Source organism: Arthrobacter sp. TS-15 (assembly GCF_006964045.1).
Taxonomy (GTDB): domain Bacteria; phylum Actinomycetota; class Actinomycetes; order Actinomycetales; family Micrococcaceae; genus Arthrobacter.
Window position 1 is genome coordinate 1 of the sequence record NZ_SDXQ01000036.1, and the last position, 115343, is coordinate 115343.

At 61.1% G+C, this 115343-nt stretch carries 108 protein-coding genes, 7 tRNA genes, 1 other RNA gene, 1 pseudogene and 1 riboswitch (1 of these 118 running past the window's edge); of the genes and pseudogenes, 81 read left to right on the top strand and 36 right to left on the bottom strand.

The window, feature by feature from the left end; genetic code table 11:
- Positions 1-614, bottom strand: a pseudogene (locus EU811_RS13900) (pyruvate dehydrogenase (acetyl-transferring), homodimeric type); the annotation flags it as partial.
- 408 nt (positions 615-1022) lie between these two features.
- Between EU811_RS13900 and EU811_RS13905 the strand changes: the two are divergent.
- From EU811_RS13905 to EU811_RS13940, 8 genes are all read left to right on the top strand, one after another.
- Positions 1023-1442, top strand: a complete 420-nt coding sequence (locus EU811_RS13905) for a DUF3052 domain-containing protein (RefSeq protein ID WP_024817136.1) — start codon at positions 1023-1025, stop codon at positions 1440-1442.
- Positions 1439-1936 (top strand): peroxiredoxin, encoded by a 498-nt coding sequence (locus EU811_RS13910; protein ID WP_142938958.1) that lies wholly within the window; start codon positions 1439-1441, stop codon positions 1934-1936. Before EU811_RS13905 ends, EU811_RS13910 begins: the two co-directional genes overlap by 4 nt.
- Before the next feature lie 29 nt (positions 1937-1965).
- Complete coding sequence (locus tag EU811_RS13915) at positions 1966-2895, top strand: NAD-dependent protein deacetylase (protein WP_187697195.1); 930 nt, start codon at positions 1966-1968, stop codon at positions 2893-2895.
- Positions 2896-2961: 66 nt separating this feature from the next.
- Positions 2962-3037: transfer RNA gene (locus EU811_RS13920), tRNA-Val, on the top strand.
- A gap of 125 nt (positions 3038-3162) precedes the next feature.
- Positions 3163-3453 (top strand): hypothetical protein, encoded by a 291-nt coding sequence (locus tag EU811_RS13925; protein WP_142938960.1) that lies wholly within the window; start codon positions 3163-3165, stop codon positions 3451-3453.
- 221 nt (positions 3454-3674) lie between these two features.
- Positions 3675-4469: an IclR family transcriptional regulator gene (locus tag EU811_RS13930; RefSeq protein WP_142938961.1), complete on the top strand. Its 795-nt coding sequence runs from the start codon at positions 3675-3677 to the stop codon at positions 4467-4469.
- A 141-nt stretch (positions 4470-4610) separates the two neighbouring features.
- The gene (locus EU811_RS13935) at positions 4611-5969 is read left to right on the top strand and encodes an MFS transporter (RefSeq protein WP_142938962.1); all 1359 of its coding nucleotides are present in this window, start codon (positions 4611-4613) and stop codon (positions 5967-5969) included.
- 176 nt (positions 5970-6145) lie between these two features.
- Positions 6146-8203 (top strand): acyltransferase family protein, encoded by a 2058-nt coding sequence (locus EU811_RS13940; RefSeq protein ID WP_142938963.1) that lies wholly within the window; start codon positions 6146-6148, stop codon positions 8201-8203.
- Between the two features lie 8 nt (positions 8204-8211).
- Here the strand turns inward: EU811_RS13940 and EU811_RS13945 are convergent, their stop codons facing one another.
- Positions 8212-9279, bottom strand: a complete 1068-nt coding sequence (locus EU811_RS13945; RefSeq protein WP_142938964.1) for a D-2-hydroxyacid dehydrogenase — start codon at positions 9277-9279, stop codon at positions 8212-8214.
- A 68-nt stretch (positions 9280-9347) separates the two neighbouring features.
- Here EU811_RS13945 and EU811_RS13950 point away from each other — a divergent pair, with 68 nt between their 5' ends.
- Genes EU811_RS13950 through EU811_RS13960 form a run of 3 tightly spaced genes read left to right on the top strand, consistent with a single transcriptional unit; the run spans position 9348 to position 12115 of the window.
- A complete protein-coding gene (locus EU811_RS13950; RefSeq protein ID WP_142938965.1) occupies positions 9348-10259 on the top strand; it encodes an NAD(P)-dependent oxidoreductase in 912 nt (303 codons plus the stop codon).
- 36 nt (positions 10260-10295) lie between these two features.
- Positions 10296-11066, top strand: a complete 771-nt coding sequence (locus tag EU811_RS13955) for an SDR family oxidoreductase (protein ID WP_142939134.1) — start codon at positions 10296-10298, stop codon at positions 11064-11066.
- The gene (locus tag EU811_RS13960) at positions 11066-12115 is read left to right on the top strand and encodes an L-idonate 5-dehydrogenase (RefSeq protein ID WP_142938966.1); all 1050 of its coding nucleotides are present in this window, start codon (positions 11066-11068) and stop codon (positions 12113-12115) included. The genes EU811_RS13955 and EU811_RS13960 overlap by 1 nt, the downstream gene beginning before the upstream one ends.
- A 3-nt stretch (positions 12116-12118) precedes the next feature.
- On the opposite strand, the gene EU811_RS13965 is transcribed toward EU811_RS13960, so the two are convergent.
- Complete coding sequence (locus EU811_RS13965) at positions 12119-12847, bottom strand: FadR/GntR family transcriptional regulator (protein WP_142938967.1); 729 nt, start codon at positions 12845-12847, stop codon at positions 12119-12121.
- A 233-nt stretch (positions 12848-13080) separates the two neighbouring features.
- Here EU811_RS13965 and gndA point away from each other — a divergent pair, with 233 nt between their 5' ends.
- Positions 13081-14517, top strand: a complete 1437-nt coding sequence (gene gndA / locus EU811_RS13970; protein ID WP_142938968.1) for an NADP-dependent phosphogluconate dehydrogenase — start codon at positions 13081-13083, stop codon at positions 14515-14517.
- 97 nt (positions 14518-14614) lie between these two features.
- Complete coding sequence (locus EU811_RS13975) at positions 14615-15454, top strand: oxidoreductase (RefSeq protein WP_142938969.1); 840 nt, start codon at positions 14615-14617, stop codon at positions 15452-15454.
- Here the strand turns inward: EU811_RS13975 and epsC are convergent.
- The 3 genes from epsC to msrA all read right to left on the bottom strand — a co-directional run bounded on the left by epsC (position 15451) and on the right by msrA (position 17603).
- Complete coding sequence (gene epsC, locus EU811_RS13980; RefSeq protein ID WP_142938970.1) at positions 15451-16035, bottom strand: serine O-acetyltransferase EpsC; 585 nt, start codon at positions 16033-16035, stop codon at positions 15451-15453. The genes EU811_RS13975 and epsC overlap by 4 nt on opposite strands.
- A 41-nt stretch (positions 16036-16076) precedes the next feature.
- Positions 16077-17012, bottom strand: a complete 936-nt coding sequence (gene cysK / locus EU811_RS13985) for a cysteine synthase A (RefSeq protein WP_062069167.1) — start codon at positions 17010-17012, stop codon at positions 16077-16079.
- A gap of 66 nt (positions 17013-17078) precedes the next feature.
- Complete coding sequence (gene msrA, locus EU811_RS13990) at positions 17079-17603, bottom strand: peptide-methionine (S)-S-oxide reductase MsrA (protein WP_142938971.1); 525 nt, start codon at positions 17601-17603, stop codon at positions 17079-17081.
- 145 nt (positions 17604-17748) lie between these two features.
- Between msrA and EU811_RS13995 the strand changes: the two genes are divergently transcribed.
- Positions 17749-18660: a Nif3-like dinuclear metal center hexameric protein gene (locus tag EU811_RS13995; protein ID WP_142938972.1), complete on the top strand. Its 912-nt coding sequence runs from the start codon at positions 17749-17751 to the stop codon at positions 18658-18660.
- Between the two features lie 88 nt (positions 18661-18748).
- Positions 18749-19486 (top strand): zinc ribbon domain-containing protein, encoded by a 738-nt coding sequence (locus EU811_RS14000; RefSeq protein WP_142938973.1) that lies wholly within the window; start codon positions 18749-18751, stop codon positions 19484-19486.
- 24 nt (positions 19487-19510) lie between these two features.
- Here EU811_RS14000 and EU811_RS14005 read toward each other — a convergent pair whose 3' ends face one another.
- On the bottom strand, positions 19511-20275 hold the full coding sequence (locus EU811_RS14005) for a YaaA family protein (RefSeq protein WP_142938974.1): 765 nt from the start codon (positions 20273-20275) through the stop codon (positions 19511-19513).
- 57 nt (positions 20276-20332) lie between these two features.
- Between EU811_RS14005 and rnpB the strand changes: the two genes are divergently transcribed.
- From rnpB to EU811_RS14025, 4 genes are all read left to right on the top strand, one after another.
- Positions 20333-20725, top strand: an RNA gene (rnpB, locus tag EU811_RS14010) — RNase P RNA component class A.
- A gap of 263 nt (positions 20726-20988) precedes the next feature.
- A complete protein-coding gene (locus EU811_RS14015; RefSeq protein ID WP_142938975.1) occupies positions 20989-22476 on the top strand; it encodes a glyceraldehyde-3-phosphate dehydrogenase in 1488 nt (495 codons plus the stop codon).
- A 73-nt stretch (positions 22477-22549) separates the two neighbouring features.
- Positions 22550-22759 carry a hypothetical protein gene (locus EU811_RS14020; protein ID WP_142938976.1) on the top strand — a complete coding sequence of 70 codons (210 nt, stop codon included), beginning with the start codon at positions 22550-22552 and terminating at the stop codon, positions 22757-22759.
- Between the two features lie 121 nt (positions 22760-22880).
- A complete protein-coding gene (locus tag EU811_RS14025) occupies positions 22881-23681 on the top strand; it encodes an HNH endonuclease family protein (RefSeq protein WP_142938977.1) in 801 nt (266 codons plus the stop codon).
- Here the strand turns inward: EU811_RS14025 and EU811_RS14030 are convergent.
- The 4 genes from EU811_RS14030 to orn all read right to left on the bottom strand — a co-directional run bounded on the left by EU811_RS14030 (position 23666) and on the right by orn (position 26050).
- On the bottom strand, positions 23666-24478 hold the full coding sequence (locus EU811_RS14030; protein ID WP_142938978.1) for an acyltransferase domain-containing protein: 813 nt from the start codon (positions 24476-24478) through the stop codon (positions 23666-23668). The genes EU811_RS14025 and EU811_RS14030 overlap by 16 nt on opposite strands.
- 3 nt (positions 24479-24481) lie before the next feature.
- On the bottom strand, positions 24482-25054 hold the full coding sequence (gene def / locus EU811_RS14035) for a peptide deformylase (protein ID WP_142938979.1): 573 nt from the start codon (positions 25052-25054) through the stop codon (positions 24482-24484).
- A 151-nt stretch (positions 25055-25205) separates the two neighbouring features.
- A tRNA-His gene (locus EU811_RS14040) sits at positions 25206-25281 on the bottom strand.
- A 133-nt stretch (positions 25282-25414) separates the two neighbouring features.
- A complete protein-coding gene (gene orn / locus EU811_RS14045; protein ID WP_142938980.1) occupies positions 25415-26050 on the bottom strand; it encodes an oligoribonuclease in 636 nt (211 codons plus the stop codon).
- Between the two features lie 147 nt (positions 26051-26197).
- Here orn and mptB point away from each other — a divergent pair, with 147 nt between their 5' ends.
- Positions 26198-27754 carry a polyprenol phosphomannose-dependent alpha 1,6 mannosyltransferase MptB gene (mptB, locus tag EU811_RS14050; protein ID WP_187697197.1) on the top strand — a complete coding sequence of 519 codons (1557 nt, stop codon included), beginning with the start codon at positions 26198-26200 and terminating at the stop codon, positions 27752-27754.
- Between the two features lie 33 nt (positions 27755-27787).
- Here mptB and EU811_RS14055 read toward each other — a convergent pair whose 3' ends face one another.
- The gene (locus EU811_RS14055; protein WP_142938981.1) at positions 27788-28474 is read right to left on the bottom strand and encodes a DNA alkylation repair protein; all 687 of its coding nucleotides are present in this window, start codon (positions 28472-28474) and stop codon (positions 27788-27790) included.
- A 98-nt stretch (positions 28475-28572) separates the two neighbouring features.
- On the opposite strand from EU811_RS14055, the gene map reads away from it, so the two are divergent.
- Positions 28573-29340, top strand: a complete 768-nt coding sequence (map, locus tag EU811_RS14060) for a type I methionyl aminopeptidase (RefSeq protein ID WP_142938982.1) — start codon at positions 28573-28575, stop codon at positions 29338-29340.
- A 268-nt stretch (positions 29341-29608) separates the two neighbouring features.
- Here map and EU811_RS14070 read toward each other — a convergent pair whose 3' ends face one another.
- Complete coding sequence (locus tag EU811_RS14070; protein WP_142938983.1) at positions 29609-30163, bottom strand: single-stranded DNA-binding protein; 555 nt, start codon at positions 30161-30163, stop codon at positions 29609-29611.
- Between the two features lie 219 nt (positions 30164-30382).
- On the opposite strand from EU811_RS14070, the gene EU811_RS14075 reads away from it, so the two are divergent.
- From EU811_RS14075 to ettA, 3 genes are all read left to right on the top strand, one after another.
- Positions 30383-30455: transfer RNA gene (locus EU811_RS14075), tRNA-Arg, on the top strand.
- A gap of 136 nt (positions 30456-30591) precedes the next feature.
- Positions 30592-31107: a DUF6993 domain-containing protein gene (locus EU811_RS24235; protein ID WP_238703414.1), complete on the top strand. Its 516-nt coding sequence runs from the start codon at positions 30592-30594 to the stop codon at positions 31105-31107.
- A gap of 56 nt (positions 31108-31163) precedes the next feature.
- Positions 31164-32846, top strand: coding sequence for an energy-dependent translational throttle protein EttA (gene ettA, locus EU811_RS14085; RefSeq protein WP_142938984.1), 1683 nt, complete (start codon positions 31164-31166; stop codon positions 32844-32846).
- Positions 32847-32942: 96 nt separating this feature from the next.
- Here the strand turns inward: ettA and EU811_RS14090 are convergent, their stop codons facing one another.
- Positions 32943-33848 (bottom strand): acyl-CoA thioesterase, encoded by a 906-nt coding sequence (locus tag EU811_RS14090; RefSeq protein ID WP_142938985.1) that lies wholly within the window; start codon positions 33846-33848, stop codon positions 32943-32945.
- Between the two features lie 63 nt (positions 33849-33911).
- Here EU811_RS14090 and EU811_RS14095 point away from each other — a divergent pair, with 63 nt between their 5' ends.
- Positions 33912-34583, top strand: a complete 672-nt coding sequence (locus EU811_RS14095) for a hypothetical protein (RefSeq protein WP_142938986.1) — start codon at positions 33912-33914, stop codon at positions 34581-34583.
- 3 nt (positions 34584-34586) lie between these two features.
- On the opposite strand, the gene EU811_RS14100 is transcribed toward EU811_RS14095, so the two are convergent.
- Together EU811_RS14100 and EU811_RS14105 are read right to left on the bottom strand one after the other, a co-directional pair.
- Positions 34587-35063, bottom strand: a complete 477-nt coding sequence (locus EU811_RS14100) for a globin (protein WP_142938987.1) — start codon at positions 35061-35063, stop codon at positions 34587-34589.
- A complete protein-coding gene (locus EU811_RS14105) occupies positions 35056-35754 on the bottom strand; it encodes a mechanosensitive ion channel family protein (RefSeq protein WP_142938988.1) in 699 nt (232 codons plus the stop codon). The genes EU811_RS14100 and EU811_RS14105 overlap by 8 nt, the downstream gene beginning before the upstream one ends.
- Positions 35755-35841: 87 nt before the next feature.
- Here EU811_RS14105 and EU811_RS14110 point away from each other — a divergent pair, with 87 nt between their 5' ends.
- Positions 35842-36855 (top strand): NAD-dependent epimerase/dehydratase family protein, encoded by a 1014-nt coding sequence (locus tag EU811_RS14110; protein ID WP_142938989.1) that lies wholly within the window; start codon positions 35842-35844, stop codon positions 36853-36855.
- Here the strand turns inward: EU811_RS14110 and EU811_RS14115 are convergent.
- Both EU811_RS14115 and pepN read right to left on the bottom strand, forming a co-directional pair.
- Positions 36852-37331, bottom strand: a complete 480-nt coding sequence (locus EU811_RS14115) for an OsmC family protein (protein ID WP_142938990.1) — start codon at positions 37329-37331, stop codon at positions 36852-36854. The genes EU811_RS14110 and EU811_RS14115 overlap by 4 nt on opposite strands.
- Positions 37332-37389: 58 nt before the next feature.
- Positions 37390-39951 (bottom strand): aminopeptidase N, encoded by a 2562-nt coding sequence (gene pepN, locus EU811_RS14120; RefSeq protein WP_142938991.1) that lies wholly within the window; start codon positions 39949-39951, stop codon positions 37390-37392.
- Positions 39952-40082: 131 nt separating this feature from the next.
- Between pepN and EU811_RS14125 the strand changes: the two genes are divergently transcribed.
- From EU811_RS14125 to EU811_RS14135, 3 genes are all read left to right on the top strand, one after another.
- Positions 40083-41078, top strand: a complete 996-nt coding sequence (locus EU811_RS14125; protein WP_142938992.1) for a hypothetical protein — start codon at positions 40083-40085, stop codon at positions 41076-41078.
- 88 nt (positions 41079-41166) lie between these two features.
- Entirely contained in the window at positions 41167-41649 is a 483-nt protein-coding gene (locus tag EU811_RS14130) for a ribose-5-phosphate isomerase (protein WP_011775062.1), read from the top strand.
- Entirely contained in the window at positions 41649-42536 is an 888-nt protein-coding gene (locus EU811_RS14135) for an Fpg/Nei family DNA glycosylase (RefSeq protein WP_142938993.1), read from the top strand. The genes EU811_RS14130 and EU811_RS14135 overlap by 1 nt, the downstream gene beginning before the upstream one ends.
- A gap of 56 nt (positions 42537-42592) precedes the next feature.
- On the opposite strand, the gene EU811_RS14140 is transcribed toward EU811_RS14135, so the two are convergent.
- Positions 42593-42666 (bottom strand) — tRNA-Gly (locus tag EU811_RS14140).
- A 128-nt stretch (positions 42667-42794) separates the two neighbouring features.
- On the opposite strand from EU811_RS14140, the gene EU811_RS14145 reads away from it, so the two are divergent.
- The 6 genes from EU811_RS14145 to EU811_RS14170 all read left to right on the top strand — a co-directional run bounded on the left by EU811_RS14145 (position 42795) and on the right by EU811_RS14170 (position 48045).
- Positions 42795-42869, top strand: a tRNA-Pro gene (locus EU811_RS14145).
- 68 nt (positions 42870-42937) lie between these two features.
- Positions 42938-44320 carry a trigger factor gene (gene tig, locus EU811_RS14150; protein WP_142938994.1) on the top strand — a complete coding sequence of 461 codons (1383 nt, stop codon included), beginning with the start codon at positions 42938-42940 and terminating at the stop codon, positions 44318-44320.
- A 220-nt stretch (positions 44321-44540) separates the two neighbouring features.
- Positions 44541-45152: an ATP-dependent Clp protease proteolytic subunit gene (locus EU811_RS14155; protein ID WP_014922040.1), complete on the top strand. Its 612-nt coding sequence runs from the start codon at positions 44541-44543 to the stop codon at positions 45150-45152.
- A 38-nt stretch (positions 45153-45190) separates the two neighbouring features.
- Positions 45191-45850 (top strand): ATP-dependent Clp protease proteolytic subunit, encoded by a 660-nt coding sequence (locus EU811_RS14160; RefSeq protein ID WP_142938995.1) that lies wholly within the window; start codon positions 45191-45193, stop codon positions 45848-45850.
- Positions 45851-46032: 182 nt separating this feature from the next.
- Entirely contained in the window at positions 46033-47322 is a 1290-nt protein-coding gene (clpX, locus tag EU811_RS14165) for an ATP-dependent Clp protease ATP-binding subunit ClpX (protein ID WP_024816917.1), read from the top strand.
- Between the two features lie 78 nt (positions 47323-47400).
- On the top strand, positions 47401-48045 hold the full coding sequence (locus tag EU811_RS14170) for a mycothiol-dependent nitroreductase Rv2466c family protein (protein WP_142938996.1): 645 nt from the start codon (positions 47401-47403) through the stop codon (positions 48043-48045).
- 32 nt (positions 48046-48077) lie between these two features.
- Here EU811_RS14170 and EU811_RS14175 read toward each other — a convergent pair whose 3' ends face one another.
- Entirely contained in the window at positions 48078-48953 is an 876-nt protein-coding gene (locus tag EU811_RS14175; protein ID WP_165450190.1) for an Fpg/Nei family DNA glycosylase, read from the bottom strand.
- A gap of 348 nt (positions 48954-49301) precedes the next feature.
- A complete protein-coding gene (valS, locus tag EU811_RS14180; RefSeq protein ID WP_142938998.1) occupies positions 49302-51926 on the bottom strand; it encodes a valine--tRNA ligase in 2625 nt (874 codons plus the stop codon).
- 73 nt (positions 51927-51999) lie between these two features.
- Here valS and EU811_RS14185 point away from each other — a divergent pair, with 73 nt between their 5' ends.
- A complete protein-coding gene (locus tag EU811_RS14185; protein WP_142938999.1) occupies positions 52000-52791 on the top strand; it encodes an SDR family oxidoreductase in 792 nt (263 codons plus the stop codon).
- Positions 52792-52852: 61 nt separating this feature from the next.
- Here EU811_RS14185 and EU811_RS14190 read toward each other — a convergent pair whose 3' ends face one another.
- Positions 52853-53917, bottom strand: coding sequence for an endonuclease/exonuclease/phosphatase family protein (locus EU811_RS14190; RefSeq protein ID WP_142939000.1), 1065 nt, complete (start codon positions 53915-53917; stop codon positions 52853-52855).
- 325 nt (positions 53918-54242) lie between these two features.
- Between EU811_RS14190 and ileS the strand changes: the two genes are divergently transcribed.
- From ileS to ndk, 4 genes are read left to right on the top strand one after another with little or no spacing between them, the layout of a single operon-like run.
- Positions 54243-57539, top strand: a complete 3297-nt coding sequence (ileS, locus tag EU811_RS14195; RefSeq protein ID WP_142939001.1) for an isoleucine--tRNA ligase — start codon at positions 54243-54245, stop codon at positions 57537-57539.
- A 3-nt stretch (positions 57540-57542) separates the two neighbouring features.
- The gene (locus EU811_RS14200) at positions 57543-58904 is read left to right on the top strand and encodes a bifunctional folylpolyglutamate synthase/dihydrofolate synthase (protein WP_142939002.1); all 1362 of its coding nucleotides are present in this window, start codon (positions 57543-57545) and stop codon (positions 58902-58904) included.
- Position 58905: 1 nt separating this feature from the next.
- A complete protein-coding gene (locus EU811_RS14205) occupies positions 58906-59358 on the top strand; it encodes a DUF4233 domain-containing protein (RefSeq protein WP_142939003.1) in 453 nt (150 codons plus the stop codon).
- A gap of 41 nt (positions 59359-59399) precedes the next feature.
- The gene (gene ndk / locus EU811_RS14210; RefSeq protein ID WP_142939004.1) at positions 59400-59819 is read left to right on the top strand and encodes a nucleoside-diphosphate kinase; all 420 of its coding nucleotides are present in this window, start codon (positions 59400-59402) and stop codon (positions 59817-59819) included.
- An 80-nt stretch (positions 59820-59899) separates the two neighbouring features.
- On the opposite strand, the gene EU811_RS14215 is transcribed toward ndk, so the two are convergent.
- Positions 59900-60568, bottom strand: coding sequence for a vitamin K epoxide reductase family protein (locus EU811_RS14215; RefSeq protein ID WP_142939005.1), 669 nt, complete (start codon positions 60566-60568; stop codon positions 59900-59902).
- A 472-nt stretch (positions 60569-61040) separates the two neighbouring features.
- Here EU811_RS14215 and EU811_RS14220 point away from each other — a divergent pair, with 472 nt between their 5' ends.
- From EU811_RS14220 to EU811_RS14275, 12 genes are all read left to right on the top strand, one after another.
- Entirely contained in the window at positions 61041-64229 is a 3189-nt protein-coding gene (locus tag EU811_RS14220; RefSeq protein WP_165450191.1) for an Rne/Rng family ribonuclease, read from the top strand.
- Positions 64230-64412: 183 nt separating this feature from the next.
- A riboswitch (TPP riboswitch) is annotated at positions 64413-64511 on the top strand.
- Entirely contained in the window at positions 64502-66046 is a 1545-nt protein-coding gene (thiD, locus tag EU811_RS14225; RefSeq protein WP_142939007.1) for a bifunctional hydroxymethylpyrimidine kinase/phosphomethylpyrimidine kinase, read from the top strand. Its footprint overlaps the riboswitch before it by 10 nt.
- A 398-nt stretch (positions 66047-66444) precedes the next feature.
- A complete protein-coding gene (gene rplU, locus EU811_RS14230; protein ID WP_018777818.1) occupies positions 66445-66753 on the top strand; it encodes a 50S ribosomal protein L21 in 309 nt (102 codons plus the stop codon).
- Between the two features lie 61 nt (positions 66754-66814).
- The gene (gene rpmA / locus EU811_RS14235; RefSeq protein ID WP_003803426.1) at positions 66815-67078 is read left to right on the top strand and encodes a 50S ribosomal protein L27; all 264 of its coding nucleotides are present in this window, start codon (positions 66815-66817) and stop codon (positions 67076-67078) included.
- Between the two features lie 154 nt (positions 67079-67232).
- A complete protein-coding gene (gene obgE, locus EU811_RS14240; RefSeq protein WP_142939008.1) occupies positions 67233-68819 on the top strand; it encodes a GTPase ObgE in 1587 nt (528 codons plus the stop codon).
- Positions 68809-69990, top strand: a complete 1182-nt coding sequence (proB, locus tag EU811_RS14245) for a glutamate 5-kinase (RefSeq protein ID WP_142939009.1) — start codon at positions 68809-68811, stop codon at positions 69988-69990. Before obgE ends, proB begins: the two co-directional genes overlap by 11 nt.
- Positions 69987-71351 carry a glutamate-5-semialdehyde dehydrogenase gene (locus tag EU811_RS14250; RefSeq protein ID WP_142939010.1) on the top strand — a complete coding sequence of 455 codons (1365 nt, stop codon included), beginning with the start codon at positions 69987-69989 and terminating at the stop codon, positions 71349-71351. Before proB ends, EU811_RS14250 begins: the two co-directional genes overlap by 4 nt.
- A gap of 84 nt (positions 71352-71435) precedes the next feature.
- Complete coding sequence (locus EU811_RS14255) at positions 71436-71675, top strand: hypothetical protein (RefSeq protein ID WP_142939011.1); 240 nt, start codon at positions 71436-71438, stop codon at positions 71673-71675.
- Entirely contained in the window at positions 71602-72351 is a 750-nt protein-coding gene (gene nadD / locus EU811_RS14260; protein WP_446698052.1) for a nicotinate-nucleotide adenylyltransferase, read from the top strand. Before EU811_RS14255 ends, nadD begins: the two co-directional genes overlap by 74 nt.
- 7 nt (positions 72352-72358) lie before the next feature.
- On the top strand, positions 72359-73579 hold the full coding sequence (locus EU811_RS14265; RefSeq protein ID WP_142939013.1) for a hypothetical protein: 1221 nt from the start codon (positions 72359-72361) through the stop codon (positions 73577-73579).
- A 102-nt stretch (positions 73580-73681) separates the two neighbouring features.
- On the top strand, positions 73682-74086 hold the full coding sequence (rsfS, locus tag EU811_RS14270; protein ID WP_142939014.1) for a ribosome silencing factor: 405 nt from the start codon (positions 73682-73684) through the stop codon (positions 74084-74086).
- 116 nt (positions 74087-74202) lie between these two features.
- Positions 74203-74278, top strand: a tRNA-Ala gene (locus EU811_RS14275).
- Positions 74279-74357: 79 nt separating this feature from the next.
- On the opposite strand, the gene EU811_RS14280 is transcribed toward EU811_RS14275, so the two are convergent.
- A complete protein-coding gene (locus EU811_RS14280) occupies positions 74358-74948 on the bottom strand; it encodes a ScbR family autoregulator-binding transcription factor (RefSeq protein WP_142939015.1) in 591 nt (196 codons plus the stop codon).
- Between the two features lie 390 nt (positions 74949-75338).
- On the opposite strand from EU811_RS14280, the gene EU811_RS14285 reads away from it, so the two are divergent.
- A tRNA-Ala gene (locus tag EU811_RS14285) sits at positions 75339-75411 on the top strand.
- Positions 75412-75473: 62 nt separating this feature from the next.
- On the opposite strand, the gene EU811_RS14290 is transcribed toward EU811_RS14285, so the two are convergent.
- Positions 75474-75851 (bottom strand): cupin domain-containing protein, encoded by a 378-nt coding sequence (locus EU811_RS14290; protein WP_142939016.1) that lies wholly within the window; start codon positions 75849-75851, stop codon positions 75474-75476.
- 173 nt (positions 75852-76024) lie between these two features.
- On the opposite strand from EU811_RS14290, the gene EU811_RS14295 reads away from it, so the two are divergent.
- The 5 genes from EU811_RS14295 to EU811_RS14315 all read left to right on the top strand — a co-directional run bounded on the left by EU811_RS14295 (position 76025) and on the right by EU811_RS14315 (position 81774).
- The gene (locus EU811_RS14295; RefSeq protein ID WP_238703410.1) at positions 76025-77179 is read left to right on the top strand and encodes a class I SAM-dependent methyltransferase; all 1155 of its coding nucleotides are present in this window, start codon (positions 76025-76027) and stop codon (positions 77177-77179) included.
- Between the two features lie 224 nt (positions 77180-77403).
- Complete coding sequence (locus EU811_RS14300; RefSeq protein WP_165450192.1) at positions 77404-78603, top strand: ROK family transcriptional regulator; 1200 nt, start codon at positions 77404-77406, stop codon at positions 78601-78603.
- Positions 78604-78704: 101 nt separating this feature from the next.
- The gene (locus EU811_RS14305) at positions 78705-80093 is read left to right on the top strand and encodes an extracellular solute-binding protein (RefSeq protein ID WP_142939019.1); all 1389 of its coding nucleotides are present in this window, start codon (positions 78705-78707) and stop codon (positions 80091-80093) included.
- Complete coding sequence (locus tag EU811_RS14310) at positions 80090-80959, top strand: carbohydrate ABC transporter permease (protein WP_142939020.1); 870 nt, start codon at positions 80090-80092, stop codon at positions 80957-80959. The genes EU811_RS14305 and EU811_RS14310 overlap by 4 nt, the downstream gene beginning before the upstream one ends.
- Entirely contained in the window at positions 80956-81774 is an 819-nt protein-coding gene (locus EU811_RS14315) for a carbohydrate ABC transporter permease (RefSeq protein WP_142939021.1), read from the top strand. The genes EU811_RS14310 and EU811_RS14315 overlap by 4 nt, the downstream gene beginning before the upstream one ends.
- A gap of 7 nt (positions 81775-81781) precedes the next feature.
- Here EU811_RS14315 and EU811_RS14320 read toward each other — a convergent pair whose 3' ends face one another.
- The gene (locus EU811_RS14320; protein WP_374206998.1) at positions 81782-81985 is read right to left on the bottom strand and encodes a hypothetical protein; all 204 of its coding nucleotides are present in this window, start codon (positions 81983-81985) and stop codon (positions 81782-81784) included.
- Between the two features lie 115 nt (positions 81986-82100).
- On the opposite strand from EU811_RS14320, the gene EU811_RS14325 reads away from it, so the two are divergent.
- Genes EU811_RS14325 through EU811_RS14350 form a run of 6 tightly spaced genes read left to right on the top strand, consistent with a single transcriptional unit; the run spans position 82101 to position 87173 of the window.
- The gene (locus EU811_RS14325; protein ID WP_142939023.1) at positions 82101-83108 is read left to right on the top strand and encodes an AAA family ATPase; all 1008 of its coding nucleotides are present in this window, start codon (positions 82101-82103) and stop codon (positions 83106-83108) included.
- Positions 83109-83119: 11 nt separating this feature from the next.
- On the top strand, positions 83120-84049 hold the full coding sequence (locus EU811_RS14330) for a DUF58 domain-containing protein (RefSeq protein WP_142939024.1): 930 nt from the start codon (positions 83120-83122) through the stop codon (positions 84047-84049).
- Entirely contained in the window at positions 84039-84509 is a 471-nt protein-coding gene (locus tag EU811_RS14335; RefSeq protein ID WP_142939025.1) for a hypothetical protein, read from the top strand. The genes EU811_RS14330 and EU811_RS14335 overlap by 11 nt, the downstream gene beginning before the upstream one ends.
- Complete coding sequence (locus EU811_RS14340; RefSeq protein ID WP_142939026.1) at positions 84500-85471, top strand: vWA domain-containing protein; 972 nt, start codon at positions 84500-84502, stop codon at positions 85469-85471. The genes EU811_RS14335 and EU811_RS14340 overlap by 10 nt, the downstream gene beginning before the upstream one ends.
- Entirely contained in the window at positions 85453-86469 is a 1017-nt protein-coding gene (locus EU811_RS14345; protein ID WP_142939027.1) for a vWA domain-containing protein, read from the top strand. The genes EU811_RS14340 and EU811_RS14345 overlap by 19 nt, the downstream gene beginning before the upstream one ends.
- Positions 86466-87173 carry a hypothetical protein gene (locus EU811_RS14350; protein ID WP_142939028.1) on the top strand — a complete coding sequence of 236 codons (708 nt, stop codon included), beginning with the start codon at positions 86466-86468 and terminating at the stop codon, positions 87171-87173. The genes EU811_RS14345 and EU811_RS14350 overlap by 4 nt, the downstream gene beginning before the upstream one ends.
- A 17-nt stretch (positions 87174-87190) precedes the next feature.
- Here EU811_RS14350 and EU811_RS14355 read toward each other — a convergent pair whose 3' ends face one another.
- Positions 87191-87697, bottom strand: coding sequence for a DUF2004 domain-containing protein (locus EU811_RS14355; RefSeq protein ID WP_142939029.1), 507 nt, complete (start codon positions 87695-87697; stop codon positions 87191-87193).
- Positions 87698-87747: 50 nt separating this feature from the next.
- Positions 87748-88713, bottom strand: coding sequence for a LysR family transcriptional regulator (locus EU811_RS14360; protein WP_142939030.1), 966 nt, complete (start codon positions 88711-88713; stop codon positions 87748-87750).
- A 397-nt stretch (positions 88714-89110) separates the two neighbouring features.
- Here EU811_RS14360 and nrdH point away from each other — a divergent pair, with 397 nt between their 5' ends.
- From nrdH to EU811_RS14385, 5 genes are all read left to right on the top strand, one after another.
- Complete coding sequence (gene nrdH / locus EU811_RS14365; protein WP_142939031.1) at positions 89111-89353, top strand: glutaredoxin-like protein NrdH; 243 nt, start codon at positions 89111-89113, stop codon at positions 89351-89353.
- 62 nt (positions 89354-89415) lie between these two features.
- Positions 89416-89886, top strand: a complete 471-nt coding sequence (gene nrdI / locus EU811_RS14370) for a class Ib ribonucleoside-diphosphate reductase assembly flavoprotein NrdI (protein WP_142939032.1) — start codon at positions 89416-89418, stop codon at positions 89884-89886.
- Between the two features lie 11 nt (positions 89887-89897).
- Positions 89898-92039, top strand: coding sequence for a class 1b ribonucleoside-diphosphate reductase subunit alpha (gene nrdE / locus EU811_RS14375; RefSeq protein ID WP_274595837.1), 2142 nt, complete (start codon positions 89898-89900; stop codon positions 92037-92039).
- Positions 92040-92155: 116 nt separating this feature from the next.
- Complete coding sequence (nrdF, locus tag EU811_RS14380; protein WP_011775019.1) at positions 92156-93130, top strand: class 1b ribonucleoside-diphosphate reductase subunit beta; 975 nt, start codon at positions 92156-92158, stop codon at positions 93128-93130.
- A 198-nt stretch (positions 93131-93328) separates the two neighbouring features.
- Positions 93329-94594 carry a hypothetical protein gene (locus EU811_RS14385; RefSeq protein WP_142939033.1) on the top strand — a complete coding sequence of 422 codons (1266 nt, stop codon included), beginning with the start codon at positions 93329-93331 and terminating at the stop codon, positions 94592-94594.
- Between the two features lie 39 nt (positions 94595-94633).
- Here the strand turns inward: EU811_RS14385 and EU811_RS14390 are convergent, their stop codons facing one another.
- Positions 94634-96127 (bottom strand): HNH endonuclease, encoded by a 1494-nt coding sequence (locus tag EU811_RS14390; protein ID WP_142939034.1) that lies wholly within the window; start codon positions 96125-96127, stop codon positions 94634-94636.
- A 140-nt stretch (positions 96128-96267) separates the two neighbouring features.
- On the opposite strand from EU811_RS14390, the gene EU811_RS14395 reads away from it, so the two are divergent.
- Entirely contained in the window at positions 96268-97251 is a 984-nt protein-coding gene (locus tag EU811_RS14395) for a dienelactone hydrolase family protein (RefSeq protein WP_142939035.1), read from the top strand.
- Between the two features lie 18 nt (positions 97252-97269).
- On the opposite strand, the gene EU811_RS14400 is transcribed toward EU811_RS14395, so the two are convergent.
- Positions 97270-98358, bottom strand: coding sequence for a PDDEXK nuclease domain-containing protein (locus EU811_RS14400; RefSeq protein WP_142939036.1), 1089 nt, complete (start codon positions 98356-98358; stop codon positions 97270-97272).
- A gap of 60 nt (positions 98359-98418) precedes the next feature.
- Here EU811_RS14400 and EU811_RS14405 point away from each other — a divergent pair, with 60 nt between their 5' ends.
- A complete protein-coding gene (locus EU811_RS14405; RefSeq protein WP_142939037.1) occupies positions 98419-98910 on the top strand; it encodes a DNA alkylation repair protein in 492 nt (163 codons plus the stop codon).
- A gap of 67 nt (positions 98911-98977) precedes the next feature.
- Positions 98978-100480 carry an FAD-dependent oxidoreductase gene (locus tag EU811_RS14410; protein WP_142939038.1) on the top strand — a complete coding sequence of 501 codons (1503 nt, stop codon included), beginning with the start codon at positions 98978-98980 and terminating at the stop codon, positions 100478-100480.
- On the opposite strand, the gene EU811_RS14415 is transcribed toward EU811_RS14410, so the two are convergent.
- Positions 100477-101466 carry a hypothetical protein gene (locus tag EU811_RS14415; protein ID WP_142939039.1) on the bottom strand — a complete coding sequence of 330 codons (990 nt, stop codon included), beginning with the start codon at positions 101464-101466 and terminating at the stop codon, positions 100477-100479. The two genes, EU811_RS14410 and EU811_RS14415, sit on opposite strands and share 4 nt — an antisense overlap.
- A gap of 78 nt (positions 101467-101544) precedes the next feature.
- Here EU811_RS14415 and EU811_RS14420 point away from each other — a divergent pair, with 78 nt between their 5' ends.
- Genes EU811_RS14420 through EU811_RS14430 form a run of 3 tightly spaced genes read left to right on the top strand, consistent with a single transcriptional unit; the run spans position 101545 to position 103617 of the window.
- Entirely contained in the window at positions 101545-102033 is a 489-nt protein-coding gene (locus EU811_RS14420) for a DedA family protein (protein ID WP_142939040.1), read from the top strand.
- 31 nt (positions 102034-102064) lie between these two features.
- Positions 102065-102868, top strand: a complete 804-nt coding sequence (locus EU811_RS14425) for a thioesterase family protein (protein WP_142939041.1) — start codon at positions 102065-102067, stop codon at positions 102866-102868.
- Entirely contained in the window at positions 102868-103617 is a 750-nt protein-coding gene (locus EU811_RS14430) for a lipoate--protein ligase family protein (protein ID WP_142939042.1), read from the top strand. The genes EU811_RS14425 and EU811_RS14430 overlap by 1 nt, the downstream gene beginning before the upstream one ends.
- Positions 103618-103653: 36 nt before the next feature.
- Here the strand turns inward: EU811_RS14430 and EU811_RS14435 are convergent, their stop codons facing one another.
- From EU811_RS14435 to EU811_RS14445, 3 genes are all read right to left on the bottom strand, one after another.
- Positions 103654-104292, bottom strand: a complete 639-nt coding sequence (locus tag EU811_RS14435) for an MBL fold metallo-hydrolase (RefSeq protein WP_142939043.1) — start codon at positions 104290-104292, stop codon at positions 103654-103656.
- The gene (locus EU811_RS14440) at positions 104289-105374 is read right to left on the bottom strand and encodes an S-(hydroxymethyl)mycothiol dehydrogenase (protein WP_142939044.1); all 1086 of its coding nucleotides are present in this window, start codon (positions 105372-105374) and stop codon (positions 104289-104291) included. Before EU811_RS14440 ends, EU811_RS14435 begins: the two co-directional genes overlap by 4 nt.
- A gap of 142 nt (positions 105375-105516) precedes the next feature.
- On the bottom strand, positions 105517-105774 hold the full coding sequence (locus EU811_RS14445) for a mycoredoxin (protein WP_018777778.1): 258 nt from the start codon (positions 105772-105774) through the stop codon (positions 105517-105519).
- A 168-nt stretch (positions 105775-105942) separates the two neighbouring features.
- Between EU811_RS14445 and EU811_RS14450 the strand changes: the two genes are divergently transcribed.
- Positions 105943-106689 carry an SOS response-associated peptidase gene (locus tag EU811_RS14450; RefSeq protein ID WP_238703412.1) on the top strand — a complete coding sequence of 249 codons (747 nt, stop codon included), beginning with the start codon at positions 105943-105945 and terminating at the stop codon, positions 106687-106689.
- 30 nt (positions 106690-106719) lie between these two features.
- Here the strand turns inward: EU811_RS14450 and EU811_RS14455 are convergent, their stop codons facing one another.
- Positions 106720-107109, bottom strand: coding sequence for a hypothetical protein (locus EU811_RS14455; RefSeq protein ID WP_014921999.1), 390 nt, complete (start codon positions 107107-107109; stop codon positions 106720-106722).
- A gap of 46 nt (positions 107110-107155) precedes the next feature.
- Positions 107156-107692: a TetR/AcrR family transcriptional regulator gene (locus tag EU811_RS14460; RefSeq protein WP_142939046.1), complete on the bottom strand. Its 537-nt coding sequence runs from the start codon at positions 107690-107692 to the stop codon at positions 107156-107158.
- A 58-nt stretch (positions 107693-107750) separates the two neighbouring features.
- Between EU811_RS14460 and EU811_RS14465 the strand changes: the two genes are divergently transcribed.
- The 5 genes from EU811_RS14465 to EU811_RS14485 all read left to right on the top strand — a co-directional run.
- Entirely contained in the window at positions 107751-108806 is a 1056-nt protein-coding gene (locus EU811_RS14465; protein ID WP_142939047.1) for an FAD-dependent monooxygenase, read from the top strand.
- Between the two features lie 79 nt (positions 108807-108885).
- The gene (locus tag EU811_RS14470) at positions 108886-109230 is read left to right on the top strand and encodes a DUF6504 family protein (RefSeq protein ID WP_142939048.1); all 345 of its coding nucleotides are present in this window, start codon (positions 108886-108888) and stop codon (positions 109228-109230) included.
- Positions 109231-109233: 3 nt separating this feature from the next.
- Positions 109234-112734, top strand: a complete 3501-nt coding sequence (locus tag EU811_RS14475; protein WP_142939049.1) for a DNA polymerase III subunit alpha — start codon at positions 109234-109236, stop codon at positions 112732-112734.
- A 151-nt stretch (positions 112735-112885) separates the two neighbouring features.
- Positions 112886-114895 (top strand): threonine--tRNA ligase, encoded by a 2010-nt coding sequence (gene thrS, locus EU811_RS14480; protein WP_142939050.1) that lies wholly within the window; start codon positions 112886-112888, stop codon positions 114893-114895.
- Between the two features lie 18 nt (positions 114896-114913).
- On the top strand, positions 114914-115343 hold the 5' portion of the coding sequence (locus tag EU811_RS14485; RefSeq protein ID WP_142939051.1) for an HIT family protein. It continues 164 nt past the right edge of the window; 430 of the gene's 594 nt are visible here — the first part of the coding sequence; its start codon is at positions 114914-114916; the stop codon falls past the right edge of the window.

A 115343-nucleotide genomic window follows, 5' to 3' on the forward strand; every position in this document is an offset into this window, starting at 1 on the left:
GTGGGGAATTCCCAGAAATCAGGCATCAGGCGCGGGTGCGGGTAGGAGGACAGGGCGTGGCCTTCTTTGGACTTTTCCTGACGGAACCCGTCCAAGTCCTCTTCCGTGAGCCGGCCTTCCATGAACGCCCGGGCGTACATGCCCGGCGAGGCGTGACCCTGGAAAAACACCTGATCCCCGCCACTGGGGTGGTCCTTGCCGCGGAAGAAGTGGTTGAACCCCACCTCATACAGGGTCGCAGCACCGGCATAAGTGGAAATGTGCCCGCCCACACCAATATCGGACCGCTGCGCACGATGGACCATCACCGCAGCGTTCCACCGCATATAAGCCCGGTACCGGCGCTCGAACTCCTCGTTCCCCGGGAACTGTGCTTCCTGGTCCACCGGGATCGTGTTCACATAATCAGTGGTCGTCACCATCGGCACACCCACCGACCTCGCACCGGCACGCTGCAACAACGAACGCATAATGTACTGGGCACGCTCGGTACCCTGCTCCGCGATCAACGCATCAAGGGACTCAATCCACTCCGCGGTCTCTTCCGGATCACGATCAGGCAGCTGGGCAGTCAACCCGCTGAGGATGTGTGAGGTCTCTTCTCCTGCAGCCACGTCCAACCTTCCTTTAGGCGCATGCATCGGCGCCTCAAGTCCGGCAGGGTATCTGCCCGTCGTGAACGCGTCGTGTGCGACATCTCTGTTTCAACAGCCCGGTCGGATGCGCCGGGCAGGTCTTGTGAGCGCGTGGCTGCCTTTGGGAACTTCCCGGGGCGATCGCCCTGCAGCCGTAGCGCTCATGGCCACTCTAGCTTTCGCGGCGTCGCGATGCGTAGCCGCGGGACCTGAGGAGCGTTGTATGTCACAGTCCGGGCCCCTCCGTGACGCAAAGCACGCGATCTTCGAGGACCCAAAACACCGTGTGGAATGCGGAATATGGCCGCTGGCTGGGACAATGGCTTGAAGCACACGCCCAAAGGGTGTTGGCTATTAGTAATGGAAGTCACTGCAAAAGGAGGAAACGTGAGCGAGGCCGACGCCGCCACATCGGTAAATGTGGCGGAAAGAATGGGTTTCAAAGATGGGGATCTGATTCAGGAACGCGGCTACGACGACGACGTCGATTTCGACTTGCGTGAGGACATCGAAGATGTCACTGGCTCCGAGTTGTTGGATGAAGATGATCATGATGTCGTGGATGCTGTTGTTTTCTGGTGGCGTGACGGCGACGGTGACCTTGTTGATGCCCTCATGGACTCTCTCACCAACCTGAAGGAAGGCGGAGTTGTTTGGGTGCTGACGCCAAAGTCAGGCCGTGACAACTACGTATCTCCGGCAGACATCCAGGATGCCGCACCCACCTCCGGGTTGCACCTGACTACATCGGCAGGGGTTTCAAAGGACTGGAGCGCCACGCGTTTGGTGCCCAAGAAGAACAAGTGACCGAAGTCCAGCAGGCACCTGCCTTCGTGCTCGCTCCCCAAGTAGGGCAGCTCGCACCGGATTTTGAACTGCTGAACCAGTACGGCGAGCCTGTGCGCTTGACCGACTTCCAAGGCCGCAACGTTGTTGTCGTGTTCTTTCCTTTTGCCTTCTCCGGGATTTGCACGGGGGAACTTTGTGAGATTCGCGACAACATCGCTGCCTTCAAGGATTCGAACGCCACGGTATTGGCCATTTCCGTTGACAGTAAGTTCGCCCAGCGGGCCTACGCTGAGCACGAGCAGTTCGGCTTTGATCTCTTGGCAGACTTTTGGCCACACGGGGCGGTAGCAAGAAACTACGGTGTCTTCGACGAAGCGAGTGGCATGGCGTTGAGGGGGACGTTCATCATCGACGCTTCGGGACTCGTCCAATATGTGGTTATCAACCCTCGCGGCCAGGCAAGGGACTTTGCCGAGTACCGTCGGGCGTTGTCGGCGTTGGCAGGGCAGTAGTCGTGAGCCGTCACAGCCCCGGGGTGGGTATGACTGGATTTGCCAGCATGGCCCCTGCGCCGGCCGCGCAACTGAGCCCCAAGGAACTGGAAGAACTGAGGGCTGCCTTGGATCTCCTTGGGGGGAAGCGCTTGGCTGTTCTCACGGGGGCCGGGTTGAGTACCGATTCCGGAATTCCTGATTACCGAGGACCGGGTTCTGCGCCTCGGAACCCCATGACCTACCAGGAGTTCATAGGAAGTGAGCCGAATCGTCGCCGTTATTGGGCGCGGAACCACCTTGGGTGGTCCCATCTCAGGCACGCCGATCCTAATGCCGGGCATATGGCCGTCGCCCTTCTGGAGCGGCGAGGTTTGCTGACAGGTCTTATCACCCAAAACGTTGACAGGTTGCACGAGGACGCCGGAAGCCTCAACGTGGTGGACCTGCATGGGCGCTTTGACCAGGTCATTTGCCTGGATAACGGGCACACCTTCAGCAGGCGCTTGATCGCAGCAATCCTTGAAGAAATCAATCCCGGTTTCCTGGAAGCCGCGTTGGAATCCGGAGTGGTGGAAATGGCTCCGGATGCCGATGCCACGGTGGAGGATTCTGAGCTCATCACCTCGTTCGTTATGGCTGTGTGCCCCATCTGCGGCGGGACGTTGAAGCCGGACTTCGTGTACTTCGGAGAGAACGTCCCCAAGGACCGTGTGGCCCGCGCCTACGGGATGGTGGATGATGCGGAGGCACTCCTCGTGGCGGGGTCGTCACTGACGGTTCAGAGTGGACTGCGGTTCGTGCGGCACGCTGCTAAAGCGGAAAAGCCAGTGGTTATCATCAACCGCGGAACTACCCGTGGGGATGACTTTGCACAGCTGAAACTGGAGCTGGGTGTGAGCGGCGCTTTGGACTACCTGGCACGCACTTTGCCGGATCTTCCCCGGGCTCATGAGTCGATTGGTGTTTCCGGCGGTTGATCATGTAGAGTCATTGTTCGTTGGTTGAAGCGCGGAGGAAGTTGCGAAGCGCGGAAACAGCACATTGGGTCTTTAGCTCAGCTGGTAGAGCGCCACGTTTACACCGTGGATGTCATCGGTTCGATCCCGGTAGGACCCACCAAGGAAAACCCCGCTGTTCAAGTCATAAGGCTTGGGCGGCGGGGTTTTTTGTCCCTCCGAATCCCGGCTCGGATCGATAGCTTCCGCAAACCTTAAATGTCAGAGCCACCCCCTACGGTTCTTTGCATGGAGCAGGTATACATCCCCACAGTTGAGCAAGGTGCCCCGGCAGTAATAGTGCGGGGAGGTAGGGAGTGGCCCATGGTTGTGGAACCTGTCCGCTGGTTTGAGCGGGTTGCCTGGTGGGAGGATTCCCGGCGGATGCCGCGGGGGCAGGGGCGGGTAGATGTTGAAGTCTGGCAGGTTCAGATTCGCTTGGGAGACAACCCGGAGTCTGGCATCGTCACCTGGGAATTGGTGCGGGACGGTTCCGGTGGCAGCTGGTCCGTACGGGGTGAGGAACTCGCTGCTGCGTAGAACTGGTCGGGGAAATGGATGAGCTCTCCACCACGACTATTGGGGGATGCCGCGGTGGAGAGCTCGAAGATGAATATACAGAGAACTTTTGGGTTTGAAAAGTATGGCCCATGACCAGGGGTTAGGGCGGTCGGCTTCCAGCCCTTCTTGCGGTCCTCATTCCACTATGATGAGTACTGTTCAGCAGAATGGACACCGAATTGCGATGTTGAAGGAGAATCATGGCCGATTCCCGCTCCTCCCGTTCCGAAGGGCTGGGCGCCTCATCGCCGGCGCCCGCCGTCACTCGTGCCGCTGCGGTGCTGGAGGCGCTTGCGGAGTCGCCTGCAGGCCGCTTGACGCTCAGCGACCTCTCGCGTGAACTCGGCATCCCCAAGTCTTCTACCTCCAACCTGCTGTTGGCGCTCGAAGAGGCCCGCCTCATCACCAGGCAGGGCGCGGATTTTGCCTTGGGTAGAAAGCTCGTTGAACTCGGTGCTGCATACCTCAGTCGACTCGACGAGGTCCAGGAGTTCTATAAATACTGTGAGCAGGCCCCTACGCTCTCCGGGGAGACCGTAAGGATCGCGATGCTCGACGGTGATCACGTCATCTACCTGGCCCGGTACGAGGGTCACCCGGCCGTTAGGTTAACGTCCAATATCGGCGACAAGATGCCCGTCTCGCTGTGCAGCGTAGGTAAGGCGCTCATTGCGCAGCTGCACGATCACGATATCGACTCCATGTTCCCTGATGGCATGGCGCTCCCCACCATGACTGCCAACTCCCTCAAGACTGCTGAGGAGCTCAAGGCGCAGATTTCCGCTATCCGTAAGCAGGGGTACGCGTTCGAAGACGAAGAGTCCACCGTGGGGGTGGTGTGCCTGGCCGTTCCTGTCCCCACTCATGGAGCCCATGGCCCCAGCCTCGGTCTGTCCGTGACAGCACTGAAGGCTACGTATTCGGACGAGCAAGGCGCGCTCATGGTCAAGGAACTCAAGGAGTTGGCACGGTCATTGGGCAACCCCATGGGCTAGTCTGACCGGCCGAATTAATAAATCTGATTACAACCTTGGCAGCGCGTTCAACAAGCTGTACGCTGTTCATCATAGTGATCTTGGCGGTGATGCCATCACTATCTCACTGGGCCAACGGGGGCCCGGGGTGATTTTGAGGGAGTGCTTGTGATAACTCGTGCAAATGAAAAGCTCGCAGCCGAGGCTGACGACGCCGTAGTTGAGCCGGAACAGCTCCGCAGGGCTACATTGGCCAGCTCTGTGGGATCGGCGCTGGAGTACTACGACTTCTACATTTACGGCTTGGCGTCGGCGCTGATCTTTGGTCCACTGTTCTTTTCGCCGCTGGGCCCCGATGGCGCACTGATTGCTTCCTTCGCAACCTACGGCGTTGGCTTCGCCGCACGGCCGTTTGGTGGTTTGATCTTCGGCTACATCGGGGACAGGTTTGGCAGGAAAATGGTGCTGATCCTGACCATCGCGTTGATGGGGACGGCGAGCTTTGCCATCGGCCTGCTCCCTACGTTCGAGCAGGCCGGAATGCTCGGCGCTGTTCTGCTGGTGACGCTGCGAATCGTTCAGGGACTGGGAGCCGGGGCGGAGCAGGCCGGCGCAACAACTTTGATCTCGGAAGTGGCTCCGCGTCGCCGTCGTGGGTTCTTCGCTTCGCTGCCGTTCGTCGGCATCCAGTTAGGCACGCTCCTCGGTGCCGGAACTTTTGCTCTTATTGCGATGGCGGATAAGTCCGTCCTGCAGGGCTGGTTGTGGCGAGTGCCCTTCCTTGCCAGCTTCATTCTGATCGCAGTAGCCATCTTCATCCGCCTCAAGCTCAAGGAAACCCCGGCCTTCCAGGAGCTGGAGAAGCACAAGAACGTGGTCAAGAATCCGATTGGCGCGCTCTGGAAGCACTCAAAGAAGAATGTCCTGCTGGGCATTGGTCTTCGCATGGGAGAGAACGGCAACTCATCGATCTACTCCGCACTGCTGGTGTCATTCATGAGCATGCCGGCAGGTGTTTTTGCAGGCAACAACTCGATTGGTCCTATTGGGTTGTTGATTGCGGCCGGGTTCGCCGCCGTTCTGGTGGTCACGTTCGGCGCGCTATCCGATAGGTTTGGTCGAGTGCCTGTCTACCGCTATGGAGCTCTCTTCCAGGCGATCATCGCGGTTCCCGCCTTCTATCTGGTCACTCTCGGAAACGTCACTCTGGTCTGGGTAGTCATGGCGGTAGGCATTGCAATCGGTGTCCAGTCGATGCTCGGCCCACAGTGCCCTCTGCTCCCCGAACTCTTCGGATCGCAATACCGTTTCACCGGCGTGGCCATGAGCCGCGAAATTTCAGCGGTTCTGGCTGGTGGCTTGGCGCCGCTGCTTGGCGCGCTCATGTTGGCTGCTACAAACCACTCATGGCTGGTCCTGGCCATCTACTCGCTGGTCCTGGCTCTTATCTCCTTCGTGACCACGTTCTTCACGCCTGAAACTGCAGGCAGGGACCTCGTCAGCACGGAAGACGCTAAGTAGTTCCCCAACGAACAACCGGGCGCAGGAATACCTGAAAACCAACAGAAACAGCGCGGCACCTTCCTTGTGGAGGGTGCCGCGCTGCTTTGTCTTGGACACAAAAACGCGTCCGAGGAGTGTGATGGCAAAACCCCGGTGGCAGTGCAGAATTGGTGCAGCGAATGAGGAGCGTGTCCATGACGGCTACCAAGGGCCTCACATCACCGGAAAGTCCTGGTCAGGTCCGGGCGGGCGGACGGGGTACAAAGTTTAGGCCTGAGATTCAGGGCCTTCGATCTTTGGCCGTGCTCATGGTCGTCACCTACCACATCTGGTTTGGCCGGGTTTCCGGTGGGGTGGATGTCTTCCTGCTGATTTCGGCGTTCCTCATGACCCTGCAATTCGTGAGCCGTTTCGAGGATGCCCGGCCGGTATCACTGGTGCGGCACTGGTTGCACCTGTTCTGGCGACTGCTGCCCGCCGTCGTGGTGGTGCTGCTTGGCACGTTGGCGGCCACGTATGTGGTCATTCCCCGCACGCGATGGATTGAGATAGTCAACCAAGGCTGGGCGTCCCTCTTCTACGTTCAAAATTGGCTGCTTCAGCGCCAGGTGGTCAACTACTACGCAGCAGACCACAGCGTGGCAAGCCCTTTTCAGCACTTCTGGTCCCTGTCCATTCAGGGGCAAGTGTTCATCCTGTGGCCTGCCATTTTTGTTGCTACGGCTTGGGCGTGCCGCCGGTTCAGCTTGCGGTATCGGGCCGTGCTGCTAGGAGTGTTCGGACTGATTTTTGTAGTTTCGCTGGCCTATTCGGTCTATTTCACGGCCGCCCATCAGGAACTTGCATATTTCGATACGTTTGCCCGGCTGTGGGAGTTTGCGTTGGGAACCCTGGTGGCGCTGTTGCTTCCCTATCTTCGGCCCGGCCGCGGGCTGAGGGGCGTGCTGGGGTGGGTGGGCATAGCCGCCATGCTGAGCTGCGGTGCTGTCCTGCAGGTCCAGACCGCGTTTCCGGGTTTCGTGGCGCTGTGGCCGACCCTCGCGGCCGTGGCTGTCATCGTCGCGGGGCAATCTGGAAGCCGCTTCGGAGTTGACAGGATCCTTTCGTCCAAGCTGCTGGTGGGGCTGGGTTCCACCTCATATGCCCTTTACCTGTGGCATTGGCCGCTGTTGGTGATCACCTTGGTGTGGATCGGCCAAGACCACGCAGATGCGATCACCGGCACCTTGATTGTGGGTGCGTCCTTGGTGTTGGCGTTTCTCACCACCAGGTTTGTAGAGCAGCCCCTGCGTGCATGGAGGTGGCCGGAAGCTAGGAAACGTCGTCTGGCTGTGGCTGTGCTGGTTTGCCTGGCAGTGGCTGCAGCCCCGATGGCGCAGTTTGGATTCCAGCAACAGGCGGAGAAGAACCTTATTGCCAAGCAAAGTGATGATGACAACCCCGGAGCGCGGGCCTTGCTACCTGGCTACGTTGACCGGGTTGGCGACGGCGCACGGACACTGCCCACCCCTGAGCAGCTTCCGGAAGATTGGGGAAAGCTCGATGGCCCGTGTACCGGTGAGCTCCGCCCCACGGATCCGGTGCTTTTTGCAGAGTGCCAGCAGAACGACGTCGGCGCTGACGCGGAGAAGACCGTCTTTGTGGTGGGTCAGTCCCATTCGCTGCAATGGCTCGGAGCGATCGGTCCGCTGGCCAAGGAGAACCGCTGGCGTGTCCAGGCAGTCACCTTCGGTGCCTGCCCTTTCATGACTGAAACCGATGAGGTAGGGGACGAATGCAATGCGTTCAACAGGAACGTCAGGGAACACATCCGTATCCATCGGCCCGATGCTGTCTTCCTGGTAGGAACAGCGGCAGTTCCCGACTCACCTGACGAGGACCTCACGTGGGGGCTCGACGAGTTGGTGGGTGAAATTACTGATCAGGGCGTGGAAGTCATCGCCATGCGCGACAACCCGCGTTTCTCCTTTAGCCCCAGTGAATGTGCCATGGCCTCCGGAGTGGATGATCCGCGGTGCCGACCTGCCCTGTCTTCGGTGCTCGCCGAGACCAATCCTTTGGATCAGTTGGAAGGGACTTTCACGGGATTGTCCATCCTGGACATGACGGACCTGATCTGTGACGGCACGGCCTGTCCAGGCATTGTGGGCAACGTTTATGTATACCTCGACGACAACCACCTCTCGAGCACTTATGTCAGGACCATGACCGACACGTTGTCCGAGAGGTGGTTTGACGCCACGGGTTGGTAGTTGCCGGCTTAGTAGAAGTGGACCGGATCAACCAGATGGGGGAGTTCGCCGCCGTCCAGGAAGGTGCGCAGGTTGCTGCAGAAGCGTTCGGCGATGAGCCGGTTCTCGGCAGCACTCAATGCAGAAGTGTGCGGGGACACCAGGACCTTGGGATGGTTCCATAAGGGGCTGTCCTGGGGGAGCGGTTCCACCGCGAAAACGTCCAGGCAGGCGTATGAAAGCTGGCCGTTGTTCAGCGCCTCCAGCAAGGCGTCTTCATCCACCACGGTTCCGCGGCCCACGTTCACAAACACGGTGCCCGGTTTCATGGCGGAGAAAATGTCACTGTTGAAAAGATTCTCCGTGTACGGCGTGCCGGGAAGTGTATTGATCACGGCATCGGCATCAGCCACCAGGCGGGGAAGACCATCATTGTTGGTGACCTCCTCGATTCCCTCGATGGATTCCACAGTGCGCTTGGTTCCGCTGACTTTCATGCCCAGCGCCCGCACGATTCGGGCAGTTTCCATGCCAATTTCACCGAGGCCGGCGATAACCACTTTCGAGCCGTTGGCCAGTTTGGTGGGTGTTCTCAGCTCTGGCCAAACCTTGGCGGCTTGATCCTGCGCCATTTCGGCGCTGCGCTTGAAGCCGTTGAGGATGCCGAAGGCTGAAAACTCTGCCAGCGGCAGCGCGTGGACACCTGCGGACGTGGTCACGCGGAACTTCTGCAGGGTTTCGGTGTCGAGCCCTGAAGCCTTGACCGCGCCACCGGCTCCTGCCGCCATGGCGTGAATCCACTGCAAGTGCGGGTTGCTCGCAGCGATGCGCGCCAATCCGGCTGGGCTTTCATTGGGGAAGCCGTACAGGACCTGTGCCCGGTTGAGCATGTCCCAGTAACGTTCCTCCTGCTCGGGTGTGCGCGTGAATTCCGGATCGCCGGCGTGATCGGCCGGGAAGCGTTCCGGCGGCAGGAGCTCGGGTTCGTAGAGAACTGTTATGGAAGGATCTACAGCGCGGATCAGCTCTACATGCTCGGCTTCGAGGGGTACAGCGATGGCGATGGTAAGTTCATCAGTCGTCATAGTGTTCATCATACTGAATGGCGGCTAGGATATTGAACAGAATTTCTGTAGATGACCACAAAGAAGTGAGGTTACCCACCATGACAAGCAAACGCGTAGGCTTCGTTGGCTTAGGTCTCATGGGAGCCCCCATGGCATCAAACATCTCCAGAGCAGGTTGGGACGTCACCGCCTGGAATCGCTCCGGGGCCGTCTTTGAAGGCCTCTCCGGCGTGCGGCGCGCAGCAGCCGTGGCAGAGCTGCGGGACGAGGACACCATCATCTTTATGCTCCCCGATCTGCCCTTCATCGAGGAAGCCGCCGCGGACCTTCTCGAATCATGGCGGAACAAGGCACCCCGGCCGGGTACCGCCGTCGTCGTCATGAGCAGCGTTTCCCCCACCGCGGTCCAACTATTTGGCGAAACTGTTCATGAGGCATCCGGCGGCAATGCCGTGGTGGTGGATGCGCCGGTCAGCGGCGGTACCGCCGGGGCGCACAGCGGAAGCCTTGCCATCATGGTGGGCGGCACCCAAAGCCAGTTCGAAGCGCTCAAGCCGCTTCTGGAAACCATGGGGACCACGGTCCGGCGCATGGGGCCGCTGGGTTCGGGGTCGCTCGCCAAAGCCTGCAACCAACTCATCGTAGGGACAACGACGGCGGCCCTCGCCGAAGCGGCTGAACTCGCGGAACGCTCCGGCATGGACGTGCAGGCACTCTTTGAGGTCCTTTCCGGAGGGCTGGCCGGAAGCCGGGTGCTGGAGAACGTTGGCCCACGCCTTGCCGCCAAGGACTATGCGCCCACCGGGCCGGCAAAGTTCATGCACAAGGACCTCGGCTTCGTGCTCACCAGCGCACAAGCCGTTGGTTCCGCGGTCCCCATGGCATCGGCAGCAATCGACCTTTACGCCGAACTCAAACGCCAAGGACTCGGTGATCAAGACCTCGCCGTTGTCCGTCAGGCCATCGCAAACCTCAGCCTTTCACCAGCCGCGACGTCGAACAGCAACTGAACCGGCGCAACACCAGAAGGAATGAAGAACAAAACTATGAATGGACTTTTTGATCTGACCGGGCGGGTTGCCTTGGTCACTGGTTCAAGCCGCGGTATCGGCAATGCCCTGGCCAGGGGCCTTGCCGATGCAGGCGCGACGGTGGTGCTCAATGGCATCAGCACTGAACGCCTGGAGAAAGCCCACCAGGCCATGGCCGCTGACTATCCGGTGGAAAGGGTCCATAGCCGGGCTTTCGATGTCACCGACGCAACGGACGCTGCTGAGGGTGTGGCTTGGATTGAACAGAACGTGGGGCCTTTGGACATCCTGGTTAACAACGCTGGAATTCAGCACCGTGTCCCCATGCTGGAGCTCGACGTCAAGGACTGGGACCGCGTCATCACCACGGACCTCACCAGCGCCTTCCTGGTAGGCCGGGAAGCGGCACGGCATATGATCCCCCGGGGACACGGCAAGATCATCAACATCTGCTCGGTCCAAACGGACCTGGCGCGCCCCACCATCGCCCCCTATGTGGCTGCCAAAGGCGGACTACGCAACCTCACCCGCGCCATGACGGCAGAATGGGCCGCCTCCGGTTTGCAGATCAACGGAATCGCGCCGGGGTACATCCACACGGAAATGACCCAAAACCTGGTGGACGATGCTGACTTCAATTCCTGGATCCTTGGCCGGACCCCGGCCAATCGCTGGGGCACTACGGCAGACCTTGCCGGGCCCACCGTATGGCTCGCCTCCCAGGCCTCGAACTTCGTGAACGGCCAGACGATCTTCGTCGACGGTGGAATGACGGTGGTGGTCTGATGAGCATTATTCTCCCGGCCTCAGGCCCCGCCGTGGTTGCCCATGGCAAGGGCGACCTGAGGATTGAAGACATCTCCTTGGCAATACCGGCTACCGATGAAGCGATCGTGGAGATCGCCTACGGCGGGATCTGCGGATCAGACCTTCACTACTGGCTGCACGGAGCAGCAGGGGAGTCGATCCTCAAAGAGCCCATGGTCCTTGGACACGAAATCGTGGGCGTAGTGGTCCAGCAGGCAGCCGACGGTACCGGCCCCGCCGAGGGAACCCCCGTGGCCGTCCACCCAGCAACCCCGGCACCCGGCGACGTCAGATACCCCCAGGAACGGCCCAACCTCTCCCCGGGCTGCACCTACCTTGGCAGTGCTGCCCGGTACCCCCACACAGACGGCGCGTTCAGCCGCTACGCAAACCTTCCCTCAAGGATGCTGCGCCCGCTTCCGGAGAACCTGAATCTCCGTACTGCCGCCCTGGTTGAGCCCGCCAGTGTCGCTTGGCACGCCGTAAGCCGCGCGGGAGACGTCAGGGGAAAGACAGCCCTGGTGATTGGCAGCGGTCCGATCGGTGCACTCGCCGTTGCCGTCCTGAAGCGTGCCGGCGCGGCCCGGATTGTCGCCGTCGACATGCATGACAAGCCCCTGGAAATCGCCCTTGCCGTTGGCGCCGATGAGATCCTCAAAGGCGACAACACCGAGGCCATCGCGGCAGTGGACGCCGACGTCGTTATTGAATCCTCTGGAAGCCATTTTGGCCTTGCCTCGGCCATCAAGGGCACTACTCGCGGCGGCAAGGTGGTGATGGTGGGACTCCTGCCGTCCGGACCCCAGCCGGTGTTCATCTCCCTCGCCATCACCCGCGAGCTGGAACTCCTTGGCTCGTTCCGCTTCAACGACGAGATCGATGAGGTCATTGCTGCACTGGCCGATGGTTCGCTGTTCGTCGACCCCGTGGTAACCCACGAGTTCGGCCTTGCCCAGGGCCTGGAGGCTTTTGAGGTGGCGAAGAACTCCGCTGAATCCGGAAAAGTGCTGCTGAACTTTCAGGGATAAAGACTAGTTCCTGGCGACGGGGACGAACACGCGGGGCTGGTCATTCCAACTGGGTGCCAGCTCCGCAATGGTCTGCTTCATGATTTTTGCAGCGGCTTCGCGCGCGACGGACCCGTCGCCCGCATCAATCGCGTGGGCGACGTCCATGTGCCACTGAAGCGCTTGCTTCTGGGGATGTTCCGGCATAAGTCCGTGCACAGTTCTACCTGTGAGGGTCTCCGTGACCTGGCCAATCAGGTTGGCGAACATTTCGTTGCCGGAGCCGGAGAGGACCAACGCGTGGAACCTGATGTCGAGGTCAAGGAACCGGGCCATGTCACCGGCATCGCCGGCTTCCTTCATGGCAAGGGAGATGCCCACCAGCTCCTTCCGAAGACTTTCCGGGGCGTTCCCGGCGGCCAGTTCCGCTGCTACAGGTTCGACGGCGGAACGCAGCTCAGCGAGCGACCTCAACTGGGCGCCGCGCCCTTCGCCGGCCAGCCGCCAACGAATCACCAGAGGATCGAAAGGGTTCCAACGATGTGCCGGCAAGACCCTGATGCCTACTCGCTTGATGGTCTCCACAAGTCCCAGCGACTGCAGCACACGGACGGCTTCACGGACCACTGAACGCGAAACTTTGAGTTCGTCTTCCAAATGCTCGGCCAGCATGACATGGCCCGTGGGCAGGGCGCCGCCGACGATTTTGGTGCCCAAGTGCTCTACGGCGCGGTGGTGGAGGCTGGTTGACATAGAGGTAAGCATAGTGGCGCGGCGACCTCAGATGCGCAGAGGAATCCGGGGCGGCATCATAGACTGTTTATGACGCGGCACCGTTCCAAAACGTGGGCGCCGCTTTCCCGCACCTGGCTTAAATACGTATGGTTTATTACAGCCCCTGGTTTTGAAATCGCTTCCCGCGTGCCCCATTGGGTATCGGGCGACTGTTTGTACACGAACTTGTACAAGAACGAAATGGAGTTTTGATGTCAGCACACATCGGTGTCACCGGCCTTGCGGTGATGGGCGCCAACCTGGCCCGCAACCTTGCCCGCAACGGCTTCACCGTGGCTCTCCACAACCGCTCCGTGGAAAAGACTGACGCCCTGCTGGAAAAGCACGGCACGGACGGCGACTTCATCCGCACGGAAACACTGCAGGAACTCGTCGACTCCCTTGAAAAGCCCCGCCGCGTCCTCATCATGGTCAAGGCAGGCGCTCCCGTTGACAACGTGATCGAGCAGCTCGAGCCGTTGCTTGAAGCCGGGGACATCATCATCGATGCCGGTAACTCGCACTACGAGGACACCCGCCGCCGCGAAGCTGCCCTGGCCAAGAAGGATCTGCACTTTGTCGGCGTCGGTGTCTCCGGTGGCGAAGAAGGCGCCCTGAACGGCCCGTCCATCATGCCCGGCGGCTCCAAGGAGTCCTACGACGCCCTCGGACCCCTGCTGGAGAAAATCTCCGCCAAGGTGGACGGCGAACCGTGCTGTGCATGGATCGGCACCGACGGCGCCGGCCACTTCGTCAAGATGGTCCACAATGGCATCGAGTACGCCGACATGCAGGTTATTGGTGAAGCATTCGACCTCCTCCGCTCCGGTGCAGGCATTGAGCCCGCCGAGCAGTCCAAGATCTTCGCTGAGTGGAACAAGGGCGATCTGTCCTCCTTCCTGATCGAAATCTCCGCAGAGGTCCTGGGCCACGTTGATGCCAAGACCGGCAAGCCGTTTGTTGACGTCGTGGTGGATGCCGCAGGTCAGAAGGGCACCGGACGCTGGACGGTCATCTCCGCTCTGGAACTGGGTTCCCCGGTCTCCGGCATCGCTGAGTCCGTTTTCGCCCGCGCACTGTCCTCCCAGACAGAGCAGCGCAAGCTCGGCCAGGAACTGCTCGCCGGTGAAGAAGCTTCCGTGGAAATCCCCGAAACCTTCGTCGAGGACGTCCGCCAGGCTCTCTACGCCTCCAAGCTGGTCTCCTACGCCCAGGGCCTGGACATGCTGACCTCCGCCGCCAAGGAGTACGGCTGGGACCTCAAGCTGGACGAGATCGCTTCCCTGTGGCGCGCCGGCTGCATCATCCGCGCAGAACTGCTCAAGGACATCACCAAGGCCTACGCTGCCGATGAGAAGCCCGCCAACCTGCTGTTTGCGCCGGCCTTCACCAAGGCCATCGCTGAAGCGCTTCCGGCTTGGCGCCGGGTTGTAGCCACGGCTGTCCAGCTGGGCATCCCCGTTCCGGTGTTCTCGTCCTCCCTGGCGTACTACGACGGCCTGCGCCGCAAGCGCGTTGCCGCCGCCCTGATCCAGGGCCAGCGCGACCTCTTCGGTGCACACACCTACGGTCGTGTGGACACCGAGGGTACGTTCCACACCCTCTGGGGCGAAGACAAGTCCGAGATCTCGGCCGTCGACACCCACTAGCAGCACCATTCCGCAAGGCCGGTTCCTCCCAGTTACGCTGGGTGGGCCGGCCTTTGCCGTACCCAAAAGCCCGGCCACACAAGTGAAGGAGACCACCATGGCAGCCCGGACTGCGCTGGTTACCGGAGCCTCCACCGGAATCGGTTTTGACACGGCCCTTGCACTCCAAGCTGCCGGATTCACTGTCTACGCAGGCGCACGTCGTGTGGACAAGATGGAACCGCTGAAGCAGCACGGCATCACTGTCATGTCCTTGGACGTCACGTCGGAGGAATCGATGGCGTCCGCGGTGGCGCTGATCGAAGCTGCCCATGGACCAATTGACGTGCTGGTCAACAACGCGGGCTACGGTTCCTATGGCTCACTGGAGGAAGTTCCGTTGGCTGAGGGCAGGCGGCAATTTGAGGTCAACGTCATGGGCCTGGCGAGGATGAGCCAACTCGTCATTCCCGGGATGCGCAGGGCCGGATCAGGCCGGATCATCAACATCACCTCAATAGGCGGCAAAATATATGAGCCGTTGGGCGCCTGGTACCACGGCACCAAGTTTGCGGTGGAGGGCATGAGCGATTCGTTGCGGCTTGAGTTGAAGCCACACGGAATCGACGTGGTCATTATTGAACCATCGGGAACAGACAGTGAGTGGGGCGCCATTGCGGGGGAGGGCCTGCTCATGGCCTCGGGCAGCGGGCCCTACAGGCAACAAGCGCACGTTGTGGCTGCCGCGTTGGCATCCACCTCCGGAACCGGCCATGTGTTATCTACGCCGGCGGGGGTTGTGGCAAGAACCATTACTCGCGCCGCCACGGCAAAACGCCCCAGAACCCGTTACCCGGTGGGCAGGGGCGCCTGGGGCGTCCTGGCGATGCGTAAGATTCTTCCAGACCGCGCCTTCGACATTGTCTTCTGGAACTTCTACCGAAGGCTTGCCGGTTAGATCCGGTATTCGATGTAGTACTCCGCCGGATCCACCGCCGGTTTGGTTTCGGACCGGGCATCACGGTGCCGCCACGTGGCGGGGATGCCTGTGATGATGGACTCCGGTGGTGCGTCCTTCACCACCACGGCGTTGGCGCCGATAGCGCTGCCGGCACCGATGATAATGGGACCCAAGACCTTTGCACCGGCTCCAATGGTGACGCGGTCGCCGATGGTTGGGTGACGCTTGACCTTGGCCAACGATCGTCCGCCGAGCGTTACTCCGTGGTAAATCATCACGTCCTCGCCGATCTCGGCTGTTTCACCAATCACCACTCCCATGCCGTGATCAATGAAGAACCGCCGGCCAATGGTCGCGCCGGGATGGATTTCGATGCCGGTGAGGAATCGAGCCAACTGGGATATCAGGCGCGCAGGAAAACGGAGCGCCGGATTCTGCCAGAGCCGATGAGTTATCCGATGCGCCCAAATGGCGTGCAGTCCGGAGTAGGCGAAAAAGTTCTCAAAAGAGCCTCGAGCCGCCGGGTCGTGGGACCGGGCGGCGTCGAGGTCTTCCTTAAGCCTTGCGAAGAAGCTCACAAAGACCTTTCTACAGGAAATGAAGGCGTGCCGGCGTGGTGTTAGCCGCGGATGTCGTCGAACAGCACCGTGGAAATGTAACGCTCCCCGAAGTCGCAGACCACGGCCACGATCAACTTGCCGGCATTCTCAGGGCGCTTGGCCAACTCGAGGGCACCCCACACAATGGCGCCGGAGGAAATGCCGCCGAGGATGCCTTCACGTGCGCCGAGGTCACGGGCTACGCGGACCGAGTCTTCCAGGGTGGCGTCAAGGACTTCGTCGTAGACGTTGGTGTCCAGGATTTCCGGAACAAAGTTGGCGCCGATGCCCTGGATCTTGTGCGGGCCAGGGGCTCCACCGTTGAGGATCGCCGAATCTTTGGGCTCGATGGCCACAATCTGCACACCGGGCTTGCGTTCCTTGAGGACCTGGCCAACACCGGTGATGGTGCCACCGGTGCCTACGCCGGCCACAAAGATGTCTACTTCACCGTCGGTGTCTTCCCAGACTTCCTCGGCAGTGGTGGCGCGGTGGATAGCTGGGTTGGCCTCGTTGGCAAACTGCTGGGCCCAGATGGAGTTCTCCGTGTTGGCAACGATTTCCTGTGCCTTCTCGACGGCACCTCGCATGCCTTCGGATCCGGGCGTCAGGACGATTTCGGCACCGTAGGCGCGCAACATGACGCGGCGCTCGGTGGACATGGTCTCAGGCATGGTCAGGATGACCTTGTATCCGCGTGCTGCGCCCACCAGCGCAAGTGCGATGCCGGTGTTCCCCGATGTACCTTCGACGATGGTTCCGCCCGGCTTCAGGGCGCCGGACTTCTCGGCAGCATCAATAATGGCCACGCCGATGCGGTCCTTGACGCTGTTGGCCGGGTTGTAGAACTCGAGCTTGACGGCAACCGTGGCGTCGAGGCCTTCGGTGAGCCGGTTCAAACGAACCAGCGGGGTGCGGCCGACCAGCTGCGTGACGTCGTCGTAGATCCTTGCCATGAAAATTACGCCTATCTCTGAAGAGGGATTGCTGAGGTCAGCCTAACCAGCGGGATCGAAACCTCGCTAAGCAGTAAGCCATGCAGAGTAATATTTCCGGGCCTTTGCCAACTTCGGGTTGATGATCACCTGGCAATAGCCCTGATAAGGGAACTTTGCATAGTAATTCTGGTGCACTTCCTCGGCCTCGTGAAACTCGGGAAGTCGGCTGACCTCGGTCACAATCGGATCGGACCACAGGGACTGGGCACGCTCGATGGCTTCCTCGAAGAGGACCTTTTCTTCCGTCGTTGTGTAGAACATTGATGAACGGTACTGGGTGCCGACGTCATACCCCTGGCGATTCAAGGTGGTGGGGTCGTGGAGGGCAAAGAACATGTCCAGGATGACTTCTTCGGGAACTACGGTTTCATCGAAGGTCACCGCAACGACTTCTGCGTGGCCGGTGGTCCCGGAGCATACCTCGTAGTAATCAGGATTGCGGACGTGGCCCCCGGTGTAGCCGGATACCACAGAGCTGACGCCGCGGGTCTTCTGGTAAACGGCATCAAGGCACCAGAAGCAGCCGCCGCCAAGTACGAAAGTTTTCATGTTCTCTTCAATGGATCGGAGGGCCTGATGATTCCCGCTTCACCTTACGGGAGAATTACGGCACCAGGGAGGTGCCACGGAGTGGCGGCTACTTGATGGGGGCTCAGTAGGGAAGAAATCTGGCTCAGTAGGGAAGAATAAGAGCATGGAAGCAGTAAACACCCACACTTCTGATGTGGATTCCGTCGAAGAGGACGAAACAGAGGACGGCAACGCTGATCCTACGCTCGGTCAGGTGTTGCTGGCTGTGGAGGAACTGTGGCCGGAGTCCCTGGCTGAAGACTGGGATGAGGTTGGCCTTGTTGTTGGCCGGCCCAATGTTCCCGTCACCAAAGTTCTCTTTGCCGTGGATCCCACGCTGGCCGTGATCGATGAGGCCGTGGAGTGGGGAGCGGACCTGCTGATCACCCATCACCCGCTTCTTCTCAAAGGCGTGAACTCTGTTGCGGCCACCTCAGCGAAGGGCCTAGCGGTGCACCGGCTGATAGAGGCAGGGACAGGGCTGTTGACCGTGCACACCAATGGAGATTCAGCCGTGGGTGGAGTTTCAGATGTTCTGGCTGATGCCTTCGGCCTGGAAAACGTCACGCCCTTGACGCCGGCAAGCAACGGTTTGCCTGAGGAGGGTATTGGCAGGGTAGGAGACCTCCCTGAGCTTGAGACACTCGGTGACTTCGCTGCCCGCGTCTTTGAAATGTTGCCGGCCGTCGCAGGCGGTGTCCGGGTAGCTGGAGACAAAGACGGCCTGATCCGGCGCGTTGCGGTGTGCGGCGGAGCCGGTGATAGCTTGTTCGACGCAGTTCGAGCCGCCAACGCTGATGTGTACGTCACAGCAGACATGCGTCACCATCCAGCATCCGAAGCCCGTGAGGGCGCCACCAATGGCCGGCCCTATTTGATTGACGTTTCGCACTTCGCCAGTGAGTGGCTGTGGCTGCCTGCTGCCGCTGAAGCGTTGGGCAACGTGCTGGCGGACCAGGGCTACGACGTCGAGATCCGCGTCAGCGGCACCAACAGTGATCCCTGGGACTTCATACTCACTCCCGGCGGGGACTAGAGTCTAGAAAGATATGGACAGCCCTGACAGTCAGAGGCGGTCCGGCCGGACCTGATCCCCAGGCCGGCAGCTAATAGCGGAGGTAAGCGTGGAGAAAGCAGCACCGGCAGAACAATTGAAGTTGCTTGAACTGCAGGGACTGGATGCCAAGCTCAGGTCGCTTGCGGGCCGCCGGAAGGTTCTGGAAACGGATCCACGCATCACTGACCTCACGGATGCGCTGAGCGTGGCCAACGGCGAGCTCGGCTCGGCCAAGGTTGCCGTTCACGACGCCGAAGCCGAACTTCGCCGCGCGGAAGCGGATGTGGAACAGGTAGCCACCCGTATCCAACGCGACGAGACCCGGCTGAACAGCGGCACCGGGCTGTCCAAGGATCTTGTGGCGCTGCAGAGTGACATTGCCTCTCTCAACAAGCGTCGCTCGGACCTTGAGGACGTTGAACTCGAAATCCTGGAGCGCCTGGATACTTTGCGCGAGCGGCAGGCAGCCCAGCAGTCGATCGTTGACGACATTCAGGGTTCCTTTGGCAGCATCCGGGCTGAACTGGATGAAGCCATTGCCGAGATCGCCGCCGAGGAAACAGTGGTACGGGGGCAGCGCGCCGCCTTCGCCGAATCCTTGGACGCGGGCATTCTCGCCATCTATGAGAAGACCATTGCCAAACGTGGAGTCGGGGCAGCACGGCTGTTCCACGGAAAGTCCGAAGGCTCCGGCATGATGCTCAGCCCTGGTGACCTCGCCGAAGTCAAAGCCGCCGCTGAGGACGATATTGTCTTTTGCCCGGATTCAGGTGTCATCCTGGTCCGTTCGGCGGAGTGGAACTGAGAACGCCCAACATCAGTTGGACGCTCAGGTGGTGAGGATGATGTTGAGCGCGTGCGGCTTGCGGGCCGTGCCTTCAACGAGTTCAGCAGTCCAGATCTCCCGGGCAGCCTTCAAGAGCTGATCCGGGGTTGCCGGGGCCTTACCGCGCCGGGTCAGCAGGTGGCGGGCCAGTTCCCCGCGGGTGTGTTTGGCGAAGTGACTGACAACCGTGCGCTTGCCGTTCGCTTCGTTGAACACATTGACGTTAACCGTCTGCGTCGCCGGGGGAGCCCAGGCAGCGGCGTAGGTACTGGAACGGCAATCCACCAAGAGTTCGCCCTCGGCGCGTGAGGCGAGGGCCGCGTTAAGCTGCGGCTTCCAGTATGAGGCGAGGCGGCCGACGTCGGGCAGTGCCGTTCCCATGGACAGGCGATAGGCAGGCACGTGGTCGCCGAAGCCTATGGCGCCCCACAGGGCGGAAACCACCAGGACGGATTCGTTCGCCTTGCGGCGCTGCGTTGGCGTCATGCTGTTGTAGCCCAAGGCGTCGTAGAGGACTCCGGAATAGACCTGATGTGCGGGAGCGGCTGGTTCGGCATGCAGCCGGGTATTGCGTTCGACGTCGTCCCGCAACGAGGCGCCGACCCCCAGCAGCGCCAGTGCATCCTCGTGCGCGCTCACCGTACCCAGTGCTTCGAGTACTTTTGCACGGTAGGGGTTCAGTTCGGGGAAGCTGAGCGATTCCCAGTTAATGGCGGGACCGTTGGCAGCGGGGGTCTTGCCTTCGGAAGGCGGCAGCAGAATCAGCACCAGTCGATATTACCGGGGACTTTGGTAGGCCCCAACGCCGGTAGACTGGACGGCGGATGGGTCGACCAGGCGGTCGCGCGTCACGGAAGTGGCTCGAGGAACGTCCGGGCTCCGAAGAGCAGGGTGGTGGGTAACGCCCACTCGGGGTAACCCGCAGGCCAGTGCCACAGAGAACAGACCGCCTGCGCGCTGTGATGTTTTGCATCGCGGGGCAGCAGGTAAGGGTGAAACGGTGGTGTAAGAGACCACCAGCTCCCTGGGTGACCGGGGAGGCTAGGTAAACCCCACCCGGAGCAAGGCCAGACAGGACACGCTTGAGGGCTGCTCGCCCGAGTGTCCGGGTAGGCTGCTGGAGGGCGTCGGCAACGGCGTTCGTAGATGGATGGCCGCCACTCCCTTGCCGGTAACGGCAGGGGATGACAGAACCCGGCGTATCGGTCGACCCATCCATTTATGACTCCCGGATTTGTGCCGTGTGAGTGATTTCACGCCCCGGGGCGGCCTGCAGCCCTTCCTTCCGCCCTAGAATGGTTACTGAACGTAGATGTTCTGCCGCCGGGACTGCGTTCGCAGCCGGCGGATTTTCTTTGCTCTCGTTCAAGGCGCTGTGGGTGGACCGAAGCCCGCCGGCGCATGTGCCGCAGGACTACTCCGGGCGGCCGCTGCCATCTGCATACGAGGACGTATGTGGTTGACCCAAGGAAGGTAGTTCTGTGAGCCAGACGTCAGATTCTTGTCTTGATAAGTGGATGGGCCGGGAGGCTCTCGCCGAGGCCATGATTCCGGTAATCGGCCGGTTGTACCGGGAAAATAATGTGGTCACGAGCATCCACGGCCGGAGCCTGATCAACAAGTCCACCATGAACATCCTCAAGGCCCACCGTTTTGCGCGCCGGATGAGCAACCACGAGCTGCTGCTCGAAGAGACTGCGCCGCTGCTGAACGCGTTGTCTGAGTTGGAGCTCGGCGCAGCCGCCATTGACATTGCACGCTTGACTGAGAAGTTCCGGGCCGAAGGCAACGGTGCCTCCCTGGATGAATACCTGCGCTCCGAGCTCGCGGAGATCGTGGGAAAGCGTGGCGCTGACGACCGCACCAGCACCGACGTCGTTCTCTACGGCTTTGGCCGTATCGGCCGTCTCCTGGCCCGCATCCTCATTGAAAAGGCCGGTGGCGGACACGGCCTGCGGCTCCGCGCCATCGTTGTTCGCAAGGGCGCTGAGAACGATCTTGTGAAGCGTGCCAGCCTGCTGCGCCGCGACTCCGTTCACGGTTCCTTCGAGGGCACCATCCGCGTGGACGAGGAAGCCAACACCATCACCGCCAACGGCGTGCAGGTCCAGGTCATTTACTCGGACAACCCCGCCACTGTGGACTACACCGCATATGGCATCAAGGATGCCTTGGTGGTGGACAACACCGGCCGTTGGCGCGACGCCGATGGCCTCTCCCAGCACCTGCAGAGCAAGGGCGTAGCCCGCGTCCTGTTGACGGCACCAGGCAAGGGCGACCTCAAGAACATCGTCCACGGCATCAACCACAAAGACATCTCCGATGACGACAAGATCGTCACCGCGGCGTCCTGCACCACCAACGCCATTACGCCGGTGCTGAAGGCTATCAACGACAAGTTCGGCATCATTCACGGTCACGTGGAAACGGTTCACTCGTTCACCAACGACCAAAACCTGATCGACAACTTCCACAAGGGCGACCGCCGCGGACGTTCCGCAGCCCTGAACATGGTCATCACCGAGACCGGTGCCGCCAAGGCTGTAGCCAAGGCGCTCCCGGAACTTCAGGGCAAGCTCACGGGAAATGCCATCCGCGTACCCACCCCGGATGTCTCCATGGCCATCCTGAACCTCAACCTTGAGAACGGCACCACGCGCGACGAAGTCAACGACTTCCTCCGCGAAATGTCCCTGCACTCGGATCTTCGCAAGCAGATCGACTACATTGACTCTCCCGATGTGGTGTCCACTGACTTCGTTGGCTCGCGTCGCGCCGGCATTGTTGATGGCCTCGCAACGATTTCCAACGACAAGAACCTGGTTCTTTACGTCTGGTACGACAACGAGTTCGGCTACTCCTGCCAGGTTGTGCGTGTCATGGAAGAAATGGCCGGTGTGAACCCGCCGTCGTTCCCCGCGCGTGACGTGATTGCTCCCATCGCAGTACTTGAAGGGGCAGGAGCCTAGGCGCTCCGAAGTATTCGCGGGTTTCCCGGCTGAGTCACTGGTATCAGCCGGGAAACCTGATCAAAATGGGTTCATGGAAAACGAATCAACGTTGGAACATGAGACCACGCTTGAACACGCCTTGGACGTAGCCAAGGCCAACCACAAACAAGCGCAGAAGCTTCTGGACCAGGCGGTGGCGGGAAACGCCGCAGGTGATGTGCCGGACGAACGTGTAGAACAACTACGAGGACTCCTCGCCCTGGCAACCGAGGACCTGCAACGCGTGACACGGGAGCAATAGACCCGGTCACGCGCCACCTCACTGCAGTGTGACTTCTCCTACACACTGTGGATATCGACTCTGATGTCGGGGCTTTGTCCTACGCTCGAAGGACGTCGCCAGTCCCACTGAACGGAGTCCCTTGAGTACCACTTGGTCTGCCTACAAACGCGCCCGGCGGAGGTCACGTCAAGCGTGGGCCATTCTTGGATTGGCAGCTGCAACCGTCGTTGCAGGGCTTTCCTGGTACTTCACCGCCGGCCAATTCAACGCCGCAGAACCGTGGGCGGCCGGCCCCAGCGAAGCACCCGTCTTCAATCCTGATTGGATGAAACCCCTTCGCGGGGCGGCACTTGTTCCGCCCGAGAAGGCAAGCGATGCTTTGGAACATCTCCCGGTCAAAGGACGTGCGCAGAAGTCGGACTACGACAGAGCCGCCTTCGGCCAAGCCTGGGCAGACGCTGACCGCAATGGATGCGATACCAGAAATGACATTCTGCGGAGGGACCTCTCCGCAGTCGAGTTCACGAAGGGTTCATCGTGCAAGGTCTCTGGAGGTAGCTTCCACGAACCTTACACAGGGGCGCAGGTAACATTCCAAAGAGGCCAGGACACCAGCGCCGCCGTTCAAATCGATCACGTAGTAGCCCTCGCCGACGCCTGGCAGAAGGGGGCCCAGCAGCTCACTGTCCAACAGCGGCAAATGTTTGCGAACGACCCCCTGAACCTGATCGCCGCGGACGGACCCGCCAACGTCAAGAAAGGTGCAGGAGATGCCGCCACGTGGCTGCCGGCCAACAAAAATTTCCGCTGCCATTACGTCGCGCGGCAAGTCTCGGTGAAGGCGGCGTATCAACTGTGGATTACGCAAGCCGAAAAAGACGCCATGAAGCGGGTCCTTTCCTCTTGCCCGGACCAGCAAACCATCTACAGTGCCAGGTGACCGTGCCCCAGCTGCCAGGTGCCGCCGTCGTCGATCCGTTCCAGGACCACGCGCTGAAGCGAGGTTTCCCGCGGAAGCCTATCCAGGTTGTCCAGTCCCCGCTGCCTGAAGGTGAAGTAGATGGCATCCGTAGGAGCATCAGTGCAGCGATCCAAGGTGAAGCGACGAGCAAAGGACGCGATGTTGCTCTTAGGCAGGCGCTCCACGAGGTACGGGTCCAGCATCCAGGAATCGCATATGGCTTTGTGGGCAGGCATGTCCGGAAAATACCGGGTGAAGAAAGCCCGAGCCAGCGAGAAGCTGGCATCCACTAATTCGGGGGAGAGCGACCCATCCTCGGGAATGTGGACCCCCAGAACCCACTCTGAGCTTGGATCTGCGGCGGGCACCAAATGGAACTGTAGCCGTCCCAGCCGGAATAGATTTCCTGCCATGTGCAATGTCAGCCAGGCCCAGGTATCCAGTCCAAACCGTCCATGGACCCGTCGGTTGATGCGGAGCTGTAGACCCAGGTCTGCCAAGGAAGCAGCCGAAACCGCCGGACTGATTCCGAGACCCACATGATAAGCGTGAACTGACGGGGCAAAACGGAGCAGGGCTTCGATCCAGACCGCCTCCACGGCGCCTTCTGCCCGGATGCTGTCTACCGGAAAGGCACCAAGCCTCTCCTGCATCGCCTCCATAGCCTGAAGAACGGGCTCATCCGCAGGCGTGTCCAGAAGGTGCGCGCATTCAGCGGCGTCGTCTCCGGTGATATCCAAGAGCTCGAAAAGCTCCGTGTACGGGCTGGCGGCCACGGCTCAGTGCCCGAACGGATCTGGATCGACGCCAGGCATCCAAGTCAGTCCAGGAACACCCCAGCCGTTCTTCTTGGCCTGCTTCAACGCCTTCTTGGAGTACCGGTCCACAAGGCGGTTGACATACAGTTTGCCGTCCAAGTGGTCGAACTCGTGTTGCAGGATTCTGGCGAACCACCCTGTCGCTTCGAAATCCAAGGGGTTGCCGTTGCCGTCAAAACCCTGAACCCGTGCCCATTCTGCGCGTTGCAACGGGTAGTACTCGCCCGGGAAGGACAAGCATCCTTCAACATGTTCGTCGGGATCCGGAAGTGCCCCCGAGACCTTGGAAAGTGTCAGCACCGGGTTGACCACCACGCCCTGCTCCGGCACGTCGTCATCGTTGGCGTACTTGTAGACAAAGAGTCGCTTACCCACGCCGATCTGAGGAGCGGCGAGTCCAACCCCGTTGGCGGCATCATTGGTTTCGAACATGTCCGCGATCAAGCCGCGGAGTTCATCATCGAAAACCTCCACCTCGCTTGCCCGGCGGTGCAACACAGGTTCGCCCCAGATAGTGACTGGCAGGACGGTCATCTCAGCATTTCCTTCGTTTAGCGCGGTAGTCCGGTGGCGGTCCGGCCGCGGCCTCGGACGTGGCCGTGTGACCCGCTCCGGGTTAAAAGCAAAGGCCGCACCGGATAACCGGTGCGGCCTTTGTGGAAACCGGCTCTGGAGCCAATCTCGGTGGGGTGAGCTACGGGGGTTGAACCCGCGACCTCCTGGACCACAACCAGGCGCTCTGCCAACTGAGCTAAGCCCACCATGCGCCTTATCGGGACTGAACCGTTTGACCGGCTTTCCTCCAAGGCAACGACAAATAGCTTACCTGCTGTTTTGGGGTGCAAAGTCCACTTTTGCCGTTTTTGGCGAAAAAACCTTGAAAAATGGTGCAGATCACACCCGTTCGCTGGATCCCAAGGTCTCAGCGGTGGCCATGATCTCCTTGGAAATGCGCTGTGCTGTGGCGGTGTCCGGTCCCGGCGTAGGAACGAAAACAGCCTGGCGGTAGTAACGCAGCTCGTCGATCGAGTCCTTGATGTCGCCCAATGCGCGGTGGCCGCCATGCTTGGCGGGGGACTGGAAGTACGCGCGGGGGAACCAGCGGCGTGAGAGCTCCTTGATGGTGCTGACATCGATCACGCGGTAGTGAAGATGTTCCACGATGTTGGGCATATCCCGGGCCAGGAACATCCGGTCAGTTCCCACGGAGTTGCCGCCCAAGGGTGCCTTGCGGGGATCCGGGACCCACTTTTCGATGTATTCGAGGACCTGCGCCTCGGCCTCGGCCATGGTCTTTCCCCGGGGAAGCTCATCCAGGAGCTTGGAGCGGGTGTGCATGTCCCGCACGAAGTCGTTCATTTGCTCCAGCGCGGCATCATCGGGCTTGATAACCACATCCACGCCTTCGCCCAGGATATTGAGTTCGGAATCTGTCACCAGCGCAGCGACCTCAATCAAGGCGTCGTTGATGAGGTCCAAGCCGGTCATTTCGCAGTCGATCCAGACGATGCGTTCATTAGTAATAGGCACTCGCCCAGCCTATCGCTCAGTGGCTTCCAAGTGCTCCGATGGTACGATTTTTGAGCGCGGCAGCGTCGTTTCGTCCTGTTGCCGAACGCCCCCATGACGCAGAACTTTGACCCGACCGCAGCGGGTGAACGATTGGATGACGACCACATGACGGTGCCAATACCCGCCGCCCAGTTGGCAGGGGCAGCAACGCCGTCAGCCGACGCTGTAGGCGGCGAGGTAGATAACGCACGTTCGCCTTTGATCGCCGGCTTCATTGGTTCCATGTTCATGGTGTTCGGCTCCTTGGGCGTTGGCTGGCTTGCCCCCGTTTCGGAACTGCGTAGGTTGCCGCTCTTTATCTGGATGCGCACCGAAGGTGTTGGCGTTGGTCTGTCGATTGTGCTGTTGGCCATCGGTGGCATGCTGCTTGTCCGCGCCTGGCTGCGATTGGGCCAGCGCGTCCGGGTGTGGGGATTGGAAGCCCGAAAGGCGACGCTGCAGGCCGTGGCGGCCTGGGGGCTGCCCATGATGTTCACTGTTCCGCTCTTCAGCAGGGACGTCTACGCCTACATCGGTCAAGGCCGGTTGATGGTGGAAGGCATAAACCCTTATGAGAACGGGATTTCAGCCCTGCCCAACTACTTCCAGCTTGGCGCCGACAAGATGTGGACCGAGGCGCCTGTTCCCTACGGCCAGTTGTTCCTGTGGATAGAGCAGTTCGTGGTGTGGGTGACCAACGTACAGCCCGAAGCAAGCATTATGCTTTTCCGCCTTGTTGCTGCGGCGGGCGTGGTCCTCTGCATCATCTACGTGCCCAAGCTTGCGGAGCTTCACGGAGTGAATCCGCACAGGGCACTGTGGCTGACAGCGGCCAACCCGCTCTTCCTCACCAACTTCATTGCCAGTGTTCACAACGATGCTTTGATGATCGGGCTGGCACTGGCTGGCCTGTACTACTGTGCTACCCGTCGCGTCATTCGAGGGCTGGTGCTTGTCACGCTCTCCATCTCCATCAAGCCGATCACCGTGGTGTTCCTGCCCTTTATCGGACTCCTGTGGGCGGGCAAGCATGCTTCGTGGCGGCGCAAATTCCTTTATTGGTTCCTCACGGCCGCGCTGAGCTTCGGTCTCCTCTACGCCTTGAGTCTGGTCAACGGTTTCGGATTCGGCTGGATCAACGGTCTGTCGGCTCCTGGCAGCGTGTGGATTTGGTACGCGCCTGTCGGTCTCATCGGTATGGTTGTTGCCCTGATCTTCAATGCCTTTGGCTTGGACGGCTGGGCTTTGGCGAAGTGGGTTTACGACGCGGGCAAGGTGCTGATGGTTGCGGCCGTGGCATGGCTGATTTTCCGAGGCGAGTACGATCGCCTGATGCGACGGCTTACCTTGGCTTTTGCTGTTATTGTCATGCTCGCCCCCATGATCCAGTCGTGGTACGTAGTGTGGCTGATACCGCTGTTTGCCGTGACGGGTATCCGCAACGACTGGCAGGTCAAAGCGCTCTATTTCATCGTGTCGTTCTTTATGGTTTACGCGATCTCGGACCAGTTGGACGTGTTCCCTTACCTTCAAAGCGAAGACCTGGGACTGGCCCTCATTCTGGCCCGTTACGGTGCGGCCCTCATTGCGCTCTTGTTCGCGGTCTATCTGATCTTCGTGGATCCGAAGACAAAGGGTTTGTTCCGGGTGAGGGATGAAGCCGGTCTGCGTCCCATCATCTGAGCAGTTCGTGGGTCGAGCCCTGCCGCTACCGGCTTAGCCGTCCGGCAACAGCCGCAGTGCTTCGCGGGTGGAGAGTGGACTCAGAGCACCCGCGTTATTGGAAACGAAAGCCCTGACCCAGGCGGGGTCGGTTTTGCTGTACTCCCGTAGCGCCCATCCGATGGCCTTGCGAATGAAGAACTCGTTGTCGGAGAAGTTCGAGGAGATGACCGCTGCCAGGAGGTCGGTGTCAGTTTTCGCTTTGGCTCCAAGTTGGGCAGTGATAGCGGCCCGCCGGACCCATATGTCGCCGTCTGTGGACCACTGACGAAGGACCGGAGTCAGGGTGGCTGGATGGGCGAGCAGGAGTCCGCCGATCCGATGCGCGACTCCATCGACGAGATCCCACCAAGCGCCGGTACGAATGATCTCTTCGTAAATGGGCAACATCTGCAGGTCGTCCTTGACCATTTGCAGGCCCGTCAGATCGATGGCTGCGTACCGCTCTTCCCGGACCCCAGCTTCGCGCCAGAGCTCAAGAACGGCTTTTCGCAGATCATCCGGAGACGCCACAGGGTACTGCTTCGCCGCTTCTTTCACGATCTTGCGTACCTCGGGAACCCGGACACCCAAAGAAGGCATCTCCGATTTCATATACGCCTGGGCACCAATTCCCCGCTCGGAGTCGGCCGAAGATCGGAGGGTAGACCGGATTGCGTGCACCAGGACATTGTTGGTCATGCCACAACTCTAGAGCGGGTATTGCCGCCCGCAGGGTCCAAGGGTGGCCAGGGACTGTGGGCCTCGCTCCCGCTGTGGGGCCGCCGTAGAGTGGGGAGATGTCAATGCTGAAATCACCGGACCAAATCTCGATGATGCGCGAGGCCGGTCGCGTGGTGGCCAACGCCCTGTCCGCGGTGCGGGAGCGAGCTGATGTGGGCGTTTCACTGAAGGAGCTCGACGACGTCGCAGCATCCGTGATTTACGACGCCGGCGCAAAGCCTGCGTTCCTCGACTACCACCCACGCTGGGCGGCCGTGCCATTCCCTGGGGTGATCTGTACCAGCGTCAACGATGCCGTGGTCCACGGGATCCCGAATGGATACGTACTTGAGGACGGCGATCTGCTCAGCGTTGACTGTGGCGCCTTCCTGGAAGGTTGGTGCGGTGATTCGGCCGTCAGCTTCGTCGTCGGGACCGGCGACCCGGAGGATCAGGAGCTGGTGGCAGCTACAGAGGCAGCACTGGCGCGCGGCATCGAGGCAGCGCGGGTAGGCAGCAAGATGGGCGACCTTGCCTATGCAATCGGCGGTGAGGCCAAACGCGCAGGCTTCGGGCTGTTAGCTGATCATGGCGGGCATGGCATCGGCCGGACAATGCACGCCGAGCCTCCCGTCCCCAACCTCGGGCGGCCTGGCAGGGGCATGAAGCTCGAAGAGGGCCTGGTCATTGCCATTGAGCCCATGTTGATCCTGGGTGGCAAGGACGACTACTACCATGACGAGGATCAGTGGACTCTTCGTTCAGCAAACGGCCGACGCGCCGCCCATAGCGAACACACTGTGGCCATCACGGCTGAAGGGCCGGTCATCCTGACGCTGCCTTGATGACGGTTCCGGTTACTGAACCGCATTATTGTTTGCGGAGCCCCACAACTGGCCGGCCTGGAACAGGTTCGGACACTTTTCCGGCAAGGGCGAACCACCGGCACCAGCACCGGGACGGTTCGCCCTTGGTTCCGAACAATTCCTCAACGGCCGCCCAGGTAGCAGGAGCCGTTTCGATCCTCGAAGGAGCATGGTCGTGTGGAATGGGCCCAGAAGAGGCCCGGCATGCAGGGCTGGTCCCGCTGGCCTCCGGGTCTTGGTGCGCCGATCAAACGCCGGCACCCACCAGTTCCCCCGTTGTGGTGTTGACCAGTAGGGGGCCGGTGCCGTCAGGGTTCTCTACGGTGCTTGAGATGGACTCGTCTTCGGGAGGATCTATCTCCTGGCCTTCGGAGTCCCACTCATTGTTGCGGTCAGGGGTCCCAGGCGCTTCCACAGCAGGTGCGGAGTCAGCAGGGGCTGAGGTGCCATTCATTCGGGTGAAGTTGGCGGAGCCCCACATGAGGTCATGCCCTACTGATTCGGCGTCGATTTCGGCCACATGGTAGACGCGGCCCTCATGTTCCCATTGCCGCAGCCGTAGCCTCCCAATGACGAGCACCCGTTGTCCCTTTTTGATGCTGCATCCAACGTGCCCGGCGAGGAAGCGGAATGACTGAACGGTGTACCAGTTGGTGTTTCCGTCCACCCAGGTGCTGGTAGCGCGATCGTAGCGGCGCTCCGTGGTTCCAAGGCGGAATGATGCGGTGGCAGTGCCCCGCGTAGTAGTGGAACTCTTGACCTCCGAGGCCACGAAGCCCCGGACGCTGATCATGTCATTCATTGGTGGTCCTTCTCGGTGTAGGGAGTGCCTGTCCGGCGCTTTCAGCTTCATCCAGGAAAGACCGGGAGGGGAGGTCTGTAATGGCCTATGTGAATAACCTTGGCTGTACAGCCGTTGTGGAGGAGTAGAAGCTGTAGCGTGGTGGTGGCAAGCTGTGAGGCGATCGCACTGTAAACTCTTTGTGGCGCCAGCGGCCCACGGTGGTCAGGGCGCCAGTGCGCCCCAGTAGCTCAGGGGATAGAGCAGCGGCCTTCTAATCCGCCGGTCGGGGGTTCGATTCCCTCCTGGGGCACATATAAGGGGTCTTGGCCTGCATAAACGCAGGTCAGGACCTCTTCTCCGTTAAGTCTGCCGCGAATTGCCACGGGCCTTGCAGGCTGCACTCTGTGTGAAATGCACTGCTGCGTGGATGGCACAATGGCTACGTGATGAGCAGGCAAACGGCACAGACAAAAAGCAGGGCAGCAGACGCATGGAAAGTCCGCGTCGCAGGACTGACGCTGATAATCGCTGCCGCGTTGACGATGACGGCCTGCACGCCACCGGCCACGTCATCCGCCGATCAGCCCGTGCAGCCTTCCACCCGCCCTGAAGCCTCCACCAACCCGGAAAACTCCGCCAGCCCACAGGCCACAGCCACGGTTGATCCCGCTGTTGCGGCAACCACCTCCGCCGTGGAGTCCACCCTGAAAACCCTGGTGGCCGGCAATCCCAAGCCGGACCGGGAGGCGCTAAGGACTGCCTTGGTTTCAGCGGGCATCCCTGCAGACAATGTGGAGGTGTCTGTGAGCCGCACGCCCACCGGATTGGACGTTGACGCCATGGAGGCCGCAGCCCGGACGGGCGATAGTTGCATCATGGGGCAAATCCGCGATGGTGGGGTAGTGGTCACCGTGCTGCCCGTGTTGGCCACGGGAAAATGCTTCGTGGGAGACGCCCGCTAGTTCCACCGCAGCGCTCGAATGTGAGTTAAGTACGCCTACCCATTAGATTTAAGGGCATGGCGGAATTCATTTACACGATGACCAAGGCTCGCAAGGCCGTTGGCGACAAACTTATTCTGGACGATGTCAGCATGTCGTTCTACCCTGGCGCGAAGATCGGCGTTGTGGGCCCGAACGGTGCTGGTAAGTCCACCATCCTGAAGATCATGGCCGGACTGGACACCCCGTCAAACGGCGAGGCCCGCCTGAGCCCCGGCTACACCGTGGGCATCCTCCTGCAGGAACCGCCGCTGAACGAGGAAAAGACCGTCCTGGGCAACGTCCAGGAAGGCGTTGGCGAGATCTATGGAAAGATCCAGCGCTTCAATGAGATCTCCGAAGAAATGGCCAACCCGGATGCCGACTACGACACACTCCTGGATGAGATGGGCAAGCTTCAGGAAGCCATTGACGCTGCGGATGCATGGGATATTGATTCCCAGCTTGAGCAGGCCATGGACGCGCTGCGCTGCCCGCCTGCCGATTCCGATGTCACCGTCCTCTCCGGTGGTGAGCGCCGCCGCGTAGCGCTCTGCAAGCTTCTCTTGCAGAAGCCTGACCTTCTGCTCCTTGACGAGCCCACCAACCACTTGGATGCTGAGAGCGTTCTTTGGCTGGAGCAGCACCTCTCCCAGTACCCCGGCGCAGTCCTTGCCGTGACCCACGATCGCTACTTCCTGGATCACGTGGCCGAGTGGATTGCGGAAGTCGACCGCGGGCACCTGTACCCATACGAGGGCAACTACTCCACCTACTTGGAGAAGAAGAAAGCCCGTCTGGAGGTCCAGGGCAAGAAGGACGCGAAGCTCTCCAAGCGCCTTACCGAAGAACTTGAGTGGGTGCGCTCCAACGCCAAGGGCCGCCAGACCAAGTCAAAGGCACGTCTGGCCCGCTATGAAGAGATGGCGGCAGAGGCTGATCGCACCCGCAAGCTGGACTTCGAAGAGATCCAGATTCCGCCGGGACCGCGCCTGGGCTCCTTGGTTATCGAGGCCAAGAACCTGAAGAAGGGCTTCGACGATCGCGTACTGATCGATGGACTCTCCTTCTCGCTTCCCCGTAACGGCATTGTGGGCGTCATCGGCCCCAACGGTGTGGGTAAGTCCACGCTGTTCAAGACGATCGTCGGCATGGAGCCTTTGGATGACGGTGAGCTCAAGATCGGCGAGTCCGTGAAGATCTCCTACGTGGACCAGTCCCGTGGCGGCATCGACCCCAACAAGTCCCTCTGGGAAGTTGTCTCCGAAGGCCATGACTTCCTCCAGGTCGGTCAGGTTGAAATGCCTTCGCGTGCCTACGTGTCGGCGTTCGGTTTCAAGGGCCCGGACCAGCAGAAGAAGGCTGGTGTGCTCTCCGGTGGTGAGCGCAACCGCCTTAACCTGGCACTGACGCTCAAGCAGGGTGGCAACCTTCTCCTCCTTGACGAACCTACCAACGACCTCGACGTCGAAACTCTGGGCAGCCTTGAGAACGCCCTTCTCGAATTCCCCGGCTGCGCTGTAGTGGTCTCGCACGACCGTTGGTTCCTGGACCGGGTAGCGACGCACATCCTCGCCTACGAAGGTGACGACGAGAACCCCTCCAAGTGGTACTGGTTCGAGGGCAACTTCGACTCCTATGAGGAGAACAAGGTGGAGCGCCTCGGCCCCGATGCTGCCAAGCCGCACCGCGTCACGCACCGCCGCCTGACCCGCGACTAGAATCTCATCGCCTCAGGCACGAACGTAGAAAGGCCGGTCCCGTCAGGGACCGGCCTTTCTGTTCCAACGCGTCCCGGGCAGGAGGCTCTTCAGCGCCTACGGAACCCGGACCATTCCCTCTTGGGCAACGGTAGCCACATGCTGTCCGTCACGGTTGAAGATACGGCCTGTGGCGAGTCCCCGGGCACCTTGGGCGCTGGGGGATTCCTGGACGTAGAGCATCCACTCGTCAACGCGCACAGGGCGGTGCCACCACATGGCGTGATCAAGGCTGGCAACGCTCATGCCCGGCGTCATCCAGGCGAGGCCGTGCTTGCGGAGGATCGGCTCCAAAAGCGTGTAGTCGCTCGCGTAGGCCAGTGCTGCCCGGTGGAGGTTGGGGTCATCCGGGAGGGGCCCCATGGTCTTCATCCACACAGCGTTGGTCGCCACGTGATCGGCCGGCGGGGATACGTACAGTGCGGGGTCGATGTGCCGGACATCGAAGGGCCGCTCCGATGACATGTGGCGTGCCATGGGGTGATCGTAGTGGGATAAAAGTTCGGCGGTGCTGGGCAGGGAATCCGGATCCGGGATGCCTTCGGGCATCTCCGCTTGATGGTCCAAGCCGCTGTCTTCCACTTGGAAGGAAGCGATCATGGAGAGAATGGGCACACCGTCCTGGTAGGCATGGACGCGGCGGGCCGAGAAAGATCGGCCGTCGCGCAGTCTTTCCACCCCGAACGTGATCGGTTTGTTGGCGTCACCGGGACGCAGGAAGTAGCCATGCATGGAGTGCGCAGCCCTGTCAGGGTCCACGGTGAGGATGCCGGCCATCATGGATTGCGCCAACACTTGGCCCCCAAAAACACGGTGCCGTGGCTGCTTTTGGGACGGGCCCAGGAAGATGTCCTCATTGGTCCGGGCTCCATCAAAATCACCAAGGTCCAGCAGGCCGATCAGCACTTCCATGGGGTCTTCTACGGGTGCTTCCACCTCGAGGCCAGCATTCGTCTCAGTCATGGTTCGACTTTAGACGCCGCCCCGACCCCTCTCAACCGCGGACATGCCGGTAGAGTCGATGATGTGACAGACGTCTTGACCCAGTCCTTCCGCTTCGCCGATCCCCGTGACCTCGCAGACCTGCGAACGTTCGTCACCAGGGCAAAAAGCATCGACGACGGCGCCATCCGCCTCCAGGCCGCAGGCACCGTCCTGGCCGCATATGTGTGCGTGCTGAGGCCACGCATATTGGGTGAGTCCACCCCAACAATCCTTGGCTTGCGGACCATGGCCCTTGCTGAGCCGGCCCACGCAGACGTCACCGTGACGCTCGCCTCCGTTATGGACCGGTTGGCCAGGTCCGGTGCCGATGACGTGGAGCTGCCCATCCCGCCGTCGACCGTTTCCGAGTCCTGGGCGGGCGTTGGCGCGCCCCGAAGCGGCTGGGAGGCCCATGGCGCCATGCCCGACGCCGACCTCAAGGTGGCAGCCGAAGCCGGCATTGCGGAGGTGGCTGGCGTGATTCCCACAGCAGCGGGTGCCGCAGTGGTCAATAGCGCACGGGCAGCTGTTTGGGGTCGTGAACTTCCCGGCGCGGCCGGGCTGCCGGCAGGCGCCGCCTTCGCTGCCTTCGCGTTGGGTTTCCTGGGCGACGCTGAGCAGAAAGTCTTCCGCAATGGCCGCTGGTTCCGTCTGAGCGGACCCCGCGGCCATGTGCTGGTCAGGACCGGTGCAGGCCTGGGGCTCGGCTTCTAAAGACTAGGCGCCGGCTGAAGGACTGTTGATCATGGTCAGCGCAGCCCGCTCCATGTAGTCCCACAGGGTGCCTTCATGCAGCGGCGACAACTCCAAAGAGTCAACGGCCTTGCGCATGTGGAACAACCAACGGTCTTTGGCTTCGGGTGTCACCCGGAACGGCATGTGGCGCATGCGCAGCCGTGGGTGGCCGCGTTCTTCGCCGTAGGTTGTGGGTCCGCCCCAGTATTGCTCCAGGAACATCAGGAAACGGCGTTTGGCAGGTCCGAGGTCTTCCTCCGGGTACATGGGCCGGAGCAAAGGATCCGTGGCAACGCCGTCGTAGAAGACGTCGATGAGCTTGACGAACGTCTCGTGACCGCCAACTGCGGCGTAGAAGCTGTCCGTGTAAGCAGGTTGGCTGAACGGATCGTTCTGCATCAGCTGGCGTCGGGGGCCGGTCTGCGGAGTCGATGGCTGCCCACCTGCAGTGTTACTCATTGGACTTCTCCTCGGCTTTGGTGACGCGCGGTGCGCCTGCTGTGACGGTGGCAGCTGCTGCGCCGGGTTGGTCGCCGGTGTCCGGTGTTTCCAGTGGCACGTAGTCGCCCTGTGATCGGTTGCCCACGCGGAGGATTTCGCCGTTGCGCAGGTACCAGATGGCTCCGTCCTCAGCACGGACCCGCGTAATGCGCAGGCCTACCGATTCAACGGTACCAATCACTTCACTGGTGACGATGACATCGCCGATCCCGTACTGATCCTCAATGGTGATGAAGATTCCGGCGAGGAAGTCGCGGATCAGCTGCTGGGCACCGAAACCAATGGCGACACCCAGGATTCCCACGCTGGTCAAGAGTGGTGCGACATCAACGTTCATGTACTTGAGGACGTAGATGATGACGATCACCACAACAACCACGCTCACCAAGCTGGTCAACAACGTGCCAATGGTTTCGGCGCGTTGCGATCGGCGTTCGTGGTCCAGTGCGCGGATGGCCGGTTGGACCCACTTGAAATGCGGTTTTTTGAAGAAGGAACTGCCAGCGGACACTCGTCGCGTGATGCGCAGGATGATGAACCGTGCCACGACCCACACAGCCAGGCCCACGCCCAAGGTGATGAGGATGGACATCAGATCGATTTTTTCAGGTTCCAAGGTGATGGTTTCTGCAAGGGGGATGGAGGTCAAGGTGGAATAACTCCCTGTCGTCGGCCCGTGTTCGCCGGGCGCGGAACACTCTGTCCACCTACAACCCTAGCGCCGTAGCGTGACGGTATGCGCATCCTGGTCTTGGGCGGCACCGCCTTCCTGTCAGCAGAAATCGCCCGGCAGGCTGTTGCTGCCGGGCACGACGTCACCTGTTTGGCACGTGGTACTTCGGCTGGACCGCCCGACGGCGTCACGTGGGTCAGGAGCGACCGCGCCTTGGGTGCCGCAGCCTTCGCCGACCTCGAGGGACACTGGGACTCGGTGGTAGAGGTGTCCCGCGATCCGGTCCAGGCCCGTGAGGCCCTCGAAGCGTTGAGTGCAGGAACAGGGCATTGGACGTTCGTCTCCAGCTGCTCGGTCTATGCAGACCATTCCATACCTGGTGCCGATGAGAGCGCTACACTGCTCGAACCCCTGCCGGCGGGTCAGGCAGGCACCCCGGAAACTTATGGGGAGTCCAAGTCGGCGATTGAGCAGATGACGATTGCTGCCGTGGGGGAGAAGGCGCACATCGTCCGTGCCGGACTCATTGGGGGACCAGGGGACGGGACTGACAGATACGGCTACTGGCCGGCTCGATTCGCTGCGAACACTGACCCTGTCCTGGTCCCGGATATCCCGGACGCCGCCACACAGATCATTGATGTCCGGGACCTCGCGGCGTGGGTTCTACAGTCCGCTGAACAAGGGCTGGCCGGTACCTACAACGCCCTGGGAAACGTGGTGCGGTTCGAGGACTACATCGACGAGTCGCGGCGGGCTGGTGAAACCGCAGTGGGTGATCGTGCCGCTGAGGAGGTCATCCGGGCTGATGAGGACTGGCTGGTGGGCCATGGCGTGGAGTACTGGGCAGGTCCGGATTCCATGCCCCTCTGGCTGCCGGAAGGCCACGATGGCTTTCAATCGCGGACCAACCGCGCCGCACGGGAGCGTGGCATGGCCCTGCGCCCGTGGCAGGAGACCTTGGCAGCCACGCTTGATGATGAACGTCAGCGAGGCTTGGACAGGGATCGTAAAGCCGGGCTGCGCCGTGACTCTGAGCAGAGGCTCGTGGCACTGTGGCGCCGTGAACAGCGTTAGGCGGCGGCCGTCGTCGTGAGCGGTTCGTGGAGAACCGGGAAGTTGACGCTGCGGGCAATGAAGCAAACCTGGTTGGCTTCATGATGAAGCTGCGGGACCACGTCTGCGTGGGCGGGATCGGTAATGGTGACGTGCGGCCTCAACGTGACACTTTCGAACTGCCCGCTGCCGTCCCGGTTGAGCTTCATGAGGCCTTCGGCTTTGTCCTCGTAACCGGTCACCACCACACCGTGTTTGACGGCCACATGCAGGAAGGACAGCATGTGGCACTGGGAGAGTGCTGCGAGTAGCAACTGTTCCGGGTTGTAGCGGGTCCGGTCCCCATGGAAAGTGGGATCTGCTGAACCTTTTAGCGTCGGAAGGCCATTGATTTCAACGTCGTGATCCCGGGAATACGCCCGATACCCGGCAGTGCCTTCACCGAGGTTTCCGGTCCAGCGGACAGTCAGTGCGTAATGGTGTTCGTGGAGGCCCATGCGGACAGTTTAGCTTTGGGGTGCCCACTATCCGCACGGGCCTCACACGGGGCGGGGCTTAGACGTCCGCTGCCCTTGCCCGCAGGGCCCGGGCCACGCTGTCACGGTTTTCCAGCATCATCCGGCGCAGTGCTGCGCTCTCCTCGGGAAGTCCGGCCAGGAAGGCATCGGTGCGGTCCACCGTAGCTTGTGTTGTGAGCTGTGCCGGGTAGAGACCCACCACGATCTGCTGTGCCAAGGCATGGGTGCGTTCCTCGACGATTCCAGGCACTGCCTCAAAATACTTCTCCGCGAAAGGCTCCAGCAAGGCGGTGTCCGTCACGCGCATGAAGCCGGCCACCGCTGAGGCTTGCAGGGCGTTGGAGAGGTTCCCCTTGACCACGATTGAATCCCAGGCTGCTGCCTTTGCCTCCGGCGTGGGTATGGCCGCCTTGGCCAGTGCTGCCGCGTTGTGGCCGTTGGAAGTGTTGTCGCGGGAGAGTTCTTCGTCTATGCGGGCCTGATCCTTCCGTCCGCCGGCCACCAGCGCCGTGAGGAGCTCCCACCGCATGTCCTGGTCGATAGAGAGGCCCTCGAGTGTCTCCGTGCCATCCAAGAGGGCCTGAATACGGTCAAACTGCCCGCCACTGCGTGCCAGCTGGGCGAATGACTTGGCGAACTGCAGTTGGGCGTCCGAGCCCGCCGCCGCGGACGAAGCGAGGTCCCACAGTTTGTATGCGGCCGCAATCGTCGAGGCAAGCTTGTGTTCTGCCGCAACGAAGTACGTCAAGGTGGTGGCGAGCTGGCGCAGCTGGACCAGGATCACCGAGGAGTCCGTTTCCGAGGCGATGTTCGCCAGGATCAGATCAACATAGCCGCGGGCGGGGGTTTCCCCGTCACGGGCTGCATCCCATGCCGAGCCCCACACCAGAGTGCGCGGCAGGCTGGCTGCGAAGTCTTTCAGATGGGCTTTGGCGGTGGCGAGGGAGTGTTCGTCCAAGCGGACCTTGGCGTAGGCGAGGTCGTCGTCGTTGAGCAGGATCAAGTCCGGCCGGGCTTTGCCCACCAACGCGGGTACTTCTGTGCGGGGGCCGTCGACGTCGAGTTCCTCGCGATGCGTCCGCTCCAGCTTGCCGTCGTCGGAGAGTGAGTAGAAGCCGACGGCGAGTCGGTGCGGGCGGAGGGTGGGCTGTTCCTCGATGGCAGTCTGGAGGATCGCGAAGCCGGTGATGGTGCTGTCACCGGCAACTTCCAGCTCGGGCGCCAGGGTGTTCACGCCGGCAGTTTCGAGCCACAGCTTGCCCCATGCGTCCAGGTCCCTGCCGCTGGCGGCTTCGAGTTCCACCATGAGGTCGGCGAGCTCGGTGCTCTTCCAGGCATGCTTGGCGAAGTAGGTGCGCACGCCGGCCATGAACTGTTCCGGACCCACCCAGGCCACCAACTGCCGCAACACCGAGGCGCCCTTGGCGTAGGTGATGCCGTCGAAGTTCACCTCCACGTCTTCAAGGTTGTTGATTTCGGCGAAGATCGGGTGAGTCGTGGGAAGCTGGTCCTGCTTGTAGGCCCACGACTTCTCCACGGAGGCGAAAGTGGTCCAGGCCCGGTCGAATTCCGTGTTTTCCACGGCGGCCAGGTGCGACATGTATTCGGCGAAGGATTCGTTGAGCCAGAGGTCGTTCCACCAGCGCATGGTCACCAGGTCCCCGAACCACATATGCGCCAGTTCATGCAGGACCGTGATGGCGCGACGTTCAATCTGGGCGCCGGTGACTTTTCCGCGGAAGACGTAGCCTTCCAGGATGGTCACGGCACCGGCATTTTCCATGGCTCCGGCGTTGAATTCCGGGACGAACAGCTGGTCGTATTTCTCGAACGGGTACGGGAACCCGAACTGTGCCTCGAAGAATTCGAAGCCTTGGCGGGTCAGCTCGAAGATGTTGTCCGCATCGAGGTACTGCATGAGCGACTTGCGGGCAAAGACTCCCAACGGAATCACCCGGCCGTCGGAGCTGGTGACCTCGGAGCGAACTGATTGGTACGGCCCGGCGATCAAAGCTGTGACGTATGAGGACAGGCGCGGGGTGGAGGCGAAGTTCCACACGGACCGTGCGGTGCCATCGCCGGCAGCAGGAGCTTCAACGGGAACCGGGGTGGGGGAGTTGGAGATCACGTCCCAGTGCGATGGCGCAGTGACCGTGAACGTGAAGCTGGCTTTCAGGTCCGGCTGCTCGAAGACGGCGAACATGCGGCGGGAGTCGGGAACTTCGAACTGCGTATACAGGTAAACCTCGCCATCCACGGGGTCTACAAAGCGGTGCAGGCCTTCGCCGGTGTTCATGTACGGGGCATCCGCCACCACCACTAGTTCGTTGTTCGCGGCCAGGTCAGGGAGCTGGATGCGGACGCCGTCGGAGACCTCAGCCGGGTCCAGTTCCGTCCCGTTCAAAGTCACACTGTGGACTGCCGCCGTGATGGCGTCGATGAACGTCGACGAACCCTGCTCTGCAGAAAACCTAACCACCGTAGTGGAGCCGAAGGTCTCTGAACCTTGAGTCAGGTCCAGGGTGACGTGATAAGACTCGACGTTGAGCAGTTCGGCGCGTTTGGCAGCTTCGTCGCGCGTGAGGTTCAGGCCTGGCAAGTGGTGCCTCCGAAGATTTGGGATGGCCGGCCTGTCGTGGCCGGACGCTGGTGTGAAGCCATTCTTTCACTCCGCGCCGGGAAGGCAAGGAGCGGGCACCACAGTGTCGCCCTACGGAGTAGCGTTGGACTATGGCATCGTTCCGGGAAACTCTGGATTTCCGCGCACTGAGGTTTGCGGTTGCCTTTCCGCTGCTTCTTGCCGTCGGGTTTGTGGTGTGCGCCCAGATGTTGCGCAACGAGCTCCCCAATCCTGTTGCGGTGATGTGGAACGCCGACGGCGGCAGTTCTTTCGCGCCGTTCGGCGCCTATGTGGCTGGCGGCGCTGCCCTCATCATTTTCTGCGGATGGGCAGTCTTTCTTCAAGCAGTGTCAATAACCAGGCCTGTAGTCATGCGGCGCTTCATGATGGGCCTGGGCCTGACGGTAAGCCTCTTCATCACCACCGTGGTGGCGGCCGGACTAGTGGGCCAATCAGGTCTGCCGGACGCGCGCGAGTCCCATGTGGACCCCATTGTGCTGGCCATGGGCAGCGGCGCCGCCGTGGCTTTGGGCGTGGTGATGATGTTCGCGTTCAAGCCGGACCCGCGGTGGACCCGGGAGGATGACGTGGCGCTCGAAGAAGAGCTGCGGCTTCTTGAAGATCCCGATCTTGCCCGCGATACGCTCCGGCTGTGGGTGCATGCCAGGAGTTCCGTCTTCATCATGATCGTTGTCTCGGCATTGTTCCCCGCTGCACTGATAGCGGTGGCTGTCCCATGGCTTGGGGCCCTGGTTGCGGCGGCCGCGTTGGTGGGCGCAGGGTTCCTGTTCGCGAGGGTGCGGGCTGATCGTGGAGGGCTCCAGGTATTCGCCGGCGGGATCGTACGCGTCTTGACCGTACCCGCCGTCGACATCGCCGCAGCCGCCCCCGCGGAGGTCAAGGCCGCAGATTATGGCGGGTGGGGCTGGCGGCACCACGATGATGCCACCGCGATGCTGATCGGCAGCGGCCCGGCCGTCGTCGTAAGGAAACTTAACGGTGGCCGGGTGGCGCTGAGCGCCGGCACGCAGGCCTCCGCGGACAAACTTGCGGGAGTCTTGAACCGGGCGGCGCATCGTGCCCGGGGCGACGGGCCGCCCCTATAACCCCGGTAGCGGTACCCTAGGTAGCGCATCCCTCATCGTCGGGCCCGGCCGCACGCCGCACCCGCGCGCCAGAAAGAATGGACTTCCTGTGACTACACCCCGCGTCCACATTGCTACAGACCACGCCGGCATGGAACTCAGTGCCCACTTGGTCAGCCACCTCACGGCCAAGGGCTACGAAGTGGTGGATCACGGGCCCAAGGAGTACGACGCCCTGGATGACTACCCTTCTTTCTGCATCAATGCCGGCCTTGCCGTTGTTGCAGACCAGAAGGCCGGAGTGCACGCCCTTGGCATTGTGCTGGGCGGCTCGGGCAATGGCGAGCAAATTGCTGCGAATAAGGTCAACGGCGTCCGCGCTGCCCTGGCCTGGAACCTCTCCACTGCAAAGCTGGCCCGCGAACACAACGACGCCAACGTCGTAGCTGTTGGCGGACGCCAGCACACCGTCGAAGAAGCCACCGAGCTCATTGAGGCCTTCCTGCAGGAGCCCTTCAGCAACGACGAACGCCACGTTCGCCGCATCGGAAAAATCGCGGTGTACGAAACCACCGGCGAGATCGTCGAGTAGTGCCTGAGGGGCATTCGGTCCACAGGCTGGCCCGCCAATTCCAGGACGTCTTTGGGGGCCGGCGTCTGGAAGTTTCCAGCCCGCAAGGCAGGTTCACGGCGGGCGCGGAGCTCCTCACCGGGCACATCCTGGTTGACTCCACTGCCCACGGAAAGCAGCTCTTTCTCAGGTTTGACCACGATCTCTTCCTCCACGTCCACCTGGGTCTTTACGGGGCGTGGAGTTTCGGCGGCGACAGTACCTTCACGGGTGCGTCCAGCATCGGCGCCCCGCGGCGCATCGGTGAACGGGAAAGCGCCTCTGTGGCGGATGACGATGCGTACGACGGCCCGCCCCCGCCGGTAGGCGCAGTGCGCGTCCGCCTGGTCTCTGACCACGGTTGGGCCGATCTCCGGGGCGCCACCACGTGTGCAGCCATCACCGCTGCTGAGGCTGCGGCCGTGCTGGCGCGCCTGGGCCCGGATCCGCTGCATAACCGGCCCGGAGACCGTGATGAGTTCATTCGACGCCTGCGTCGGCGTAAGACGGCAGTCGCGCTGCTGATGATGGACCAGTCGGTGCTGGCCGGGGTGGGGAACATCTACCGGGCCGAAGTCTTGTTCCGGCAGGCTGTGGACCCGTGGACGCCGGGAAGCGGCATTGATGCCGAAACGGCTGGTCGGCTCTGGGATGACACCGTGGTCACCATGTCGGACGGCGTCCGTGATGGACGGATTGTTACGACGCCGTCCACGCTGTGGACCGGCGGTGGCGTGATGGCGCCCGACGCCGACGCCCACTTTGTCTATAAGCGCCAGGGCCTGCCCTGCCGCGCCTGCGGGACGCTGGTGGGGGTAACTGAAATTGGCGCCCGCAAACTCTACTGGTGTCCCGGCTGCCAGGTTTAGGAAAGTTCCTGGTCAACAAAAAAGGGCCCCGATCCGTGGATCGGGGCCCTTTTGTATGGAGGGGACGACGGGAATCGAACCCGCGTAATCAGTTTGGAAGACTGAGGCTTTACCATTAAGCTACGTCCCCAGGACGGATATCCTTGTTTTGGACATCTTCCCGGTGGCTGTTCAAGCCGGGTACAACTAAACCTAATTCCGGCCGCAGTGTCAAATGTGCATTCTTGGCCCGCTTGCCCGTAGACTGTCCTGTGCCTTCGGGGTGTAGCTCAGCTTGGCTAGAGCACCTGCTTTGGGAGCAGGAAGTCGCAGGTTCAAATCCTGTCACCCCGACTCTGTGTTTGTGTCTGTTCAGGGGCACAACAGAAACCCATACCCACGAAATCAGGAGTACTTAGACTGTGAAGAGCGCTGTCGAGAACCTCACCGCAACGCGGGTCAAGCTCAACGTTGAGGTTCCCTATGAGGAACTTAAGCCGAGCATCGATGCCGCGTACAAGACCGTTGCTTCGCAGATCCAGGTTCCCGGATTCCGCAAGGGCAAAGTTCCCTCCAAGCTGATCGACCAGCGCGTTGGCCGCGGCTACGTTCTGGAGACCGCCATCAACGATGGCCTCAATGGCTGGTACCAGGCCGCGGTCCAGGAAACCGGTGTTCGGCCCCTGAGCCGTCCCGAAGTTGAAATCACCGAGGTTCCGGATCCGTCCGCAACCGATGGCGAGCTCAAGTTCCAGGTAGAGATCGATGTCCGCCCCGAGATCGAGCTGCCGGACTACGCCGGCATCAAGGTTGAGGTTGCTGCTGCGGAGTCTTCCGAAGCTGATGTCGACAAGGCGCTGGACGAACTTCGCGGCCGCTTCGGCACGCTGAAGTCCGTTGAGCGTCCTGCCAAGAACGACGACTTCCTGACCATCGACATCACCGCCACAATTGACGGCGAAGACATCGATTCCGCTTCCGGCCTTTCGTACCAGGTTGGTGCCGGCACCATGCTCGAAGGCCTTGACGAAGCCGTGACCGGCCTGTCGGCCGACGAGGAAGCAATCTTCGAGACCACGCTGGTTGGCGGCGACCACGCCGGCGAGGCCGCTCAGGTGAAGGTTGTTGTCAAGGCCGTCAAGGAGCGCGAGCTCCCCGAGGCAAACGACGACTTTGCGCAGCTTGCCTCCGAGTTCGACACCCTCGCTGAACTTCGTGAGGACCTCGCCAAGCAGGCTGCTGATTCCAAGGTAGTGGAGCAGGGCGTTGAAGCTCGCGACAAGGTTCTTGACAAGCTCGTTGAGCTGGTTGAGGTTCCTGTTCCCGACTCCGTGGTTGAAGAGCAGATCGAGGCTCACTTCAACCCGGAAAACGCACACGGCGAAGGTGACCATGACACCGAGGAGCACCGCGCCGAAGTCAAGGCCAACACCGAGCGCGCCTTCCAGAACGAGATCATCCTCGACGCCATCGCGGACAAGGAAGAAGTGGACGTCAGCCAGAATGAGCTGATCGACTACATCGTCACCACCGCAAGCCAGTACGGCATGGACCCCAACCAGTTCGCCCAGATCATCGATCAAAGCGGCCAGGTTCCCATGATGGTTTCCGAGGTCCGCCGTCGCAAGGCCCTGGCAGTTGTGCTGGGCCAGGCAGAGGTAGTGGACTCCGAAGGCAACAAGGTTGACCTCACCGACTTCGTCCGCCCTGCAGGCGAAGCAGCAGCCGAAGAGGACGCAGCAGTTGAAGCAACCGAAGAAGCTGAGGTTTCCGCAAGCGATGACCCCGCAGCAGTGAAGTTCTAGTCAACGACTCCTACCGGCCCCGGATCACATGATCCGGGGCCGGTTTGCTTTAAGGCTGAACAGCGGTCCTGATCGCCGACGTGCGCCGTCAGCGAACAGTGCGATTTCAGCGAACAAATCGCCCGTGAAAACGGTTAGTGTCCAAGTAGTGAAGTTCAGTGAGGTCACTGGCACCAGCGAGAGGTAAGTACTTATGTCACAGCAATCAGAGGCTCCCCGGATGGCAACTGTCGATCCCGCAGCCCAGGACAACTACATCTACAACCGCCTGCTGAAAGAGCGCATCATCTGGCTCGGCTCTGAAGTCCGTGACGAGAATGCCAATGCCATCTGCTCTCAGCTCCTCCTCCTCTCGGCTGAAGACCCTGAGAAGGACATCTACCTGTACATCAACTCCCCGGGTGGTTCCGTGACCGCCGGCATGGCGATCTACGACACCATGCAGTTCATCCCGAACGACGTCGTCACCGTGGCAACGGGTCTGGCCGCCTCCATGGGCCAGTTCCTCCTGTCCTCCGGAACCAAGGGCAAGCGTTACGCGACGCCCAATGCCCGCATCCTGATGCACCAGCCCTCGGGTGGCATCGGCGGTACCGCCTCGGACATCAAGATCCAGGCAGAACTGATCTTGCACATGAAGAAGGTCATGGCTGAGCTCACGGCAGAACAGACCGGGCAGTCCGTGGAGACCATCCTCAAGGACAACGACCGCGACAAGTGGTTCACCGCGACTGAGGCATTGGAGTACGGCTTCTTCGACAAGATCTCGGCGCATGCCGGTTCTGTTGCCGGTGGCGGCGGAACGGCCAACCAGTCGAACTCCGAAAACTAACCGGCACAAGAACCACTGAAACCCCAGGAGTAAAGAACATGAACTACAACTTCGGATGGTCTGCCGGTAATCTCCCGTCCAGCCGTTACGTCCTGCCCCAGTTCGAGGAGCGCACGCCTTACGGCTTCAAGCGCCAGGACCCGTACACCAAGCTGTTCGAGGACCGCATCATCTTCCTCGGTGTACAGGTGGACGACGCTTCCGCTGACGACATCATGGCCCAGCTGCTGGTCCTTGAGTCGACTGATCCGGACCGCGACATCACCCTGTACATCAACTCGCCGGGTGGCTCCTTCACGGCAATGACGGCCATCTACGACACCATGCAGTACATTCGTCCGGAGATCCAGACGGTGTGCTTGGGTCAGGCAGCCAGCGCGGCCGCAGTCCTCCTTGCCGCCGGCACGCCCGGTAAGCGTCTGGCACTGCCGAACGCCCGCGTTTTGATCCACCAGCCGGCGCTTTCCGGCGGTCAAGGTGGACAGGCGTCCGACCTCGAGATCCAGGCGGCGGAAGTCATGCGCATGCGCACCTGGCTTGAAGATACATTGGCACACCACTCGGGCCGTACGTCCGAACAGGTCAACAATGACATCGAGCGAGACAAGATTCTTACCGCTGCGGATGCCCTGAACTACGGTCTCATTGACCAGGTTCTGGACTCCCGGAAGATCAAGCCCCAGGCAATCACCCGGTAGCACACGGATTTGGACGCCGGTGCGGTTCACGAAATATGGACCGCACCGGCGTTCTGTTTCCACCCAAGCAGCCCATTGTGACCTAGAGTGGATCTTGTCACGGTGGTGCCAGCCGCGGCGCAGCCGCACACTTGAGTACGGCGCGGAGCCGCATCACCCGCATGCAACGAAGGGATTCACACATGGCTCGGATTGGCGAGAGCACGGATCTGCTGAAGTGTTCTTTCTGCGGAAAGAGCCAAAAGCAGGTACGGAAGCTGATTGCCGGGCCCGGTGTATACATCTGCGATGAGTGCATCGAGCTTTGCAACGAGATCATCGAGGAAGAGCTCGCGGAAGTTTCCGATCTCGGCAGTTTTGAACTGCCCAAACCTCGTGAGATCTTCGACTTCCTGCAGGAATATGTGATCGGCCAAGAGCCGGCCAAGCGTTCCCTTGCGGTAGCTGTCTATAACCATTACAAGCGCATTCAGGCCGGTCACGCTCCCAAGGCCGGCAGCCTCGGTGAGGGATCCCATCACGAGGATGTGGAGATCGCCAAGTCCAACATCCTTCTGATCGGCCCTACAGGCTGCGGAAAGACCTACCTCGCCCAGACTCTCGCCCGTCGGCTCAACGTGCCGTTCGCCGTGGCCGACGCCACTGCCCTGACGGAAGCAGGCTATGTTGGCGAGGACGTAGAGAACATCCTCCTCAAGCTCATCCAAGCCGCTGACTATGATGTCAAGAAGGCCGAGCAAGGCATCATCTACATCGACGAGATCGACAAAATCTCCCGTAAGAGCGAGAACCCGTCCATCACCCGCGATGTATCCGGCGAAGGCGTGCAGCAGGCTCTGCTCAAGATCCTTGAAGGCACTGTGGCCTCTGTTCCACCCCAGGGTGGAAGGAAGCACCCGCATCAGGAATTCATTCAGATCGATACCACCAATGTCCTGTTCATTGTGGCCGGAGCCTTCGCGGGACTGGAAGACATCATTGGTTCGCGTTCCGGCCGCAAAGGCATCGGATTCGGTGCGCCGCTCAACGAAGCCCGGGACAACGTGGATACTTACGGCGAAGTTATGCCTGAGGACTTGCTCAAGTTCGGGTTGATTCCGGAATTCATCGGCAGGCTCCCGGTCATCACTACGGTCTCCAGCCTGGACCGGCCGGCATTGATTCAGATCCTGTCCACGCCAAAGAACGCCTTGGTGAAGCAATACCAGAAGATGTTCCAACTTGATGGCGTGGAGTTGCAGTTTGACGACGACGCCCTGGATGCCATAGCGGACCAGGCTCTTGAACGTGGCACGGGCGCACGTGGCCTGCGGGCCATCATGGAAGATGTATTGCTCCCCGTCATGTTCGATCTTCCCAGCAGAGACGACATCGCAACCGTGGTGATCACGGCCGACGTCGTTGCCAAGACAGCACAGCCCACCATGATTGCCCACGACGTAGTGGCAAAGCGGCGGAATAAGTCCGCCTAGACTGCCGTTGGAAAAAGGGAGCGGCTTGGTTGCGAGCTGCCTTTAAAGCCACGTTTCCACTCTTCCGAGGAGTTCTCTGTGTCCGAACAGCTTGTGTCTGAAGTGACCGCGTCCCACAAAACCGTCAACAAGGCAGATTTCTGGTTCGATCCCGTCTGCCCCTTCGCGTGGATTACCTCGCGTTGGATCGGTGAAGTGGAGCAGGTGCGGGGCATCGAGACCGAATGGCACGTCATGAGCCTTTCCGTGCTGAACGAAGGCCGCGATCTACCTGCCGACTACAGGGCCATGATGGACGACAGCTGGGGGCCCGTTCGTGTGATCATCGCAGCGCAGGAGCTCCACGGCAGCAGTTACGTCAAGCCCCTCTACGATGCCATGGGTGAACAGATCCACCATGAGGGCAACAAGGACCGCGCATCCGTGATTCAGAAAGCCCTGGCGGACACCGGGCTTCCCGCGGACCTGGCACGTTTTGCCACTTCCGATGAATATGATTCCAAGCTGCGCGCCAGCCACGAGGCCGGAATTTCATTGGTCGGCCAGGATGTAGGAACTCCCGTGGTATCCGTCAACGGCACGGCGTTCTTTGGTCCGGTGCTCACCCGCATTCCGCGTGGCGAGGAAGCCGGGAAGATCTGGGATGCAACCGTGACTCTGGCCGGCTACCCGCACTTCTTCGAGTTGAAGCGCAGCCGCACTGAAAGCCCTGAATTCAACTAACGGCTTGTTGCCCTCCAGAGGACATGACCGGCCTACTTGAGGAACCGTGACGTACGCCGGTCGGCGAGGATCTTCCCGTTGGTCTGGCAGGTGGCGCAATACTGAAGCGAGGTGTCCGCGAAGGACACCTCGCGGACGGTATCCCCGCACACCGGGCAGGGCTGACCGGTTCTGGCATGGACCCGGAAGTTGCTGCGCTTGGTGTCTTTAAGCTCGTTGGAAGGTTTGCCGGCTGCTGCGTTGACGGCGCCGACCAGAACCTCCTGCATGGATTCATAGAGGCGGGCCACCGTTGCCTGGTCGAGGGACTTGGCGGTGGCGAACGGGGAAATCCTGGCGGCGTGGAGAATTTCGTCGCTGTAGGCGTTGCCAATCCCTGCGATCACGCTCTGGCTGCGCAGCAGGCCTTTGATCTGTTGCGAGCTGGAGCCCACGATGCCGGCCAGTGCGTCCAGGTCAAAATCGGGGCTCAGGGGCTCCGGTCCCAGCGTGGCTATTCCAGGAACGTCCTGAGGATCCTTCACCACGTAGATGGCCAGGCTCTTCTTGGTTCCTGCTTCGGTCAGATCCACCCCGATGTGGGCATCGTCGGCAGGGCGGTGGAGCAAGAGCCGTGCCGAGATGTTGCTTTTGCCCATGCGCAGCCCTGCAGATGACGGGTGTTCGGTGTACCTGACCCAGCCGGCTTTTGCCAAGTGGAAAATAAAGAACAGTCCATCGGCGTCCAGGCATACGAACTTGCCGATGCGGTGCGCACCAAGAATGGTCCGGCCTTCGAGTGCAGTGAAAGGGGGATCGGCCGTCTTGAGTGCAGAGAAGGAGTTGATGCGGACCTCGGTCAGCACGGCTCCATGGAGTTGGGTGTCCAAGTACATGCACAGGCCGTGCACTTCGGGGAGTTCCGGCATGGTCAATACTCTGCCACAGCTGGCCTTCCAGCGGCACACAAACTACAGGTTTGTAGTTCTCGCGAAAGCCTTGTGCATCAACCCCAACGGGACAACAATGGTTCTTACCCACTTCGAAAGAAGAGGGACACGGAAACCAAAGATTCAGTGATTGCGACCGACGCAGCCTTTGGCAAAGTTGGAAGCAACCTACCAGTGATGAGGTAGGAAGACCTGAAATTCCAAGGATTCCGCCAGACTGTCAAGTCATCACCAGACAGCCGAAAAGTCGAAGCCCCACCAACGGCAAAACGCTGATGGGGCTTCCCCTTTGCCCAAAATCTCCTGACGGAACGGGCAGTCGGCTACCTACTGGGACGCGGGCTGCTCCTCGACAGGTGCCAGGACAACATCGCTGACTGTCAGTTCGCCTTCGCCGGACTGAAGAGTGATCTCCTGTGCGTTCGCGGCTGCCTTCAAGTCACCCAGGCCGGCCTTCAACTGGGCTACCAGCACTTCCGAAGCGGTAATGGATGCCGAAAGCACCTCGGTGCGCTGCTTGACCTTGGCCTCGGACTTTGCCTTGCGGATACCGCTGAGTGCTACGCCCACGGTGCCGAGCATGGTGGTGTCACCATCGGTGATCTCCAAGGCTGCCGGCCACTGTGCGCGGTGAACTGATCCGGTGCGCCACCAGCCCCAGACCTCTTCGGTGGCGAAGGGCAGGAACGGTGCGAACAGGCGCAGCAGGGAGTCAAGCGTTGTGGCCAAGGCGGCCAGGACGGATGCCTGCTCGGTGTCGCCAGCGGCACCGTAGGCACGGTCCTTGATGAGCTCCACGTAGTCGTCCGTGAACTGCCAGAAGAAGGACTCGGTGATCTGGAGTGCACGGGAGTAGTCGTAGTTCTCGAATGCCTTGGTGGATTGGGCAACGACGTCGGACAGTTGAGCGAGCAGCGCACGGTCCAACGGGTTGGTCAGCACGGAGAGGTCGCTGGACACCACCGAGTTCTCAGTAGCACCGAGGTTCAGCACGAACTTCGAAGCGTTCAGCAGCTTGATGGCCAAGCGGCGGCCGATCTTCATCTGGGCAATCTCGTAGGCCGTGTCCGCACCGAGCTTCGCTGATGCTGCCCAATAGCGGACGGCATCCGAACCGTACTCATTCAGCACATCCGTGGGCACCACAACATTGCCCTTGGACTTGGACATCTTCTTGCGGTCCGGGTCGAGGATCCAGCCGGAGATGGCCGCGTGCTTCCACGGGGCGCTCTTCTGCAGCGCATCCGCGCGTACGGCCGAGGAGAACAGCCAGGTGCGGATGATGTCGTGCCCCTGTGGGCGGAGGTCGAAGGGGTAGACCTTGGAGAACAGGTCCTCGTCGCGGCTCCAGCCACCCACAATCTGCGGGGTCAGGGAGGACGTTGCCCAGGTATCCAGCACGTCGGCGTCGCCTGTGAAGCCGTTGGGCTGATCGCGCTGTGATTCCTCAAAACCAGGTGCGGCATCAGCGGCAGGGTCCACGGGGAGCATCTGGTCCGAAGGCAGGATGGGGTTGTCGTAGTCCGGGTTCCCTTGGGAATCCAGCGGGTACCAGACGGGAATGGGCACGCCGAAGAAGCGCTGGCGGGATACGAGCCAGTCACCGTTGAGGCCCGCGATCCAGTTCTCGTAGCGGGAACGCATGAAGGCTGGGTGGAAAGTGATTTCCTGGCCTCGGCCTATGAGGCGTTCACGGCGTTCCTCATCGCGGCCACCGTTGCGGATGTACCACTGACGGGACGTGACAACTTCGAGGGGCTTGTCGCCCTTTTCGAAGAAGTTCACCGGGTGGGTGATCTTCTTCGGTTCGCCGTCCAGCAGCTCGGCTGCCTTGAGGAGTTCAACAACGGCTTCTTTGGCGGAGAAAGCAGTCTTGCCGGCGATCGCTGCGTAGGCGTCCTTGCCAGCCTCGGTGGTGATCCATTCAGGGGTGTCGGCAATGATGCGGCCATCGCGGCCCATGATGGCGCGGGTAGGCAGCTGGAGTTCACGCCACCAGGTGACGTCGGTCAGGTCGCCGAAGGTACAGACCATGGCGATACCCGAGCCCTTGTCCGCCTTGGCGAGCGGGTGGGCCTTGACCTTGAGCTCCACATCGAACAGGGGGGACGTGACGGTCTTGCCGAACAGCGGCTGGTACCGCTCGTCGTCGGGGTTTGCCACCAGAGCCGCGCACGCCGCGAGTAGTTCCGGGCGCGTGGTTTCGATGAAGATCTTTTCGCCGTCTTCGGTGAAGAACGGGTAGCGGTAGTAGGCGCCGGCAACTTCGCGGTCCTCAAGTTCGGCCTGTGCCACCGCGGTGCGGAATGTCACGTCCCACAGTGTGGGGGCTTCGGCCATGTACGCGTCACCGGCAGAGAGGTTCGCCAGGAAGGCACGCTGGGACACCGCACGGGAAGTGTTGTCAATGGTGCGGTACGTGAGGTCCCAGTCCACCGAAAGGCCGAGCGTCTGGAACAGGTTCTCGAAGACTTTCTCGTCCTCAACGGCGAGTTCTTCACACAGTTCGATGAAGTTCTGGCGCGAAACGACGTCGAAATCGCGTTGGTTCTTGGCCGGCTGTGCCGGGGGCGTGTAGTCGGCCTTGTAGGGGATGGCGGGATCGCAACGCACACCGTAGTAGTTCTGGACTCGGCGCTCGGTGGGCAGTCCGTTGTCGTCCCAACCCATGGGGTAGAAGACGTTCTTGCCGGTCATGCGCATGTAGCGGGCCTGGACGTCAGTCTGGGTGAAGGAGAACATGTGGCCCACGTGGAGCGAGCCGGACGCCGTGGGCGGGGGAGTGTCGATCGAGTAGACCTGCTCCCGGGTGGTGTCCGGGTTGAACTTGTAGGTTCCTTCTTCGAGCCAGCGCTGCGTCAAGGCAGCCTCAAGGCCTTCAAGGGCCGGCTTGTCGGGAACGTTGATGGGGGCGGTGGCGGGCGTGTCTGTACCCTGCGTTGATTCAGCCATGGGTCAATTGTTTCATGGCCTGGCGTTACAGCCCGCCCGTCAAGGGAGCCCACGCCCCGGATAAGGTTGTTCCATGACTTTGCCAGCGCACAGCACGCCTTCCGGACAGAACCCAAGGAACAACAAGACGGCGGTGGTCACCGGTGCCAGCACCGGCATTGGCGAGGCCACAGTGAAGGCGCTCGTATCCGCCGGATGGAAGGTCTTCGCCGTGGCGCGCCGGGCGGACAGGCTCGACGCCTTGAGCGCGGGCACTGGCGCCGTGCCGTTTCCCGCCGACATCACCAACGACGACGACGTCGCCGCCTTGCTCGCGGCCGTCACCGAGGCCGGAGGTGCTGACACCCTCATCAACATCGCCGGCGGCGCACGCGGCGCTGACACCATCGCCAACGCTGACACCGAAGATTGGGATTGGATGTATCAGGTCAATGTCCTGGGCACCATGAAGATCACCCGGGCCTTCCTGCCCATGCTGCGGGAACACGGCGAAGGAACAGTCCTGAACCTCACATCCACCGCAGGGCTGTCCGCCTACGAGGGCGGCGCGGGCTACAACGCCGCCAAGTTCGCCCAGCACGCCATGACCAACGCCCTGCGCCTTGAAGAGGTGGGCAACAACGTCCGGGTCATCGAGGTGGCTCCAGGGCTGGTACAGACCGAAGAGTTCGCGCTGAACCGCCTCGGCGACAAAGACGCAGCGGCCAAGGTCTACGCCGGGGTCGAGAAGCCCCTGACCGCTGATGACGTGGCAGATGTGGTCAACTACGCCGTCTCACTTCCTCACCACATCAACCTCGACCAGATCGTGGTCCGCCCGGTGGCGCAGGCCGCCAACCATAAGCTGGTCCGCAAAGAAGGCTAAAGACGTTGCCAAGCCGCTGTGACGTCGCTGGCCCACGACGGTTTAGCGGCTTGGCGACGAGCTAATCGGCCGGAATGATCAGCCGGGCCATGATGGCTGCGTGATCGCTCCCGGGAACCTGGTGGACGGAGTAGTCGCTGCTGCTGATTCCGGGCGAGGTGACCATATGGTCGATCACGATGCCCGGAAGCGGTAACCCTTCCATGGGCCATGTGGGAGAAAGCCGTCCCCCGGAGGCTGTTCCGACGTCCACTAGCTTCGTGCCTCCCTGTTGACCTGCCAGGGTTCCTTGCCGACCCTGTGCAGTATCCAGCATGGCCCGGAACTCGGAGTGATCGTACGTGGCGTTGTAGTCGCCCATCAGCAACTGACGTCCTGGGCGGGATGCTTGGCGGGCCACTTTGTCCAAGTCGCTTCGCCACTGACCGATTCGCTCATCAACGGGCGGAAGGGCGTGGACATTGGTGAGGTTCAAGGTGGCCGTTGTACCAGCCCCCGCATCCGTGACCAGTACCCGCGTGACGTCCATCCGGAACGGGGTATCAGGCAAAAGTCCCATGGCCTCGAGTGGAAACACCGAATACACGGCCCCACCGGAGGCGTCCTCACTGGGCTCACTGAGCCGGTTGGGCAGCAGTTGATCCAAGCCCTCGGACTGCAGGCGGTCCTCAAGTCCCTGAGTCTGTTCCTGGATAGCCAGCAGTTGAATGCCGTTCTCACGGACAAGCCGCACGATGCTCGCGGCATCCGCTTCCCCGTATTCAGAGTTCAGGCTCATCACTTCCACCGGGACGGATACAGTGCCTGCAGGCAATGCTTCCGGCTTTCCAGCGTCCAATGGGAACAGCCACAACAGCTGGACTGCCAACAGCGCCGTCGTCGTGAAGATGACCCAAAGCCTGCGCCCCACCACAGCAAGCGCCACGGCAAACGCTGCCGGAAGCACCATCCAAGGTGTGAAGGACAGCAATTGCACCACGATGAGGGGCCATTCCACAGGGATTGCCCGGAACATTGATACCCCCGCCACCGGCAGCGCCATCATGAGGGCCAGCACGGACCATGCCACCGAAGGCTGGCGTCGAGCCGGTCTGGTTGCTGGAGGGGCGGGGGATGGGTGCGTCATGGCCTCGAGTCTATGCACCGCCACACGTACCGCACTCCATCTACGGGATGAACCTCGGGTAGAGCAGTTGCCCCACTGACGCTAGACTTGAAGGACCAGCTTTGACCCGGCCATCACCGGTGAGCTTCCGGAAGAACAGCACTGACCATCAACACGGTGGAATGCGCCCAGTAGAACCGGGCGGGTAAGCCCGTCACAGCAGTAATGAGAGGCCGGAAAATTCTTTCCGGTAAGTGAGGTGGTACCGCGGTACCTGCGCAGCCGACAGGCAGCACAGACGCCGTCCTCGCATCCTGACAGTCAACCAGCTATCACAGGATATGAGATGACCCACTACCCCAAGGCCTCAGCGTCTTCGCCCGGCACGCACGGCGTGTCCGCTTCCGTGAAATTCCCGGAAATCGAAGAGCGCATCCTCAAATACTGGGACGAAGACGGCACCTTCCAGGCCAGCATCGACCAACGCGATGCGGGCAAGGACGGCAGCAACGAGTTCGTCTTCTACGATGGCCCTCCCTTCGCCAACGGCCTTCCGCACTACGGCCACCTCCTCACCGGCTACGCCAAGGACCTCGTAGGCCGCTACCAGACCCAGCGCGGCAAGCGGGTTGAGCGACGCTTCGGCTGGGACACTCACGGACTTCCGGCAGAGCTCGAAGCCATGAAGCAGCTGGGCATGACGGACAAGACCCAGATCGAAGCCATGGGCATCGACAAATTCAACGACGCCTGCCGCGCCTCCGTGATGAAGTACGCCAACGAGTGGAAGGCCTACGTCACCCGCCAGGCCCGTTGGGTGGACTTCGAGAACGACTACAAGACCCTCAACGTGGAGTACATGGAGTCCGTGCTCTGGGCCTTCAAGCGACTGCACGAGAAGGGCCTGACCTACAACGGCTACCGCGTACTGCCGTATTGCTGGAAGGACGAGACCCCTCTGTCCAACCACGAACTCCGCATGGACGACGACGTCTACAAGAACCGCCAGGACCAGACGGTAACCGTGACGTTCCCCATTAAGGCGGGGGAGTCGGAGCTTTCCAAGGCCCTCGAAGGCGTGCAGGCGCTCGCATGGACCACCACGCCCTGGACATTGCCCACCAACCTGGCGCTCGCCGTCGGGCCTGACATCTCTTACGCTGTCCTGCCCGCAGGACCCAACGGCGTCAAGGCTGCTTCCGCTGAGGCACCGGTCACGGGCAGCTTCCTGCTCGCGGCTGACCTGCTGGGGTCCTACGCCAAGGATTTGGGGTACGACGACGCCGCTGCCGCAACTGCCGCTGTGGTGTCCACCCACACGGGTGCCGAGCTGGCTGGCTTGGAGTACGAACCGCTCTGGAACGACTTCGCTGATGCTGAAAAGTACGGCACGCAGAATGCCTGGCGCTTCCTGGTGGCCGACTACGTCACCACCACCGACGGTACGGGCATTGTTCACCAGGCTCCGGCCTATGGCGAGGATGACCAGAAGGTCTGTGAAGAGGCAGGGATCCCCGTGGTCCTGTCCGTGGACGAGGGCGCCAAGTTCCTGCCGTTGTTCGCCAATGGCGAGCTTGCTTCGATCGTCGGTCTTCAGGTTTTCGATGCCAACAAGCCCATCACCCAGGTGCTCCGCGCCGATGGCCGCTTGGTCCGCCAGGCCAGCTACGAGCACAGCTACCCGCACTGCTGGCGCTGCCGGAACCCGCTGATCTACCGTGCTGTGTCCTCCTGGTACGTGGAGGTCACCAAGTTCAAGGACCGCATGTCCGAGCTGAACCAGGAGATCAACTGGATCCCCGGCAACGTCAAGGACGGCCAGTTCGGTAAGTGGTTGGACAACGCCCGCGACTGGTCCATCAGCCGTAACCGCTACTGGGGTTCGCCCATCCCGGTGTGGCAGTCGGACGACCCCGAGTACCCGCGCACGGACGTTTACGGTTCGCTGGCCGAGATGGAAGCCGACTTCGGCCGTCTGCCCGTCAACAACGAAGGACAGGTGGACCTGCACCGCCCGTTCATCGATGAGCTGACGCGTCCCAACCCGGACGACCCCACCGGCAAATCCACCATGCGCCGTGTGGAAGACGTTCTTGACGTTTGGTTCGACTCCGGGTCCATGCCGTACGGCCAGGTGCACTACCCGTTCCAGAACGAGGAATGGTTCAACACCCATAACCCGGCCGACTTCATCGTGGAGTACATCGGACAGACACGCGGCTGGTTCTACATGCTCCACATCCTGTCCACTGCATTGTTCGACAGGCCGGCGTTCCGCAACGTGATCAGCCACGGCATCGTGCTGGGCTCCGACGGGCAGAAGATGTCCAAGAGCCTGCGCAACTACCCGGACGTATCTGAGGTCCTGGATCGCGATGGTTCCGACGCCATGCGCTGGTTCCTTATGTCCAGCCCCATCCTGCGCGGCGGCAACTTGGTGGTCACCGAGCAAGGCATCCGCGACGGTGTGCGCCAGGTCATCCTGCCGCTGTGGAACGTGTACAGCTTCTTCACGCTGTACACCAACGCTGCAAACGGTGGTTCCGGCTACGAAGCCAAGCTCCGCTATGACGGCTACGCCGACACACTGGATCAGTACCTTCTGGCCAACACCGGGGACTTGGTCCGCAACATCACTACCAGCCTGGACGCGTACGACATCTCCGGTGCCTGCGATGAACTGCGTAGCTACCTGGACATGCTCACCAACTGGTACGTCCGCCGCAGCCGCCAGCGGTTCTTCGATGAGAACGTTGACGCTTTCGACGCCCTGTACACGGCTCTTGAAGCGGTGTGCCGTGTCTCTGCTTCCTTGCTGCCGCTTGTATCGGAAGAGATGTGGCGCGGACTGACGGGTGGTCGTTCAGTCCACCTGGCGGACTGGCCCGAGGCTACGCTGTTCCCGTCCAACCCTGAACTGGTTGAGGCGATGGACCGGGTCCAGCAGATCTGCTCCACCGGCTCCAGCCTGCGCAAGGCAGCGAACCTGCGTGTTCGCCTGCCGTTGCAGGAACTGACTGTGGTGGCACCCGGTGCAGATGCGCTGGAAGGCTTTGCCGCCGTCGTCGCCGATGAACTGAACCTCCGTTCGGTCCGTTTGCTCGACGCCGCTACTGCGTCACCGGAGGAGTTCGGGATTGAGCAGAAGCTCGTGGTCAACGCCCGGGCCGCTGGTCCGCGCCTCGGAAAGAACGTGCAGCAGGCCATCAAGGGATCCAAGTCCGGCGACTGGTCTGTCAGTGACGCCGGGGTGGTGGTGGCTGGTGGACTGGAGCTCGAGCCGCAGGAATACACGCTGGAAACCGTGGTGGCAGAAGCGGCCGACGGCGGTGCTGCCGCCAAGAAGGCAGTCGCGGTGCTGCCCGGCGGCGGCTTCGTGGTCCTGAACACCGAGGTCACTGCTGAACTTGCAGCCGAGGGGCTGGCCCGTGACATGGTCCGCGCCATCCAGCAGGCCCGCAAGGACGCCGGGCTCAACGTGAGCGACCGCATCCGCACTTCCGTGGAGGCCGGGCAGGACGTGGTGGATGCCTTGGAAGCCAACTCGGAGCTCGTCAAGACCGAAACGTTGACGTTGGAACTGGAAGTCCTGTTGGCCAGTGTCGACGAACCGCAGGTCACGGTCGCAAAGGCAGGTGCCTGATCCATGTCTGACGAATTCTCGGTTGAAAGCGTCTATGCAGAACTTCTGGGCCGTGCCCCGGAAAACAAGATGGAACCGCGCCTTGCTCCCTTGTTCCGTGCCATGGACGTGCTGGGGGAGCCGAACAAGGCTTACCCGATCATCCACATCACGGGCACCAACGGCAAGACGTCCACGGCCCGCATGATAGAAGCTGGACTTCGTGCCCACGGGCTGAGTACCGGCCGCTACACCAGCCCGCACCTGTCCAAAGTGACTGAGCGCATCAGCATTGACGGTGAGCCGGTGCCGGATGCGACCTTCGTGCGTATCTGGGACGAGATCCGTCCTTACCTGGAAATCGTGGATAGCGAACTGGTTGCCGATAACCAGCCGAGGCTGACCTACTTCGAATGCCTAACCATCCTGGGCTTCGCGGTGTTCGCCGACCAGCCTGTTGATGTTGCCGTCATGGAAGTTGGCCTTGGGGGCATCACCGATGCCACGAACGTCGGCGACGGCCAAGTCTCAGTGATCACGCCGATCTCCTTGGACCACACGGATCTTTTGGGTGACACCACTGAGGACATCGCCTACGAGAAGTCCGGCATCATCAAGCCGGGCGGCTTCCTGGTGAGCGCCGCTCAGCCGGTGGACGCTGCGCAGGTCCTGTTGGAGAAAGCCCGGGAAGTGGATGTGCCGTTCCGCTTCGAGGGCGTTGAATTCGGGGTGGAGTCCCGTAGCGTTGCAGTGGGGGGCCAGGTCCTGACTATTCAGGGCCTTGCAGGACGTTACGAAGACCTGCTGCTGCCACTGCACGGCGCCCACCAGGCTGAGAACGCGGCTGTGGCCGTTGCGGCTTTGGAAGCATTCTTTGGCGGAGGAGAGAAAGAACTCGACGCCGATGTACTCAAGGAAGCCTTTGGCACCGTGACGTCACCTGGCCGGCTCGAAGTAGTGCGCACTGCGCCCACCGTCGTGGTGGACGCTGCGCACAACCCTGACGGAATCCGCGTCTCCTCCGAAGCAATCCAGGAGGCCTTCAGCTTCAGCAAGCTGGTGGTTGTAGTTGGCGTTCTGCGGGAAAAGGATGCCGAGGAGATCCTCAAGACCCTCAAGGAGTCCCTCGGCGGACTGGCCGAGGAATTCTGCTTCACCCAATCCAACTCGGCCCGCGCCGTGCCTGCAGCCGAACTTGCCGAACTCGCCGTCGACCTCGGATTCGGCGAGGACAACGTTCACATCGCCGAGAAGTTGGACGATGCCCTGGAGTGGGCTGTGGAACGCGCTGAATCCAAAGATGACCTTGCAGGCGGCGTCCTGGTGACGGGTTCCATCACCGTGGTGGCCGAAGCAAGGATCCTGCTCGGAAAGGCAAGTGCCTAACATGGCGAAAATGACCAAGGCCCAGCGCGAATGGCGGCCCGGCATGCCCAAGAAGCGCCGGTCCACCAAAGTAATGTTCGCTTCCAGCGTGCTCCTGCTTGAAGCGTTCGTCGCGTTCTTCGGTACCCTGGCGGTTTTCGGCTTGAGGCGCGGGGAAGTTGATCCGGGCATCATCCTGGGTGTCGGTATAGCACTGACGGTGGTGCTGGTTCTGGCCTGTGCCGTGTTGTCGAAGCCGTGGGGCATCGCCCTCGGCTGGGGGCTGCAGGTGGTGCTGATCCTGACAGGCTTTGCCGAGCCCACCATGTTCATTGTGGGGATCCTGTTTGCCATCTGCTGGTGGTATGGAATCAGGGCTGGAATGCGGATTGACCGTGAGGTGGCACAGAGGGACCGCGAGCAGGCCGAATGGAACGCGGCCCACGGTGACGAAGCTGGCACTCAAACCCCGTAAACTGGCTGGGAAACCACCGAACACATCACATTGGAGCATCTGTGAGCATTGAACGGACCCTTGTCCTGGTCAAGCCTGACGGCGTTGCCCGCAACCTGGGCGGAACCATCCTCGCCCGGATCGAAGCCAAGGGCTACACCCTGGCGGAGCTGAAGAAGGTCAACGCGACCCGTGAGCTGCTTGAGCAGCACTACGAGGAACACGTGGGCAAGCCGTTCTATGAGCCACTGGTTGAGTTCATGCTGAGCGGACCGGTCATCGCAGCGGTCTTCGAAGGCCACCGCGTGATCGAAGGCTTCCGCTCGCTGGCCGGAACTACGGATCCCACGACGGCTGCGCCGGGCACCATCCGCGGTGACTTCGGCCGCGACTGGGGCCTGGCAGTCCAGCAGAACCTCGTCCACGGCTCGGATTCAGTCGACTCTGCCGAACGTGAGATCAAGATCTGGTTCAAGGGCTAAGCAAAGCCCTTCGGGAAAACAATTAAGGCCAATGTTCTTCGTGAACATTGGCCTTAACTGTTTTACGGCGAGTGGTGGTTCTACGCTGTGGACGGCACGAAGAGGTGCATGAAAGAGAAGAAAATAGTGGCGATGACGGCCACATACAGCAGGGCAACGATGATCCAGCCTGAACCGGACAGCAGCTTGACCACTGCGGGTGGCGCCTTGATGACCCCGCTGGTGACGTTGCGGATGGTCACCCAGACGAAAAGCGGGATCATGGCGGCCCACACCACCATGCAGAACGGGCACAGAACATGGATTGCGTAGAGGGCCTGCGACCACAGCCACACAACAAAGGCGAACCCGAGGGTCACGCCGGCTTGGAGACCCAGCCAGTAACCCCGTGAATACTTAGCTCCGGCGAGGATGCCCATGGCCGTAGTGATGATCACAGCAAAGGCGACGATGCCGATGAACATGTTAGGGAAACCGAACACAGAGCTCTGCGGTGTCTGCATCACGGCACCGCAGGAGATAAAGGGATTTACATCGCACACGGTTACATGGTTGGGATCCTTGAGCACCTCAAGTTTCTCCAGTACCAGGGCTCCGGACGCCAACCATCCAATAACACCGGTGATCAGCAACAGCCAGGCAAAGGGCCTGTCCCGGACCGTCGCGGGAAGGGAGTCCTGAGGGGTGGACATGTCCTCCACATGGACTGTGGCTTGATTGGCCAGGTTTTCCCTGGCGGTGCTTGGCATCGTGGATGTGGTCCTTTTCGACAAATGGCCCGGCAAGCCGGGAAGGGCTCTTGGGAGGATTGTAACTCCGAAGACTGGGCGCCGCCCCCAGCTTCGCTGGCGGAGTACCGCGACACAGCGGCCTTCGCCGCGAATGTGCAGGGGTGTGAGAGAATGAACATGGCCGGACGTCGATCCACATTCGACACCCGGTCCGGTGACTTTGTTCCCAAGACCGCCAGTATGAGCTGGGCATGCCCGGATCACGTGATCCTCGGTGGGCCCGCCATGACAATGGACGGCACCTGGTTGTGGCAGCAGAACAACGGGTTCCAGAATAAAGCCGCCGGCCTTCCAGGGCTGCCGCACCCCAATGCTGGTGCGAACCGGGAGGCATACTGCCGACTTCTGTCAACGCCTGCGGGTTTTGACAATATTTGCTCCACTGGGCGCCGGATGTGGCGGCGTCGCTGGGGCAGGAGTGTTGCCACATATGGATAATGACCAGGTTGTAGCCGTTAATGACGAGGCAGCTCCCGCGGAAACTGCGGAAGCGCCCAAGAAAGCCACCAGGACCCGGCGCAAGGCAGCGCCGAAGGTTGCTGCTGACGTAGAGGCGCCTGCGGCTGACACGCCGGCGCCGGAAGCGACCCCGGAGGCCACCAAAGCGCCGGTGCGCCGCACCCGCTCCCGCAAGAAGGCAGAGCCTGCCGAGCCTTTGCCCGGTTTGGGGGATGACGCCACTGCCGCGCCCGAAGCCGCCGCAGAAGCCGCGCCCGAAGCGATGGCCGAACCTGCCCCCGAAAAGCCGGTCCGCCGCCGTCGTACCGCCAAGCCCAAAGCTGAGGTAGCCGAGGCACCCGCAGCTGCGGAAGCCGTGGCGGACAGCACGACGCCGGAAAAGGCCTCCCAGCCCGAGGCACCTGCCGCTGAAGCAGCTGCTGACGAGACTGAAGCCCAAGCCGCCACCGAGGAACCCGCCGAGGAAGCCGCTGCTGCCGCCTCCACATCATTGTTCATGGAGCCGGTTTCCATCACGTCCATGATCTTCCAGGCCCCGGACCTCACCACCGTTCCCCGCGTTGCCCCGGTTGAAGAAAAAGCCGAGGAGCCCGAAGAAGAAGCCGAAGTCCCTGCCGACGGCGAGCTGGAAGACGCTGGTAGCCGTCGTCGTCGCAGAAGCCGGGGCCGCCGTGGTCGCCGCGGAACCGAACGCGATGAGAACGAGGCCGAGGACGGCACCGAGACTGACGATGAAGAAGCGCCGGCACCTGAAGCCCTTGAGGAAGGCGTGACGTCTCGTCGTCGTCGCCGTCGTCGTCGTGGAGACCAGGATCTTGAACTGACGGGCGGCGCGGATGATGATCCGCCCAACACGGTCACCCGCGTCCGTGCCCCCCGCCCCATCACCGAGACAGCTCCGTCAAACCGCGTGACCGGTGTCAAGGGCTCCACCCGGTTGGAGGCCAAGAAGCAGAGGCGCCGTGAGTCCCGGGAGACCGGCCGCCGCCGCCAGGTCATCACCGAGGCCGAGTTCCTTGCCCGCCGCGAATCGGTGGACCGTCAAATGATCGTTCGCCAGCGCGACGACAGAATCCAGATCGGTGTCCTGGAAGACGGTGTGCTCGCCGAGCACTTCGTGTCCAAGACCCAGCAGGACTCCCTGATCGGCAACGTGTACTTGGGCAAGGTCCAGAACGTGCTGCCGTCCATGGAAGCTGCTTTCGTGGACATCGGACGCGGCCGCAACGCCGTCCTGTACGCCGGTGAAGTCAACTGGGACGCGGTCAACCTCGAAGGCCAGCCGCGCCGGATCGAGAACGCCCTGAAGTCCGGAGACTCCGTCCTGGTTCAGGTCACCAAAGACCCCGTGGGTCACAAGGGTGCCCGCCTCACCAGCCAGATCTCCTTGCCCGGCCGCTACCTTGTGTACGTGCCCGGTGGTTCCATGACCGGCATCTCCCGCAAGCTGCCCGACGTCGAACGCAACCGACTCAAGCGCATCCTGAAGGACCGCCTGCCGGAAAACGCAGGTGTCATTGTCCGCACAGCCGCTGAGGGTGCGTCGGAAGAAGAGCTGACGCACGACATCAACCGTCTGCGTGCCCAGTGGGAAGGCATCGAAGGTCAGGCCTCCTCCACCAAGGTCCTTGCCCCTGAACTGCTGTACGGCGAACCGGACCTCACTATCAAGGTGGTCCGTGATGTCTTCAATGAGGACTTCTCCAAGCTGATCGTCTCCGGTGACGACGCCTGGGACACCATCGAGGCATACGTAACCTACGTTGCCCCTGATCTGGTGGGCCGCCTCGAAAAGTGGACCAAGGATCAGGACATCTTCGCTGCATGGCGCATCGACGAGCAGATCCATAAAGCCCTGGAACGTAAGGTCTTCCTCCCGTCCGGTGGTTCGTTGGTCATCGACCGTACCGAGGCCATGACTGTGGTGGACGTCAACACCGGCAAATTCACCGGCAGCGGTGGAAACCTTGAAGAAACGGTCACCAAGAACAACCTTGAAGCGGCCGAGGAAGTGGTGCGCCAGCTCCGTCTGCGCGACATCGGCGGCATCATCGTCATCGACTTCATCGACATGGTCCTCGAATCCAACCGCGACCTCGTCCTGCGACGCATGGTGGAGTGCCTGGGCCGGGACCGCACCAAGCACCAAGTGGCCGAGGTGACGTCCCTGGGCTTGGTCCAGATGACACGTAAGCGGATGGGCACCGGCCTTCTTGAGGTATTCGGTGAGCAGTGCGAGCATTGCGCCGGACGTGGCGTCGTCACTCATGACGAGCCCGTTGAACACCGGCGCGCCAACGTGGTGGCAGCCGAGCAACACCGCCCGCACTCCGAGGTACAGCAGCCAGCTGCACGGACGGAACGCAAACGCCGCCGCGGGAAGGGTGGGGGACAGGCCGTAGCCGAAACCCCTGCACAGGTCCATACGACGACGACTACCCCGGTTGCCCCCGCGACCCCGACTGAACCGCAGGATCCTGCCCGGCAGGCCAAGGCGGAGGCCACCAGGGCTGCCCTGGCAACCATTGCCGCTGCGGCGCACGCCGCGCACCTGCACGACGACGAAGTTCACCGTGCAGAAGAGCAGGCACGGGCGGCCGGCCAACACCAAGGGACGGCCGACGCCGGATCCGGAACCTCAGCCGGCAACGAAGCGGGGGCATCAGCACATGAAGCCGCCAACCGCGATGCAGCCGCCCAGGAAGCCAGGTCCACTCCGGTCCTGCGCTTCGGCGGAGAAGAAGTTGCGTTGCCGTTCGTGGAGCATCACGAGGAACCGCAGGCAAACAAGCCTGCCATGAGCCTGGACCTCCTGGCGGAAGCGTTCTCCCACCTTGGCGCCGCTCCGGCATCTGAGGAACAACCCGCTCCGCTGGCCGTACAGGAGCCTGCTGTGGCCCGGAAGGCTGACGCACCGGCGCGGGTTGAGGAAGATCCTGAGGCTTCGGCATCTCCGCGGGGTCGTCGTGGTCGTCGCAACCGCAGTGCCAGCCGGGCTCAGGGTGCGGCCAATGAAACCAGCGTCGAGCACCATGTGGTGACGGCCTCGGCCCCCCAGGGCTCGTCCCATGAGGCCAAGGCGCCCGTGGAGCCAGTCAAGAAGGCGCCGGCCTCCGAGCCCATCATTCTAGGAGTCGGGGTTCCAGCCTCGGAGCTTTAGTCACGGCCGAGCCGCTCTCCGCGGCCAACATCGGCTGAAAGGGCCCTGCGCTACCTGCCTCCGGCGGTAGCGCAGGGCCCTTTCGCGTTGCCTTGAATCCTTGGCGGGGGACGCGTTCCACGGTCACATCCGGGCTCCCGGATGGTTCGGTACCTGCAGCACCAGGCTTCCCGGCTAGGCTAGGGGACTGACACGGGGTGCCGGGCGATGGGCCCGGCTGAGATCCAGACCCGTTGAACCTGTCCGGTTAGCACCGGCGAAGGGATGTCCTCATGGCTGCATCACTACATTCATCTGTGTACCCGCTCCACTCGGTATACCCGCTGGACGCTCACACGTCAGCCCGCCAGGTCCCGCGCGTTCTCACTATTGCCGGTTCGGACCCTTCCGGCGGTGCCGGAATTCAGGCGGACCTGAAGAGCATTGCAGCGTTGGGTGGGTACGGCATGGCTGCCATTACGGCTCTCACCGCGCAAAACACAGTGGGGGTGAGCGCAGTCCACGTCCCTCCGGCGCATTTCCTGCGTCAACAACTGGAAGCAATTAGCGGCGACATCATCGTTGATGCCGTCAAGATCGGAATGCTCGGCGATGCTGCCGTCATTGCCCAGGTCCGGGACTGGCTCGAAGAGGTGCGCCCCGCCGTCGTGGTTCTTGATCCGGTGATGGTGGCCACCAGTGGCGACCGGCTGCTGCGGGAGTCCGCGGAGAATGCCCTGCGTTCACTGCTACCCCTGGCCCACCTCATTACTCCCAATGTTCCTGAGCTTGCCATGCTGCTGGGGGAGCCTGAGGCAGCAGACTGGGCTTCGGCACTGGAGCAAGGCAAGCGGCTTGCTGCGGAGTACGGAAACACAGTTCTGGTCAAGGGTGGCCACTTGCCGGGCCCGGAATGCCCGGATGCCTTGGTGAACACCACAGGGCTTTTGTCACGGGATGTTGTGGAGGTATCAGGTCCCCGCGTGGCGACGCGCAACAGCCACGGAACCGGTTGCTCTCTTTCGTCCGCCCTGGCCACCGTCCAGGCCCGCACGGGCAACTGGGAAACATCACTGCGGGAAGTAAAGCCCTGGCTACTCGGAGCTTTGACAGCCTCGGCGGAACTCCAGGTAGGCCGGGGGAACGGTCCGGTGCATCACTTCCATCACCTCCAGCGAGCGTCAGCCCCGGGCGCCTTCGCTGCGGCTTTGTGGGAGGCGGCCGTTCCGGAACTCGAATCCATTCATGGACTTCCCTTTATTCAGCAACTCCAATCCGGCGAACTCCTTGAACGTGATTTCACTTACTACCTCGCCCAGGATGCGATCTACCTCAACGGGTACTCCCGGGTCTTGGCACGTGCCGGCGCCCTGGCCCCCACGGAAGAAGAGCAACTGTTCTGGGCCAGGTCATCGCAGCAATGCCTGGAGGTAGAGTCGGAGTTGCACAGGACGTGGCTAAGCAGCCGTGAAGCGCCGACCGCACTGGGGCCGGTCACCAAGTCCTACGTGGACCATTTGCTGGCAACGTCCGCTTCCGGCAGTTACGCCGTGGTTCTCGCCGCAATACTTCCTTGCTTCTGGTTGTACGCGGAGGTGGGGCGGCAGCTCCATGCCAATTACCTGAATGCGGGCGCCGCGGCGGACCATGCGTATGCCGACTGGCTGACGACCTACGCTGACGAGGACTTCGCCGCGGCAACGCGGAAAGCGATCAGCCTCACGGATGCTGCGGCGGTCGCGGCTTCTGATACGGAGAGGGCCGCGATGATGGAGGCCTTCACCCAGTCCTGCCGTTACGAGACCGCATTCTTCGATGCTCCCAGGCTGTTTGCCTGAGTTTGCCGGGCGTCACTTTGGCAGGGTTCCCTTGGGCGGATTCGATGCGATTGCGGGGACACTTCCGCGCGTCGCTGGCCGAATCGCGTTAATCTCGCGCAAACACGGTAGGCTGTATGGGCACGGTGCCGGGAGAGTCCGTATCAACTGGTGACGCAAGTCACGAGGTAGCCTCCGGACTCGGCCTCATTTGCAGACGAAGGTCAAACTAGCGTAATCTTGATCTTCGGTGCTTACGCCAACACTTGGGTTATGCCCCTTGGAATTGTTCATGGGATGACTCGCGGGCTTCGATCAGAAGTCCACGGCGTTGAGGCACAGCGCGAACCAGGCCTGATTCCGGTTCAAGGTTCCGCACGCAAATTTTGTAATAAACGTCGAGAGAAGTGAGTACCCAAGTGGTGTACGCGATTGTCCGCGCAGGCGGCCGCCAAGAAAAAGTTTCCGTTGGAGACTACGTAACGCTGAACCGCGTCCCCGGTGGAGCCGGTAGCACGCTTGAGCTGCCCGCATTGCTCCTGGTTGACGGCGACAAGGTCACTTCCGCTGCTGCGGAACTGGCCAACGTCAAGGTCACGGCTGAGATCCTCGAAGACCTCCGTGGTCCGAAGATCGTCATCCAGAAGTTCAAGAACAAGACCGGCTACCGGAAGCGTCAGGGTCACCGTCAGGAACTGACCAAGATCAAGATCACCAGCATCGCGTAACTTTCGTTACCGCTGTTCAGGTTTTTCAGTTTCCCCAGAAATTTAGAGGCAGGCATTTCACATGGCACACAAAAAAGGCGCGAGTTCCACTCGCAACGGTCGTGACTCCAACGCTCAGTACCTGGGCGTCAAGCGTTTCGGTGGTCAGGTAGTTTCCGCTGGCGAGATCATCGTTCGCCAGCGTGGAACCCACTTCCACCCGGGTGCAGGCGTCGGTCGCGGTGGCGACGACACCCTGTTCGCACTGCAGGCCGGTGCGGTTGAGTTTGGTACTCGCCGCGGCCGTCGCGTAGTGAACATTGTTGCTGCTGCAGCTGCAGAGTAACAACAAGTTCTGAACCGGTGGAGCGGGCCAAACGGCCCGCTCCACCGTTCTTTTAACCGCATTACAATCGACTAGGGCGCCGTAGCGCACTGGTTTTTGCAACAGCGCTGGCAACAGCAACAAACGCTGTAAGACAGCAACTGAGGAGATCCACGTGGCGAGCTTTGTAGACCGGGTAGTCCTGCACGTATCCGGCGGAACCGGCGGCCACGGCTGTGTCTCTGTCAAGCGTGAGAAGTTCAAGCCCCTCGGCGGCCCTGACGGCGGCAACGGCGGCAACGGTGGCGATGTCATCCTTCGCGTCTCCGCCCAGACCACAACGCTGCTCGACTACCACCACGCTCCCCACCGCCACGCCACCAACGGCGGCCCAGGCATGGGTGACTGGCGAGGCGGCAAGAACGGTGAAACCCTGATTCTTCCCGTGCCCGATGGCACCGTGGTCAAGACCAAGGACGGCGAAGTCCTGGCTGACCTCGTTGGCGAGGGCACTGAGTACATTGCGGCCGCCGGTGGCCAAGGCGGCCTCGGCAACGCATCCCTTTCATCGCAGAAGCGCCGGGCGCCGGGCTTTGCCCTGCTGGGCATCGAAGGTGAATCCAGTGACATCGTCCTGGAACTGAAGTCCATCGCAGACATCGCCTTGGTCGGTTTCCCCTCTGCCGGTAAGTCGAGCCTCATTGCGGCCATGTCTGCTGCCCGGCCCAAGATTGCCGACTATCCCTTCACCACCCTCATTCCCAACCTTGGCGTGGTGCAGGCCGGCGACGTGCGCTTCACCATCGCCGATGTTCCTGGTCTGATCGAAGGCGCCAGCGAAGGCAAGGGCCTGGGCCATAACTTCCTGCGGCACGTAGAGCGCTGCGCTGCGCTGGTTCACGTCCTTGATTGCGGAACCCTTGAATCAGACCGTGATCCCCTTTCCGACCTCGCAATCATCGAAGCCGAACTCGAGAAGTACGCGGTAGACATGAGCTATGCCGGCGTTGACGGTGAAGTGGTGCCACTGAATGAGCGCCCCAAGTTGGTAGTCCTCAACAAGGTGGATCTTCCTGACGGCAAGGATATGGCCGAGTTCGTCCGTCCGGACCTTGAAGCCCGCGGATACCGAGTTTTTGAAGTCTCGGCAACAAGCCACGAAGGTTTGCGTCAGCTCGGCTTTGCCATGGCTGAGATCGTCCAAGCAGCACGTAACGCCGTGCAGACCGCGCCTCCCAAGGTGGCACCTCCCGTCCTGCGTCCGCGCGCCGTCAACGAGTCCGGATTCAAGATCCGCCGCGAGGAGAAGAACCTCGAGCCCCTGTTCCGCGTATTGGGTGAAAAGCCTGTGCGCTGGGTCAAGCAGACTGACTTCACCAACGAGGAAGCCATTGGCTACCTTGCCGATCGTCTTGCCAAGCTTGGTGTGGAAACTGAGCTGTTCAAGGTTGGCGCCAAGCCCGGCGACACCGTGGTCATCGGTGAAGACGATGGCGTGGTGTTCGACTGGGAGCCCACCATGATGGCTGGCGCTGAACTCCTCGCAACGCCCCGCGGGACTGACATCCGCGTCGCGGACATCGGTGACCGTCCCACACGTTCACAGAAGCGCGATGAGCAGATCGAGCGCCGTGAGGCCAAGGCTGCCGCGAGGGCCGAGCTCGAAGCGGAGCGCAAGGCTGGTATCTGGACCGAATCCGTCAGTGGTCGGCGCGCGCAGGCAGTGAAGGAAAGTCACCTGGATTCCGGTGATGACGACTAGGACTGTCGACGCTCCGGACACCGCTGAAGGACTCGAGCGTCAAGCTCTCGCCACCGCCAAACGAATTGTTGTCAAAGTGGGGTCATCCTCGCTGACCAGCATCAAGGGTGGCATCTCCGAGAAGTCCCTCACCGGGCTGGTTAATGCCCTTGCTGACAAGCGCAATGCAGGCACGGAGATCATCCTGGTGTCCTCGGGTGCCATCGCCGCCGGTCTTGCCCCCTTGGGTTTGGCCAAGCGGCCTAAAGACCTGGCCACGCAGCAGGCTGCCGCGAGTGTTGGGCAGGGCCTCCTGATGGCGCGGTACACGCAGGCGTTCAGCGCCCACGGCGTGACCGTCAGTCAGGTTCTGCTGACCGCCGATGACCTCATGCGCCGAACGCAACACACCAATGCCTTCCGGGCGCTGGACCGATTGTTGAACCTCGGCGTGGTGCCGGTAGTCAATGAGAACGACACCGTGGCCACCCACGAGATCCGCTTCGGTGACAACGATCGCCTGGCTGCCTTGGTGGCGCACCTGGTTCGCGCCGACGCGCTCGTGCTGCTCTCCGACGTCGACGCCCTCTACGACGGCCCGCCTTCCCAAGGCGCCCAACGCATTCCGCTGGTCCGAGGTCCGCGGGACCTTGAGGATGTGACCATCGGCAAGGCAGGCAAAGCCGGCGTAGGAACCGGCGGCATGATGACCAAAGTGGAAGCTGCGTCCATTGCTGCCGGCTCGGGCATCCATGCCTTGGTCACGTCCACGGCCAACGCTGCGGCAGCCTTGTCCGGCGGGGATGTGGGAACCTGGTTCGCCGTGAATGGCAATCGCAAGCCGGTCCGCCTCCTCTGGTTGGCGCACCTGGCCACGGTCCAGGGCCGGTTGATGCTCGACGACGGCGCAGTGAAAGCCGTGCGCGACCGGCACAGGTCACTCCTTCCCGCAGGCATTTCGGACATCAGCGGTGACTTCGAAGCCGGCGACCCCATTGAGATGGTTGCCCACGACGGAACGGTGGTGGCGCGCGGCTTGGTGAATTACTCTTCCGATGAACTCCCGCGCATGTTGGGCCGCACCACCCAGGAGCTGGGCCAAGCCATGGGCCGCGGCTATGACCGCGAAGTTGTTCATGTTGATGATCTGGTGCTCCTGAGGGCATCGCGCTCATCTAAACTTGGAGCATGACTGAAGCGCTGACCCCTGACGCCCCTGTGATCTCTGATGTTTCCGGTACCCCCGGCCAGACGCCGGAGAACCCTGCAGCAGGCGGCGCGCCGTTGTCACCGGAAGATGTCCAGGCTGCCGTTCACGCCATAGCGGACCGCTCCCGTAAGGCTGCCCGCCGTATGGGACAGGCAAACCGCGCATGGAAAGACCGCGCGCTGCGCGCCATCGGAGCTGCCTTAGTGGAGAACCGGAAGCATGTATTGGAAGCCAATGCCAAGGATGTTGCCGTAGGCCGGGCAAACGGCACCTCAGCAGCACTCCTGGACCGTTTGACCTTGACCCCCGCCCGTATTGACGGCTTGGTGGCTGCTTTGGAAAACCTGGCCGGATTGCCCGATCCTGTGGGCAACGTGGTCCGGGGCCAGACACTTCCCAATGGACTGCGCCTGCGCCAAGTAAACGTCCCCATGGGTGTTGTGGCCGCCATTTATGAGGCCCGGCCGAACGTCACAGTAGATATTGCCGGCCTTGCATTGAAGAGCGGCAACGCTGTGATCCTTCGTGGAGGTTCCGCGGCGGCCAACACCAACGAGGCACTTGTCCGGATTCTTCGCGAAGCGTTGGATTCCGTTGGCCTGCCCGCTGACGCGGTGCAGACCGTGGACCAGTACGGCCGCGAAGGAGCCAACGTGCTGATGCGAGCCCGCGGCCGTGTGGATGTCCTCATTCCCCGCGGTGGGCGCGATCTCATCCAAACGGTGGTGACCAACTCTTCCGTGCCTGTCATTGAAACCGGCGAAGGGAATGTCCATATCTTCATCGACGAGTCCGCGGGTGAAGAGATGGCCGTAGAGATCCTCCTCAACGCCAAAACTCAGAGGCCCAGCGTCTGCAACACCGTAGAGACCCTGCTGGTGCATTCCGGGTCCACGGTTCTGCCTGCCGTTGCCAAAGCCTTGCGTTCGGCCGGTGTCACCCTCCACGTGGATGATCGGATCGCTGCTGCTTTGGGCAAGGACGTGGAAACCGTTCCTGCCGACGACGAGGACTGGGCCACCGAGTACATGGATCTCGATCTGGCCGTCGCTATGGTGGACAGCTTGGATGAAGCAGTCAACCACATCCGTACCTGGACCACCGGACACACTGAAGCGATCCTCACCAACAACCTGGCAAACGCTGAGAAGTTCATCGCGGACATAGATTCCGCAGCTGTGATCGTCAATGCCTCCACCCGGTTCACTGACGGCGGCGAGCTAGGCCTCGGAGCCGAGGTGGGTATTTCCACCCAGAAGTTGCACGCCCGGGGTCCCATGGGCCTCACGGAGCTGACCACCACCAAGTGGATCGTCCAGGGCGAGGGCCAGATCCGCGGCTAGCAACGCGGTAACATAGAACAGAAGTCCGGAACGGCGGGGAGTCCCGCCGTCGAAAAATCCTTTGAGAACCAACTAGGGGAGAAGATGCTGTTTCAGCAGATCGCCACGTCCATTGCCGCCCAAACTGAAGGCGGCCACGAGGAACTCGCTCCGCTGTGGGCCGAGCCGTGGGTCTTCGGCGCAGTGATGTTCGCCCTCATGCTGGTTCTCCTGTTCGTAACCCTCGCCTACACCAACCTTGGCAACCGCCATGAGGCTGTGGAAGAGCACGCCGATCCGCACCGCCAGCACCCGAACAAGCACACGCACGGCCAAGGCCACTAACATTATCGCCGCAACACCGCGTGGGGAGGCGGGGCGCAGGCTCCGGCTGGGCGTGATGGGTGGAACGTTCGATCCCATTCATCACGGCCACCTTGTTGCTGCCAGTGAAGTGGCAGCAAAGTTCGGCCTGGATGAAGTGGTCTTCGTACCCACAGGCCAGCCGTGGCAGAAGTCCCACAAGCTGGTCAGCAGGCCTGAGCACCGCTACCTGATGACGGTCATCGCTACAGCCTCCAATCCCCGGTTCACTGTAAGCCGGGTGGATGTTGACCGTCCGGGGCCTACTTTTACCATTGATACCCTCCGCGATCTCCGTGCAGAGCGTCCTGACGCCGACCTTTTCTTCATCACCGGCGCAGACGCTTTGGCTCAGATCCTTTCGTGGAAGGACGTGGACGAGTTGTGGTCCTTGGCCCACTTCGTTGGCGTCACCCGTCCCGGGCATGAACTGCACGACATGGGCAGGGATGACGTCAGCTTGTTGGAAGTTCCTGCCATGGCAATCTCCTCCTCGGATTGCAGGACCCGCGTGGGTGCAGGGAATCCGGTTTGGTACCTGGTGCCTGACGGAGTGGTGCAATACATCGCAAAGTATGGACTGTACGCGGCGCCACCCATCGAAGCAGATCTGACACCCGCACTGTCCGGATCAGACGACCAAGCACGTACTGAATGAGTTTTGAATGAGCAGCCAGGACCAGCGACCCATCCGCAGCAGGCGTGAGCTTCGGCGTGCCCGTGAAGAGCGCCCCGAGGAACAGCACGTGGATATTTCCGCGCCTGAGAAGGTAGAGAATCCTCCGCATGCCGACCGTCCGAACGGCCGCAATCGCCGCGCCGCCGATGTTCCGGTGGATGCCGTAGGGCCTGCGGCCCAGGAACGGTCCTCTCAGATCCGTGCCCGGGATCGTGCGGCCCTGCGCACCATCAAGGAGCTGGCCGACAAGGAGGAGCAGCTCTCCGGTGGGGGTCCGCCCACGCGTCGCCAGCTGCGCCTCCAGCAACTTCAGGCTGAAGTTGCCACCTCCATGAATCCGGTTGTCCCCATGCCTGCCGGATCGTCTGCTGCGTCCGCGCCAGCCAAGCAACAGACTGCAAAGGATACGGCCAAAGAGGACGAAACCGCACAAGAGGCACCCCAGCCGGAGGCCGCCAACAAGCCTTCCAGCGCTCCCGCGGAGTCCGAAATGTCCGTGGAACAGGCGCTTGCAGTTCGGCAACTGATCGCCGCCCAGGTGGAAAACCAGACGGCTAAGCTGGAACATATCGCCGAGCAGGATCCCTTGGCCGTGGATCCTGATGTGCTGGCTCAGCAGATTGCCCTCGCGGAGCGTGCTGCAGTCTTGAACAAGCGTGCTGCTGCCAAGCAGAAGCTTGCTGAGAAGACCCAGATGGATTCCGGTAAGACCCCTTCGGATTCCGGCAAGACCCCTTCGGGTTCCGGCGGGAACGGGAAGTCGCCCACGGCGGACGCAGGACCGTCCACGGCAAACAACCTCGCGATGGTGACTCCACTGGAGTTCGTGAAGATGCCGGGGATTGAGCGTCCCGTCATGAAGCGCCCCAGCACCACGTTTGTTCCGCTGATTACCTCAGCCGGGCCTACAGTCGACTCCGGACAAACCCAGGCCAAAAAGTCGGGATCCCGTGGCCGCGCTGGCGTTCTGGCCCGTGCAGAGGCGGTAGCGAAATCGGCAAGGAAACGTCCTGAGCCGGCGGGGGAGCCCAACGAAGAAGCCCAGCGCACACCAGTTTCGGCCAGCGCGGCGTACGGCCTTGATCCTTTGGATGCCAACACTGCGGGCTTGGCCCGCGCTCAACGTAACAGGCTGTTGCAATTCGGCGTCCTGGCGCTGGGCCTTGTGGCCCTCATCGTCGGCATCATCATGATCACCAGCGGCTAGTTCCGCTGGAGAGTAACTATCGCTGCAAAATGGCTCACGAACTATCGCTGTACAAATGGCTCACGCCAAACACAGGCCATTGGCCACAACAAGGAGTACCCCGTGTCTGCACATGAACAATCCATCACACTCGCTCGTCACGCTGCGCGTGCCGCGGCTGAGAAGCTTGCCGAGGACATCGTCGCATTGGATGTCAGCGAGCGTTTGGCGCTCACTGACGTTTTCCTGATTGCGTCGGCTCCCACCGAGCGTCAGGTCAACGCCATTGTTGACGGTATTGAGGAAGAACTGATGAAGCAGGACCTTCGTCCTGTACGCCGCGAGGGCCGGTCCGAAGGTCGTTGGGTCCTCTTGGACTATGCCGACATCGTGATCCACGTCCAGCACTCCGAGGACCGGGTGTTCTATGCCTTGGAGCGGCTCTGGAAGGACTGCCCTGTGGTGGACCTCGAATTGGGCGATGACGCTTCTGCCAAGGCTGTTACCGCGGAGGATTCCGGGCACTAGGAGCAGCAGCCTGCCGAAATATGTCCGATTTGGAATTTTCGGAAATGCTGTTCTAAGATATTTGAGTTGCTTCGGCGCGGGTAGCCGAAAAGCTGATCGCGAAGCAGCAAGAATATGGGGCTGTGGCGCAGCTGGTAGCGCACCTGCATGGCATGCAGGGGGTCAGGGGTTCGAGTCCCCTCAGCTCCACCAACGAGGTCCTGTCTTTTTCATGATTCATGAAGAGGGCAGGACCTTTTTGCGTTGGAAAAACGTCCCCGCGGAAAACTGGCTAGCTGGAACTGGTTGGCTGCAGAGCCGGCAGCATGAACTCCCACATCTGTTCGATCCTCAGCAGGACGTCTTCACGTGATGTAAGGACCTCGGAAACCATCTGGACTCCAGTGAAGGATGCAACCAGATATCTGGCAAAGGCGGCGGCATCCAGGTCGGCACGGACGGTGCCGTCCGTGGCTGCCTGTCGCAGCAGCTGCTCCGCTGTGTTGATCCAATCCTGGTAGGGGCCCGAGACGTCAGCGTCGAACGCGGAGGCTTCGAAAGTCAGTCGTATGCCGCCTTGGACCAAGGGTTCGTCCAGGAGTTGTTGCCCGAACATCCTGCAGAGGCCTATGAGCCTGTCCAAGGCAGGGGCTTCCGATGCTGCTATTTCAGATCCTGCCGCCTGTACGATTGCGTGCTGTTCCTCGATGACAGCCAATGCCAACTCCCGCTTCGAGGTGAAGTGGAAGTAGAGCGCACCCCTGGTGACGCCGGCGCGCTTGGTGATGTCGGTCAGGCTTGCGTTGCCGTAACCGATTTCCGCGAAAACGCGGGCGGCACCTTCAATGACGGAAAGCCTGGTGTCTTTCGCACGTTGCTGCATCGGTGGTGGGTGGCCTCTCGGGTGAGTCAGGAGACGGAGGGGTGGGCCGCCGTCGAGACTCCACAACGCTACCACCGGGGGCGCGACGGGCCTCAGCAATCCTAAACCGACTGAACGGTTTGGTTTTAGTGCCAGGAAATTCTAGACTTCAGGGGGAGCCATGCCGTTTGGTTGAGGGCGGCTCCGGCGCAGCTGGTTTTGGGGGGAGGTGCGGTGGAATGATCCAACGCACCTCGGCTGCGGCAACCTCGGCGGGCCAACCTATCGCGGTGATGCAGGTCATATTCAGACGATTTCGCTTCTCAAGCGATTGTGGTTAGTATTGACGAGTTGCTTCGACGGGAAGAGAAATCATTCCGCTTGGAAGTAGCGGATTTGCACTATAAATCCGGGGCTGTGGCGCAGCTGGTAGCGCACCTGCATGGCATGCAGGGGGTCAGGGGTTCGAGTCCCCTCAGCTCCACTTCGGTTGAAAGACCCCGCTCATTGAGCGGGGTCTTTTTCGTTGTCCGTGTGGATTCGGGGTTACTCGGCGGGGCGCGCGAATTCGGCGCCGCTGACAAACTCGACGCCTTGGAACGGTTGGTCGCCCACCACGCGGGCGTTATGACCCGGCGGGATGCTGTAGGAATCACCGGCTGAAATGTTGATCTTGCCGCCGTCGGTGGTTTCTACTTCCAAGTTGCCGGAAACGCAGAATCCTACGTGGCTCAATTCGCACGAGTCGGTGCCCACTACAGGTTTGATGCAGTCGGCCCACGTCCAGCCTGGTTCGAAGGTCATCCGGCCGATTGTGTATTCGCCCACGGTGACGAGGTCCAGCACCGTCTTGTTGGGTCGCCTCGTTTCGTCGGGAGAGTTGTGGGACTTTACTTCAAGGTTCGTGACAACATTGACACTCATGGCTTCTCACAGAGGGAGGGGAGCCCAATTGATGGGTAGATCCCGGTGCCTGGCTCCAGGGGTCGCCGTGATCTGTGCCTGCCGCCTCCGTGGTTGCCACTGGAAGGCATGACAGGTGTTTGCGTCCTGCAAGCACTAGGTTCCTCCCACGCCACCGTAAAGTCGAGACAGTTATGCATGAAAGCGAGAAACTCAACGTGACGGTAATGGATGTTGAAGCGCTCTTGGGCGGGTTGAGTAGGCTTCCTGACGTCGAGGCGGACAACCTTCAGGCTTTTGATGCCACAGACAGGCTCCTGCTGGAGACGGCTACAGATCTGGTTGGCCCCGACTCCAAGGTGGTTGTCATTGGCGACCGCTACGGCGCCCTGACGTTGGGCGCCCTGGCAGGACTCGCCGTCGGGCATGTACGCGTAAACCAGGATCTGTTCTCCGGAAGGCTGGCGCTGGAACGTAACGCAGTTTCTGCCGGCTTGGAGGGTCGCTTCACCGGACACGAACTGAGCCGGGAGCTATTGGACGACGCCGACGTAGTGCTTTTGCAGTTGCCTAAGTCGCTGGCTGAGTTGGAGGAAATCGCCGACGCCGTAGCCAGGTTTGCTGCCCCGGATGCGGTCCTGCTCGCCGGAGGTCGCGTCAAGCACATGTCGCTCGGCATGAATGCAGTCCTGGAACGGTACTTCGCATCCGTCCAGCCGCAACTTGCCCGGCAGAAATCCCGGGTTCTGGTGGCGCGTGAGCCCAAAGCAGCGCCGAATGATCACCCTTTTCCGGTGGTGGAGTCCCTTCCGGAATTGGGGATTACGGTTTGTGCGCATGGCGCTGCTTTCTCCGGCGCACGCCTGGACATTGGCACGCGCTACTTGCTGACCTTCATGGACCGTATACCGGCTGCCCGCCAGGCTGTTGACCTCGGTTGCGGGACCGGTATCCTCGCCATGATGTACGCACTTCGCCATCCGGATGCCCTTGTGGTCGCCACCGACCAATCCGCTGCGGCCGTCGCTTCAGCAAAGGCAACAGCGAAGGCCAACGGACTGGGGGAGCGGGTGGCAGTGATCCACGATGACGCCATGTCCACCCTTGAACCAGGCAGCGCGGACCTCATCCTGCTGAACCCGCCGTTCCACTTGGGCGCCAGTGTTCACGCCGGCGCAGCTCTGAAAATGTTCCAGGCTGCTGCGCGGGTTCTCGCCCCTGGTGGAGAGCTGTGGACCGTCTACAACAGTCATCTGCAGTACCGCGCGGCACTTGAACGGCATATCGGGCCGACGGTGGAGGAAGGCCGGAATCCAAAATTCACGGTAACGCGGAGTCGGAAGTCTTAAGCGGTGCCATCAAGGATCTGAGCACATGGCTGCCGCTGGCACACTCAACCGGCATCGTTACCAAGCCCTGATGCCGGTGTCAGCGTGTGCTCATATCCCCAACGGCGGCGGTATCGTACGATTCAGACAAAGACCAACTTCGACGAAGTTCATCCCAATGACTAGGGGCATCAGTGACTGAGATCCGGCAGCCGACACCGAGGCGCGGAACCAACCTTCCCCGCATGGGGGACTTTAATCTAACTGTCATTCTGGAGGCGATCCGCCGCTCATCAGGTGGGCTCAGCCGTGTGGAGTTGGCTCAGATCGTGGGACTTTCCCCGCAGACCATTTCCAACATTTCCAGGCGTCTGCTGGATCAGCAGTTGATCGTGGAGGCCGGCAAGGAGGGCTCTGGTCCGGGCAAGCCCAGGACCATCCTGCGCCTGAACCCGGCCGGAATGTACGCTGTGGGCGTTCATCTGGATCCGGCAGTCATCACCTTCGTAGTTCTGGACCTGCTGGGTGAGGTCGTCAAGCATTCCCGGATGGCAACTCCCGGTGGTGATCCGGCCGGGGTGATCACCAGCATCGCCGGGCAGATCAATATCCTCATTGAGGAATCAGGGGTCGATGCGTCCAAGATTGCCGGGCTGGGCGTTGCTGTCCCAGGACCCATCGACCTTGACGAAGGTTCGGTGGTGGAGCCTCCGCTCCTGACGCGGTGGAACCGTGTGCGCATCCGGGAGGCCTTAGCCGAGGCCACCGGCATGGAAACCTTGGTGGACAAGGACGTGACCAGTGCTGCCGTTGCGGAAACCTGGGCAGGCGGCGCCAGCGGTGCCGGCAGCTTCGTGTTCATGTACATGGGAACAGGCATCGGCTGCGGCATTGTCCTCAATGATGAAGTGGTGCGCGGTACCTCGGGCAATGCCGGCGAAATCGGCCACATCGTGGTGGACCCGCAGGGTCCGCTGTGTGATTGCGGACTGCGTGGCTGCGTAAAGTCTTCCTGCATCCCGCAGGTGCTGGTGGCCGAAGCCGAAGCCGCTGGTGTGCTGGAAGGGCATCGTGCTGGTGCTGACGGCCCCGAAGTCCAGGAACGGTATGCCCAGTTGTGCGACGCTGCCGACGCCGGTAACGGCAGGGCAATCGCCATCTTGGACAAGTCCGCAACCCTCGTTGCGCGTGCCGTTTCCATAGTGACCAACACCCTGGACGTGGAGCGCGTCGTTTTCGGTGGCCCGTTCTGGGGGCGGATGTCGCCTTACTTCATGGAACGTGTTCCGGAACTGTTGGACAAAAACAACGCGGCCCGCATGATCCACGATCTCGAAGTTGTGGGATCTGGCGTGGGCGAGGACGTTGGAGCCATCGGTGCCGCCTGCCTGGTTTTGGAGCACATGCTGGCACCACGGGCGCAAAGGCTCCTGCTGGAGGGCTAGTTAGTAGTAGGACAACTGAATAACCATAAGGCTCGGCCACGTCGCAGGTGTGTCACGGTGAAGTATGGGGGCTGTAGCCACGTTCGACTGAATGGAGCACCATGCGCCGTCCTGTGATCAAAGCGCCACTGAAGTATGCGCCAGTGAAGTTTGCCGCAGCGCTTGTTTCCGTCGCTGCCGTATTTGCGGCAGCGACGTCCTGTTCGCCTACGCCTGAGGCCACGGTGAGCAAGACCCTGAAGATCGTTTATCAGAAGAGTGACTCGTTCACGGCCCTGGATATGGTCATGCAGGACGCAAAAAAGGAATTCGAAGCGTCCAATAGCGGTGTGACAGTGGACCTCCAACCCATCCAGGCCAACGACGACGACTACGGGACCAAATTAGCCTTGGCCCAGCGGTCAGCTGATACGGCACCTGACGTTTTCTATGAGGACACCTTCAAGGTGCGTTCCGACGTCGACGCCGGGTACCTGCTCAAGCTGGACAGTTACCTTGAGAAGTGGGATGACTGGAAGTCGTTCAACGACGCAGCCAAGGAGGCCGGACGTGCGGACGACGGCGGTATTTACGCGGTCCCGCTGGGCACCGATACCCGGGCAATCTGGTACAACAAGTCCGTCCTTCAGAAGGCTGGAATTCCGGTGCCGTGGCAACCAAAGACCTGGGACGAGATCCTCACGGCCGCCCGCGCCATCAAGGCTTCTGATCCCCAGGTCATCCCTTTCACCATGTACGCAGGTAAGGGGACCGGCGAGGGCACGGTCATGCAGAGCTTTTACGAGCTGCTGTATGGCACTGACAGCAGTTTGTATGACGGGGACCAGAAGAAATGGGTGGTGGGTTCCCAAGGGTTCAGGGATTCCTTGGCTTTCCTCAAAACCCTCTATGACGAGAAACTGGCCGTGAGTCCTGCCGAAGCCCTGGACGCCAACGTCTGGAAGAAGGTTTTTGGCGAGTGGTTCCCGCAAGGCAAACTGGGCGCAACCGTGGAGGGTTCCTATTCGCCGTCGTTCTGGCAGAAGGGCGGCGCCTATGAGTGGGCCGGGTACGAGCAGGAAATGGGTGTCGCGATGTTCCCCACGCAGAAGGGGCAGGATCCCGGAGGTGTGAGCATGTCCGGCGGTTGGACACTGGCTGTGGGGGCGAAGAGCAAGAACCCTGAGCTCGCCTTCAGCTTCCTCACCACGGCGCTGAACAAGAAGAATGCGCTTGCCTTCGACGTCAATAATTCCCAGATCGCCGTGCGTACGGATGTGGCATCGGATCCGGGATACTTGGCGGCCAACCCGTTCGTGAAGGACGTTTCAGAGCTGGTGAAGGTGACGCACTACCGGCCCGCGACGGCCGATTACCCCAGAATTTCCACGGCCGTCCAGGTAGCTACGGAATCTGTGATCACCGGTAAACAGAGTCCTGAGGAAGCAGCAGCTGAATACGATGCCACCGTTCGGAAACTGGTAGGTGAGGACAAGGTTCTGGAGAAATGAGAATTCGCCGCTTCCTGCGGCTGCTGCCGGTATTTCCTGCCGTTCTTCTGCTCCTGGTGTTCCTGCTGGCTCCTGTGGCGTGGTCTTTTTATGCGTCATTCACGGACGCCGCGTTGTCCGGTAAGGCTGCCAGGGATCCGCAGTGGGTGGGAGCAGACAATTACGTCCGGATGTTCAGCGATGATGACTTTCCTTTCTCCGCCTGGCTCACGGTGGTGTTCGTCGTGGCTTCCGCAGTGCTGGGCCAGAATGTGCTGGGTTTACTCATTGCCCTGCTGATGACCCGTTCGCGCAAGGCAGTGGCAGCGTGGGTGGGTACTGCAGTGGTGGCGGCCTGGGTGCTTCCGGAGATCGTGGCGGCTTTTGCCGCTTACGCCTACTTCAACCGGGACGGGACGCTCAACCAGGTAGTGGGCGCCTTGGGAGGTGAGGGGCCGGATTGGTTGTATTCCTTTCCCTTGGTGGCAATCGTGCTGGCGAACACGTGGCGTGGAACTGCGTTTTCCATGCTGGTTTACCGTGCGGCGTTGGCTGATGTTCCCCGGGATGTGGCGGAGGCTGCGCTCATGGATGGAGCGCGCGGCTGGCAACGCCTCGCGTTCATCACGCTTCCGCTGATCCGGAGCAGCATTGCCACTAACTTGATGCTGATCACCCTTCAGACGTTGGCAGTGTTCACCCTCATCTGGGTGATGACTGCAGGTGGTCCGGCCAATGCCAGTACCACGTTGCCCGTGTTGGCCTATCAGGAGGCCTTCAAGTTCGGTGACATCGGCTACGGCACAGCTGTGGCGTCTGTACTGATTCTGCTGGGAATGGTTTTCGGCGCGGTGTACGTGAGGCTGCTACGGGAGCAAAAGACATGACTATCAAGGCGAAGCTGGGCGCGGACGTCGCCCTTGCGGTGATCGGGGTGTGCTTTGTTGCGCCCCTGCTGTGGTTGCTGTTGGCTTCCGTTGATCCTCAGGCCGGCTACCAGACCAAAGTTCCTGTGGCGCCGTCCACTGAGAATTTTCGAGCGGTGATGACTCCTGAGTTGTTGTTCCAGCCCTTGGCAAACAGTTTCCTGTTATCGGCGGGCACTGCTGTGGTGAATGTGCTTGCAGCTGTGCTTGCCGCCTACCCTTTGTCCAGGTATCAGTCCAGGTTCAACAAGCCCTTCCTGTACACGATTCTCTTTGGGACATCGCTCCCCGTGACGGCCATCATGGTGCCGGTCTATGGCCTGTTTGTTCAGCTGCAGTTTCTGGATTCAATGGCGGCGACCATCTTTTTCATGGCCACCACAACTTTGCCCATGGCGATATGGATGACCAAGAATTTCATGGATTCGGTCCCTCGTGAGTTGGAGGAAGCGGCATGGGTGGACGGTGCATCTACGCTGGCGGCGCTGCGGAGCATCGTGTTGCCGCTGATGCGGCAAGGACTCGGAGTGGTGTTCATCTTCGTCTTCATTCAGGCGTGGGGGAACTTCTTCGTCCCGTTCATCCTGTTGTTATCCAGCGCTAAGCAACCAGCCGCTGTCTCAATCTTCAGCTTCTTTGGCCAGCACGGTGCAATTGCGTACGGCCAACTGGCCGCGTTCTCCATCCTGTATTCGGTCCCCGTGCTGGTGCTCTACGCGCTGGTATCCCGTGGCATGGGAAATTCATTTGCCCTGTCCGGTGCTATGAAGGGTTAGCTTTCTGTCAGTCGATGTCCTCGATGATCTCGCCATACGGTATGGACTCGTCCAGGTGGGCTTGATGTCCGGTAGGGCCCCTGTTGAAAGTGATTCGTACGCCGTGCCGCTGGTCTGCTGCGGATTGGAGCAGGACCGGCCGTACGGCGTCGATGACATGCTGGTCCTGGGAAGCGAGGTAGTTCTGATAGGCGGCTGGTAGCTGATGCATGGCAAAAGGATAGACCTCCAAAGTCCACATGGGGAGGGGTCCCCATTGCCACGCTGCTTCAGGAAGGCTTGGATAGAGTGGCCGTTTCACATCAACGCCAGCGAGGGGACCACGAGTGCAACAGATCACAGCCATGGCCGGAATCGACGCACCGGATATGGCCCGTGCCCAGCAACTCGTGGGTAGCATCGTCCGCAGCTTCGAAAACAAAGTGGTAGGCCAGGCCAGGCTGCGTGAGACATTGGTTATCGGCTTATTGACCGGCGGCCATGTGCTGTTGGAAAGTGTTCCCGGTCTGGCTAAGACCACAGCGGCCCAAGCCATAGCAGAATCGGTCAGTGCGGAGTTCCGCCGGATACAGTGCACGCCGGACCTGCTGCCCAGCGACATCGCAGGCACGCAGATATTCGACGCCGCCAAGGGGACATTTGTCACGCAGCTGGGGCCGGTTCACGCAAACATAGTTCTGTTGGACGAGATCAACAGGTCCAGCGCCAAGACGCAAAGCGCCATGCTGGAGGCCATGCAGGAGCGTCAGACCTCCATTGGGGGTGAAACCTATCCTTTGCCGCAGCCCTTCCTGGTGCTCGCGACGCAGAACCCCATTGAGCAGGAGGGGACGTATCGTCTTCCCGAAGCACAGATGGACAGGTTCATGCTCAAGGACGTTCTTGACTATCCGAGCCCTGCGGAGGAAGCGGAAGTCATCCGCCGGATTGACTCCGGCGTTTTCAGTGCAGAGCAGAAGCCTCCGGCCGCTGCTTCCCTTGACGCCGTGGTCCAAGTCCAGGAACTCGTGCGCCGGGTATATATAGATCCCGCAATCGTCCGGTACATCGTCGGACTCGCCTATGTCACCCGTAACGCTTCCCAGTACTTGGAGCCCCGGCTGGCTAACGTGGTGGAATTCGGGGCCAGCCCGCGGGCGAGCATAGCCTTCAGCCAGGCAGCCCGCGCCATGGCGCTGCTCAAGGGGCGTGACCACGTCATTCCCGAGGACGTCAAGAACCTTGCGCATCGGATCCTGCGTCACCGCATCATCCTCGGATTCGATGCCGTGGTGGAGGAAATCTCCGTGGAGACCGTGATCGATGCCGTGGTGGCGTCCGTGCAGACGCCGTAGCGGGCCCGGACGTGCCCAGCCTCCTCCGACGCGTTAAATCGAAGATGTTCATCTTCGCCCACCGTAGGACACTGACCCTTCTGGACGGCGAGTACGGTTCGGTCTTCAAAGGCCGCAGCCTGGACTTCGATGAACTCCGCGCATATGTCCCTGGTGACGAGGTCCGCGACATCGATTGGAAGGCCACGGCACGGCACGGATCCCCCCTTGTGAAGCGCTACGTTGCAGTCCGCCGGCACACAGTCCTTCTCCTGGTGGACACCGGGAGGAACATGGCCGCACAGGCATTGTCCGGGGAAACCAAGAAGGACATCGCCGTGCATGCGGCCGGAGTGCTGGGTTACCTGGCTTCCCGGCACGGTGACGACGTAGGTCTCCTGCACGGGAACGCCACAAGGTCCACGTACATCCCGCCCCGCAGTGGTGAGGAGCATTTGGAACGGCTGCTCCGCGACGTGGATGCGAGCGCTTCCCTGGACGGACAGGCCAGTGGGATCGCCGAGCAGCTGGACTATGTGTTGCGGTACCTGAAGGGGCGTTTGCTCATCGTCGCCGTGGCGGACGAGTTCCTTCCGGACGCCCGCACGGAGACCTTGATGCGGAGGCTGCGCGGCCGGCACGAGGTGCTGTGGCTGACAGTCTGCGATGCCGAGCTCGCCGCCGAACCCGGGAACCGGATGCAGGAAAGCACGGATGTGGGCACCGGGCAAGGAATTCCCCTGTCCTTGGCCGTGGATCCCACGGTACGTGCCGCCTACGCTGCGGCAACGCTGGAACGCGAGCGGCGGCGTCAGGATGTGTTCTACCGGCTGGGAATCGCCGAGGAACAAACCACGGGCAGCGAGGACGTCCTAGGTTCAGTCTTCGCTCTCCTCGAAAAGCACCGTTCCCGCGCCTTCACGGCAAGGACCCCTACCAAGGGCGGTAGCCGTGCAGGATGAAGCGGGCTTCTATTCGCCCCTGCAATACCAACCGCAATGGTTATGGCTCGGGCTTATGCTCGTGATCCTCATCGGAGCCTGGTACGCCTGGGTTCTCTTCTCGGACCGTAAGAAGGCTCCCGTCCGCCAAGACGCGCCGGTCCGCCAAGTTCCTGACCTGGACACGTTACGAGCCGCCTGCCTGTCTGCAATCGAGGCCACCTCAGCGGACGCCGACGCCGGTCGCCTGACGGAGCGCGACGCGCACCAGAGGCTCAGCTTTCTCGTGCGGGAGTTCGCCGGAGCGGCCACGGGCCTGCCTATGACCTCCATGACCCTCCAAGACCTCCAGCGCCACGAATTCAAGGAGCTGGCGGCAGGAATAGCCGGCATCTACCCCAATGAATTCGCGCCCCTGCCGATCCACTCCGTGAGCCAATCCGCAGAAGCAGCACGTCAGGTGGTGCTCGCATGGAACTGAGCTACTGGTGGATACTTCCCCTGGCCGCAGCAGCGGTGACAGTCACCGCGTGGCTGTCCCGCCGTCGTCGTGCCCCACAGACCAGGCCCATCGCCTACGGTGAGCGGCTCACTGACCTCCCCGAATACCGGCAGGCGTTACGCCGGCACCGTACACGCCTGGCGCTCGCCGTGGTGTTGGGCGCCGTATTCCTCGCCGCCACCGCCACGGCTGCTGCAAGACCCATCCACCGATCAACGGAGCAACCGGAAATCAGGAACAGGGACATTGTGCTCTGCCTGGACGTGTCCGGGTCCATGACCAGCACAGATGCCGCCTTGGCAGCAGTATTCGAAGACCTGGCCAAGGAATTCGATGGCGAGAGAATCGGCATGGTCATCTTCGACAGCAGCAGCGTGCAGCTCTTCCCGCTCACCGACGACTACCAGTACGCAGCCGAACAACTCACCCAAGCCAAAGAAGCCTTGGACAGCGGCACAGGGTCCTTCTTTGACGGCACGTGGAACGGGGAAGGGTCCTCACTCATAGGGGACGGGCTGGCAAGCTGCGTACAGAGCTTCCCCGGCACTGACACAGGGGAGCGCTCGCGGTCCGTGGTCCTGGCCACGGACAACTTCCTTTCCGGGGAACCGATCTTCACCCTGGATGAAGCCTCGGCCCTGGCCGCCGAGAAAAAGGTGAAGGTGCACGCGCTCAACCCCGGCGACATGGACTATGGCGGGCAACCCGATCAGCCAGGGGCCCAGCTCAAAGCAGCAGCCCAACGAACCGGCGGCACCTACTTCACCTTGGATAGCCCGGACGCCGTTAAGGGCATCGTCCAGAAAGTGCAGGAGACCGAAGCCACCAGCTACCTTGCAGCGCCCCGGGTAGTGCTCGACGATGCTCCTGCATGGCCCCTGGGAATTGCCGTGTTTGCCGGTACGGGGATGCTCCTGCTCGGATGGCGGTTGGAACCATGACCTTCGCCCCTCTTGTCCCGTGGCCCCTCCTGGCATTGGCCTGCGTGGCCTTGCTGAGCTTCACGGCCTGGACCCTGGTGCTTCGCAAGCGAAGCCGGCCGCAACAACCCTGGAAACCCGCAGCCCTGCGCAGTGCCGCCGTGCTCCTCCTGCTCCTTGCAGCCCTGCGCCCCGGTTGGACCGGAGGCCAAGCCCAAACCGGCACCGCAGACCTGGACGTCTTCTTCGTGGTGGACACCAGCACCAGCATGGCCGCAGAAGACTACAAAGGAACCAGCCCCCGGCTTTCAGGAGTTCAACAGGACGTCATGGCCATCGCCAAGGAACTCGCCGGAGCCAAATTCTCGCTCATCACCTTCGACAACAAAGCCACCGTACGCGTACCACTCACACAGGACGCAACAGCGCTGCAAACGGCCATGGCCACCTTGCAACCCCAAAACAGCAGGTACGCCAAAGGAAGCAGCGTCACCGGCGCGGCGCAACTCCTGAAAGACAGGCTCCAGACGGCCAGGCAGCAACACCCAGGACGCCCCGCACTGGTCTTTTACGCCGGCGACGGTGAGAACACCAGCGCAGAAGCGCCGTCGCCCATGGACTCCGCCAACGTGGCCGGGGGAGCGGTGCTCGGGTACGGAACCGGGCAGGGCGGCCGGATGAAGGAAACCTCCAACGCCGACGCCGGATACGTCAGGGACAGAACCTCCGACACCCCGCAGGATGCCGTCTCACGGATGGACGAAGGGCAGTTGCGGACCATCGCAGACCAGCTCCACGTCCCCTACACCCACAGGACAGGCACCGAGCCAACCTCGGACATGTTGAGCCATGCCCGCCCGGGAGCCATCACCGCAATGACCCCCGACGGTCCGGGCCGCGTGGAACTTTACTGGCTGCTGGCCCTGGCCGCTTTCCTGCTGGCAATCCACGAACCGTTGCGGCATCTCACCGCCCTCCAGTCGCTTCGGCCCGCCGTGCGGAAGGAGCCCACCCCATGAACGACGACAACGCACGACGACGGCGAAGCAGGCTGGCGCTCTACTCAGCACCACCTGCGCTACTGGCGCTCGCGGTTGCGGCGAAGCTCCTGAGCGTTGATGTGCTTGGCGCCTCTGCCGGGCAGGCCTTCGACGCCGGGGAGCAAGAGGGGGTGGCCGGTGCGGCGTCGTGGTTGCAGGTAGCAAACCTTGTGGAGCCACATAAGGGACTTTTCGCCTCCGGTGATGCCCATGTTCTTGCGGGTGACTTTGCCGCCGCGCGGGAGGACTTTGAAGCGGCGTTGGAGGCCGGCCCCGGTGTGGACGAATGCAGGGTGCGCGTCAACCTTGTGTTGAGCATCGAGAAGCTGGGGGATACGGCCGGGGATCCGGAAGCAGCGGCACGCTTGTTCAGGGAGGCCAAGGCCGGGGTAGAAAGCGCACCGCCGCAATGCCATGCTGTGGGTCCGGCTAACTCCGCAGGTGAGGGTGAGAACCTGGATGCGGCCCGGGATCGTCTCAACGGGAAGATCTCAGCGGGTGAGTCGCCGCGCAACGATCCATCCACGTCCAACCCGGATACCCGGACTTCCCCTAACGAGGAGCAACTCCGGCAGCTAGAGGAGAACGCCAAGCAGGCCCAGCTTGAACGTTCGGAGGGTCAGGAACGGGGCGAGTACCTGCGGGGGCCGGACAAAGCCCCGGGGGTGGACCGTCCGTGGTGAGTTGTTACACGACGTAGTTACGACTCCCAGAGAATTTCGTCGTCCACCACGCCGTCCTCGTCAGCTGCAGCCACCAACAGTTCGTCGGTGAAGTGTGAGCCGAGGGTGAAATCCAGTACGAAGTATCGTTCCGGCTGGCCGGGATAGATGGCCACGTGGCCAAGCTTGAGGGCTTTCAGGAAGACGTCGTTGGTGAGCTGGCCTTTGTCTTTGACGCCGAAGACGGATTGGAGTTGCTCTTCCTTGAGCTGCGAACAGTGAAAATGGAGGAACTGTTGGGGGTTGGTGCCGTCCTGGTCCAGTTCGTCGGCGATCATTTCCCTGACTTGGTCCACGAGTTCGGGCAGGAAGCGCAACCTGTAGTCCACCTTGCGCATGGCCGCTTCATCGAAATGGTCGTGCGCGGTGACGTTGAGGTCCAACTCAAGCTGGTTGCCGCCAAGTTCGTGTCTCGCAACGAAGCAATGTTCACGCCCGTGGTTGAGCTCGATCTCCCCAAAATGTTTGCTCGCTACCTTGCCCATGTGATCAATCTAACCCCATCAACCGGCGGGTTCCAGCACTTCGCTCCAATTCACCCTTTGGGGTTCCGGCCCTTGACAGGAGCGGATTTCAGGGGGTGGAGGCCACTCTTTCCCGAGGTGTCCCTCAGGGTGTCAGCGAGCAGCTGTGTGAACAACTGCACTTGGGCTGTCCTCTTTTCATTGATGAGAAGAGCGAAGACGTTCCGGGCCAGGCGGATGTCCGGAACATCAAGAACAACGACGCCGGGTGGCCGGTTGCGCAGCGCCAGTTCCGGTACCAGCGATGCCCCCAGGCCGGCAGCGGTCATCTCCAGGCTGGCATGGAAGTCATCGCTGTAAGCCACCACGCGGGGGTGCAGGTTGCAGCTGGCGAAGAGGCGTTCGATGACCAGAGCATCGCTGGTGCCGGGGTGGTGGACGATCCATGGCATGTCCGAGAGGTGAGCCGCTTCGATCTCGGCGTCTTCCCGGATTTTCCATGATGCAGGCAGCACCACTCGGAAGTCGTCGTCGCCAATCCACTGACGTTCCAGGGAGTGCGGCCAGGCCAGACCGGATTGCCCCACTTGATAAACCAATGCCACATCCAGTTCGCCGCCGGTGCGAAGTCCTTGGATGGTCTGGGCCGGTTCGGCCACTGAGACGCGGAGCTCAATGCCCAGTCTCTTCCACCGATCGTTCCGGAGGATCTCCGGCAGTACATAAGTGGCGAGGCTGGGGAAAATACCCAGTCTCAGCTCCTGGGCGGGGGAGTCGTTGGTCCTTGAAGCCGCGGCCATGAGGGCTTCGACGTCGGTCAGCACCTTGGACGCGTGCCGGGTCATGGTCACCGCGGCCTCGGTGGGAATGACGCTGCGGGCAGAGCGTTGGAAGAGTTCGACGCCGGTATCGCGTTCCAGCGCGGCCATCTGTTGGGACACTGCCGACGCTGTGTAGCCGAGTTGGGCGGCCGCTGCGGCGAAGGAACCCAGCCGGGTGACCTCCATCAACGTGCGGAGATGGAGAAGGTTGACCATCAGGCGATTTTAGCTGTTCGCCACGCCACATTTTCAAACTGTCACGACACGCCGTATCCGGGCGACACGCTGAAGATTAAATGTGGCTAAGTAGTCCACAGGGTGTGGATGACATCTCTCAATTTCGCGGAATCACGGACATTTTGAGGTCCCTTGCCTGTGGACGAGCGGTGGATTGAATGACATACTTGTAATACATCATCTTGGGGTTCCAGTTCGGCGCTTGCACTACATGTAGTATCGATTTACGGATTGAGCGGGAAACCAGCACAAGACAAAATCAGAGCGTGTTGGCTGTCACGGCAGCCCGCGGGCCGGTATCGGATTCAGTAATAAAGTTCCGGTTGAGCCCGCCAGATACGAAGAGAATCAGACTTCAACTTAGGGGACAGGGATCATGACCGTAACGGTTTACACGAAGCCGGCCTGTGTTCAGTGCAACGCAACCTACCGAGCACTCGACAAGAAGGGCATTGCCTACCAGAGTGTGGACATCTCCCAGGACGCCGAGGCCCTCGAGCGCCTCAAGGCACTGGGTTACCTGCAGGCGCCGGTTGTCGTCACCGAGCAGGACCACTGGTCTGGTTTCCGCCCGGACAAGATCGAGGAACTGGCCCAGGCCGTTTCCTCCGTGGCCTAAGTTTTATTCAAACTTCGCCACCACATCACACTAAGAATTCCTATGTAGTAGAGGTGACTCCCATGGCACCGCTGGCAGCGGCACCCGTACGCGATGCTGCGGAAGCTGTGACCACGAGGAGTCACCTCATCTACTTTTCCTCGACTTCCGAGAACACCAAACGATTCGTCCAGAAACTGGGTATGGATGCAGCACGCATCCCGCTATATGCCCAGGACGCTCCGCTTCAAGCTCTGGAACCCTTCGTCCTCGTGCTGCCTACTTATGGCGGGACAAACGGCGAAGGTTCCGTGCCAAAGCAGGTCATCAGATTTCTCAACGATCCCAGGAACAGGGAACTGATCCGCGGTGTTATTGGAGCAGGGAACACCAATTTCGCGGACAACTACTGCGCAGCAGGGGACATCATCTCCGTTAAGTGCAGGGTGCCGCATCTTTACAAATTTGAACTCATGGGAACGCCGGAAGACGTTCAGCGGGTCAACGAAGGGCTGGAAAAGTTTTGGACACAACTGTCGCAGAAACAGAAGTAACCGGGGGCGCTGTGGACACGGTCAAGAAGCCGCTGCCTGAGGCCTTCAAGGGCTTGGGTTATCACGAGCTCAACGCCATGCTGAACCTGTATGGCCCCAACGGCGAGATCCAGTTTGAAGCTGACCGTGAAGCTGCGCACCAGTACTTCCTGCAGCACGTGAACAACAACACGGTGTTCTTCCACGACCTGGAAGAGAAGCTCGACTACCTGGTGAAGAACCAGTACTACGAGCGCGAAACCCTCGACCAGTACACGATGAACTTCATCCGCGATCTCTTCAACCGCGCGTACAAGAAGAAGTTCCGCTTTGAGACATTCCTTGGCGCTTTCAAGTTCTACACGTCCTACACGCTGAAGACTTTTGACGGCAAGCGTTTCCTGGAGCGCTACGAAGACCGCGTCTGCATGGTCGCCCTGCACCTGGCCCGCGGCGACGAAGACCTGGCCAACCGTCTTGTTGATGAAATCATCGACGGCCGCTTCCAGCCGGCTACCCCCACGTTCCTCAATGCAGGCAAGGCACAGCGCGGCGAGCTCGTCTCCTGCTTCCTGCTCCGCATCGAAGACAACATGGAGTCGATCGCCCGCGCCATCAACTCCGCGCTTCAGCTCTCCAAGCGTGGCGGCGGTGTAGCTCTCTCGCTCACCAACATTCGTGAGCACGGCGCCCCGATCAAGCAGATCGAGAACCAGTCCTCCGGCGTCATCCCCGTGATGAAGCTCCTCGAAGACAGCTTCTCCTACGCCAACCAGCTTGGTGCCCGCCAGGGTGCAGGTGCCGTGTACCTGCACGCCCACCACCCGGACATCCACCGCTTCCTGGACACCAAGCGTGAGAACGCTGACGAGAAGATCCGCATCAAGACGCTCTCCTTGGGTGTTGTGGTTCCGGACATCACGTTCGAGCTCGCCAAGAAGAACGAGGACATGTACCTCTTCTCCCCGTACGACGTGGAGAAGGTCTATGGTGTTCCGTTCTCCGACATTTCGGTGACCGAGAAGTACTACGAGATGGTTGACGATTCTCGGATCAAGAAGACCAAGATCAGCGCCCGTGAGTTCTTCCAGACCCTCGCGGAGATCCAGTTCGAGTCCGGCTACCCGTACATCATGTTCGAGGACACCGTGAACCGGGCTAACCCGATCGACGGCAAGATCACCATGAGCAACCTGTGCTCAGAGATCCTGCAGGTTTCCTCGCCGTCCATTTACGCCGAGGACCTCAGCTACGAGACCGTGGGTAAGGACATTTCCTGCAATCTCGGTTCCATGAACATCGCCAAGACCATGGATTCGCCGGACTTTGGCCGCTCCATTGAGACGTCCATCCGCGCCTTGAGCGCTGTGTCCGACATGTCCTACATCAACTCGGTGCCGTCCATCGCCCAGGGCAACGCCCAGAGCCACGCGATTGGCCTCGGACAGATGAACCTGCACGGTTACCTGGCCCGTGAGCACGTCCACTACGGTTCCGAAGAGGGCCTGGACTTCACCAACATCTACTTCTACACGGTGCTGTTCCACGCTCTGCGAGCTTCCAACCGCCTCGCTATCGAGACCGGCCAGAAGTTCGGCGGCTTCGAGAAGTCCACTTACGCTTCCGGTGAGTTCTTCGACAAGTACACCGAGCAGGAGTGGCTTCCGGAGACCGAGCGCGTTCGCGAGCTCTTCGCCGGCCACCACATCCCCACCCAGGATGACTGGCGTGAGCTGAAGGCTTCCGTCATGGAGCACGGCATCTACAACCAGAACCTCCAGGCTGTACCGCCTACCGGTTCCATCAGCTACATCAACAACTCCACGTCCTCCATCCACCCGGTGGCCGCCAAGATCGAAATCCGCAAGGAAGGCAAGATCGGTCGCGTTTACTACCCGGCTCCGTACCTGACCAACGACAACCTGGAGTACTACCAGGATGCCTACGAAATCGGCTACGAGAAGATCATCGACACCTACGCCGCTGCCACGCAGCACGTGGATCAGGGCCTGTCACTGACGCTGTTCTTCAAGGACACCGCCACCACGCGGGACATCAACAAGGCGCAGATCTACGCATGGCGCAAGGGCATCAAGACCCTCTACTACATCCGTCTCCGCCAGCTCGCGCTGGAAGGGACTGAGGTTGAGGGCTGTGTTTCGTGCATGTTGTAACCGAAATCGGTTGATTTCTGCGGCGACTGCCGCTGCAAAAACTAAAGAGTACGACGGCGGGTCACCACCCGCCGTCGTAGGCTTACCTCAAGAACACCATCGCTTAAGGGGATGACATGACCGAGAAGGTCAAGCTGCTGACACACGTCGAGGCCATCAACTGGAACAAGATCCAGGACGATAAGGACGTGGAAGTCTGGAACCGCCTCGTCAACAACTTCTGGCTCCCGGAGAAGGTGCCGCTGTCCAACGACGTCCAGTCGTGGCACACGCTGACGCCGGATGAGCAGCAGCTCACCATGCGCGTTTTCACTGGCCTCACCCTGCTGGACACCATCCAGGGCACTGTTGGCGCAGTCTCGCTGATCCCGGACGCGATCACCCCGCATGAAGAAGCCGTGTACACCAACATTGCCTTCATGGAGTCTGTGCACGCCAAGTCCTATTCGTCCATCTTCTCCACCCTGTGCTCCACCAAGGAGATTGACGACGCCTTCCGCTGGTCCCTCGAAAACGAGAACCTGCAGAAGAAGGCTCAGATCGTCATGGATTACTACCAGGGCGACGACCCCCTGAAGCGCAAGGTGGCCTCCACGCTGCTGGAGAGCTTCCTGTTCTACTCGGGCTTCTACCTGCCCATGTACTGGTCTTCACGGGCCAAGCTCACGAACACGGCTGACCTCATCCGCCTCATCATCCGCGACGAGGCCGTGCACGGCTACTACATCGGCTACAAGTTCCAGAAGGGTTTGGAGAAGGTTTCCGAGGCCCGCAAGCAGGAAATCAAGGACTACACGTTCGAGCTCCTGTTCGAGCTCTACGAAAACGAAGTCCAGTACACGCACGACCTCTACGACGGCGTCGGCCTGGCCGAGGACGTCAAGAAGTTCCTGCACTACAACGCCAACAAGGCCCTCATGAACCTCGGCTATGAGGCCATGTTCCCGGCTTCCGTCACCGACGTGAACCCGGCCATCCTGTCGGCCCTGTCCCCGAACGCCGACGAGAACCACGACTTCTTCTCCGGCTCAGGCTCCTCCTACGTGATCGGCAAGGCCGTCAACACGGAAGACGAGGACTGGGAGTTCTAAATCTTCACCTTGCTGTCGGTTCTTTCAGGGCCCCTCCCGCTTCGGCGGGAGGGGCCCTATTTTGTTGTCGCTCGCGATCCGCCAACAATTGGGAGCTCCGTCACGTTCTCCCGAAATGAAGCACTTCCTGTATGACGACGGATTCAGACTCTGTGGCGTCGTTGACCACCATCAATCGCGAGCACGTGAGCTAGATACGTGACGGTTCGTAAGGGCGTTATCATTCTGGATCATCTAAGTCCCAAAGTCCTTGTCCGCGTTATGGAAGAGGCAGAGGCATACCGAGGCCGCCTACTGAAGAGGACACTGGCGCATCTGCTCGTCAGCATCGTGGTCTGGCTTTTCGTTTGGATGGCGTCACTGAACGTGGACATGTCCTACAACCCGATCTTAAGGCGGATCCCTGGAGCTTCGGTGTTGTCGGGCTTCGGACTGCTGGCCACTCTAGTAGTGGCCGTCCAGCTTCAGGCACGATCCTTGAAGATCACTGACAAAAGGAAACACCCTGGCCCGGTTGAATTCCTAGATATGGCGTGCCGGGTTATTTCCCTTGCTGCTACAGGCCTGATGATGGTGTCCTTCGGGCAGTCTTTTGATTTCGGTTCATGGCCAAACCCTCCGCGTTTCGATGCTGTTCGCGGCCTCGGGTCTTTGGCCCTCGGCGGGCTTCTATCGCTGTTCGCCAGTGATGCTGCAGAGCACTCTAAGTTGGTTGACACCACGGCAGATGCTTACCTATGGAAACTTGTTCGCGAGAAGAAATCGGTACTCAGAGCCTTACCCCAGAGAAGGGTCGGCGCCCCCCGCCGACCCACTTGCCACGTTGTCATAATGTTTGCCATTTATCCGGTGTCCAGTGGCATTGTGGCAGCGTCGCTGGCGGGTGGGAAGGCGTTCATTCCAACTGTGGTCATCACCGCCGGCCTGGCATCTCTGGCTGTAGACCGGCTAAGCAAAATCTGTGTCCTTTGGTACAACAAGCAGTGGTGGTCAGTGACGGGAAGTGTGGCCATGGGCATACTCCTGTGGGCGATTTTCACGAGTCCGTTTATGGTGGCTGCGCTGGATATGGCCGCGGGGGGTCGCTGGGGGGTAAAGGCCACAGAGATCCTCGGCGGCTTGTTCCAATTTCTGGCTTTCTATATGGTGCTGACAGCTTTCCCCTTTTACGCTGGCGCATGGATGTGTTATTCGTCTGCCCGAGGCCGGGGTCTGGTCCTTGAAGTCGCGGTGCGGAAAACTCTGAGACAACTTCTGGCGCTTAGAAGGCGAACCGCCCTTCATACAGGTGCTGCTTCAAAGGAGCGTCCGATTGGTGGACCCGTCATGAGGATCCTTTCGGGCATGACGAGACGAGCGCCCATAATCGCGCTGGCTGCAACCGGGGTTATCTTCGTCTTAGGGGTGAGCTGGCTTGTAGTTTTTGGCCCCGGCACCGTCTCGGAACTGTTTCCTGGGCAATGAGTGGTCCTGTTCCCCAAGCGTCAGTAGAACTTGCATCATTCAAGAGGTATCGGCGTCCATAGGCTGGTGCCCGGGTAGGGGTGGAGCCTTGGATTGGTAGGTGTGCCCGGTGGGGGTGCGGATTTCCAGGGTGTGCACGTCGGCCTGTACTGCACGGGTGGTCCAGCCGGGGTTTTCCTTGGTGTGATTGCATGCTTCGCACAGACCAGCCCCGTTTGCGAGGTTCGTTTTCCCTCCTGAACGCCACGGAACCACATGGTCTGTGTGCCGGATGGGCGCATCACAATACGGCGTCCGGCAAGTGTCATCACGGGTCTCAATGAATCGCCGCAGCCTTGCCGGGAAGAACCGGGCCTTGGAATCCGTTGCCAGGAGCTCTCCGGTGCCCGGCGCGGTGTAGAGCCGACGGAGCCAGACATCGAACTCCTGGTCTTGGGCCGACTGTGATGTCTGTATTGCTCCTAAGCTGTTTGCTGTCGGCGGTGCGGCTGCCACTGGTGCGGGGGCGGTTAGCTCGGGACCGGCGTGCCTGACGTCAGCCACCGGCACGGAGCATTCGGCGGGCGCTGACTTTTCGGCCTGCCCTGAGCTTCCTTTTGGCCCCAGGCCGAGAAGTTTCCTTCCCCACTCTGCCGGGACGATTCCGTATCCCTTGAGCCGGGCCGGTTCACTATCGCCCTGAAAGAGCGTCCGGTCGGTCATGACCAGATCCAGGTTGATCCCCGAAAACCCACCCGGAGTGCCGGTAACCCGTTCAACCAGAGTGTCGGCCATGACCTGGCCACGGGTCGGGGCTACTCCACCAGACCCGACACCCCCGCCAGTGCCAGCACCACCTGTGGAACGGGCAGTATCAGCAGCCCGGGACAACGCAGCATAAACCGCCACCCCCTGAGCTACCGGCAACAGCGCCGTCAGGTACGTCATGGTGTCCGGCGCCGGACGCAAACTCACCGTCCGCTCAGCAGCGGCACGGCTGGCACGACCCACCACCGACCGCGGATCACGCCGATACGCAGCAGCCTTCACCGCCGCAACAATCGCCTTATCACCCTTGCCATCAAAAGTCCCGGTATCGGCGGCGAGTTCCTCATCCACCGCGCACCGGTCCTCAACAGACAAACACGCCGTTTCCTTCACGAGCAACGTGGCCCGCCATTCATTCAAGAGCCCGGCCCGCAACGCTGCCAAAGTGTGGGGCATCTCCACCACCAGCGCCTTCGCAAAACCCAGCAACCTCGACCCACGGTTCGGGGACTCCCGCCTCGCCAACGCCACCTGAGCCCCCACCCCTTTACCTTGGTCAGAGGCGGGAACGCCTTGCTGTGCCTGCTCCTGCCTCTGGGCCAGGTCAAAGGCAACAGCGATCTTGGCCTGCAAACTCGAGATAGCTGACTTCATATCTTCAAGCACCCGCAACTGCTGGATCAGATCACCACTGACGGTGCCCGACAGAACGAACCCTCCGGAGGTGGCAGGAAGACGCGCAGCGGAAACCGCCGCCTCCACTTGCCTTTCCCGAATCCGCTCCATGTCATAACTCTGGCAGGGGGCACTGACATTATTAGAGTCTCATTCCCGGGGAGGTGGCGACAGATCCGGCACTGAACCATCTCACCCTTGCTCACGTCTTCACATCAAGGGAGGATCATCACATCGTCGGGAGGATCGCCGTGGTGCAGCTGGAGAAGTTCGAGAAGTACTTGATCGAAGAGTTCTACGATGACTACCGCTCGGGAGAGATGTCGCATAAGACATTCACCCGGCGGGTGGCGTTCATCATGGGAAGCATGTCGGCTGCAGGGGCGGCCATGGCCTTGGTGGGCTGCACGCCGGAGGAGGTTCCCAAGACCACGGACCCGATGCCCACGCCATCGACCACGTCGTCGGCGGCTTCTCCGGGGAACACCGTGAACGCCACTACCGCGGTTCCCAACGCCAAGAGCCCGTTGTCCGTTCCAGAGGGCGCGGCGGGTCTGGTTACTGCCACAGTGAAGTTCGACTCCGGCGGGACGGAGATCAGCGGTTACCTCGCCCGGCCTGAGGGAAGCCAGAGGGGCCCAGGCGTGTTGATCTGTCACGAGAACCGCGGCCTCACCCCGCACATCCAGGATGTCGCACGGCGTTTTGCCAAGGAAGGGTATGCGGCGTTGGCACTGGACCTCCTCAGCAGGGAGGGCGGGACAGCGTCGATGGACCCGGATGCCGTCCCGGGCGCTCTGACGCAGGCGGGTGCCCAAAGGCACGTGGGTGACTTTAAAGCCGCCTTTGAGTACCTCAATGGCCAGGGTTATGTGGAGGAGGGCCGGATCGCGATGGTTGGCTTTTGCTTCGGTGGCGGGATCACGTGGCAGGCGTCAACAGAGATAGGCGGGCTCAAGGCCACATCGGCCTTCTATGGCCCCGCACCGGACTTGGCCAAAGTCCCCACTATCAAGCCGGCTGTGTTCGGTGTCTACGCCGAGAAGGATGCCCGCATCACCGGCTCCATGCCTCAACTTCAAGAGGCGCTGAATAAAACCAACGTCAAGCACCAGCTCAAGGTGTACCCCGGAGTTGACCACGCCTTCCACAACGACACCAGTGAACGCTACGTGGAGGCCCAAGCCACAGCAGCCTGGAACGACACCCTGGCTTGGTTTAAGGACAACGTCTAGGGGACCCTGCCCGAGAACTCAACGCTGCAAGCGCGCAGCCTCACTAGCCAGCTCGGCCTCCAAGGTCTCAATACTGGGCAGGCTCGCCACCAATTCATCCGGCAAGGAATCGGCGATGGAGGTTTTCCACTCTGCGATGCCAACGGGGGCGTTGAACCCACGCAGTGCGTACTCGGCCACCACGCTGTTCTTCTCCTTGCACAGAAGCAATCCGATGGTGGGCTTGTCGTCCGGGTGCGCCAGGAGATCGTCCACCGCAGCCATGTACATCCCAAGCTGGCCCAGGAACCCGGGTTCGAACTTCACGGCCTTGAGCTCTATCACCATGTAGCAGCGCAACTTCAGATGGTAAAAGAGCAGGTCCGCGAAGAACTCGTCGCCGGCAATTTCCAGCCGGACCTGCTCGCCCACAAAGGCGAAACCCTGGCCCAGCTCCAACAGGAATTTCTCCACATGCTTCACCAACTGCAGCTCCAGGTCCCGTTCAGTGTGCCGGTCACTCATGGACAAAAAGTCAAAGACGTAGGGGTCCTTGGTTGCCTGCTGCGCGAGATCCGAATCTGCAGGGACCATAGTGGCCGCAAAGTTGGTGATTGCTTGGCCTGATCGCTCATGGAGACGCGTTGAAATCTGGTGCGTCAGCACGTTGCGCGACCAACCGTGTTGGGCCGCTGCCGATGCGTACCAAAGGCGCGTGGCGGCGTCGTCGAGCTTTTCCAGCAGCGCGATCTGGTGGTACCAGGGCAATGTTGCAAGCGGCGCTTGCAACATTGGGAAGTCAGGCCACGCCTGCGCGAAGCTCTTCATATACCGAAGGTTCCTGGGGGAGAAGCCCTTCGCGTCAGGGAACCGGGTGCGGATGTCGGCGGACAGCCGGGTGACTACTTTGGCACCCCAGCCTTGCTCGGATTCACGTTCGGCCAGCTGTCGGCCAATGCTCCAGTAGGAGTTCAGCAACTCACTGTTGGCGGCCGCCAGAGCCCGGGTCCTGCCGACGCGGACCTGGTCAGCCACCGTGTTGAGCAGTGTGGGGTACCAGTGGGGCATGGACGAGGCCGCCGGGACACCCGGAAATGATGCCTCGGTGGCGAGCTCTTGGGACGGCATGTTGCTCCTGTCGATTGCTGGTGGCACCACGCTATGGGAAGGCACTGACAAAATAGACGGGTGAGTGAAGCCGGTGAATTCGTGGACTACACGCTGCAGATGGAGTCCACCTGGGAGAAAGCTGCAGAGGCCAGTGAGCGTTTGGGCGGGACCTTGAAGGTGTATGGCGCGTCGGTGGGCGCAGTACGGGGAACCGTGAGGGACATGCTCAAGCGGTACAAAACCCTGGACCATGACGACGTTACTGCCTTGAGCTCGGAGTTGTGGGCTGAGCCTGTGTTCGAGAGGCGACTTGCAGCAGTGGTTCTGCTGCAGACCAAAGTCAGCGTTCTGGTCAACACGGACCTCACCCGTATAGAGGGTTTCATCAGGCAGTCCGGGACACGGGAACTGGTGGATCCCCTCGCCAAAGATGTGGTCCGCCCATTAATGGACCGGTTGGAAGGCCTCGCTAAGGAACGCGCGGAACGCGTATTGGAGCGCTGGGCCGCTGATCCGGACGCTGAACTGCGGCACGCAGCGGCTTTGGTGGTAGGCGCCGCGACCCCTTGATAAGCACCAACGACGCGCCTACTCTTTGCCTCACCACAGGCCAGTGAATTGAGAGGCAGGTTCGTTGATGAAATCGCTGTGGTTGGACCGGGAATCCCGCTTCATGTCCGACTCAATTCCCGAAGAAAAGCACTTTGACACCATAGTGGTGGGCGCGGGGCTCACCGGTATGGTGGCTGCCCTGCTGTTGTCCAGGTCCGGGCAGCGCGTGGTGGTCTTCGAAGCCAGGACACTCGGCGCTGTGACCACCGGTAACACCACCGGTAAGTTAAGCCTCCTCCAAGGAGGAGCCCTTTCGGCCTTGCGCGGCCAGTATTCGCTGAAGGTGGTGCCGGCCTATGTGGAGGCCAATAAGTCCGGCCAAGCCTGGCTGACGCAGTATATGGAGCAGCAGGGCATCCCGTTTCAACGCCGGACCGCGGTCACCTTCGCAACCACGGACGACGGCGGCCAGCGGCTCCGCAAGGAGGCTGCGGTTTCGCGGGACGCAGGTTTGGACGTCCACTTCAGCCGTGACGCCGGGCTGCCGTTCCCCATAGTGGAGGCTTTGGAACTCGAAGGCCAGGCCCAGATTCACCCCATGGATGTGCTAGAAACCCTTGCCAGGGACATTCGAGGCCATGGCGGCCTCATTGTCGAGGGCATGCAGGTGGAGAACGTAGCTTCCGGGCAGCCTATGGAGGTCTCCACGGGCAAGGGCACTTTCACTGCAGACACTGTGGTGATAGCTACGGGCACCCCCATCCTGGACCGCGGACTGTATTTTGCCAAGCTTGAGCCCAACCGCTCCTATGCGGCTGCGTTGAAGGTCCCGGGCGATCTTCCGACGGGCATGTATCTGTCCATCGATTCACCTACCCGCTCGCAGCGCACCCACCCTACACCCGAAGGAGAGCTGCTCCTGGTCGGTGGTTATGGGCACACGGCGGGCCGGGCTGCATCACCTAAGTCGCATTTGGATGACCTGCTGGGGTGGGCCACCCGGCACTACCCCGGAGCCGAAGTCACCCATACGTGGTCGGCTCAGGATTACCAAGCCACCAACCTGATGCCGTTCTTCGGCAAGCTTCCCCGCGGCCACGGACGCATCTTTTTCGGCACCGGCTACAACAAGTGGGGGATGAGCAACGGGGTAGCGGCAGCCCTATCCATCACCTCGGACATCCTGGGCGGCCAATCCGATTGGGCCACCACCATCCATCACCGCGTCACCTCGCCCCAAGGAGCGCTCCAAGCCGTGCGGTTGAACGCGAGCACCACCAAGCGAATGGTGGAGGACAGGGCAAGAATCAAGGCCAATCCTGACATCACGGATCAAACGCGTCCAGCCGAAGGAACCGGCGTTGTGGGGCTGTACAAGGGTGAACCAGCCGCAGTGTCCACCGTGGACGGCAACGTTTGCATGGTTTCGGCCAGGTGCTCACACCTGGGTGGCATCGTGACGTGGAATGATGCCGAAAAATCGTGGGACTGCCCTCTGCACGGTTCGCGCTTCACCCCCGAGGGCAAATATCTTGAGGGTCCTGCAACCCATCATTTGCAGGAGTCGCCGGTCAAGAAGAAGGACTAGCTCAGCCGATCGATGCGCCGTTGGGCTTGATCGGCGGCGCGGCGTTGCTGGGTTGCGGCCCGCACGGCCCGTTTCTTTTCTGATTCCGCGGATTCTGCATCACGGGTGACTCCAATGAGTTCGGCTTCAAGGGTTGCCAGACGTTTCTTGAGGTCTTCAATGTCGGCTTTGAGTGTGGTTCGGCGATCAGCCAGTGCATTGACGGTGTCCCACGCTTCGGATGCTGCCGCTTCTGCTTCCCTGGCCGTTTGGTCGGCGACGTCGAACTCGCTGCGGGCCTCTTTCAGTGCTGCTTGCTGCTTGGCGGCCCGCCGATCGGCCAAAGACGTCGCTTCTTCCTTGGAGGACTTCTGTTGCGGTGCCTTCCCCTTGGGCGGAGTGTCTTGGGACGTCGGAGTGCTCTTGGCGTGTGGTGGGGGCACCTTCTTGACTGATCTCTCGACTGATCGCTCTTGTGTAGCTTCGGTCGCTTCGTCATCGGGACCTGCCGCAGCTATTGCTCCTGCAAGGTCCACTGCTTCGAAGCCGCTGCCGCTGAGCCCCCTGACCAGCCTGCCCGTTCGTACCGCGGCGGCTGCCCCGGCATCGGCCATGGCCGCCCTGAAAGTCTGCTCAACATCGGACGTTGCGGCCGCGCTCAGTGGAGCCCCCAGCTCTGCAGCGAGATCCCTGGCCGAATGGACGGCTGTTGTCAGCTGACTTTGGCGTTGCTGCCCGAGTTCACGGAATGCTTCGGTGTCCTGCTCCTCCTGGGCGCCTCGTAACGAAATGCCAAAACGTACGACGCCGTCAATTACCTCGGGTTTGTGAACGGCCAGGATGTTGATGGCCCAGGCTCCGGCAGCCGGCTTGGGAAGGCTGCCGATCTCTTGAGCCAAGTCTCTTTGCCCGGCGTCCTTCGCTTTGCGCACCAGAGCAGTACGTTCCGCCGTGAATTCACGAGGTGTCACGGCGTACAGCTCCTGGGCGGCGTCGCGGAGGTCCATGGAATCATCCTAGGGTTTGACCGTAGGAGTCCGGGACCTGGTCTTCAGCGAAGCGCTGCTTAGGGTAGCCTAAGTCGAGTGGATCAGATCATGAGTTTGCCCTTCGGCGTCGCACTCGCAGCGCTCTTCGCGATTGTCATGATCCGTGTCAACGTTACTTATTGGATCGGGCGGGGGGCCATGGCCGGGTTCGCACATACCCGCTTCGGTGGTTCTTTGGAGCGGCCCAAAGCTGCCCGCGCCCAGGCGCTGATCCAGCGCTGGGGCCCGTACGCCGTCGTACTGTCTTTTCTGACTGTTGGCCTCCAAACTGCCATTAACCTCGCAGCCGGTGCCGCCCGTATGCCACTCCGACGATATTTGCCCGCAGCTGTGGCAGGTTCTGTGATCTGGGCCCTGCTCTACGCAACCATTGGTCTTGCCGCTCTGGAGGCATGGTTGGCGGTAGCCGCCGCATCACCTGGTGGAGCTGCTGTGGGCGTGGCGGTCCTGGTGGCCGCCATTACGTGGGTTGTTGTGTTCCGTCGGCGTCGGGCACGGGCCAAATCAGCGGATACAGTGGTCTGAGTTCTACAGCTGGATCGGCGAAAGGCCTGGGTTGACTACTGCATTACCGGAACTGGCGGACGGCGACTTTTACTACGAATCACTGGGTGGGGGCCGCTACCGGTCCACCCTTCACGCCCAAGGTGCCTGGAATCCCCACGAACAACATATGGCTCCGGCGTCGGGCATCATCGCAGATGCCTTGGTCCGTCATGAACCACGCGAAGACGTCCGCCTGGCGCGGATCAGCTATGAAATCCTCGGGCTGATTCCCGGCGGTGAATTCCAGGTCACCACCTCGACGATGAGGCCGGGAAGGACCATTGAACTCCTTCAGGCAGAGCTTTCGGCAGGGGGTCGCGTGGCTATCCGTGCCGCCGCGTGGCGCATGATCACCAGCGACACCAGCGCCGTGGCCGCGGTGGAGGATGAGTCCATGCCGGCCCCTGATGAATGCAAGCCATGGGATGGGGCGAGCGTGTGGCCCGGTGGTTACATCCGGTCTTTGGAGATGCGCATCGCTGAGGGACACCGTCCTGGATCAGGCAAGGTTTGGATCCGGACGTCTCATCCGCTGACGAACCACAACGACAGCTCCGATGTGGCCCGCCTGTTGGGGCTGGTGGACACCGCGAATGGCATAGCCGCACGCGTTCCTCCGGGTGAAAACAGCTACATTTTTCCTAACGTGGATCTTCAAATCCATATGTATCGCGCTCCGTCCGGTGAATGGCTGGGTCTGGATAACAAGGTCTCTTTCGGAGCGGACGGCATCGGCCTGACCTCCACTGTGCTCCATGACCTCAACGGACCCTTCGGGCGGGCCGAGCAGATCCTGACCCTGAGGAAAAGCTGATGAGCGGGTTGGAAGCAGAGGCCCGCCAGCTCACTGTCTACCGCCAGAAGGAATCCATGGGTGCGGCTGCGGACCTTGATTTCGCTTTGGAGCTGCTTCAGCATGCCCGTAACGGAAATCTGGGCCCGTCCCTTCGCCTGTATCGACCACAGCCCACGGTTGCTTTCGGTCAGCGCGACGCCAACTTGCCAGGATTTCAGGCTGCGGCAGAGGCGTGCCGGGAGCTGGGGTTCGAGCCGCTCATACGCAAAGCCGGAGGCCGCGCCGCTGCTTATCACCAAGGGACCTTGGTCATTGATCACATTGAGCCTCACCCTGACGCGATCGTTCGCGCCAAAGCCCGTTTTTCCGAGTTTGGTGAGCTGCTGGCCGGAGCGCTGAGAAGCGTAGGCGTTCATGCCGCCGTCGGTGAGATTCCCGGTGAATACTGTCCGGGGGAGTTTAGTGTCCACGGCGAGGACCCCGATTTCCCTGCACACCGCATCAAACTGATTGGTACAGCCCAACGTGTGGTTTCCGGCGGGTGGTTGTTCAGTTCGGTGATTGTGGTGGAGGATTCCAAGCCCATTCGTGAAGTCCTGGCGGCGAGCTACGCGGCGCTTGGGTTGGAGTGGGATCCTGCCACTGCTGGTGCGGCCAATGACCTGCTCCCGCACCTGGATGTTCAGTCGGTGGAGGATGCCGTTGTTGAGGCTTACCGCGGGTACGCGGAAGTTCTCGACGGCGACTTCCGCAGCCTAGTGGGGTAGGGGCGTCAGCCCGTACCCCACTATTTGCGCTTGGTGTCAGTGCCCGCGGGCGATCCATTCATCCAGGTGCGGCTTCTCTGCGCCGATGGTGGTGGAATCGCCGTGTCCCGTGCGGACCACGGTTTCCTCCGGTAGTGGCAGGAGCTTTGTCCGGATGGACTCGATGATGGTGGGGAAATCGCTGTAGGACCGTCCGGTCGCACCGGGTCCGCCTTGGAAGAGCGTGTCTCCGCTGAAGAGTGTCTCTTCGCTTGCAAGGTGGAACGAAACGGATCCTGGAGAGTGTCCGGGAGTGTGGATCGCTTTCACCGTTGCGCCGGCCACGGTGAACTCGTCACCGTCCACGATCGCCACATCAGGGTCAACGTGGGGGAACACGGCCTTCCACAGCATCCAATCGTCCTGATGCAGGTGGATGGGAGCCGTGACGAGCTCCCGGAAAGCACCTGCGGAACTGATGTGGTCGTCATGGCCGTGTGTTAGCAGGATGGCTTTGACGTCTCGGCCACCCACGGCCGCACGGATTGCTTCAGGGTTGTGGGCGGGGTCGATGACGATGCATTCGGTGGCGTTGCCGATGATCCAGACGTTGTTGTCCACGTCCCAGGTTCCTCCGTCGAGGGAGAATGTCCCGGAGGTTACTACCTGATCGATCGTGAGGTTGCCGGCGCTCACAGTTCAACCACCGATCGGAGGACTGCGCCATCGTGCATTTTGTCGAACGCCTCTTCCACCTGGTCGATGGTGATGCGCTCTGTAACGAAGGCGTCCAGGTCCAGTTTGCCCTGCTTATACAGGTCCACGAGCATGGGGAAGTCACGGGAGGGCAGGCAGTCGCCATACCATGAGGATTTGAGTGAACCGCCGCGGCCGAAGACATCCAGCAGCGGCAGTTCCAAGGTCATCTCCGGTGTGGGGACACCAACCAGGACAACGGTGCCTGCGAGGTCGCGGGCGTAGAACGCCTGCTTATAAGTTTCGGGACGTCCGACGGCGTCAATCACCACGTCTGCGCCGAAGCCGGCTGTCAAGGCCCGGATTTCCTCGATGGGGTCCGCTGCGGATGAGTCCACGGTGTGGGTTGCGCCGAGGTCCTTGGCACGCTGGAGCTTCTTTGCGTCGATGTCGACGGCAATGATGGTGGTGGCCCCTGCGAGCGCGGCGCCGGCGATGGCTGCTACGCCCACTCCTCCGCAGCCGATCACAGCAACGGAGTCGCCTCGCTTGACGTTGCCGGTGTTGAGCGCTGCGCCCAAACCTGCCATGACGCCGCAGCCGAGCAGGCCGACGGCGGCGGCATCGGCGTCGGGGTCTACCTTGGTGCATTGGCCGGCGGCGACCAGGGTCTTTTCGATGAACGCGCCGATGCCGAGGGCCGGTGAGAGTTCCGTGCCGTCTTCGAGGGTCATTTTTTGGGTGGCGTTGTGGGTGTTGAAGCAGTATTGGGCTTGGCCGCGGTTGCATGCGCGACAGTTGCCGCAGACTGCACGCCAGTTCAGGACGACACGGTCGCCCGGGGCTACGTCTGTGACGTCGGGGCCTACTGCGCTGACAACGCCGGTGGCTTCATGGCCGAGGAGGAACGGAAAGTCGTCGCTGATGCCGCCGAGTTTGTAGTGGAGATCGGTGTGGCAGACGCCGCTGGTGAGGATGTCCACCAAGGCTTCGCCGGGGCCGGGTTCCGGGACGAGGATGGTTTCCAGGGTTGCGGGGGCGCCTTTGGAGCGGACGACGACACCTTTGACTGCGTGGACCATGGGATGTTCCCTTCGGGCTTTTGGGGCGCGGGTCCTTTCTGTGGTGCAAAAAGGGCCCGCTACGGATTCCCATTCTGTCTATCACAGGTGGCAGACAGAGTGGGATTGTTCCGTGCGGGCCCAACAGCGGTGGTGTGGCAGACTATGCGGCCAGTCGGCTCTCCACCTCGGAAGCGGACGGGTTGGTGGCCGCGGTTCCGTCAGGGAAAAGCACGGTGGGTACGGTGCGGTTGCCTCCGTTGAGCTGCTCGACGAGTTCGGCCGTGCCATCTACTTCTTCGATGTTGATCTCGGTGTAGCCGATGCCCTTGGCGTCCAGCTGCTTTTTGAGGCGGTTGCAATAACCGCACCAGGTGGTCGAGAACATGGTGATGGTGCCGGAGTCGGGAGTGAAGTCCACAGAGCTCTCCTCAGTATGGGTTGTTAATGCAGGGTGGTTCGTCGGTAACAACGGTAACCCGCGTCCGAATAATTCCCGTTCGGCAGCAGGGCCGGGTTACGTCACATGCCGGTGCTGGTGCGTTGTCCGAGGAGAGGGCAGACTGTTGCCATGTGTGGACGTTATGTAATGGCTCGTGCGGTGGGGGACCTCCTCGCTGATTTTGACGCCGAACTTGAGAACGAGATTGCGCTGGAGAAGTCGTGGAATGTGGCTCCGACCGATGCCGTTCCTATTGTTTTGGAGAGGCTGATTGACGAGGACGTGAAGCGGCAGCTCCATGTGGCGAAGTGGGGTCTGGTGCCATCATGGGCGAAGGATCCCAAGGCTGGTGCCAGGCTTATCAACGCTCGAAGCGAGACGCTGTTGGAAAAGCCGTCCTTCAAGAAGGCCGCCGTTGCCAGGCGTTGCGCAGTTCCGGCAGACGGTTATTACGAATGGAAGAAGGGCGAGGGTAAGAACAAGCAACCGTATTATGTGCACCCGGGGGATGGCCACGGTTTGGTCTTTGCAGGCTTGTATGAGTGGTGGCGTGACCAGTCTGCATCCGATGATGATCCGGGGCGTTGGTTGCTGTCCATGTCCATCCTGACTGCCGATACCCCAACGGCGGATGAGGCCAAGACCCGGCGCAGTGCCTCGGTATTTGACGAACTGACTGCCCTCCATGACCGCGTTCCCTTGCCGATGAGCACTGAGACGATGGAAGCGTGGTTGGATCCGAGGGAGAAGGACGCTCAAGGGTTGGTGGATCTGGTCCGCTCCAAGGCGCACGATGCCGCGGCCGGGTGGAGGTTGGACGCTGTGGGCGCAGCGGTGGGAAATGTCCGCAATAACTCACCGGAACTCATTGAACCGGTGGAAGCTCTCTTCTAGGAACTACAGGAACTACAAAGCGTCCAGGACCTACAGAGCTTCGGTGACGGGCACGCCGGATTGGAACTCCCGGCCATCGGCTTCGCTGAAGCCTGTCATGACGTGGCCTTTGCTAAGCCCGTGGATGGCAGACATCGGAAAATTCCCTGTGATGACGTTGCCGGAATGCTCTACGCCTTTGATGTCGTAGTTCTCCTCGGCACTGAGGGAGTGGTTGAACGAATAGAAGGAAATCGCCTCTCCGTTCATGAACTCTATGCCGAGCCTGCGCTGTGAGGAATAGTCCTCGCTGGCAGCAACAAGGCCCACGACGTAAGCGCCGGAGCCTGGTATGTTGCCATCGATTTCGAACCTTGCCACGAGGTTGTCGTCTTCGGCCGAGATGTTGACCTGCTTCAGGAGTGCATCATTGGTGCTCATGCCACAATCCTGCTCTGTGGACCGGCTGCCGTCCACCCCTTGACTTTCATCCCTCCAACAGACGCAGGATGTTGCGCGCCACTGTGGCTGTGTCAAGGTCCTGCCCCGTCCTCGCGGTCAGCAGGTGAAGGGCGAGCCCGTCGCTGTAGTCGGAGATTGCTTCCGCCCGGCTGCGTGCTTCAGATATGCCCATGGCGTCGAGCAATTGCGCCAAGGCTGATACCAGCCGCTCGTGCCCGGCAGTGACAACACCTGGCTGGTCTAGGGCAAAGGCGAACCTGGCGCGGGTCAGTTCGGCGTTCTGGTGCGCGAGTCCCATGACTGCTCCGGCGATCTGATCCGCCAAGTCGGCTACCGACGTCGGGATGTCCGTTCCACCCTGCTGCAGCAGGAGGCGGTCACGTTCTTCAACGCGGTCGACGGCGGCCCCCATGAGTGCTGCCCGGTTGCGGAAATAGTTCGAGGTAGTTCCGACGGCGACACCTGCCTGGGCGTCGACGGCCCTGTGCGTGAGTCCTTTGAGTCCCTTGGCAGCAACGACGGCGAGGGCGGCGTCGGCTAGTTCACTTCGGCGGTCCGGCATGGCGAAAGTCTAGCTTCAACCCCTACCGGCACTACAAATGTAGTAGTACTGTGAACCCATGGAAAAGGTGGACATCATTGGTGGAGGGATCGCCGGGCTGGCGCTCGCAGGAATACTGGACCCCGGCAAGTTCGACGTCACCATCTACGAGCAGCGCCCCGAACTCCCCACTGTTGGAACAACCCTCGCCATGTGGCCGGAAGCCCAACGCGCGCTCTCAGAGCTGGGGATACTCGGAGCTGTACGGAGTCGCGGAGCCAAGATCAAAACCGGCGCCCTCCGCCGCCCCTCGGGAGAACCCCTGCTGTCCATGGAAGGTGAAGGCCTCCTTGGAATATCCCGGCCCGAACTCCTGAGGCTGCTGGACGCGGCAGTGCCTCGTTCCGTGAGCCGGGCAGTAGCCAGAGTGGACAAGCTGCCGGGTACTGCCGGGCTGACCGTGGGCGCAGATGGCGTCAACAGCATTGTCCGGCGGCACTTCAGAGGCCCGCAGAGCGAAGCAAGGCCAACACCATTCCTGGCCGTCAGGGGAGTCATCCCCGGAACCCCGCTCCAGGAGGACATCGGCGAATACTGGGGGCGTGGCGAGATATTCGGCTTGGCGCCAGCTGAGGGCGGAAGCAACTGGTACGCTTCATTCCGCTCAGACCTGGGGCCGGACAAAGTAGACGTCGCAGAAGCCCTAGAAGTGACACGAAACCGCTACGCAAACCACGCGAGCGCCGTACAGGAAGTACTCGCAAAGGCCAGGCCGGACACCACGCTTGCCCAACGCATCTGGATCTGCCCTCCCCTGATCAAATACTCGCAGGGAAACGTTGTGTTGATAGGGGATGCCGCCCACGCCATGACACCAAACCTGGGGCGGGGCGCCTGTGAAGCGCTGATCGATGCAGTGACACTGGGCAAACTTCTAAATGGGCTGCCCAGTGAAAAGGCGCTCGCAGCCTATGGCAGGAAGCGCATCATGCGCACGCAACTACTCCGGGCTGCTTCTTCCCTCATGGGGACTGTCGCCCTCGCCCAGGGTGCACAACCATGGCGAGACGCCTTGCTCAAGCAAGTTGGAAAGCGAGTATCGCGAACCCGGGAAAGGGCATCAACTTCGAACTAGGTTTTGTCAGGGCGTCGGCGTAAACTGAAATTATTCGAACATACTTTCGAATCAATATTCCGGCGTAAGAGGTGAAGACATGGGGCTGTTCAGCGAGTCAGTAAGCGTGAGCTGCACGGACACCGGCCAGCCGCAGGAAGTCCACTGGAAAGGAACGCAGTACACCGTCACCAACGAACCCGTTCGCTGGTACGAGCGCCGGCAATGGTGGCTAGAAGAAAGCCGCGCACCCCTGGGCGCCGGAGCCGGCCTGGTCGACCACGAGATCTGGCGCGTACAGCTCCTGCCCGCCACCGTCGAATCGAAAACCAGCCACACCATCACCCTCGACCTCGTCCGGCACCTGGGCAGCGGGCGCTGGAGACTCCTGCGCATCCACGACGCCGCGCCATCCAGCGCCGTAGAACCAGAAGAAGCAGCGTGAACCTTGAGCTTTACCCACCTGCACGTCTCCACAGCCTTCAGCGCACACTACGGCGTCTCCTGGCCGGATGAACTAGCCCAAACAGCCGCAACAAACGGAGCCACAGCTCTCGCCTGTACCGACCGTGACGGCCTGTACGGCACCATCAAACACCTCAAAGCATGCATGGACGCAGGCATCCACCCCATCGTCGGGGTAGACCTGGCAGTATTCGACGACGACGGCGATCACCGCACCCAAGTGGCGGGCCGCGTCGTCGTACTCGCCCACGGAAACAACAACGGCGCCGGATACAGGGCACTGTGCCGCCTCATATCCGACGCCCACGCGCGCACCTCCGGGAAAGCCGGGGGAGCAATCCCACCTGCGGTCACCCGAGGCGAACTCGCCTCCAGAACCCTGGACCCCAAAACCCTCAAACCAGTGCTCACCGTACTCATAGGGCCCGACTCCGACGTAGGCCGGGCCATGAGCGGACGCAAATACCTCAAGCCCAGAACCCTCTTCAAACAATGGATCGACGCCATGCCCCCCGGCACCATGGTGGCCGAAGTCGTTTCCCACCTCAGCGCCCCCGGACAACCACTCAGCACAGCCCACGCCGTACGCATGCTCAAACTCGCCCTCGAATTCAACACCCCCGCAATACTCAGCAACGCCGTCCGCTACTGCGCCCAGGACGGCGCCGCCACTGCAGATGTACTCGACTCCGCACGCACCCTCAAATCCCTTCCGGAACTCTCAACAGAGCCCCTCCTCCAGCCAACAGGGCAGGGATGGCTGAAGACCCCGCAACAAATGCACCAACTCGGCAAAGAAATCATGAACGCCGCGGGCCAGGGGAAAGCCGACCTCACCAAACTCCTCGCAAACACAGAAGCGCTCGCCGACAAATGCCGCATCGACCCCATTCTCGACATGGGTTGGAAGAAGCCGGTAGTCCCTGAAGCCTCCATCATCGGCATCACCGCAGACCCCATGGTGGAACTCACCCAACGCTGTGAAGCAGGAATCAACAGACGGTTCCCAGGCATCAACGGAAACCTGGAAAAAAACCTGCGCTCGCGGTTGGAGCATGAGCTGGAAATCATTGCCGGACTCGGTTTTGCTTCGTACTTCCTCACCGTGGCAGAGGTCACCACAATGATCCTCGATATGGGTGTCCGTGTTGCTGCAAGGGGATCCGGCGCGTCAAGTCTGGTCAACTACTTGATCGATATCAGTCAGGTTGACCCGATACGCCACGACCTTATTTTTGAACGTTTTCTCTCCGGCCGGCGGTCCACCCTGCCTGATATCGACATTGATGTGGAAAGTGCTGAAAGGCATAACGTCTACCGAAAGATTTTTGACCGCTTCGGGGCTGAACGAGTCACCCTGATGAGCATGCAAAACGGGTACAGGGCACGTGGTGCAGTGCGGGATGCGGGCATGGCACTGGGGATGCCTGACGAAGAAGTGGGCGAAATTGCCAAGCAGCTGTGGAGATTCTCTGCGCGCAAATTCCGTGAAGCCCTGGTGGAGAAGCCGGAGCTTCGGGATTTTGCGGGGCGGGTGGAACGAGGAGCCCTGGAGGAGAACCAGCAGCTGGATTTGCTGGTGGATCTTACAGAAAGGCTGGATCGCTTGCCCCGGCATATTTCCATGCACCCTTGCGGAGTGATTTTGGGAGATGCCACCCTCCTGGATAGAACTCCGGTCCAACCCAGCGGTTTGGGTCTGCCCATGAGCCAGTTCGATAAACACGATATGGACCCCATGGGCATGCTAAAGCTGGATGTCCTGGGAGTGCGCATGCAAAGTGCCATGGCCTTTGCGGTCCGGGAAGTGATTCGGCTTCATCCTTCCAAAGCTGAGGTTGTCGCAGCGGGTAAGCACCCCGTGGAGCCGGGCGGGAATGGTCCCGACTACATTGCTCATGACGGCAGGATTGACCTCAATGCCGTCCCTTTCGACGATCAGGCCACCTTTGAGCTGATACGTAGTACCCACACACTTGGTTGCTTCCAGATCGAGTCCCCGGGGCAGCGTGAACTCATCGGAAAAATGGCTCCCCGGGAATTCAATGACCTGATCATCGATATCTCTCTTTTCCGGCCTGGACCCATGAAGTCGGACATGGTGCGGCCCTTCCTGGAGCATCGCCATGGGTTTGCTCCTGAGATTTACCCCCACCCGGACCTCAAGCCAGTTCTCCAGGAAACGCACGGGGTCACGGTTTTCCATGAGCAGATTTTGAAAACCTTCCACGTTATGACCAATTGCGGCTTGGACAGGGCCGACGAATTTCGTCGAGCCCTGGGCGACGAAGTACATGAGCCGGGAGTAGAAAAGTACTTCCGACGGGAAGCAATCAAAAAATACCCTCCAGAAGTGGTGGATAAAGTTTGGGGGACCCTGAAAGCCTTCGGTAGTTTTGGCTTCTGCAAAGCCCACGGTGCTGCATTTGCCGTACCTACCTATCAGTCAGCCTGGCTCAAGGCCCATCATCCCGAGGCCTTTCTTGCTGGATTGTGGGAACACGATCCCGGGATGTATCCCAAACGGCTGTTGGTCGCTGAAGCGCGCAGGCTGGGGATCCCCATCCTGCCTTTGGATATCAACAGGAGCAAGGCTGAATACAGGGTGGAGAAAATCCATCATGGCTCGGATCAGGGGAAGCTGGGCATCCGCTTGAGCCTGACTGGTATTTACGGGCTTTCAGGAGTGGAACTCAAGAGGATCGTTGCCGGGCAACCTTTCGATTCCCTGGCAGACCTGAGGGCGCGGGCGCGGGTCAGTAAACCGAACATCAAAAGACTGGCCCAGCTGGGCGCCTTTGATGCTTTGCATAAGGACTCCGGAGGAACTGCGAACCGTGCTGACCTTGTGCACCATCTGCAAGCGCTCCAAAGCAGCCCCTCCAAGAAGGCCCCCGATGTCATAGAAGGGCAGCTGTCCTTTGCGCTGGGCGATGTTGAACTGAGAAACCTTGCTCCTGAGCTTCCTGAGCCAACCATGGTGGATAACGTCAGGGCAGAACTTGATCTCATGGCGGTGGATGTCAGCGAACATCTGATGGAAAGTCATCGGCCCCTCCTGGACAAATTGGGGGTCACCACGGCAGACAAGCTCCTGGGCTTGCGCAACGGGACCGAAGTCCTGGTAGCAGGGGTCCGAATTGCCACTCAAACCCCGCCCATGCGTGGCGGGCGTCGCGTTGTCTTCATCAGCATCGATGACGGTACTGGCTGCGTGGATTCGGTCTTCTTCCATGAGGCTCAGGAAGACTCCGGGCCTCTGTTGTTTGGTACCCGCCTCCTGCTTATCCGGGGGACCACCAGAAGGACCGGCCCCAAAGGAATCAGCCTCAGTGCCAGCAAAGCCTGGGACCTCAGCCGTCCGGAAGCGTTGCCTTATGCCGAGCTTCTCCCCGCCGAAACCGGGCTACCTGATGGATACACCCACCATGGGCCGCTCCACGGTATTTCCAGGAACCTTGCCATTACTGGTCTGGGAAGCTGAAACCTTGGCACAACCCTGCCTTGAGTAGCCTGATTTAGCCCCGGCGCGCTGCTTTGGCCACCTTCGCTGCAGCGGATACGATTGACGGTGGCTGGCTGTGGTCCCCGTACGCCACAAGCTATGAAGCCTTAACTATGAATAGGAGACACCCGTGTCAGATGCCCAACAGATCACCCTCATCGTCGATGGCGAAGAGACCAAGGTGACGGAAGGGACTACCGGCGCGGAACTCTTCTTCGAGCGCCGCGACGTCGTTGTAGCCCGTGTCAATGGTGTACTCAAGGACCTTGACCAGGTCCTCACCGAGGGTGCAAACGTCGAGGGCGTCACCATCGATTCCCCTGATGGACTCAACGTTCTTCGCCACTCCACGGCCCATGTCATGGCACAGGCTGTGCAGCAGTTGCGCCCCGACGCCAAGCTCGGTATCGGTCCCTACATCACTGACGGCTTCTACTTCGACTTCGACGTTGCTGATCCGTTCACCCCGGAAGACCTGCGCACGCTGGAAAAGATGATGCAAAAAATCATCAACCAGAACCAGAAATTCGTTCGCCGTGTTGTCACTGAAGACGAAGCCCGTGTGGCGATGGCCAATGAGCCCTACAAGCTTGAGTTGCTGGGCAAGAAGAACGATGCAAGCGACGCCGCTGAGGGCGTCAACGTTGAGGTCGGTGCCGGCGACATCACGATTTACGACAATGTGGATCGCAAGAGCGGTGAGAGCATCTGGTGCGATCTTTGCCGCGGACCGCACCTGCAGAACACCAAAATCATCGCCAACGCCTTCGCGTTGACCCGCTCTTCAGCTGCGTACTGGTTGGGTAACCAGAACAACCAGCAACTGCAGCGCATTTACGGCACGGCGTGGCCCACCAAGGAAGCCCTCAAGGCATACCAGGAACGCATCGCCGAAGCAGAGCGACGCGACCACCGCAAGCTCGGCGTCGAGCTGGACCTGTTCTCGTTCCCGGACGAACTGGGCTCGGGCCTTCCTGTCTTCCACCCCAAGGGCGGAATCATCCGCAAGGCCATGGAGGATTACTCACGCCAGCGCCACGTGGACGCCGGATACGAGTTCGTCTACACACCCCACATCACCAAAGGCCACCTCTATGAGGTCTCCGGCCACCTTGACTGGTACAAGGACGGCATGTTCCCGGCGATGCAGGTGGACGCCGAATTCAACGAAGACGGCACAGTGCGGAAGCCGGCGCAGGATTACTACCTGAAGCCGATGAACTGCCCCATGCATAACCTGATCTTCCGTTCCCGGGGGCGCTCTTACCGCGAACTTCCGCTGCGCCTGTTCGAATTCGGATCGGTATACCGCTACGAGAAGTCCGGCGTTGTGCACGGGCTGACCCGCGTCCGCGGCATGACACAGGACGACGCCCACATCTACTGCACCCGCGAGCAGATGAAGGACGAGCTCACCACCACGCTGAACTTCGTTCTGGGCCTGCTCAAGGACTACGGGCTGGATGATTTCTACTTGGAGCTTTCCACCAAGAACGAAGAGAAGTTCGTTGGCGACGACGCCGCGTGGGAGGAAGCCACGCGCACTCTTTCCGAGGTCGCCGCAGCCTCGGGTCTGGAACTCGTTCCGGATCCGGGTGGAGCAGCATTCTATGGCCCCAAGATCTCCGTCCAGGCAAAGGATGCCCTTGGCAGGACCTGGCAGATGTCCACCATTCAACTGGACTTCAACCTGCCGGAGCGCTTCGAACTGGAGTACCAGGCGGCCGACGGCACACGCCAGCGGCCTGTCATGATCCACCGGGCACTGTTCGGTTCGGTGGAACGCTTCATGGGTGTGCTCACCGAGCACTACGCCGGAGCGTTCCCGGCTTGGCTCGCTCCTGTCCAGGTAGTGGGCATTCCTGTGGCCGAGACCTTCAATGACTACATGTTCGACGTCGTCGGCCAACTCAAGGCAGCGGGCATCCGTGCCGAGGTGGACATCTCCTCTGACCGGTTCCCCAAGAAAATTCGTACAGCCAGCAAGGACAAGATCCCGTTCGTCCTGATTGCCGGCGGTGAGGACGCCGAGGCCGGTGCCGTGTCATTCCGCTTCCGGGATGGCAGCCAGGACAACGGCGTGCCCGTGGCCGAGGCGGTCCGCAGGATCGTTGACGCCGTCAAGAACCGCGAGAGCTGACGGAACGGAACACAGACGGTGCAGGAGAACACAGGCGCGGCAGCTGGCCTTCCGGGTGATGCCGACGTAACCGATGACTTCGGATTGGCCGGCGTACCGGACGCGTTTCAGCGCCTGTGGACTCCACACCGGATGGCTTACATCAAGGGCGGGCAGGATCAATTCAAGAACAAGGACGAGTGCCCGTTCTGTGTAGGACCCACGCGCTCAGATGAGGAATCCCTGATCGTCCACCGCGGGCGGACCTGTTACGTCGTCCTGAACCTGTTCCCCTACAACCCGGGTCATCTCTTGATCTGCCCCTACCGGCACGTTCCCGATTACACAGACATCACCGTGGAAGAAACCGCCGAGTTCGCCGACCTCACTCAGACCGCTATGCGCGTGTTACGGAAGGTTTCAAATCCGAGCGGCTTCAACCTGGGCATGAACCAAGGGGTGACAGGGG

Coding starts and splice junctions, on each gene's coding strand:
- thiD (WP_142939007.1), top strand. CDS start 64,502: ATGGCTGCATCACTACATTCATCTGTGTACCCGCTCCACTCGGTATAC.
- EU811_RS14305 (WP_142939019.1), top strand. CDS start 78,705: ATGCGCCGTCCTGTGATCAAAGCGCCACTGAAGTATGCGCCAGTGAAG.
- EU811_RS14220 (WP_165450191.1), top strand. CDS start 61,041: ATGGATAATGACCAGGTTGTAGCCGTTAATGACGAGGCAGCTCCCGCG.
- EU811_RS14110 (WP_142938989.1), top strand. CDS start 35,842: ATGCGCATCCTGGTCTTGGGCGGCACCGCCTTCCTGTCAGCAGAAATC.
- EU811_RS13930 (WP_142938961.1), top strand. CDS start 3,675: ATGGCCGATTCCCGCTCCTCCCGTTCCGAAGGGCTGGGCGCCTCATCG.
- EU811_RS14265 (WP_142939013.1), top strand. CDS start 72,359: ATGAGCAGCCAGGACCAGCGACCCATCCGCAGCAGGCGTGAGCTTCGG.
- EU811_RS24235 (WP_238703414.1), top strand. CDS start 30,592: ATGAGCAGGCAAACGGCACAGACAAAAAGCAGGGCAGCAGACGCATGG.
- valS (WP_142938998.1), bottom strand. CDS start 51,926: ATGGCTGAATCAACGCAGGGTACAGACACGCCCGCCACCGCCCCCATC.
- map (WP_142938982.1), top strand. CDS start 28,573: ATGTCAATGCTGAAATCACCGGACCAAATCTCGATGATGCGCGAGGCC.
- EU811_RS14250 (WP_142939010.1), top strand. CDS start 69,987: ATGACTGAAGCGCTGACCCCTGACGCCCCTGTGATCTCTGATGTTTCC.
- EU811_RS14430 (WP_142939042.1), top strand. CDS start 102,868: ATGAGCGGGTTGGAAGCAGAGGCCCGCCAGCTCACTGTCTACCGCCAG.
- EU811_RS13950 (WP_142938965.1), top strand. CDS start 9,348: ATGACAAGCAAACGCGTAGGCTTCGTTGGCTTAGGTCTCATGGGAGCC.
- EU811_RS14355 (WP_142939029.1), bottom strand. CDS start 87,697: ATGGGCAAGGTAGCGAGCAAACATTTTGGGGAGATCGAGCTCAACCAC.
- EU811_RS14440 (WP_142939044.1), bottom strand. CDS start 105,374: ATGGTCCACGCAGTCAAAGGTGTCGTCGTCCGCTCCAAAGGCGCCCCC.
- EU811_RS14460 (WP_142939046.1), bottom strand. CDS start 107,692: ATGCCGGACCGCCGAAGTGAACTAGCCGACGCCGCCCTCGCCGTCGTT.
- rpmA (WP_003803426.1), top strand. CDS start 66,815: ATGGCACACAAAAAAGGCGCGAGTTCCACTCGCAACGGTCGTGACTCC.
- nrdH (WP_142939031.1), top strand. CDS start 89,111: ATGACCGTAACGGTTTACACGAAGCCGGCCTGTGTTCAGTGCAACGCA.
- nadD (WP_446698052.1), top strand. CDS start 71,602: ATGAGGCTGTGGAAGAGCACGCCGATCCGCACCGCCAGCACCCGAACA.
- EU811_RS14205 (WP_142939003.1), top strand. CDS start 58,906: ATGGCGAAAATGACCAAGGCCCAGCGCGAATGGCGGCCCGGCATGCCC.
- EU811_RS13965 (WP_142938967.1), bottom strand. CDS start 12,847: ATGTCAACCAGCCTCCACCACCGCGCCGTAGAGCACTTGGGCACCAAA.
- EU811_RS14280 (WP_142939015.1), bottom strand. CDS start 74,948: ATGCAGCAACGTGCGAAAGACACCAGGCTTTCCGTCATTGAAGGTGCC.
- mptB (WP_187697197.1), top strand. CDS start 26,198: ATGACGGTGCCAATACCCGCCGCCCAGTTGGCAGGGGCAGCAACGCCG.
- cysK (WP_062069167.1), bottom strand. CDS start 17,012: ATGGCAAGGATCTACGACGACGTCACGCAGCTGGTCGGCCGCACCCCG.
- EU811_RS14160 (WP_142938995.1), top strand. CDS start 45,191: ATGAACTACAACTTCGGATGGTCTGCCGGTAATCTCCCGTCCAGCCGT.
- EU811_RS14190 (WP_142939000.1), bottom strand. CDS start 53,917: ATGACGCACCCATCCCCCGCCCCTCCAGCAACCAGACCGGCTCGACGC.
- EU811_RS14455 (WP_014921999.1), bottom strand. CDS start 107,109: ATGAGCACCAATGATGCACTCCTGAAGCAGGTCAACATCTCGGCCGAA.
- EU811_RS14450 (WP_238703412.1), top strand. CDS start 105,943: ATGGCTCGTGCGGTGGGGGACCTCCTCGCTGATTTTGACGCCGAACTT.
- EU811_RS14340 (WP_142939026.1), top strand. CDS start 84,500: ATGGAACTGAGCTACTGGTGGATACTTCCCCTGGCCGCAGCAGCGGTG.
- proB (WP_142939009.1), top strand. CDS start 68,809: ATGACGACTAGGACTGTCGACGCTCCGGACACCGCTGAAGGACTCGAG.
- EU811_RS13940 (WP_142938963.1), top strand. CDS start 6,146: ATGACGGCTACCAAGGGCCTCACATCACCGGAAAGTCCTGGTCAGGTC.
- EU811_RS14295 (WP_238703410.1), top strand. CDS start 76,025: ATGCATGAAAGCGAGAAACTCAACGTGACGGTAATGGATGTTGAAGCG.
- EU811_RS13995 (WP_142938972.1), top strand. CDS start 17,749: ATGGAAGCAGTAAACACCCACACTTCTGATGTGGATTCCGTCGAAGAG.
- EU811_RS14350 (WP_142939028.1), top strand. CDS start 86,466: ATGAACGACGACAACGCACGACGACGGCGAAGCAGGCTGGCGCTCTAC.
- EU811_RS14155 (WP_014922040.1), top strand. CDS start 44,541: ATGGCAACTGTCGATCCCGCAGCCCAGGACAACTACATCTACAACCGC.
- EU811_RS14300 (WP_165450192.1), top strand. CDS start 77,404: ATGGGGGACTTTAATCTAACTGTCATTCTGGAGGCGATCCGCCGCTCA.
- EU811_RS13915 (WP_187697195.1), top strand. CDS start 1,966: ATGACTGGATTTGCCAGCATGGCCCCTGCGCCGGCCGCGCAACTGAGC.
- EU811_RS14125 (WP_142938992.1), top strand. CDS start 40,083: ATGGCATCGTTCCGGGAAACTCTGGATTTCCGCGCACTGAGGTTTGCG.
- EU811_RS14290 (WP_142939016.1), bottom strand. CDS start 75,851: ATGAGTGTCAATGTTGTCACGAACCTTGAAGTAAAGTCCCACAACTCT.
- EU811_RS14310 (WP_142939020.1), top strand. CDS start 80,090: ATGAGAATTCGCCGCTTCCTGCGGCTGCTGCCGGTATTTCCTGCCGTT.
- nrdF (WP_011775019.1), top strand. CDS start 92,156: ATGACCGAGAAGGTCAAGCTGCTGACACACGTCGAGGCCATCAACTGG.
- EU811_RS13925 (WP_142938960.1), top strand. CDS start 3,163: ATGGAGCAGGTATACATCCCCACAGTTGAGCAAGGTGCCCCGGCAGTA.
- EU811_RS14070 (WP_142938983.1), bottom strand. CDS start 30,163: ATGAATGACATGATCAGCGTCCGGGGCTTCGTGGCCTCGGAGGTCAAG.
- EU811_RS14320 (WP_374206998.1), bottom strand. CDS start 81,985: ATGCATCAGCTACCAGCCGCCTATCAGAACTACCTCGCTTCCCAGGAC.
- EU811_RS13955 (WP_142939134.1), top strand. CDS start 10,296: ATGAATGGACTTTTTGATCTGACCGGGCGGGTTGCCTTGGTCACTGGT.
- EU811_RS14200 (WP_142939002.1), top strand. CDS start 57,543: ATGTCTGACGAATTCTCGGTTGAAAGCGTCTATGCAGAACTTCTGGGC.
- msrA (WP_142938971.1), bottom strand. CDS start 17,603: ATGAAAACTTTCGTACTTGGCGGCGGCTGCTTCTGGTGCCTTGATGCC.
- EU811_RS14315 (WP_142939021.1), top strand. CDS start 80,956: ATGACTATCAAGGCGAAGCTGGGCGCGGACGTCGCCCTTGCGGTGATC.
- EU811_RS14115 (WP_142938990.1), bottom strand. CDS start 37,331: ATGGGCCTCCACGAACACCATTACGCACTGACTGTCCGCTGGACCGGA.
- EU811_RS14410 (WP_142939038.1), top strand. CDS start 98,978: ATGAAATCGCTGTGGTTGGACCGGGAATCCCGCTTCATGTCCGACTCA.
- EU811_RS13975 (WP_142938969.1), top strand. CDS start 14,615: ATGGCAGCCCGGACTGCGCTGGTTACCGGAGCCTCCACCGGAATCGGT.
- EU811_RS14470 (WP_142939048.1), top strand. CDS start 108,886: ATGGGGCTGTTCAGCGAGTCAGTAAGCGTGAGCTGCACGGACACCGGC.
- EU811_RS14415 (WP_142939039.1), bottom strand. CDS start 101,466: ATGGACCTCCGCGACGCCGCCCAGGAGCTGTACGCCGTGACACCTCGT.
- EU811_RS14185 (WP_142938999.1), top strand. CDS start 52,000: ATGACTTTGCCAGCGCACAGCACGCCTTCCGGACAGAACCCAAGGAAC.
- EU811_RS14100 (WP_142938987.1), bottom strand. CDS start 35,063: ATGAGTAACACTGCAGGTGGGCAGCCATCGACTCCGCAGACCGGCCCC.
- ileS (WP_142939001.1), top strand. CDS start 54,243: ATGACCCACTACCCCAAGGCCTCAGCGTCTTCGCCCGGCACGCACGGC.
- clpX (WP_024816917.1), top strand. CDS start 46,033: ATGGCTCGGATTGGCGAGAGCACGGATCTGCTGAAGTGTTCTTTCTGC.
- EU811_RS14090 (WP_142938985.1), bottom strand. CDS start 33,848: ATGACTGAGACGAATGCTGGCCTCGAGGTGGAAGCACCCGTAGAAGAC.
- nrdI (WP_142939032.1), top strand. CDS start 89,416: ATGGCACCGCTGGCAGCGGCACCCGTACGCGATGCTGCGGAAGCTGTG.
- EU811_RS14215 (WP_142939005.1), bottom strand. CDS start 60,568: ATGCCAAGCACCGCCAGGGAAAACCTGGCCAATCAAGCCACAGTCCAT.
- EU811_RS14360 (WP_142939030.1), bottom strand. CDS start 88,713: ATGGTCAACCTTCTCCATCTCCGCACGTTGATGGAGGTCACCCGGCTG.
- EU811_RS14345 (WP_142939027.1), top strand. CDS start 85,453: ATGGCGGTTGGAACCATGACCTTCGCCCCTCTTGTCCCGTGGCCCCTC.
- EU811_RS13960 (WP_142938966.1), top strand. CDS start 11,066: ATGAGCATTATTCTCCCGGCCTCAGGCCCCGCCGTGGTTGCCCATGGC.
- EU811_RS14390 (WP_142939034.1), bottom strand. CDS start 96,127: ATGGAGCGGATTCGGGAAAGGCAAGTGGAGGCGGCGGTTTCCGCTGCG.
- EU811_RS14400 (WP_142939036.1), bottom strand. CDS start 98,358: ATGCCGTCCCAAGAGCTCGCCACCGAGGCATCATTTCCGGGTGTCCCG.
- EU811_RS13945 (WP_142938964.1), bottom strand. CDS start 9,279: ATGATGAACACTATGACGACTGATGAACTTACCATCGCCATCGCTGTA.
- EU811_RS14055 (WP_142938981.1), bottom strand. CDS start 28,474: ATGACCAACAATGTCCTGGTGCACGCAATCCGGTCTACCCTCCGATCT.
- def (WP_142938979.1), bottom strand. CDS start 25,054: ATGACCGTCCTGCCAGTCACTATCTGGGGCGAACCTGTGTTGCACCGC.
- EU811_RS14465 (WP_142939047.1), top strand. CDS start 107,751: ATGGAAAAGGTGGACATCATTGGTGGAGGGATCGCCGGGCTGGCGCTC.
- EU811_RS14175 (WP_165450190.1), bottom strand. CDS start 48,953: ATGCCGGAACTCCCCGAAGTGCACGGCCTGTGCATGTACTTGGACACC.
- EU811_RS14020 (WP_142938976.1), top strand. CDS start 22,550: ATGGAAAACGAATCAACGTTGGAACATGAGACCACGCTTGAACACGCC.
- gndA (WP_142938968.1), top strand. CDS start 13,081: ATGTCAGCACACATCGGTGTCACCGGCCTTGCGGTGATGGGCGCCAAC.
- EU811_RS14255 (WP_142939011.1), top strand. CDS start 71,436: ATGCTGTTTCAGCAGATCGCCACGTCCATTGCCGCCCAAACTGAAGGC.
- ettA (WP_142938984.1), top strand. CDS start 31,164: ATGGCGGAATTCATTTACACGATGACCAAGGCTCGCAAGGCCGTTGGC.